General features: G+C 72.1%; 104 protein-coding genes (2 of these 104 cut by a window edge). 55 read left to right on the top strand and 49 right to left on the bottom strand.

The window, feature by feature from the left end; genetic code table 11:
• Positions 1-279: the 5' portion of a nuclear transport factor 2 family protein gene (locus tag H295_RS0107645; protein WP_020134756.1), read on the bottom strand. Its footprint begins 87 nt before the window's first position; only the first 279 of its 366 coding nucleotides appear in the window; its start codon is at positions 277-279; its stop codon lies beyond the left edge, outside the window.
• A gap of 173 nt (positions 280-452) precedes the next feature.
• On the opposite strand from H295_RS0107645, the gene H295_RS0107640 reads away from it, so the two are divergent.
• Positions 453-749 (top strand): hypothetical protein, encoded by a 297-nt coding sequence (locus tag H295_RS0107640; protein WP_020134755.1) that lies wholly within the window; start codon positions 453-455, stop codon positions 747-749.
• Between the two features lie 94 nt (positions 750-843).
• On the opposite strand, the gene H295_RS0107635 is transcribed toward H295_RS0107640, so the two are convergent.
• The gene (locus H295_RS0107635; protein WP_020134754.1) at positions 844-2,601 is read right to left on the bottom strand and encodes an ABC transporter ATP-binding protein; all 1,758 of its coding nucleotides are present in this window, start codon (positions 2,599-2,601) and stop codon (positions 844-846) included.
• Positions 2,602-2,751: 150 nt separating this feature from the next.
• Positions 2,752-3,870, bottom strand: coding sequence for an FAD-dependent oxidoreductase (locus H295_RS0107630; RefSeq protein WP_028809161.1), 1,119 nt, complete (start codon positions 3,868-3,870; stop codon positions 2,752-2,754).
• A 53-nt stretch (positions 3,871-3,923) separates the two neighbouring features.
• On the opposite strand from H295_RS0107630, the gene H295_RS0107625 reads away from it, so the two are divergent.
• From H295_RS0107625 to H295_RS0107605, 5 genes are all read left to right on the top strand, one after another.
• Positions 3,924-4,610: a TetR/AcrR family transcriptional regulator gene (locus H295_RS0107625; protein WP_028809160.1), complete on the top strand. Its 687-nt coding sequence runs from the start codon at positions 3,924-3,926 to the stop codon at positions 4,608-4,610.
• A 127-nt stretch (positions 4,611-4,737) separates the two neighbouring features.
• Positions 4,738-5,823, top strand: coding sequence for an S-(hydroxymethyl)mycothiol dehydrogenase (locus tag H295_RS0107620; protein WP_020134751.1), 1,086 nt, complete (start codon positions 4,738-4,740; stop codon positions 5,821-5,823).
• Positions 5,823-6,452 (top strand): MBL fold metallo-hydrolase, encoded by a 630-nt coding sequence (locus tag H295_RS0107615; RefSeq protein WP_020134750.1) that lies wholly within the window; start codon positions 5,823-5,825, stop codon positions 6,450-6,452. The genes H295_RS0107620 and H295_RS0107615 overlap by 1 nt, the downstream gene beginning before the upstream one ends.
• A complete protein-coding gene (locus H295_RS0107610; protein ID WP_020134749.1) occupies positions 6,442-6,816 on the top strand; it encodes a DUF4180 domain-containing protein in 375 nt (124 codons plus the stop codon). The genes H295_RS0107615 and H295_RS0107610 overlap by 11 nt, the downstream gene beginning before the upstream one ends.
• Before the next feature lie 80 nt (positions 6,817-6,896).
• Complete coding sequence (locus H295_RS0107605) at positions 6,897-7,811, top strand: SDR family oxidoreductase (RefSeq protein WP_020134748.1); 915 nt, start codon at positions 6,897-6,899, stop codon at positions 7,809-7,811.
• Positions 7,812-7,865: 54 nt separating this feature from the next.
• Here H295_RS0107605 and H295_RS0107600 read toward each other — a convergent pair whose 3' ends face one another.
• Positions 7,866-8,402: a hypothetical protein gene (locus H295_RS0107600; protein WP_028809159.1), complete on the bottom strand. Its 537-nt coding sequence runs from the start codon at positions 8,400-8,402 to the stop codon at positions 7,866-7,868.
• A 50-nt stretch (positions 8,403-8,452) separates the two neighbouring features.
• Here H295_RS0107600 and H295_RS0107595 point away from each other — a divergent pair, with 50 nt between their 5' ends.
• Positions 8,453-9,250 carry an SDR family NAD(P)-dependent oxidoreductase gene (locus H295_RS0107595; RefSeq protein WP_020134746.1) on the top strand — a complete coding sequence of 266 codons (798 nt, stop codon included), beginning with the start codon at positions 8,453-8,455 and terminating at the stop codon, positions 9,248-9,250.
• A 121-nt stretch (positions 9,251-9,371) separates the two neighbouring features.
• Positions 9,372-10,067, top strand: a complete 696-nt coding sequence (locus H295_RS0107590) for a L,D-transpeptidase family protein (protein WP_020134745.1) — start codon at positions 9,372-9,374, stop codon at positions 10,065-10,067.
• Positions 10,068-10,095: 28 nt separating this feature from the next.
• Here the strand turns inward: H295_RS0107590 and H295_RS0107585 are convergent, their stop codons facing one another.
• Complete coding sequence (locus tag H295_RS0107585; RefSeq protein WP_020134744.1) at positions 10,096-11,295, bottom strand: Gfo/Idh/MocA family protein; 1,200 nt, start codon at positions 11,293-11,295, stop codon at positions 10,096-10,098.
• Between the two features lie 194 nt (positions 11,296-11,489).
• On the opposite strand from H295_RS0107585, the gene H295_RS0107580 reads away from it, so the two are divergent.
• Together H295_RS0107580 and H295_RS0107575 are read left to right on the top strand one after the other, a co-directional pair.
• Positions 11,490-12,650: an ROK family transcriptional regulator gene (locus H295_RS0107580; RefSeq protein WP_020134743.1), complete on the top strand. Its 1,161-nt coding sequence runs from the start codon at positions 11,490-11,492 to the stop codon at positions 12,648-12,650.
• Between the two features lie 116 nt (positions 12,651-12,766).
• The gene (locus H295_RS0107575) at positions 12,767-12,952 is read left to right on the top strand and encodes a hypothetical protein (RefSeq protein WP_020134742.1); all 186 of its coding nucleotides are present in this window, start codon (positions 12,767-12,769) and stop codon (positions 12,950-12,952) included.
• 213 nt (positions 12,953-13,165) lie between these two features.
• Here H295_RS0107575 and H295_RS0107570 read toward each other — a convergent pair whose 3' ends face one another.
• Positions 13,166-14,530 carry a S1 family peptidase gene (locus H295_RS0107570; protein WP_028809158.1) on the bottom strand — a complete coding sequence of 455 codons (1,365 nt, stop codon included), beginning with the start codon at positions 14,528-14,530 and terminating at the stop codon, positions 13,166-13,168.
• A gap of 201 nt (positions 14,531-14,731) precedes the next feature.
• Here H295_RS0107570 and H295_RS0107565 point away from each other — a divergent pair, with 201 nt between their 5' ends.
• Positions 14,732-15,112: a PPOX class F420-dependent oxidoreductase gene (locus H295_RS0107565; RefSeq protein ID WP_020134740.1), complete on the top strand. Its 381-nt coding sequence runs from the start codon at positions 14,732-14,734 to the stop codon at positions 15,110-15,112.
• 102 nt (positions 15,113-15,214) lie between these two features.
• Here the strand turns inward: H295_RS0107565 and H295_RS0107560 are convergent, their stop codons facing one another.
• From H295_RS0107560 to H295_RS0107550, 3 genes are all read right to left on the bottom strand, one after another.
• The gene (locus H295_RS0107560; protein ID WP_028809157.1) at positions 15,215-17,980 is read right to left on the bottom strand and encodes an alpha/beta hydrolase family protein; all 2,766 of its coding nucleotides are present in this window, start codon (positions 17,978-17,980) and stop codon (positions 15,215-15,217) included.
• Between the two features lie 194 nt (positions 17,981-18,174).
• Positions 18,175-18,588, bottom strand: a complete 414-nt coding sequence (locus tag H295_RS0107555) for a Zn-ribbon domain-containing OB-fold protein (protein WP_028809156.1) — start codon at positions 18,586-18,588, stop codon at positions 18,175-18,177.
• Positions 18,589-18,771: 183 nt separating this feature from the next.
• Positions 18,772-19,461: a TetR family transcriptional regulator gene (locus tag H295_RS0107550; protein WP_078616591.1), complete on the bottom strand. Its 690-nt coding sequence runs from the start codon at positions 19,459-19,461 to the stop codon at positions 18,772-18,774.
• A 185-nt stretch (positions 19,462-19,646) separates the two neighbouring features.
• On the opposite strand from H295_RS0107550, the gene H295_RS0107545 reads away from it, so the two are divergent.
• Both H295_RS0107545 and H295_RS0107540 read left to right on the top strand, forming a co-directional pair.
• The gene (locus H295_RS0107545) at positions 19,647-20,312 is read left to right on the top strand and encodes a peptidoglycan-binding domain-containing protein (RefSeq protein ID WP_020134736.1); all 666 of its coding nucleotides are present in this window, start codon (positions 19,647-19,649) and stop codon (positions 20,310-20,312) included.
• A 9-nt stretch (positions 20,313-20,321) separates the two neighbouring features.
• Complete coding sequence (locus H295_RS0107540; RefSeq protein WP_020134735.1) at positions 20,322-20,813, top strand: flavin reductase family protein; 492 nt, start codon at positions 20,322-20,324, stop codon at positions 20,811-20,813.
• Between the two features lie 45 nt (positions 20,814-20,858).
• Here the strand turns inward: H295_RS0107540 and H295_RS0107535 are convergent, their stop codons facing one another.
• The 4 genes from H295_RS0107535 to H295_RS0107520 form a co-directional block, all read right to left on the bottom strand.
• Positions 20,859-23,339: a SpoIIE family protein phosphatase gene (locus H295_RS0107535; RefSeq protein ID WP_020134734.1), complete on the bottom strand. Its 2,481-nt coding sequence runs from the start codon at positions 23,337-23,339 to the stop codon at positions 20,859-20,861.
• A 229-nt stretch (positions 23,340-23,568) separates the two neighbouring features.
• A complete protein-coding gene (locus tag H295_RS0107530) occupies positions 23,569-24,138 on the bottom strand; it encodes an antibiotic biosynthesis monooxygenase (protein ID WP_043217287.1) in 570 nt (189 codons plus the stop codon).
• A gap of 277 nt (positions 24,139-24,415) precedes the next feature.
• Positions 24,416-24,808, bottom strand: a complete 393-nt coding sequence (locus H295_RS0107525; RefSeq protein ID WP_020134732.1) for a hypothetical protein — start codon at positions 24,806-24,808, stop codon at positions 24,416-24,418.
• 345 nt (positions 24,809-25,153) lie between these two features.
• Positions 25,154-26,077: a MurR/RpiR family transcriptional regulator gene (locus tag H295_RS0107520; RefSeq protein WP_020134731.1), complete on the bottom strand. Its 924-nt coding sequence runs from the start codon at positions 26,075-26,077 to the stop codon at positions 25,154-25,156.
• Positions 26,078-26,294: 217 nt separating this feature from the next.
• Here H295_RS0107520 and H295_RS47480 point away from each other — a divergent pair, with 217 nt between their 5' ends.
• Both H295_RS47480 and H295_RS0107510 read left to right on the top strand, forming a co-directional pair.
• Positions 26,295-26,459, top strand: a complete 165-nt coding sequence (locus H295_RS47480) for a hypothetical protein (protein ID WP_020134730.1) — start codon at positions 26,295-26,297, stop codon at positions 26,457-26,459.
• 31 nt (positions 26,460-26,490) lie between these two features.
• Positions 26,491-26,892: a DUF3662 domain-containing protein gene (locus H295_RS0107510; protein ID WP_020134729.1), complete on the top strand. Its 402-nt coding sequence runs from the start codon at positions 26,491-26,493 to the stop codon at positions 26,890-26,892.
• A gap of 29 nt (positions 26,893-26,921) precedes the next feature.
• On the opposite strand, the gene H295_RS0107505 is transcribed toward H295_RS0107510, so the two are convergent.
• The 3 genes from H295_RS0107505 to H295_RS0107495 all read right to left on the bottom strand — a co-directional run bounded on the left by H295_RS0107505 (position 26,922) and on the right by H295_RS0107495 (position 31,710).
• Positions 26,922-28,601: an ArnT family glycosyltransferase gene (locus H295_RS0107505; protein ID WP_051135516.1), complete on the bottom strand. Its 1,680-nt coding sequence runs from the start codon at positions 28,599-28,601 to the stop codon at positions 26,922-26,924.
• A gap of 93 nt (positions 28,602-28,694) precedes the next feature.
• Positions 28,695-30,626 carry a phosphatase PAP2 family protein gene (locus H295_RS0107500; RefSeq protein ID WP_028809154.1) on the bottom strand — a complete coding sequence of 644 codons (1,932 nt, stop codon included), beginning with the start codon at positions 30,624-30,626 and terminating at the stop codon, positions 28,695-28,697.
• Positions 30,627-30,810: 184 nt separating this feature from the next.
• Positions 30,811-31,710: an N-acetylglucosamine kinase gene (locus H295_RS0107495; RefSeq protein WP_020134726.1), complete on the bottom strand. Its 900-nt coding sequence runs from the start codon at positions 31,708-31,710 to the stop codon at positions 30,811-30,813.
• 308 nt (positions 31,711-32,018) lie between these two features.
• On the opposite strand from H295_RS0107495, the gene H295_RS0107490 reads away from it, so the two are divergent.
• The 9 genes from H295_RS0107490 to H295_RS0107450 all read left to right on the top strand — a co-directional run bounded on the left by H295_RS0107490 (position 32,019) and on the right by H295_RS0107450 (position 42,904).
• Positions 32,019-33,140, top strand: a complete 1,122-nt coding sequence (locus H295_RS0107490; protein ID WP_020134725.1) for an ROK family protein — start codon at positions 32,019-32,021, stop codon at positions 33,138-33,140.
• 277 nt (positions 33,141-33,417) lie between these two features.
• The gene (locus tag H295_RS0107485) at positions 33,418-34,740 is read left to right on the top strand and encodes an extracellular solute-binding protein (protein WP_020134724.1); all 1,323 of its coding nucleotides are present in this window, start codon (positions 33,418-33,420) and stop codon (positions 34,738-34,740) included.
• Between the two features lie 125 nt (positions 34,741-34,865).
• Entirely contained in the window at positions 34,866-35,786 is a 921-nt protein-coding gene (locus H295_RS0107480; protein ID WP_028809152.1) for a carbohydrate ABC transporter permease, read from the top strand.
• Complete coding sequence (locus H295_RS0107475; RefSeq protein WP_020134722.1) at positions 35,783-36,685, top strand: carbohydrate ABC transporter permease; 903 nt, start codon at positions 35,783-35,785, stop codon at positions 36,683-36,685. The genes H295_RS0107480 and H295_RS0107475 overlap by 4 nt, the downstream gene beginning before the upstream one ends.
• A 2-nt stretch (positions 36,686-36,687) precedes the next feature.
• Positions 36,688-38,379: a hypothetical protein gene (locus H295_RS0107470; RefSeq protein WP_020134721.1), complete on the top strand. Its 1,692-nt coding sequence runs from the start codon at positions 36,688-36,690 to the stop codon at positions 38,377-38,379.
• 13 nt (positions 38,380-38,392) lie between these two features.
• A complete protein-coding gene (locus tag H295_RS0107465) occupies positions 38,393-40,225 on the top strand; it encodes a hypothetical protein (RefSeq protein WP_028809151.1) in 1,833 nt (610 codons plus the stop codon).
• 148 nt (positions 40,226-40,373) lie between these two features.
• Positions 40,374-41,558 (top strand): cytochrome P450, encoded by a 1,185-nt coding sequence (locus H295_RS0107460; protein ID WP_020134719.1) that lies wholly within the window; start codon positions 40,374-40,376, stop codon positions 41,556-41,558.
• A gap of 12 nt (positions 41,559-41,570) precedes the next feature.
• The gene (locus H295_RS0107455) at positions 41,571-41,768 is read left to right on the top strand and encodes a ferredoxin (protein ID WP_020134718.1); all 198 of its coding nucleotides are present in this window, start codon (positions 41,571-41,573) and stop codon (positions 41,766-41,768) included.
• Entirely contained in the window at positions 41,765-42,904 is a 1,140-nt protein-coding gene (locus tag H295_RS0107450; protein ID WP_020134717.1) for an NAD(P)/FAD-dependent oxidoreductase, read from the top strand. Before H295_RS0107455 ends, H295_RS0107450 begins: the two co-directional genes overlap by 4 nt.
• Positions 42,905-42,916: 12 nt before the next feature.
• Here the strand turns inward: H295_RS0107450 and H295_RS0107445 are convergent, their stop codons facing one another.
• A complete protein-coding gene (locus H295_RS0107445; protein WP_020134716.1) occupies positions 42,917-43,549 on the bottom strand; it encodes a nucleoside/nucleotide kinase family protein in 633 nt (210 codons plus the stop codon).
• A 78-nt stretch (positions 43,550-43,627) separates the two neighbouring features.
• Here H295_RS0107445 and H295_RS0107440 point away from each other — a divergent pair, with 78 nt between their 5' ends.
• From H295_RS0107440 to H295_RS0107410, 7 genes are all read left to right on the top strand, one after another.
• Positions 43,628-44,059 (top strand): YybH family protein, encoded by a 432-nt coding sequence (locus H295_RS0107440; protein WP_020134715.1) that lies wholly within the window; start codon positions 43,628-43,630, stop codon positions 44,057-44,059.
• 43 nt (positions 44,060-44,102) lie between these two features.
• Positions 44,103-44,840, top strand: coding sequence for a beta-phosphoglucomutase family hydrolase (locus H295_RS0107435; RefSeq protein WP_020134714.1), 738 nt, complete (start codon positions 44,103-44,105; stop codon positions 44,838-44,840).
• The gene (locus tag H295_RS0107430; RefSeq protein WP_020134713.1) at positions 44,837-47,191 is read left to right on the top strand and encodes a glycoside hydrolase family 65 protein; all 2,355 of its coding nucleotides are present in this window, start codon (positions 44,837-44,839) and stop codon (positions 47,189-47,191) included. Before H295_RS0107435 ends, H295_RS0107430 begins: the two co-directional genes overlap by 4 nt.
• A 137-nt stretch (positions 47,192-47,328) precedes the next feature.
• Positions 47,329-48,816 carry a hypothetical protein gene (locus tag H295_RS0107425; RefSeq protein WP_020134712.1) on the top strand — a complete coding sequence of 496 codons (1,488 nt, stop codon included), beginning with the start codon at positions 47,329-47,331 and terminating at the stop codon, positions 48,814-48,816.
• Positions 48,813-49,751, top strand: a complete 939-nt coding sequence (locus H295_RS0107420) for a lysylphosphatidylglycerol synthase domain-containing protein (protein WP_020134711.1) — start codon at positions 48,813-48,815, stop codon at positions 49,749-49,751. The genes H295_RS0107425 and H295_RS0107420 overlap by 4 nt, the downstream gene beginning before the upstream one ends.
• A 302-nt stretch (positions 49,752-50,053) precedes the next feature.
• Positions 50,054-50,908 (top strand): proteasome subunit beta, encoded by an 855-nt coding sequence (gene prcB, locus H295_RS0107415; RefSeq protein WP_020134710.1) that lies wholly within the window; start codon positions 50,054-50,056, stop codon positions 50,906-50,908.
• Between the two features lie 127 nt (positions 50,909-51,035).
• Entirely contained in the window at positions 51,036-52,190 is a 1,155-nt protein-coding gene (locus H295_RS0107410; RefSeq protein WP_028809149.1) for a HoxN/HupN/NixA family nickel/cobalt transporter, read from the top strand.
• A 30-nt stretch (positions 52,191-52,220) separates the two neighbouring features.
• Here H295_RS0107410 and H295_RS0107405 read toward each other — a convergent pair whose 3' ends face one another.
• Together H295_RS0107405 and H295_RS0107400 are read right to left on the bottom strand one after the other, a co-directional pair.
• Positions 52,221-53,183 (bottom strand): hypothetical protein, encoded by a 963-nt coding sequence (locus tag H295_RS0107405; protein WP_020134708.1) that lies wholly within the window; start codon positions 53,181-53,183, stop codon positions 52,221-52,223.
• A gap of 11 nt (positions 53,184-53,194) precedes the next feature.
• Positions 53,195-54,667, bottom strand: coding sequence for an APC family permease (locus H295_RS0107400; protein WP_020134707.1), 1,473 nt, complete (start codon positions 54,665-54,667; stop codon positions 53,195-53,197).
• Positions 54,668-55,013: 346 nt separating this feature from the next.
• On the opposite strand from H295_RS0107400, the gene H295_RS0107395 reads away from it, so the two are divergent.
• The gene (locus H295_RS0107395; protein ID WP_020134706.1) at positions 55,014-55,481 is read left to right on the top strand and encodes a DUF5709 domain-containing protein; all 468 of its coding nucleotides are present in this window, start codon (positions 55,014-55,016) and stop codon (positions 55,479-55,481) included.
• A 43-nt stretch (positions 55,482-55,524) separates the two neighbouring features.
• Here the strand turns inward: H295_RS0107395 and sthA are convergent, their stop codons facing one another.
• Positions 55,525-56,928: a Si-specific NAD(P)(+) transhydrogenase gene (sthA, locus tag H295_RS0107390; RefSeq protein ID WP_020134705.1), complete on the bottom strand. Its 1,404-nt coding sequence runs from the start codon at positions 56,926-56,928 to the stop codon at positions 55,525-55,527.
• Between the two features lie 365 nt (positions 56,929-57,293).
• Positions 57,294-57,500 carry a hypothetical protein gene (locus H295_RS0107385; protein ID WP_020134704.1) on the bottom strand — a complete coding sequence of 69 codons (207 nt, stop codon included), beginning with the start codon at positions 57,498-57,500 and terminating at the stop codon, positions 57,294-57,296.
• A 191-nt stretch (positions 57,501-57,691) separates the two neighbouring features.
• Here H295_RS0107385 and H295_RS0107380 point away from each other — a divergent pair, with 191 nt between their 5' ends.
• Positions 57,692-59,965, top strand: coding sequence for an MMPL family transporter (locus tag H295_RS0107380; RefSeq protein WP_020134703.1), 2,274 nt, complete (start codon positions 57,692-57,694; stop codon positions 59,963-59,965).
• Here H295_RS0107380 and H295_RS0107375 read toward each other — a convergent pair.
• On the bottom strand, positions 59,922-61,043 hold the full coding sequence (locus tag H295_RS0107375; protein ID WP_020134702.1) for a PP2C family protein-serine/threonine phosphatase: 1,122 nt from the start codon (positions 61,041-61,043) through the stop codon (positions 59,922-59,924). The two genes, H295_RS0107380 and H295_RS0107375, sit on opposite strands and share 44 nt — an antisense overlap.
• A 335-nt stretch (positions 61,044-61,378) precedes the next feature.
• Between H295_RS0107375 and H295_RS0107370 the strand changes: the two genes are divergently transcribed.
• Positions 61,379-62,275, top strand: coding sequence for a GNAT family N-acetyltransferase (locus H295_RS0107370; protein WP_020134701.1), 897 nt, complete (start codon positions 61,379-61,381; stop codon positions 62,273-62,275).
• A 64-nt stretch (positions 62,276-62,339) separates the two neighbouring features.
• Here the strand turns inward: H295_RS0107370 and H295_RS0107365 are convergent, their stop codons facing one another.
• Positions 62,340-63,218 carry a Gfo/Idh/MocA family protein gene (locus H295_RS0107365; protein WP_020134700.1) on the bottom strand — a complete coding sequence of 293 codons (879 nt, stop codon included), beginning with the start codon at positions 63,216-63,218 and terminating at the stop codon, positions 62,340-62,342.
• A gap of 247 nt (positions 63,219-63,465) precedes the next feature.
• On the opposite strand from H295_RS0107365, the gene H295_RS0107360 reads away from it, so the two are divergent.
• Complete coding sequence (locus H295_RS0107360) at positions 63,466-64,323, top strand: aldo/keto reductase (RefSeq protein WP_020134699.1); 858 nt, start codon at positions 63,466-63,468, stop codon at positions 64,321-64,323.
• Between the two features lie 154 nt (positions 64,324-64,477).
• A complete protein-coding gene (locus H295_RS0107355; protein WP_020134698.1) occupies positions 64,478-65,296 on the top strand; it encodes an SAM-dependent methyltransferase in 819 nt (272 codons plus the stop codon).
• A gap of 158 nt (positions 65,297-65,454) precedes the next feature.
• Here the strand turns inward: H295_RS0107355 and H295_RS0107350 are convergent, their stop codons facing one another.
• Together H295_RS0107350 and H295_RS0107345 are read right to left on the bottom strand one after the other, a co-directional pair.
• Positions 65,455-66,372: a helix-turn-helix domain-containing protein gene (locus tag H295_RS0107350; protein WP_020134697.1), complete on the bottom strand. Its 918-nt coding sequence runs from the start codon at positions 66,370-66,372 to the stop codon at positions 65,455-65,457.
• 142 nt (positions 66,373-66,514) lie between these two features.
• On the bottom strand, positions 66,515-66,745 hold the full coding sequence (locus H295_RS0107345; RefSeq protein ID WP_028809148.1) for a DUF397 domain-containing protein: 231 nt from the start codon (positions 66,743-66,745) through the stop codon (positions 66,515-66,517).
• 210 nt (positions 66,746-66,955) lie between these two features.
• Between H295_RS0107345 and H295_RS0107340 the strand changes: the two genes are divergently transcribed.
• Both H295_RS0107340 and H295_RS0107335 read left to right on the top strand, forming a co-directional pair.
• The gene (locus tag H295_RS0107340) at positions 66,956-67,504 is read left to right on the top strand and encodes an ATP-binding protein (protein ID WP_028809147.1); all 549 of its coding nucleotides are present in this window, start codon (positions 66,956-66,958) and stop codon (positions 67,502-67,504) included.
• A 28-nt stretch (positions 67,505-67,532) separates the two neighbouring features.
• On the top strand, positions 67,533-68,075 hold the full coding sequence (locus H295_RS0107335; protein WP_020134694.1) for a hypothetical protein: 543 nt from the start codon (positions 67,533-67,535) through the stop codon (positions 68,073-68,075).
• 140 nt (positions 68,076-68,215) lie between these two features.
• On the opposite strand, the gene H295_RS0107330 is transcribed toward H295_RS0107335, so the two are convergent.
• On the bottom strand, positions 68,216-68,572 hold the full coding sequence (locus H295_RS0107330) for a hypothetical protein (protein WP_020134693.1): 357 nt from the start codon (positions 68,570-68,572) through the stop codon (positions 68,216-68,218).
• 174 nt (positions 68,573-68,746) lie between these two features.
• Between H295_RS0107330 and H295_RS0107325 the strand changes: the two genes are divergently transcribed.
• Complete coding sequence (locus H295_RS0107325; protein WP_020134692.1) at positions 68,747-68,989, top strand: DUF5133 domain-containing protein; 243 nt, start codon at positions 68,747-68,749, stop codon at positions 68,987-68,989.
• An 80-nt stretch (positions 68,990-69,069) separates the two neighbouring features.
• Here the strand turns inward: H295_RS0107325 and H295_RS0107320 are convergent, their stop codons facing one another.
• Positions 69,070-70,044, bottom strand: a complete 975-nt coding sequence (locus tag H295_RS0107320; RefSeq protein WP_020134691.1) for a GlxA family transcriptional regulator — start codon at positions 70,042-70,044, stop codon at positions 69,070-69,072.
• A 182-nt stretch (positions 70,045-70,226) separates the two neighbouring features.
• Between H295_RS0107320 and H295_RS0107315 the strand changes: the two genes are divergently transcribed.
• On the top strand, positions 70,227-70,682 hold the full coding sequence (locus H295_RS0107315; protein ID WP_020134690.1) for a membrane protein: 456 nt from the start codon (positions 70,227-70,229) through the stop codon (positions 70,680-70,682).
• 116 nt (positions 70,683-70,798) lie between these two features.
• Positions 70,799-71,014, top strand: a complete 216-nt coding sequence (locus H295_RS0107310) for a hypothetical protein (RefSeq protein ID WP_020134689.1) — start codon at positions 70,799-70,801, stop codon at positions 71,012-71,014.
• Positions 71,015-71,021: 7 nt separating this feature from the next.
• On the opposite strand, the gene tgmB is transcribed toward H295_RS0107310, so the two are convergent.
• The 3 genes from tgmB to H295_RS0107295 form a co-directional block, all read right to left on the bottom strand.
• A complete protein-coding gene (gene tgmB / locus H295_RS0107305; protein WP_020134688.1) occupies positions 71,022-71,996 on the bottom strand; it encodes an ATP-grasp ribosomal peptide maturase in 975 nt (324 codons plus the stop codon).
• A gap of 16 nt (positions 71,997-72,012) precedes the next feature.
• Positions 72,013-72,204: a putative ATP-grasp-modified RiPP gene (gene tgmA, locus H295_RS0107300; RefSeq protein WP_020134687.1), complete on the bottom strand. Its 192-nt coding sequence runs from the start codon at positions 72,202-72,204 to the stop codon at positions 72,013-72,015.
• Between the two features lie 131 nt (positions 72,205-72,335).
• Positions 72,336-72,653, bottom strand: coding sequence for a YkvA family protein (locus H295_RS0107295; RefSeq protein ID WP_020134686.1), 318 nt, complete (start codon positions 72,651-72,653; stop codon positions 72,336-72,338).
• A 211-nt stretch (positions 72,654-72,864) separates the two neighbouring features.
• Here H295_RS0107295 and H295_RS0107290 point away from each other — a divergent pair, with 211 nt between their 5' ends.
• Positions 72,865-73,893, top strand: a complete 1,029-nt coding sequence (locus H295_RS0107290; RefSeq protein WP_020134685.1) for a hypothetical protein — start codon at positions 72,865-72,867, stop codon at positions 73,891-73,893.
• A 69-nt stretch (positions 73,894-73,962) separates the two neighbouring features.
• Here H295_RS0107290 and H295_RS0107285 read toward each other — a convergent pair whose 3' ends face one another.
• Genes H295_RS0107285 through H295_RS0107275 form a run of 3 tightly spaced genes read right to left on the bottom strand, consistent with a single transcriptional unit; the run spans position 73,963 to position 77,643 of the window.
• Positions 73,963-76,104 (bottom strand): xanthine dehydrogenase family protein molybdopterin-binding subunit, encoded by a 2,142-nt coding sequence (locus H295_RS0107285; protein WP_020134684.1) that lies wholly within the window; start codon positions 76,102-76,104, stop codon positions 73,963-73,965.
• 10 nt (positions 76,105-76,114) lie between these two features.
• The gene (locus tag H295_RS0107280) at positions 76,115-77,107 is read right to left on the bottom strand and encodes an FAD binding domain-containing protein (RefSeq protein ID WP_020134683.1); all 993 of its coding nucleotides are present in this window, start codon (positions 77,105-77,107) and stop codon (positions 76,115-76,117) included.
• Positions 77,104-77,643, bottom strand: coding sequence for a (2Fe-2S)-binding protein (locus tag H295_RS0107275; RefSeq protein ID WP_028809146.1), 540 nt, complete (start codon positions 77,641-77,643; stop codon positions 77,104-77,106). The genes H295_RS0107280 and H295_RS0107275 overlap by 4 nt, the downstream gene beginning before the upstream one ends.
• Before the next feature lie 112 nt (positions 77,644-77,755).
• Between H295_RS0107275 and H295_RS0107270 the strand changes: the two genes are divergently transcribed.
• The gene (locus H295_RS0107270; RefSeq protein ID WP_020134681.1) at positions 77,756-78,415 is read left to right on the top strand and encodes a maleylpyruvate isomerase N-terminal domain-containing protein; all 660 of its coding nucleotides are present in this window, start codon (positions 77,756-77,758) and stop codon (positions 78,413-78,415) included.
• A gap of 26 nt (positions 78,416-78,441) precedes the next feature.
• Here the strand turns inward: H295_RS0107270 and H295_RS0107265 are convergent, their stop codons facing one another.
• Positions 78,442-79,557, bottom strand: coding sequence for a hypothetical protein (locus tag H295_RS0107265; RefSeq protein WP_020134680.1), 1,116 nt, complete (start codon positions 79,555-79,557; stop codon positions 78,442-78,444).
• Between the two features lie 306 nt (positions 79,558-79,863).
• On the opposite strand from H295_RS0107265, the gene H295_RS0107260 reads away from it, so the two are divergent.
• Together H295_RS0107260 and H295_RS0107255 are read left to right on the top strand one after the other, a co-directional pair.
• Positions 79,864-80,256, top strand: a complete 393-nt coding sequence (locus H295_RS0107260; RefSeq protein ID WP_020134679.1) for a PadR family transcriptional regulator — start codon at positions 79,864-79,866, stop codon at positions 80,254-80,256.
• Positions 80,253-81,260 (top strand): hypothetical protein, encoded by a 1,008-nt coding sequence (locus H295_RS0107255; protein WP_020134678.1) that lies wholly within the window; start codon positions 80,253-80,255, stop codon positions 81,258-81,260. Before H295_RS0107260 ends, H295_RS0107255 begins: the two co-directional genes overlap by 4 nt.
• On the opposite strand, the gene H295_RS0107250 is transcribed toward H295_RS0107255, so the two are convergent.
• From H295_RS0107250 to H295_RS0107240, 3 genes are all read right to left on the bottom strand, one after another.
• Positions 81,244-81,735 carry a lamin tail domain-containing protein gene (locus tag H295_RS0107250; protein ID WP_028809145.1) on the bottom strand — a complete coding sequence of 164 codons (492 nt, stop codon included), beginning with the start codon at positions 81,733-81,735 and terminating at the stop codon, positions 81,244-81,246. The two genes, H295_RS0107255 and H295_RS0107250, sit on opposite strands and share 17 nt — an antisense overlap.
• A gap of 83 nt (positions 81,736-81,818) precedes the next feature.
• The gene (locus H295_RS0107245; RefSeq protein WP_020134676.1) at positions 81,819-83,195 is read right to left on the bottom strand and encodes a glycoside hydrolase family 43 protein; all 1,377 of its coding nucleotides are present in this window, start codon (positions 83,193-83,195) and stop codon (positions 81,819-81,821) included.
• Positions 83,196-83,396: 201 nt separating this feature from the next.
• Positions 83,397-84,737 (bottom strand): jacalin-like lectin, encoded by a 1,341-nt coding sequence (locus tag H295_RS0107240; protein ID WP_020134675.1) that lies wholly within the window; start codon positions 84,735-84,737, stop codon positions 83,397-83,399.
• A 284-nt stretch (positions 84,738-85,021) separates the two neighbouring features.
• On the opposite strand from H295_RS0107240, the gene H295_RS0107235 reads away from it, so the two are divergent.
• A complete protein-coding gene (locus H295_RS0107235; protein WP_020134674.1) occupies positions 85,022-85,912 on the top strand; it encodes a peptidoglycan-binding domain-containing protein in 891 nt (296 codons plus the stop codon).
• Positions 85,913-85,924: 12 nt separating this feature from the next.
• Here H295_RS0107235 and H295_RS42890 read toward each other — a convergent pair whose 3' ends face one another.
• Positions 85,925-87,310: an alpha/beta hydrolase family protein gene (locus H295_RS42890; RefSeq protein ID WP_020134673.1), complete on the bottom strand. Its 1,386-nt coding sequence runs from the start codon at positions 87,308-87,310 to the stop codon at positions 85,925-85,927.
• A gap of 153 nt (positions 87,311-87,463) precedes the next feature.
• Between H295_RS42890 and H295_RS0107225 the strand changes: the two genes are divergently transcribed.
• Positions 87,464-88,441 (top strand): ABC transporter substrate-binding protein, encoded by a 978-nt coding sequence (locus H295_RS0107225; protein ID WP_028809144.1) that lies wholly within the window; start codon positions 87,464-87,466, stop codon positions 88,439-88,441.
• A gap of 44 nt (positions 88,442-88,485) precedes the next feature.
• On the opposite strand, the gene H295_RS0107220 is transcribed toward H295_RS0107225, so the two are convergent.
• The 4 genes from H295_RS0107220 to H295_RS0107205 form a co-directional block, all read right to left on the bottom strand.
• Positions 88,486-89,646 (bottom strand): FAD-dependent oxidoreductase, encoded by a 1,161-nt coding sequence (locus tag H295_RS0107220; protein ID WP_043217281.1) that lies wholly within the window; start codon positions 89,644-89,646, stop codon positions 88,486-88,488.
• Positions 89,647-89,788: 142 nt separating this feature from the next.
• Positions 89,789-91,153 carry an FAD-dependent oxidoreductase gene (locus H295_RS0107215; protein WP_020134670.1) on the bottom strand — a complete coding sequence of 455 codons (1,365 nt, stop codon included), beginning with the start codon at positions 91,151-91,153 and terminating at the stop codon, positions 89,789-89,791.
• Positions 91,154-91,285: 132 nt separating this feature from the next.
• Positions 91,286-94,078 (bottom strand): SpoIIE family protein phosphatase/ATP-binding protein, encoded by a 2,793-nt coding sequence (locus H295_RS0107210; RefSeq protein ID WP_078616590.1) that lies wholly within the window; start codon positions 94,076-94,078, stop codon positions 91,286-91,288.
• Positions 94,079-94,243: 165 nt separating this feature from the next.
• Positions 94,244-96,970: a SpoIIE family protein phosphatase gene (locus tag H295_RS0107205; RefSeq protein WP_020134668.1), complete on the bottom strand. Its 2,727-nt coding sequence runs from the start codon at positions 96,968-96,970 to the stop codon at positions 94,244-94,246.
• Positions 96,971-97,213: 243 nt separating this feature from the next.
• On the opposite strand from H295_RS0107205, the gene H295_RS0107200 reads away from it, so the two are divergent.
• The 5 genes from H295_RS0107200 (at position 97,214) to H295_RS0107180 (ending at position 100,946) form a co-directional block, all read left to right on the top strand.
• Positions 97,214-98,392 (top strand): DSD1 family PLP-dependent enzyme, encoded by a 1,179-nt coding sequence (locus tag H295_RS0107200; RefSeq protein WP_020134667.1) that lies wholly within the window; start codon positions 97,214-97,216, stop codon positions 98,390-98,392.
• A gap of 59 nt (positions 98,393-98,451) precedes the next feature.
• Positions 98,452-98,814 carry an ArsR/SmtB family transcription factor gene (locus H295_RS0107195; protein WP_020134666.1) on the top strand — a complete coding sequence of 121 codons (363 nt, stop codon included), beginning with the start codon at positions 98,452-98,454 and terminating at the stop codon, positions 98,812-98,814.
• Positions 98,807-99,445 carry an SRPBCC family protein gene (locus tag H295_RS0107190; protein WP_020134665.1) on the top strand — a complete coding sequence of 213 codons (639 nt, stop codon included), beginning with the start codon at positions 98,807-98,809 and terminating at the stop codon, positions 99,443-99,445. The genes H295_RS0107195 and H295_RS0107190 overlap by 8 nt, the downstream gene beginning before the upstream one ends.
• Before the next feature lie 17 nt (positions 99,446-99,462).
• Positions 99,463-100,263, top strand: coding sequence for a maleylpyruvate isomerase N-terminal domain-containing protein (locus H295_RS0107185; RefSeq protein ID WP_020134664.1), 801 nt, complete (start codon positions 99,463-99,465; stop codon positions 100,261-100,263).
• 152 nt (positions 100,264-100,415) lie between these two features.
• Positions 100,416-100,946, top strand: a complete 531-nt coding sequence (locus tag H295_RS0107180; protein WP_020134663.1) for a hypothetical protein — start codon at positions 100,416-100,418, stop codon at positions 100,944-100,946.
• Between the two features lie 39 nt (positions 100,947-100,985).
• On the opposite strand, the gene H295_RS0107175 is transcribed toward H295_RS0107180, so the two are convergent.
• The 3 genes from H295_RS0107175 to H295_RS42885 are packed head-to-tail and all read right to left on the bottom strand — an operon-like array spanning position 100,986 to position 104,553.
• Entirely contained in the window at positions 100,986-101,549 is a 564-nt protein-coding gene (locus H295_RS0107175) for a hemerythrin domain-containing protein (RefSeq protein WP_028809141.1), read from the bottom strand.
• A 51-nt stretch (positions 101,550-101,600) separates the two neighbouring features.
• A complete protein-coding gene (locus H295_RS0107170) occupies positions 101,601-102,050 on the bottom strand; it encodes a hypothetical protein (RefSeq protein ID WP_020134661.1) in 450 nt (149 codons plus the stop codon).
• 10 nt (positions 102,051-102,060) lie between these two features.
• Complete coding sequence (locus H295_RS42885; RefSeq protein ID WP_020134660.1) at positions 102,061-104,553, bottom strand: molybdopterin oxidoreductase family protein; 2,493 nt, start codon at positions 104,551-104,553, stop codon at positions 102,061-102,063.
• A 198-nt stretch (positions 104,554-104,751) separates the two neighbouring features.
• Here H295_RS42885 and H295_RS0107160 point away from each other — a divergent pair, with 198 nt between their 5' ends.
• Positions 104,752-105,942, top strand: a complete 1,191-nt coding sequence (locus tag H295_RS0107160; RefSeq protein WP_028809140.1) for an amidohydrolase — start codon at positions 104,752-104,754, stop codon at positions 105,940-105,942.
• Positions 105,943-105,982: 40 nt separating this feature from the next.
• On the opposite strand, the gene H295_RS0107155 is transcribed toward H295_RS0107160, so the two are convergent.
• The 3 genes from H295_RS0107155 to H295_RS42880 are packed head-to-tail and all read right to left on the bottom strand — an operon-like array spanning position 105,983 to position 107,687.
• Positions 105,983-106,708, bottom strand: coding sequence for a metallophosphoesterase family protein (locus H295_RS0107155; RefSeq protein WP_020134658.1), 726 nt, complete (start codon positions 106,706-106,708; stop codon positions 105,983-105,985).
• Entirely contained in the window at positions 106,705-106,977 is a 273-nt protein-coding gene (locus H295_RS0107150) for a BON domain-containing protein (RefSeq protein WP_020134657.1), read from the bottom strand. The genes H295_RS0107155 and H295_RS0107150 overlap by 4 nt, the downstream gene beginning before the upstream one ends.
• Positions 106,974-107,687: a nucleotidyltransferase family protein gene (locus H295_RS42880; protein WP_020134656.1), complete on the bottom strand. Its 714-nt coding sequence runs from the start codon at positions 107,685-107,687 to the stop codon at positions 106,974-106,976. The genes H295_RS0107150 and H295_RS42880 overlap by 4 nt, the downstream gene beginning before the upstream one ends.
• 444 nt (positions 107,688-108,131) lie before the next feature.
• Here H295_RS42880 and H295_RS0107140 point away from each other — a divergent pair, with 444 nt between their 5' ends.
• Together H295_RS0107140 and H295_RS0107135 are read left to right on the top strand one after the other, a co-directional pair.
• Positions 108,132-110,198: a DUF1996 domain-containing protein gene (locus H295_RS0107140; RefSeq protein WP_043217278.1), complete on the top strand. Its 2,067-nt coding sequence runs from the start codon at positions 108,132-108,134 to the stop codon at positions 110,196-110,198.
• A 290-nt stretch (positions 110,199-110,488) separates the two neighbouring features.
• The gene (locus tag H295_RS0107135) at positions 110,489-111,652 is read left to right on the top strand and encodes a serine hydrolase domain-containing protein (protein ID WP_020134654.1); all 1,164 of its coding nucleotides are present in this window, start codon (positions 110,489-110,491) and stop codon (positions 111,650-111,652) included.
• A 73-nt stretch (positions 111,653-111,725) separates the two neighbouring features.
• On the opposite strand, the gene H295_RS0107130 is transcribed toward H295_RS0107135, so the two are convergent.
• Positions 111,726-112,203: the 3' portion of a GNAT family N-acetyltransferase gene (locus H295_RS0107130; protein ID WP_020134653.1), read on the bottom strand. It continues 449 nt past the right edge of the window; only the last 478 of its 927 coding nucleotides appear in the window; the start codon falls outside the window, past its right edge; its stop codon occupies positions 111,726-111,728.

The following is a 112,203-nucleotide window of genomic DNA, read 5'->3' as shown; positions in this document are numbered from 1 at the left end:
GTCGGAGTACAGACAGGACTCGCTGAAGGCGACGTGATCGCCCTCCATGACACACCCTTCCAGTTTGTGTGTCATGTCGCGGCTGTAGACGTCGTCGAGCATCGCGCTTATCTGGTCCTTGCCGTGCACCACCATGGGGTGGCTGGGCTGCGTGTTGCGGTCGACGATGCGGATCTCGGCGTCGTCCGCGTAGAGCGACAGCAGATCGGCCGCGGAGTTCCCTTCGACGCCACGGCGCAGGGTCTCGCTGGTGAAACCGGTGTTTGCGGCAGTGCCCATGGTGACCTCCTTCGAAGGCCGCGGCCCGACGAGGAACGGGCCGCGCAGGGCTTCCTCCTACGAGACTCCTCCGCCCCGGCGGCCACGGCAAGCGCAGTACGGGCGCTCCGCCTGACGGGTGAGCGGCGCCGGGCAACCGTGTCCGGGAGCGGTCGGTGGCCGTTGCTGACTACATGATCTCAACTCGACGTATCGTCGCCGCCGTCGGTCTCGCCGTCGGCGTCACCGGTCTCGCCGCTCCCCTCGCGAACGCGGCCGGCGCGGCCGCCCAGGACGCGAGCCCGCTCAGCCCGATGGCCACGCTCGACTCGCTCGCGGTGAGCGAGATCCCGGCGGAGCACAGGGCTCAGTTGCCCAAGGTCTCCGAGCAGCTCAACAGGGCCAACGACCTCTACCGGCTGAACGAACTGCACCAGGTCACCGACCTCGCCGCGCCCGTCACCGGGCTGGTCCCCGCGATCGAGACCTGACGGCTCCCGCACGGACACCGAGGGCCGCCCGGATCACCGGGCGGCCCTCGACGCGTTCCGGGATGTCCCGGGGGTCATGGTGCGGACACCTGACTCATTCGGCGGCTGTGGCCAGGAACTGCGTGGCCGCCAGTTCCGCGTACAGCGGGTCCCCGGCGACCAGCTCCCGGTGCGTCCCCACGGCCCGTACCCGCCCCGCGTCCATCACGACGATCCGGTCGGCCGTCGTCACCGTCGACAACCGGTGCGCGACGACCAGCACCGTGGTCGTACGCGCCACGTCCGCCACCGTGTCCCGAAGGGCCGCCTCGTTCACCGCGTCCAGCTGGGAGGTGGCCTCGTCCAGCAACAGCAGCCGGGGCCGCCGCAGCAGCGCCCGTGCGATCGCCACCCGTTGCCGTTCACCGCCCGAGAGCTTGGTCCCGCGATGGCCGACCAGCGTCTCAAGGCCGGCGGGCAGCCGCGCCACCAGCCCGTCCAGCCGGGTCGTCTTCAGGACACGGGTCACCGCGTCCTCGGCCGCGTCGGGATTGCCGAGGAGCAGGTTCTCGCGCAGTGACCCCGACAGCACGGGCGCGTCCTGCTCCACGTACCCGATCGCCGAGCGCAGCTGCGGCAGTTCCCACTCCGCGAGATCCCGCCCGTCCAGCGTCACGACCCCGGACTCGGGATCGTAGAACCGCTCGATCAGCGAGAACACCGTCGTCTTCCCGGCTCCGGACGGTCCGACGAAGGCCGTCAGCCCCCGGGCCGGCACCTCGAAGGAGACGCCGTGGTGGACGTAGGGCAGATCGTCGGCGTAGCGGAACCTGACGTCCGCGAAGGCGACGGCGGCGGGTTCTGCCCCGGCGGCGGGCAACGGCGCCGCGGGCGCGGCCGGTTCGGCCGGCAGCCGCAGCGCCTCCTGGATCCGGGCGAGGGCGGCCGCGCCCGTCTGGTACTGCGTGACCGCCCCGACGACCTGCTGGATCGGGGACATCAGATAGAAGACGTACAGCAGGAAGGCCACCAGCGTGCCGACACCGATCGCCCCGGTGGCGACCCGGGCCCCGCCCGCCGCGAGCACCGTGATGAACGCGATCTGCATCGCGAGTCCCGCCGTGTTGCCCGCGGCCGCCTGCCACTTGGCGGCCCGCACGCTCTGCCGCCAGGACTCCTGGGCGGCCGCGTGCAGGGTCCGCTCCTCGCGGTGCTCGGCGCCGGACGCCTTCACCGTGCGCAGCGCGCCGAGGATCCGCTCCAGCGAGGCGCCCATCACGCCGACCGCGTCCTGGGCCTGCCGGCTCGCCCGGTTGATGCGCGGCACGATCACACCGAGAACCGTGCCCGCGGCCAGGATCACCGCCAGCGTGACCCCCAGCAGCACAGGGTCGACCAGGGCCATCATCACCACGGTCGCCACCAGCGTGAGCCCGCCTGTGCCCAGGCCCACGAGGGAGTCGGTGGTGACCTCGCGCAGCAGTGTGGTGTCCGAGGTGATCCTGGCCATGAGATCGCCGGGTTCGGTGCGGTCCACGGCGGGGATGCGCAGCCGCAGCAGATACGACGACAGTGAGCGCCGCGCGCCGAGGACCACGGACTCCGCGGTGCGTCGCAGGACGTACGAACCCAGCCCGCCGACCGCCGCGTTGGCGATCACCAGCCCCGACATGGCGACCAACGCCCAGGTGATCGTGCGGTCGTGGGAGAGGTCCTCGATCAACTCCCGTGCGACCAGGGGCAGCAGGAGTCCGGTGACGCCCGTCAGGAGCGAGAGCAGGGCACCCGCCAGCAGGGTCCAGCGGTGCGGCCGTACGTAGTCGAGGAGCAGTCGCCAGGTGGGCGGGCCGGGCGTGGTCTCGGTGGTGCCCACGGCGCTCCTTCGGGCTCGGCGGTGGAGACCTTCAGGCTACGTCGGTGGTTGTCGGGCCTTGTCCGCGGGCCGCCGCGAGGGCAACTCCTGCCGGGTGGGCCTGTCTCGGCGGTCGGGGCGCGTCCCGCCGGGTCCCCGCGGCTCGGCGGGTCAGGAGGGCTGGACCTCCTCGAAGAGGGCGAGGGCCGCGGCCGGGTCCGGGCTCACCAGGCGTTCCAGACCGGCCGTGGTGATCTCCGCCCACTTCGCGGCCCGCACCCACATCCGTTCCTCGAAGGCGCGGACGGTGTCGTCCAGGTCCTCGGGACCGGCGGCGACGGCCTCGGCCAGTTCGGCGCCCTCCAGCATCGCGAGGTTGGCGCCCGCCCCCAGGGGAGGCATCAGATGGGCGGCGTCGCCGAGCAGGGTCACCCCGCGCACAGGGGGCCAGGTGTGGGCCACCGGCAGGACGTGGAGGGGGCGGTGCACGAAGGCGGTGCCGCGGCGGAGCAGGTCGAGCACCGGGGCGGCCCACCCGTCGAACAGCGCCAGCAGGCTCGCCCGCACCGCCTCGACGTCGGCGGGGTCCAGGTGCGCGTGCCAGTCCTGCGGCGCGCGGAACTTGGCGTACACCTTCACATGGCCGCCGCTGTTGCGCTGGGCGGTGAGGCTCCGGTTCGCGCCGTACACCGCCACCGAACCGTCGCCGATCAGCCGGGCGAGGTCGGGGTGGCGGCGGTCGACGTCGTCGAGGGAGGTCTCGACCGTGGTGACGCCGGTGTAGTGCGGCGTCGCCGACGAGACGCCGGGGCGGACCCGGGACCAGGCGCCGTCCGCGCCGACCACGAGGTCGAACGTCTCCTGCCGTCCGTCCGAGAACTCGACCGGCACGCCGTCCCGCGTCCCCGGCAGCACCTTCGTCACGCTCCGCCCCCACTGGACGTCCAGCGGGCCGCGCAGCAGGTCACGCAGGTGCTTGCGGTCGATCTCGGGATGGGCCCGCTCGTCCGGGGCGGGCCGCCAGTCGCGCAGGACCGTGCCGTCCGTGTCCAGGATGCGCATGGCCTGTCCCTCGGGGCGGGACAGCTTCTGGAACTCCGCCAGCAACCCCGCCTTGTCCAGGGCTAGTTGGCCCATCCCCTCGTGCAGGTCCAGGGTGCCGCCCGGGGGCCGGGCGTCGGGGGAGGGGTCGCGCTCGAAGAGGGCGACGGAGTGACCGTGGCGGTGCAGGACACGGGCGAAGGTGAGGCCGCCGGGACCGCCCCCGACCACGGCGATGCGATGTCTCATGTCGATACACTGTATCGAAACGCTACGACGTATCGCAACAGTACGATGTCGCCATGACTGTGTGGGACCGGCCGGAGCCGCCGACGCGCCCCGTGCCCCTCGACCGGGAGCGGATCGTCGCCGCCGCCGTCGCGCTCGCCGACGAGGGCGGCCTGGAGGCGGTGTCGCTGCGCAAGGTCGCCGCCCGGCTGAACGCCGGGCCGATGCGGCTGTACGGGTTCATCGCCACGAAGGAGGAGCTGTTCGACCTCATGGTGGACGAGGTCCAGGCCGAGATCCTCCCCGAGGAGCGGCCAGGCGACTGGCGCGAGGCACTGAGCGGTCTCGCCCACCGCACCAGACAGGCCGCGCTCCGGCACGAATGGCTGGCCGACCTGCTCGGCGGCCGCCCGAGCCTCGGCCCGAACGGCCTCGCCGTGACCGAGTCCACCCTGGCCGCCCTGGACGGACTCGCCGACATCGACACCGTCATGCGCGCGGTGGAGACGGTCAGTTCCTACTTCACCGGCGCGATCAGGCGAGAGATCGCGAACCTGCGGGCCGAACGCGCCACGGGGCTGAGCAAGCGCGAATGGCAGCGCGCCTACGGCCCCCATGTGACGAAGATGCTGGCCACCGGCCGCTTCCCGGCGCTGAGCAAGGCCGTGCACGACGCCACGCACGTGGACGCCGAGGCCTCCTTCACGACGGGCCTGGACTGGGTCCTCGACGCGGTGGCCGCCAAGCTCGCCCGGCCCTGACCCGACCGCGCCCGAGCAGGGCACCGGCTTGCCCCCAACGCCCCGGCCTGCGGGAACCGGTGCCGTTACCGATCATTCGCGCGTAGGGTCGGAGGGACGTACACCGGGCGACGGAAGGGGTCAGGCCATGGCGCAGGAGGTACGCGGAGTGATCGCACCCGGCAAGGACGAGCCGGTGCGGGTGGAGACGATCGTGGTGCCGGACCCGGGCCCCGGGGAGGCCGTGGTACAGGTGCAGGCCTGCGGGGTCTGTCACACCGACCTGCACTACAAGCAGGGCGGGATCAACGACGACTTCCCCTTCCTGCTCGGCCATGAGGCGGCCGGGATCGTCGAGTCGGTCGGCGAGGGGGTGACCGATGTCGCGCCCGGCGACTTCGTGATCCTCAACTGGCGTGCCGTGTGCGGCAACTGCCGGGCCTGTCTGCGGGGACGGCCCTGGTACTGCTTCAACACGCACAACGCGCAGCAGAAGATGACCCTCACCGACGGCACCGAACTCTCGCCCGCACTGGGCATCGGCGCCTTCGCCGAGAAGACCCTGGTCGCCGCCGGACAGTGCACCAAGGTCGACCCGTCGGCCTCCGCCGCGGTCGCCGGGCTCCTGGGCTGCGGGGTGATGGCGGGCATCGGCGCAGCGATCAACACCGGCAACGTCGGCCGCGGCGACACCGTCGCCGTCATCGGCTGCGGCGGGGTCGGCGACGCGGCGATCGCCGGGTCGAACCTCGCGGGCGCGGCCCGGATCATCGCCGTGGACATCGACGACCGCAAGCTGGAGAAGGCCCGCACCATGGGCGCCACCCACACCGTCAACTCGCGCGAGAACGACCCCGTCGAGGCGATCCGCGAACTCACCGGCGGCTTCGGCGCCGACGTCGTCATCGAGGCGGTCGGCCGCCCCGAGACGTACCAGCAGGCCTTCTACGCCCGCGACCTCGCCGGCACCGTCGTCCTCGTCGGCGTGCCCACCCCCGAGATGAAGCTGGAGCTGCCGCTCCTCGACGTCTTCGGGCGCGGCGGCTCGCTCAAGTCGTCCTGGTACGGCGACTGCCTGCCCTCCCGGGACTTCCCGATGCTGATCGACCTGCACCTGCAAGGCCGCCTGGACCTGGAGGCGTTCGTGACCGAGACCATCCAACTCGACGAGGTGGAGAAGGCGTTCGAGCGCATGCACCACGGCGACGTCCTGCGTTCGGTGGTGGTGCTCTGATGGCCGCCCGCATCGAACGCCTCGTCACCTCCGGGCAGTTCAGCCTCGACGGCGGCACCTGGGACGTCGACAACAACGTCTGGATCGTCGGTGACGACCACGAGGTGATCGTCATCGACGCCGCCCACGACGCCGAGGCCATCCTCGAGGCGGTCGGCGACCGCAGGCTGACCGCGATCGTCTGCACCCACGCCCACAACGACCACATCGACGCCGCGCCCGCCCTCGCCGAGCGCACCGGTGCCACGATCTGGCTGCACCCCGACGACCTGCCGCTGTGGAAGCAGACCCACCCCGACCGCGACCCCGACGCCCATCTGCGCGACGGCCAGGTCATCGAGGCGGCGGGTGCCGACCTCCAGGTGCTGCACACCCCGGGCCACGCACCGGGCGCGGTCTGCCTCTACGACCCGGGCCTCGGCACCGTCTTCACCGGCGACACCCTCTTCCAGGGCGGTCCGGGCGCCACCGGCCGCTCCTTCTCCCACTTCCCGACGATCATCGACTCGATCCGCGACCGGCTGCTCGTCCTGCCGCCCGAGACGAAGGTCCTCACCGGCCACGGAGACCCGACGACGATCGGCGCCGAGGCCCCGCACCTCCAGGAGTGGATCGCCCGTGGCCACTGACGACGTCGTGCCCCTGAACGGCGTGAACGTTCTGCACTGCGCCCCGGACGGACCACCCCTGGACGGCGAACGGGCCGCCCTCGACCTGATCGGCGACGCGATGGGCCGTGACGCCCAGGTGGTCGCCGTACCCGTGGCACGGGTCGCCGAGGAGTTCTTCCGGCTGCGGTCGGGCGTGGCCGGCGCGGTCATGCAGAAGTTCGTGACCTACCAGGTCCGTCTCGCCGTCGTCGGCGACGTCACCCGCCACACCGACGGCAGCACCGCCCTGCGCGACTTCGTCCACGAGACGAACCAGGGCGGCCACATCTGGTTCCTGCCGGATCTGGACACCCTGGACGAGAAGCTGCGCGCGACCGGGTGACTCTCCCGTAAATCACGACAGAGGCTGTCGGGCTTCCCGGCGATGCTCGACTCCACATCGCACACAACGGGAGGTCGGACATGCCACAGCCGCTGAAGGACAAGGTCGCACTGGTCGCCGGGGCCACACGGGGAGCCGGGCGCGGGATCGCCGTGGAGCTCGGGGCGGCGGGCGCCACCGTCTACGTCACCGGACGCAGCACCCGCGCCGGCCGCTCCGAGTACGACCGCCCCGAGACCCTGGAGGACACCGCCGACCTCGTCACCGCGGCCGGCGGCCAGGGCATCGCGGTCCCCACCGACCACCTGGACCCGGCGCAGGTCCGCACCCTCGTCGACCGCGTCGCCGACGAGCAGGGCCGCCTCGACGTCCTCGTCAACGACATCTGGGGCGGCGAGCACCTCTTCGACTGGGACGCGCCGGTGTGGGAGCACGACCTCGACAAGGGCCTGCGGCTGCTCAGGCTCGCCGTCGAGACCCACGCTGTCACCAGCCACCACGCCCTGCCCCTGCTGCTGCGCCGGCCCGGTGGCCTGGTCGTCGAGATGACCGACGGAACCGACGCCTACAACCGCGAGAACTACCGCGTGTCCTTCTTCTACGACCTCGCCAAGACGTCCGTGCTGCGGATGGCCTTCGCCCTCGGCCACGAACTCGGCCCGCGCGGCGCCACCGCCGTCGCGCTCACGCCCGGCTGGATGCGCTCGGAGATCATGCTCGACACGTTCGGGGTGCGGGAGGAGAACTGGCGTGACGCCCTCGACCAGGTGCCCCACTTCGCGATCTCGGAGACCCCGCGCTACGTGGGCCGTGCCGTGGCCGCGCTGGCAGCCGACCCGGAGGTGTCCCGCTGGAACGGCCAGTCCCTCGACAGCGGTTCGCTGGCGCGGACGTACGACTTCACCGACCTGGACGGCAGCCGCCCGGACGCCTGGCGCTACCTGGTCGAGGTGCAGGACGCGGGCAAGCCGGCGGACGTGACCGGTTACCGCTGACGCCGGGGGGAGCCCCGGCGTTCGGTGGCGTCGGCGGGAACGGAGCCGGGCAGGTCAGGAGGACCGCGCGGGCGGCAGCTGCCACCGGACCGCAAGGCCCGGTGGCAGTGCCAGATCGTCGCGTACGGCCGCGTAGTAGCCGTCCCGGCCGTTGCGGTGCCGCTCCAGCAGGACCCGCCACGCCTCGGGATCGCGGGTCCCGTCGCGCAGGAACTGCTCCATCTCCAGCACCACCGTGACCCAGACCCGCGCCTTCTCCACCACCGCTGGACTCCCCAGCAGAAGCAGTGCCTCCCCGTCCGGGTCGCGGGCGAGCGTCGACTCCGCCAGCAGCGGGGCCGCCTCGTCCGGGGTGAGCGGATGCGGGTGGGGATCGTTGCCGAAGTGGGCCGCCACCCGGCACACCAACGTGATCGTCTTCTTCAGCGTGCGCGCGTAGTCCGAGTACACCCCCAGCCGCCGCTCCTCCCACCGAGCCGCCTGCTCCCGTCGAAAGCGCGCCCGATCACTGCGCACGACCGCCAGATACGAACCCAGAGCACCGACCACCACACCGATGAGCGCGGGCAGTTGCTGTATGAACGCCGACATGACCGCACGCTATCGGCCGACTTGATCAGCCGGGGCCTACCTTCGGTCGCATGACGCACACCACACGCTTCGAGGGACACGGAGTTCTCGTCACGGGCGCGGCCCGCGGCATCGGCGCGGCGACGGCCCGACGGCTGGCCGAGGAGGGAGCACGGGTCCTGCTCACCGACCGGGACGCCGCGGTCGTGGAGAGGACGGCCGCCGGGCTGCGCGCACAGGGGCTGGACGTCCGTGCCCTGGCGTGCGACGTCGCCGACCGCGCGGCCGTCGAGGCGGCCGTCGCCCACGCCGTCGAGGTGTTCGGCTCGCTCGACGTCCTCGTCAACTGTGCCGCCCGCTGCACCCCGGAAACCCCGCTCTTCGAGGACGACTCCGACGACGACTGGGCCCGGGACATCGACATCACCCTGGGCGGCCCCTACCGCTGCTCGCGCGCCGCGCTCCCGCACCTGGTCGCCTCCGGCCGCGGCGCCATCGTCACCATCGGTTCCGTCAACGGCCTCCAGGACTTCGGCAACCACGCCTACAGCGCGGCGAAGGCGGGCCTCGCTTCCCTGACCCGCACGCTCGCCGGGCACGCGGCCCCCCGCGGGGTTCGCGTCAACCTGGTTGCCCCGGGTACGGTGCGTACTTCCGCCTGGGACGGGCGTGAGGACGAGCTGGGTGAACTGCGACGGCTGTATCCGCTGGGTCGGGTCGGCGAAGCCGAGGACGTCGCCGCTGCCGTCGCGTTCCTCGCCTCCCGCGACGCGGCGTGGATCACCGGCACCACCCTCGTCGTCGACGGCGGCCTCACCGCCGTCAACACCGGCTTCCACACGGCGGTCCACCCCGGCCGGGGTGCCTGACCGGGCAGGGACATTGTCACCGTTCCGTCGCAGGCGGGCCGTCGGTACAACGGACTGGTGCGCGGGGCCGTCTACCTGGTAGAGATCGCACACACGTACTCGAGGGGACAGGGGAAAGGCCATGGGGGACATACGCAGACGAGGTGCCGTCGCGCTCGGGATCACCGGGCTCGTCGCGCCGCTGACGATCGCGCTGGGCGCCGCGCCCGCGCAGGCGGCGAGCTGCACCACGCAGGCGGGCCCGTACCAGAAGAAGGTGGAGAAGTTCCTCGGCCGCCCGGTCGACGGCAGGCAGTCCACCGCCGACTGCAAGGCGATCAAGGCCTTTCAGACCAAGCACGGCATCAGCCCGAACATCGGCTACGCGGGATCCGTCACCTGGGGTGTGATGGACCTGATGACCAAGCAGAAGGCCGTCGGCAACCACCCCAACCGGGACGGCAAGTGCCCGACGAACAAGGGCCGCATCGCCTGTGTGAACCTCACCCTCCAGCTGAGCTGGATCCAGGACGGCGACCGGCTGGTCTACGGCCCCGTCCCGGTCCGTACCGGCCGCGACGGCTACGAGACCCGCACCGGCCTGAAGAAGATCTACTGGCGTGACAAGAATCACGTCTCCTCGATCTACAACGTGCCGATGCCGTACTCCCAGTTCTTCGACGGCGGCCAGGCCTTCCACTCGGTGAACCTCTCCATGTGGAACCCGCCCGGCTCCCACGGCTGCACCAACATGACCCCGAAGGACGCCAAGAAGTACTGGTCGCTGCTGAAGAAGGGCGACGACGTCTTCGTGTACGGCCGCAAGCCGGGCACCTGAGCGAGCGGGCACCCGGCCCCGCGCCGGGTCACTGAGGCGCGTCCCCGAAGTCCGGGATCTCCAGCCGCGCTCCACCCTGTCGCGCCGAGTCGTGCGCGATGATGCCCGGCAGGGTGTAGCGGGCCGCCACCCAGGCGTTGACCGAGGGCAGCGTGCGGGTGTTCACGGCGGTCACGAAGTCGTCCACCAGGAAGTGGTGGCTGCCCTCGTGCCCGTTGTGCAGGTGGTCGAAGGCCCTCGGCAGCCGCTCCCGGTCGTGCACCGGCGCGGAGCCCGAGGTGAACGCGGCCCGCAGTTCCGGCGCGATGTGCTGGAGCGACGGGTCGTCCGGAGACATGGTGGGCTTGGGCTCGAGGAGCTCGCTGATGTCCTTCACCCCCTTCTTGTCCTGCCAGAGCGCGACCGTGGCCAGCTGCTCCATGCTCGCCTCGGTCCCGAAGAACCGGAAACGGGACTCCCGGATGTGGGACGGGTAGCCGACCCGCCGGAACTCGTTCGTACGGAACGACCCGCCGCCCGCCACCTCGAACAGCGCGGTCGCGTTGGAGAAGTCGTTGCCGAACTGGCTGACCTCCTTGTCGAACACCCCGTCCCCGCGCTCGTCGACCACACCGATCGCCGACACGCTCACCGCGTGCGTCTGCCAGGCACCGAGCACCCCGCCCACCGAGTGCGTGGGGTAGAGCAGCGGGGGATAGCTGGCGGTCTCCTTCCACCGCTCGCCGCCGCTGTACTGGTACGCCTCGTAGAACCCGAGGTCCATGTCGTGGACGTAGTCGCCCTCGGCGTAGAAGAGCCGCCCGAACGCGCCCTCGGCGATCTGGTTGCGGGCGTGCACGGTCGCCGGGTTGTACTGGCTGGTCTCGCCCATCATGTACGTCAGCCCGGTGGCCCGGACCGCGTCGATGATCGCTGCGATCTCCTCCGTGGTGATCGCCATCGGGACCGCGGAGTACACGTGCTTGCCCGCGTTCAGGCCCTGGAGCACCAGGGGGCCGTGCGTCCAGCGCTGGGTGAAGATCGCGACCGCGTCGACCTCCTCGGACTCCAGCATCGCCTCGTACGACGGGAAGGTGCCGGCGAGCCCCTGCGCGGCGGCGAGCTGCTCGGCCCGCTCGGGCAGCAGATCGGTGACGAACACGTCACCGACGCCGGGGTGGGCCTGGAACAGCGTGGCGAACTGACCGGAGAACTGGCCGGCGCCGACGATGCCGAGAGAGAACGTCATGGAAGGCATGCCCTTCGAAGGTCGACTCACTGGTCGAGAATCAGCTTGATCTGGTCGGGCTTCCGCTTACTTTTGCCGCGGAAGAATCAAAGCGTCAAGAGGCTGGCAAAACAACCTCCCGAAGCAGCGACGTGGGTCTTGTCGTGGCCACGTTGATTTCGTAGCGAAAGAAATCATGTGGGAGTCTGACCTTCATGACCGCAGTAGCCGCCAGCTGGCTGCCCCTCAGTGCGGGCGAACGTTCGGTGGCGATCGAGGTGCTCGTCCACGGCCCGTTGTCGCGCACCGAACTCGCCCGCCGCCTGGACCTGTCCGCCGGCAGCCTCACCCGGCTCACCAAGCCCCTCATCGAGTCGGGCCTGCTGATCGAGGTCCCCGAGACGGGCACGCCGGCCGAGGTGCGCCAGGGACGCCCCTCCCAACCTCTCGACGTGGTCGCCGAGTCCGGCTCCTTCCTCGGCTTCAAGATCACCGAGGACATGGTCTACGGCGTCGTCACCACCCTCAGGAGCGACATCGTGGCCCGCCGTGACCGGCCCCTGACCAGCCATGACCCCGCCGAAGTCGCCGACCTGCTCGCGGAGATGACGGACGAGCTGGCCCGTGAGCACCCGCGTCTCGCGGGCATCGGCATCGGGGTCGGCGGCCTGGTCCGGGAGCGTGCCGTGGTCGGCGAGTCCCCGTTCCTGCACTGGCGGGACGTGCCGCTGGGTCAACTCGTCGAGGAACGCACGGGGTTGCCCGTGGTCGTCGAGAACGACGTGGCCGCCCTCGTGGAGGCCGAGACCTGGTTCGGCGCCGGGCGCGGCCTCGACCGGTTCGTCGTCCTGACCATCGGCGCGGGAATCGGCTACGGCCTGGTCCTCGGCGGCCGGCGCGTCCCCTGCGCCGAGGAGGACCGCGGCTTCGGACGGCACTGGATCATCGACCCCAACGGCCCGCTCACCCCCGAGGGCGCCCGCGGCAGCGCCGTCTCCCTGCTCGCCATCCCCAGCATCCGCTACCAGGTGCGGGCCGCCACCGGCCGCGACCACACCTACGAGGAGATCCTCGCCCTCGCGGCGGCCGGAGAGCCCATGCCCGCCCGTGTCATCGACGAGGCCGGACGCGCCCTCGGTGTCCTGGTCGCCCAGATCGCCAACTTCGCCATGCCGCAGAAGATCCTGCTCGCCGGAGAGGGGGTCGGGCTGATGGACGTGGCCGCCGGGACCGTCGAGGACGCCGTCCGCGCCCACCGCCATCCACTGGCCGCCCCGATCGACCTGGAGACCAAGGTGTCCGACTTCCATGACTGGGCCCGGGGGGCCGCCGTCCTGGCGATCCAGGTGCTGGTCCTGGGTGTGGCCGAAGTGTGAAGCAGGCCACAAGCCTTGACAGGAACGCGTGTTGACAGATGGACGTGATCAGTAACACGGTCCGGTATGTCCGTTTCTGACGTGATTACTCACGGCGCCTTCACTTCCGGAGCCGTATGCTTCACACCATGTCCACCACCGTTGAACCCGTGACCGATCGATCGGCCGACGAGGTCAACGAGGAGATCCGGGCCCTGTGGCGCCGGGCGGGCGGGACACTGAGCGGCGAGCAGCGTGAGGAGTACCAGCGCCTCGTCCTGGAGTGGGCCGCCGCCGCTCCCCAACCGGTCCCGGCGGCCTAGCCCCGAGAACCCCTCGGGGCGTCACCGCCCCGCCCCGGGCACCCCTGACGGGTTGGCCCCTCTCCTCGCACTGACCTCGGCGGTCCACTGCCCCGCCGTAGGAACTTCCGCCCGACGGCGATTGCCGTCGGGCGCAGTCGTGCTCGCCCCGCTCTGCCCGGTCCTCCTCGTGATCCTCGGACCGGGCCCGCTGAACGTGCGAAGCCCCGTGGCTCAGCCCCAAGTCGCCGAGTAGTAGCGCTGATACGCCTTGCGGTCCTGTTCCGAGCGGATGTAGCGGGCCGCCACCAGGGCGATCAGGCTGCCCCCGACGACCAGCAGGCCCGGACCGACGTTGCGGGTGTCGGTGAGGCGGCTCAGGAGCGGGGTGCCCTCGGCCCCCGCGACCGTGGCCGAGGAGCCGGGTGAGGCGCCGCCGGGAGCGATCGCGCCCTGCGCCGACGTGGCCGACGGCGCGGGGGAGGCCCCGCCGGCCGCGGCCGGGTTCGACACAATCAACTGCATGCCGAGATCCTTGAGCGCCTTGGTCACCGGCTCGAAGAACGTCGTCCCGCCCTGCGTGCAGTCACCGCTGCCGCCCGAGGTGATGCCGAGCGCGATCCCCTCCGAGAACATCGGACCGCCGCTGTCCCCGGGCTCCGCGCACACGCTGGTCTCGATCAGCCCGGTGACCGTGCCCTCCGGGTAGTTCACCGTCGCGTCGACCGACGTCACCTGCCCGTCGCGCAGCCCGCTGGTGCTGCCGCTGCGGAACACCCGCTGTCCTATGGACGGATCGCCCGCTCCGGTGATCTGCACACCCTTGCCGTTCCCGATGAACACGACGCCCGCTCCGTCGCCGGCCTTCCCGTTGGCGTACTGCACCAGGGAGTAGTCGTTGCCCGGGAAGTTCTGGGCGACCGTCTTGCCCAGCTGGTTGGTGCCGCCGGTGTCCGCGAACCACACCGAACCGGTGGGGCCGCAGTGGCCCGCGGTGAGGATGAAGTCGCTCTGACCGTTGGTCACGTTGAAGCCGGCCGAACAGCGCCCGCCGGTCGACAGGATCGGCCTCGCCCCGTTCAGACGGGGCGTGAACGTGCCCGCGGTGCGCTCCGTCTTCACGAAGCCGCCGATGCCGTCCGCGACCTTCTTCATGCCGGCCCAGTCGGACGCCGAGACCGTGCTGTCGCCCTGCACCACCACCTGGTTCGTGCGGTAGTCCATGGACCAGGCCGTTCCCGGGACCCGCGGTGCCGAACGCAGCGTCTTCGCCGCCGACTTGAGCTGGTCCATGCTGTGCTCGACGACCTTCGCCTCCGCCCCCGACGCGCGCACCTCGGCGGCCGCCTTCGCGTCGGTGACCGCGACGACGGGCTTGCCGTCGGCGCGGATCCAGGTGCCTGCCGTGCGGGCGGAACCGAGCCGCGCCACGATGTCCGCCCCCGTCTCACCGGCCTGCTGCGCGAAGGTGCGCGGCGGCGCGGTGGCGGGAGGTTCACTCGCGACGGCCCGCGTGACCATCGTGCCTCCCAGGAGGAGTCCGCCGACTGCCGCCAGCCGTGTCACCCGCCGGACGACCCGTCGTCGTGCGTGCCTCATGCATGGCTCCCGAACCAGAACAAGCGGTGTCAGCACCGCGGGGCCCTCCGGTCGTTGAGTGCCCTCCCTTGCATACGGCGCCGGAGCCGGGCGCGTTCACGGCAGTTGGTGTTCCAGTGGCAAAGGAACGGCCGCTCCGGTCCGGCTCGCCCGGCTCCCGGACGCATGACGTTCCGGGAGGACCGCGCCTAGACTTCCGCCATGGACGACACGCCGCTGGAGCGGCTCGGCGCGGGCAAGTACCTCCTGCTGACCAGCTTTCGGAAGAACGGCACCCCGGTCGCCACCCCGGTGTGGGTGGTCAGGGACGGGGACACGCTCGGTGCGTGGTCGGCCGCCGACGCCTGGAAGGTGAAGCGGATCAGGGCCCGCGCGGACGTCCTGGTCGGCCCCTGCGACGTGCGCGGCAACCCCACCGGCGACCAGATCCCGGCCACCGCGGAGATCGTCGACGCGGCGACCACCGGACGCTACCGGCAGCTCCTGGCCCGGAAGTACGGCGTCCTGGGCCGGCTCACCCTCCTCGGCAGCAGACTGCGACGGGGACGGGACGGCACGGTCGGCATCCGCGTCACCCTGTGAAGCGAGTCGCACCTGGTGAAACCGGTGTGACCTCGTGAAGCGCGGGACCCGGGTGTTCCGGGCCCCGCGCGAGAGGGCGGTCACGGGCCCTCGCCGTCGTGCCTACGGCTGGTCGAGCACCGTCCCCGTCAGCACCGGCCGGTCGGGCAGCGGTCGGGCGTCGCGGTCGGTCAGCGCGAGGCGCATCGACTCCGTCGGCTCGGCCACCTGGTCCCGGACGGTCGGCGTCACGAAGTCCGCGCTGGTGCTGCCCGCGGGGATGGTCAGCCACGCCCACAGGCTCGCGTCGGACAGCCGGCGCTCGGGGTCGGGCTCCTCACCCGACCATTCCATGAGCCACTGCGGGTCCACGTCCTTGGTGGACAGTTCGGCGCCCTCGGTGACCGGGAGAACCCGCACCGGCTGCCAGAGGTCCACCGCGGCCGGCGCCTCGATGGACAACCGCCAGGACAGCGTTCCGCCCTCGGTGACCCGGTCCACGACCGGCGACAGGGTGATCACCGGCTCGGGGTCGTCGTTCTCGACGGTGAGCCCGCCCCGGTGCTTGCCGACGACGGAGTTGTGGACGGCCTTGACCGCGATGTCGTGCTGCACGTCGTCGCCGAAGACGGTGTCGCCCTTCACCTGGACCGGCACGTCGATCGCGTGACTGCCGGGCCGTACGGTCACCAGCCTGCTCCTGGCCCGGCCGCTGCCCGGTTCGATGACGTACACCCGGACCTGACCGCTGCCGCGCCCGGAGATCCGCACCGGGATCCGGTAGGTGCGGGTGCCCGAGTCGCCCTCCTTGACGAGGGTGCGGCCCACGTCGACGCGGGTCAGCGCGGCGGCCTTGACGGCGGGGGTGCCCGGCGCCCAGCCCCAGGCGTCCATCAGCCAGGCCTGCCCGGACCGCGAACGGGGCGTCAGATCAAGGGACTTGACGTGCCGGAGGTCGAGTCCGGCCCGGGTGGCCGCCGACAGCGGGACGCGCAGCTCCTGCGCCCAGTAGGACGCGGTCCGATCGGAGCCCGGCAGGCCCGCCGGCTGGACCCGGCCCAGCGTCGCCCGGCGCCCTGCGGAGTCGGTGACGGACACGTCGAACGTCGTGCCGGTGGTGTTCGGCGGGACGAAGACCCGCAGCGCCAGCTGCCGGGACCCGTGGAGGGAGACCGGCTTGGCGGGGGTGACGCGGGCGGGTGTGCCGGGGGCGGACCACTTCAGCGCCACCGCGCTGCGGCCGGTCTCCTTCTCCGTCTCCCACCAGGCGAAGTGCGGCGACGAGCCGACGGTCGCCGGGTTCAGACAGGCCACGGCCGGGTCCGGATCGACCGCCGAGCACAGCCGGGCACCGGCCACCTTGGCGCCGCCGTCCGGCAGGAAACCTCCGGTGCGCCGGCCGCCGACCGCGTGGGTCAGCACCCGGGCCGGGTCGGCGGAGGGCGCCCGCCTGCCGGAACCGTCGAGCAGCGGAAGCACCCGGTCGTCCCCGGCGACGAAGAGCCTGGCCGCCGCCGCGATGTAGGTGGCGCCCGCTTTGTGCTGCTGCTTGGCGGTCAGCCGGGTCGCCGCGCCCGGCGAGCACACCGGGTCCCTGTGCTCGGGGTCGTCCCCGAAGTCGTCCGCGGCCGGAGCGACTGCCTCGCCCGGAGTCCACTCGCTGTTGAAGAAGTTGTGGTTGGCGCCCACCATGTAGACCGCGCTGTGCAGGGCGGTGCCCCGGCTGACGCCCCGGGTGCCGTCGACGAAGTCCTCGCCCTGGAGGTCGGAGACATCGCCGTCGCAGCCTGGCAGCAGGGTCACGGACGGCACGTCGGCGACCGGATTCTGGCCGAAGATCGTCGGTCCGATCAGCACGGTCCCGCGCACCTTCCAGCGCACCGGGCCGCGGTAGCCGTCCTCGGCCCCGGGCGGCGGGTACAGGCTGTCCATGGCGGCCCGGTTGACGCCCTCGCCGCCACGCGAGTGGCCGACGAGCAGCACCTTCGAGAGGTCCGCCTTCGGCGCCGCGCGCACGACGGCCGGGGCGGTCGTCCGGTGGGCGCTCCAGTCGGCCCAGCGCGCGAGGTGCTGCCGTACCAGGGAGGAGCGGGCCTGGGCGCCGGCGTCCTCGGCCTGCCAGTCCTGGGCGTTGATGCCGTTCGCCGCGATCGACACCGTCACATAGCCCTGGGAGGCCAGGAGTCGCTGGTCGCGCAGGTAGCCCTTCTCGCTGGGGATCGGCTTGTAGCCGTCGGTGCAGGGCCAGTCCTGGTTGTCGTTCTCGGTGCCCGGCTTGTAGCAGGTGGAGTGGCGGCCGTGCAGGAACAGGACGAGCGGGCGGCTGCCGGTGGCTCCCTTCGGCGCCACGACCTGGGCGCGCATCTCCACGGGGGTGGCGTACCCGGGCAGGCGCACCGGCGCGAGGTCGTATCCGCCGGTGACCGTGCGGTACGGACCGGACGTGCCGGGATCGACACCGTTCGCCGGTGCCTGCGCGGGGAGCCGTACCCCCTGTGCGCCGGACCCGCGCGGCTCCTCGGCGGCAGCGTCCAACCGCCGTCCCGCGGCGGTCACTTGAAGATCCGTCAGGCCGGCGGATCCGATGTCGTCCAGGAGGAGCCGGAAGGTGCGTCCGTCCTTCGCCGGCTTCGGCACTCCGAGCAGCCGGTTCCCGGTGCGGAACTCGACGCGCGCGTCCCCCGTGGGAACGGCCTTGCCGGCGCGCCAGACCAGCTCACGCGCTCCGCTCTTCCCGTCGATCCGCCACCCGGGCGGAAGTCCGTTGCCGTCTCTCGCACTCAACGGCCCCGCTGACGGCGGTTGTTGGGCTTGCGCCAGTCCGGGCGAGCCCGCCAGGGCCGCCAGTACCGCCACGGCGGTCACGCATATTCGCCGGGCACGGATCAATGGTTCTCTCCTCAAGACCCCGTGCGCAGACGTCCCGTCGGTCCCGGGCGCCTCTCGCGTCACGTAGGACGGGGCGGAGGCGCCTGTGGGTTGTCTGTGTGCCGGCGGATTTCGCGGGAGAGCGACGCGATCAGGCCGATGGGGTCACGGGAGAGCGGGCGGCACGGTCCGCCCGGCCGCACGTCGACGGGCCGTCAGCTCCAGGCGCGGTAGGGCTCGTCGACCAGTTGGAAGACCGGCTCGCCGCGGACCGGGTCCTTGGCCGTCGACATCCGGACGCGGTCGCCGCTGTGGATCGCGGCGGGCGGGCCGATGACGCGGCCCCGGACGACGAAGCCCTCGGCCAGCTCGACCAGCGACACATTGCGCGCGGCGGGGGTGTTGCGGTGCACCACGGTGGCGTGGCGGACCGTCCCGACGCCCTCGCTGCGCTCCGTGCGCAGGTCGCCGCCCTGACAGACCGGGCACAGCAGCCGGTGGTACATCGCCGTGCCGCACCAGGTGCAGCGCTGGAAGAGGATCGCGTCCGTGGCCGGGGCGACGGGATCGAGGAGGCTCGTCGCGGAGCCGCCTGCCGTACGGGCCATGCTGCCTGAGTGGTGGTACACGCTGGTCAACTCCCTGCGCTCGGCCGGAATCGAGCGTGCGCGGAACGTCGGGCACGCCTGTGCGCGGTTCCCTGTGCCACCGTGCACGGCGTCAGCGTATGGCACTCAGTGCCAGGAGTAAAGGTACTGGGTACCCCTATGGGTCCCCGGATCTTCGCCCTCCCGGCCCCCGGGTACCCCCTCTCAACCCCCGTCGAGCGTGGACTCGATCTCCTGGACCACCCGCCACAACGGGGCGCCGCGGCGGGAGACGATCACCACCACGTCCTCGGCCCCCTCGTCGGCGGCCGGCGCGCCGCGTCCCCCGAACGAGCTCTGCACGTAACCGAGCGCGTGCTCCACCGCCTCCTCCGGGTCGTCCTGTCCGTCCGAACGCAGCCAGGAACGCAGGGCGTTGTTGTGCGCCGCGGCCACGGCGGCGGCGATCACGTCGGCCCGGAGCGTCCCGTCCCGCAGCCCCTTCAGCCGGCCGCGCAGATACGCGGCGAAGGACCGCTCGTAGCGCCACACCACGGACAGCTCGTAGGCACGCAGGCCCGGAACCTGCTTGGTGAGGCGGTAGCGCTGCACGGAGAAGGTCGGGTTCTCGGTGTACATCCGCAGGACCAGCCGCACCGCCTCGCAGACCCGCTCCACCGGGTCGCACCCGGGGTCACTGGCATCGAGGAAGGCCGTCACGTCGGCGAGGCAGCGCTCGTGGTCGGGGAAGACCACGTCCTCCTTGGAGGGGAAGTACCGGAAGAACGAACGGCGCCCGACTCCGGCGAGCGCGACGATGTCGTCGACGGTGGTCTGCTCGTAACCCCGTTCCAGGAACAGCCGGAAGGCGGCTGCGACCAGCGCGTCCCGCATGGGGGGCTTGGTGGAGCTCATGGTCGCGAAAGTAGCACCTCGACCCCGTCTGTGGCACTCGGTGCTGCCACGCGAGGGAACTGAGTGCTGTCCGGGACGGTGACGGCAGGACCGGGCCGGCGTGCTGAACTCCCGGCCCCGTAGCCCCGTATCTCTCCCCGGGGGACGGCGAAACACCCATGCGCACGGGACGGAAGGAGAACAGGATGCCCACACCGTCCGACCGAGGGGTGCCGCCGGACGATCCGGTCATCGAGCCCATCCGGGTGCTGCGCCCGCGCCGTACCGACGCGCTCGCGGAGCTGCTCAGGGACCTGCCGCCGCGCCCGGCCGTCGGCTACGAGCCCATCGTGCTGCCCGGCCGCCCGTCGGGGACGGAGGACGCCACCGAGGAGCTGCCGCCCGTCAGGGACGACCCTCGCGTCCGGGACCTCCCGCGAGGCCGGGTGCCCGGCCTGCGCCGCACCGCGGTTGCGGCCGCCGTGACCGCGGCCGCCGTGATCGGTTTCGGTGGCGCCCTCCTGCTCACCGACCGCACGGAGAGCACCGCGGTCGCCGCCCCCCGGCCCTCGGCGACCGCCCCCGCGGCCCCCGTACCCACCCCCACCCCGCCCCCCTCGGGCGCCACCGACCCCGACGGCCCCGGCACCCTGCGCGAGGGGGACCGCGGTCCCGAGGTGACCGACCTCCAGGAACGTCTGCGGCACATCCCGAACGTCTACGACAACGGGTCCACCGACGGCACCTACGACGCGACCCTGACCGCGGCCGTGGCCCGCTTCCAGCTCTGGTACGGCATCCGCGGCGACGAGGACGGTGTGTACGGCGACGACACACGGCGCGACCTGGAGTCCCGTACGGGCGGCGGCTGATCGCGGAGGATGGCGGGCATGGACGCTTTTCTCGACCGGCTCGACCCCGACATGTGCGTGGTGACCGCAGCCGTGGACGGCGACCGCGCCGGCTGTCTGGTCGGGTTCGCCTGCCAGTGCTCGATCGAGCCCGTGCGGTACGTGGTGTGGCTGTCGAAGGCGAACCGCACCTACCGCGTGGCCCGCACCGCCGACCGCCTCGCCGTCCATCTCCTCACCCGCGAACAACGCGACCTCGCCGAGCTGTTCGGCGGGGAGACGGGGGACCGCACGGACAAGTTCGCCCGGGTCCGCGTGCGGCGGGAGGCCGGCGGGGCCGTGGTGCTGGAGGACGCGGCGGCCTGGTTCGTCGGCACGGTCGTCTCCCGCACCGACGGCGGCGACCATGTCGGATTCTTCCTGGAACCGCAGACGTGGGGCGCTCGCGAGGACACCGCGGAGGCGCTTCTGCTACGGCTGTCCGACGCGGTCTCCATCTCACCAGGCCACCCGGCGGACTGACCCGGGCCCCGCAGCGGCGGACCGGTCACCCCAGCGGCGGACCGGTCACCGCGGTGCGCCGGGCACCCGGATGTCCACCACGCACACGTCGTCGCGCCGTTCGCCCTCCAGGACCGCGGTGAGCAGCGGGAGCAGCGAGCCCGGCTCCCGGGAGTCATGGGCCGCGACGGCCGCGGCGAGCCGGTCCAGACCGCGGTCGAGTCCCTCCGACGGCCGCTCCACCAGGCCGTCCGTGTACAACAGGACCCGGTCGCCCGGTTCCAGCACGCAGCGCGCCTCCACGAAGTCCGGGGCGGCGCAGGCCCCCAGCAGCATGCCGACCGGGCGCTCGAGATAGCGCACCTCGCCGCCGCGCACCAGCAACGGCGGTGGATGACCGGCCTGCGCCCACACCAGACAGTGCTCGTCCGGGACGTAGCGGGCCAGAACCATGGTCGCGGTGGCGTGCGCGTCGTGGGAGCCGCGGGAGTGCAGGAGCAGGGTGTTGAGCCGGGCCAGCGCCCCGGTCAGCGACGACCCGGTGATGACCATGCCCTTGGCGGTGAAGCGCAGTTGGGCCATGGTGGCCACCGCGTCGATGCCGTGGCCCGCGACGTCGCCGACCACGAACAGGGCGTCTCCGTCGGGCAGTTCGATGGCGCTGAACCAGTCACCGCCGACGTGGATCCCCGACTGGGCGGGCAGGTAGGCCACTTCGACCCGGAGTCCGGCGAGGTCGACCGGCCGGGTGGGCAGTGGGAGCAACGCGTGCTGGAGCCGGGCGGCCAGGGCCCGCTCGGCGTGCAGCACACCGTCCTGGGTGAGGATCGCCCGCTCGCTCTCGACCAGGGCCAGTTCGGCGCTGCGCTGCGCGGTGAGGTCCTGCACGAAGCCGTGCACCTCGACGGGCTGGTTCCCGCTGTCCCTCACCACTTCGGCGACCATCCGCAGATGGCGGACCTCGTCGCCGGACCTGATCCGGAAGGGGAGGTCGAACTGGCGCCCCGTGCGCACGAGTTGCTCAACGGCCCGGGTGAGGAGCGGGGCGTCCTCCGGCACGGCGAGCCGCGGCAGGTCGGCCAGGCGGACCGGCCCGAGCGCCGGGTCCCGGCCCATGACCAGGAAGGTCTGGGAGGACCAACTGCCCTCGTCGGTGACGAGGTTCCAGTTCGCCCAGCCCAGCTTCCCCAGCCGCTGCACGTCCGCCAGGCGCTGCTCCTGCCGGTCGGAGGAGTCGTGCCGGACCCAGGTGAGGACCAGGGCGTCGCCCAGCCGGGCCGCGTGCACGGTGTACGTGGACAGTTCGGCGCTGCCGCCCACCACCGACTGGTGGGCGAACGGCTCGCCCTCGAACGGCTCGCCCGTGGTCAAGGTGCGCAGACAGCCCTGCCACACCGCCTCGTCCGCCAAGCTCGGCAGGCACTCCAGGACCCGTCGGCCGAGCAACTGGCGACCGGTGCGGCCCACGACGTCGACCGCCTCCTCCGTGGCGGCGTCGATCCGGTAGTCGCCGACCACGCCGTCGGCTCCGCGCAGCGGTGTGAGCAGCATCGCCGAACCGGGCAGCGAGTCGAACACCGGCTGCGCGGCGGTCGCCGTGGCCCCCGGGGCGGGTGCCTGCCGGGCGCCGGAGGAACGGAGCCAGCCCGCGCACAGCCGGGCGACGGCCCGCAGCAGGTGCCGTTCCGCGGGGGAGAAGGCGCCGCCGCGCGCCCGCAGGATCCCGATGCAGACCCCGGCCCCGCCCTCCGTCGGCACCGGCAGCCAGGCGCGGGAGAGCCAGCGTTCCGGGGGATCCCCGATGAGCAGATGCCGCTGCTGGTCCCGCGCGAAGTCCTCCAGCCAGCGCGGCTCCCGCGCGCGGAGCGCCTCGAGCGCGGCGATTCCGTCCAGCGGCGGCACCATCGCCCACTGGCCGGCCAGGGTGTCGTCGATCCCGGCGTGGCCGATCAGTTCCAGCCCTCCGGTGGGCTGGGTCCTGAAGACCATGAGGGCGTCGGCGTCGACGTCCGCCGTGAGCTCCTCCAGCAGGCACCGGGCCAGGTCGTGGGGTGTGGCGGCATGGACGAGGGCCTTGCCGAGACGGCTGAGCGCGGTGAATCCGTCGTCCGGACCGGCGCCGCCCCGCTCGTCGGTGGGACCGGTGCCCCGCTCGTCGTCCGGACCGCTGCCGTCCCGTGCGTCGGCCTGGTCGGTGCCGGTCCGCGCGGAGGAGAGGTGGGTGCCGGTCCGCGTGGAGGAGAGGGGGGTGTCGGGGCCCGCGGACGGGTCGGTGCCGGTGGAGCCCGCTCCGGTGCCGGGCTCCGGGGCGGTCCCGGGCAGTGGGGGCACCAGGGCGCCGAGGCTGAGCCAGCACTCCTCCAGCAGGGTGCGGTCGCCGGCCTTGGCGCGCCGCAGCAGCCGCTCGCCGGCCGCTTCGGGGGTGCAGCCGGTCTGCGCCATGAGGGCACCCTTGGCCCGCTCCAGCACCGCCGCGGTGGCGGCCTGGTCCCGCATCCGGTCCATCTCCACACGCTGCCTGGCCACGACCTCGGCCATCGCGGCCATGTCGGGCGCGGTCCCGGCGTGCGGAGGGCCGATAGGCTCGCTCGTCACGCGTTGAGCATCGCACAGGTGGCCAGGGTCGATCCCGCCGTCGTCCGCACACATCGCACGCACCAGTGACCCCGCCGATTGACGAAACCGACCGCGCCACCCGTTCTGTGAGGGACACCGAGGCACGCCACGGTCACGCCTTCGCCCGGACGGGACCAGCGGTGCCTCTTCCCGGACGGGGTCAGCGGCCGGGCGCCGGGTACAGCCACCGGCGCAGCAGCCGGCTCAGCACGGGCATGATCACGTACGTCAGCACCGGGAGCAGGACCACGGGGAACACCGCGGCCCGCAGCGGCAGCGGCCACGCGGCGGTCCGGGGCGTCACCAGCCACTGGACCAGCAGGGTGCAGGGGAAGGCGCCGAGGAACGTGGTGAGCACCATCTTCCAGCGGACCGGGGGTTGAACGGTCGTGCCGGGCAGGCTGAACCAGGTCTCCAGGCCGGTGGTCGACTGCCGTTCGCCGCCGAGTTCCGCGGCGACGCCGTCGATGCGCGCATGCCAGTCGGCCCGCTCGTCGGATTCCAGCCAGGCGGTCAGCCGGTGCGCGTCCGACCAGCGCAGCACCGCGTGGTAGCGGTGTCCGTCCTCGGGCCGCAGCCAGGACACCCCCTCGTTGCCGGGGAACCGTCTGGCGCAGCGGGTGATGCCCTGGGTCCAGCGCTCGAACTCCCTCTCGTGACCGGGGCGGACCTCCCACGTCAGGACCGTGGTGACCGGGTCGCCGCGCCGTACTTCGGAGGTGGTGCTCATGCTCACCCCGGTTCCACGTACGGCGTGGATCATGCCCTGCGGGAGGGGCAGCGCACCGGTGGCCCGCGATGCCCTTCGGGAGGGTCAGCGGCCCAGGTTGCTGCGCGATGCCCTTCGGGAGGGTCAGAGGGCGAGGGGGTGCGCGATGTCCTTCGGGAGGGACAGAGGACGAGGTGGTGCGCGATGTCCTTAAAGAAAGTCAGCCGCCCTGGTGGTGCTCGATGCCCCTCGGGGGGGGGTCCGCCGCCCGCGTGGCCCTCGACACCCCGCGGGAGCGTCAGCGGCCCTGGTGGTGCTCGACCAGCGCCTGCGTGACCTCGCGGACGCTGCGGGCGATGTGCTGGAGCTGGAGGACCTCGGCCGCGTAGAGCTTGATCGTGTGCTCGATGACCGACTCCGGCAGTCCGAGCGCCGGCAGATCCGCACGGGCGGTCTGGAGCGCCGTGCGGGCGACCCGGATCTCGTGCTGCACCTGGATCTGGGCGTGCCGGGCCAGCAGTACGGTGTGCCGCATCAGGGCCGGATAGCTCGCGTACCGCGCCGGCACCAGGTCGCGCAGCCACTTGGCCGCGGAGCGCTCCCAGTCGTAGCTGCCGGGGGTCTTGACCTGGCAGGGCCAGTCCGGACCGGTCCGGATGAAGGTCCGCGTGGTCGTCAGGGTCATGATCATCGCTTCCGGTGTGCGGCGTCGTGCGGCTGGTCCGACGGGTTGGGCGGCCCCGGCCTAGGGGATGACCGGGGCCGCCACGGGCCCGCGTGCAGGCGGGCCCAACCGAACACCCCGGGCGCCGACGCGGGTAGGTGGACGACGGCTCGGGATGTCCGTGAGGGGAGCCCTTTCGGGCGGTTGGGGTGGGACGGGGACAGGGGTGCGGACGAGTCCCCGGAGCGGTCCCGGGGTGATCCGTGAGCAGTATTTATATATGCCGTTCGCTTTGCAAGGAGTATGAAAACATTCATGCTTGATTTATTACGAAAGGTCCCGTTGTGAAGTCGTATGACCGGGGAGGGGAGCTCAGTCCCTGAGGAAGAACTGGTGCTGGTCGGAGATCTGCTCGTACTCCTCCAGCCGCGCCTGGGTCCGCTCCGGATCCGCGTCGGTCATGGCCTGGAGCAGCGCGGCGGCGATGACGCCGGGTGCCGCGTAGGAGTCGAAGACCAGGCGGGAGCCGGTGCCGGTGGTGAACAGGACGTCGGCCTCGTCGGCCACGTGCCCCAGCGCCAGGTCGGTGACGAGCGCGACCTTCAGGCCCGCGCTCCGGGCGACCCGGAGCGCGGTCAGCGTCTCCTGCGCGTGCCGGGGCATCGAGAACGCGAGCACCCAGGTGCCGCCCGCCTCGCGGGACTGGAGGAGGGCGTCGTAGGCGACACTGCCGCCGCGGGTGACCAGCCGTACGTCGGGATGGATACGGCGGGCCGCGTACGCGAAGTACTCCGCCAGCGAGGCCGAGATGCGCAGGCCCAGGATGGTCAGCGGGGTCGACTCGGACAGCTTGCGGCCGAGGTCGATCATCCGGTCCGGGTCGGCGAAGTCGCGGCGCAGGTTCTCCAGGTTCTCGATCTCCGCGTCGACGGCGGCCTGGAGTTCGTTGCCGCGCGACTCCTCGTCGGCCACCGGGCCGCCGGCGAGCGTGCCGAGCGCGATGGCCTGGAGCTTCTCCCGCAGGGCGGGGTAGCCGCTGAATCCCACGGCGGCCGCGAACCGGGTCACCGAGGGCTGGCTCACGCCCACGCGCTCGGCGAGGTCGGTGATGGAGAGGAACGCCGCCTCGGTGATGTGCTCGATCAGGTACTGCGCGATGCGCCGCTGCCCGGGTGAGAGCCGGGGCCTGTCGAAGAGCGACCTGAGCTGGGAGGCCGGGGCCGCCTCGGCTTCCGGTGCGCTTTTGCCCGAGGTGATCGCGGATGCCTGTGCACGTGCCTGCTGCGGCGATGGCACCGGGGCGCCTCCTTTGTCTCCCACGGGGAGTCAACATAGCTCACACGCCCCGGTGACCAGCGTCGGTGCGACAGCGTCGGGGGAACGCCGACGGGGACGGGTGCGCCGTGCACGATCGGGACGGGTACGCCGCCGCCGATCGGGAACCCGCCGCTGGGCAAGCACTTCGACGACACCTTCAACGTCACCTTCGACGACACCTGAGGAGCGGCCCCGCATGACGGTCCCCGAGGAGAACCGGCGCAAGACCGACACCACCGACGAACTCCTGAACTCCCGGCACGGGGAGGGCGAGGCGCCCGCCCCCGGCGGCAGCGGACGGACCCTGCGCGAGGCGTTCGAGGAAGCGCGGGTGGAACCCGACGACTTCGCCCAGGAATGACGCCGCAAGCGAACCAGGCAGGTGAGTGGGAATGGGTGCGCTGAGCGCGCTGGAACAGGCAATGGAGCACGGCTGGGAGACGCTGTGGGCGCGGATCGTCGGCCGCGAGCCCGTCGAACTCCTTGAGGCGCTGCGCAACGAGTGCGACCGCAACGTGGTCGTGTGCAGTGAGAGCCGGGTGGTGGTCCCGAACGCGTACGACGTCGAACTCGCGGACTTCGCCTACGACGAACTCGAACGCCGGGGCAGCGACGTGGGCCAGGAGCTCACCGACAGCCTCGCCCGGCACGGCGAGCGACAGGGCTACGAGTGGGCGGGACCGCTCACCGTGCACATCACCAGGTCCGGCCAGGTGCCCAACGGCCGCTACCGGGTGGTGAGCAGGGCGATGCCGCACGTGAGCGCCGAGGGCTTCCAGCTCGCGGCCCGCTGAGCGGCGAGGCCCCGCACCCGACCGGGTGATCACCGGCGGTAGATCGTGATCGAGTGGCCGACCTCGTCGACGGGCCGGCTGCTGTCGATCAACTCGGCCAGCCGGCCCTTCGCCTTGGCAACCGAGGAGTCCGAGACGACGAGCAGTCCGCGGACCTCACCGGCCGGCACCTCGCGCGGGTCGGACGCCTCGATGCCGTACGCGGAGGGCACCCCGCTGCCCTTGTACACGAGCCAGATCCGCTCGTGCGGATAGCGCTCACGCAACCGGTCGGCGAGCCGGCCGAGATCCTGGCCCCAGTCGACGTTGGAGTCGTGCAGCCGCAGATGTGTGGCGGACGGTCCGCCGAACGCCTCGTTGGAGTACGGCAGATAGTAGGGAAACGTCCGCAGCGAACTGACGGCCACGAACAGCACCAGTGCCGCGGTCGCTCCGGTCGCCCACCGTCGGCGCACTGCGAGGACACAACCGGCCGCCACCGTCAGGAACATGGGCAGGAAGAGCGTGTACCGGGTGCCGAAGTCCCGCACCCCCGTCATCGCCGAGGCCAGCAACACCCCTGCGGGGACCAGCAGATACGGGGCCGCGGGCCGCAACCGCCGTACCGTCACCAGCACCACGGCCCCGGCGGCCCACAGCGCGAGCAGCCCCAGCGGGGTCTTCACCAGCAGTGCGGCCGGCAGGTAGTACCAGAGGTGCCCGGTGTACACCCGCCCGAACAGGAAGCCCTCCCACGGGTGGTTCTCGAAGCGGAACTGAAGGAGCATCCCGTCCGTGTACGGCCGGGGCAGTGGCAGCAGATGGGCCAGCGTCCCCCGCAGCCCGTGCACCACCGGCACCGGGTCCTGGGACGTCCAGCGCAGCCGCGGGTCGACGACCAGGTACGACGCCCATACGACGGCGATCGCGGCCACCGCCGTGACGGCCGCCCCAGAGAGGACCTGGAACAGTCTGCGGCGCCGCTCGGTGTCCGGGTGGGCGTGCCACACCGACAGTGCGGCCAGGCCCATGAACACCGGCACCGCGGGCAGCGCGCTCATCTTGGTGGCGAGCGCCGCCCCGAGCGCGAGACCGGCGAGCGGTACGTACAGCCGCGGCCGCAGTCGGGCCCGCCACAACAGCCACACCGAGGTGAGCAGGAAACCGGCCGTCGGGACGTCGAGGGTGGCCAGCGAGCCGTGGGCGACGACGTCGGGGGAGAAGGCGTACAGCGCCAGGGCCGTAAGACCCGCGGCCCGCCCGGCGAGTTCGCGGGCGAAGGTGAACACCACCAGCCCGAACAGCAGGGTCAGCACGATCACCGGGAGCCGGCCCCAGAACATCAGCGTCCAGGGATCGTTGCCCGACTCGTAGAGCAGATGGGGGCCGAGGTCGATCTGGGGGCCGTGGAAGGCCGTGTCCACGTGCGGGTCGGCGATCGCCACCCCGACGGCGATCACGAGCTTGCCGAGCGGCGGGTGCTCGGGGTTGTAGCGGATGCCCTGACCGTGCAGGTACTCGGCGGCCGTCGCCACGTAGACGGGTTCGTCGATGGTGGGCGTCTGCTGGACGGCGGTCGTGACCATGACGGCCGCCATCTGCGCCAGCAGCACCACGACGAGGAGCGACACCAGCCATCGCCGGGCGGCGCGCGGCCTTCTCCGCTCGTCGTCGCGTGACCCGGACCCGCGGACCGGTTCCAGGACCGCCTGTTGCTCGCTCGTCATCATCCGCCCCGCGACGACGCCGGGCGGGCGGTGGCGGGAGCGATCCGGAGGGACCTCATGAGGGTCACTCTCGCACCGGCTCCCGCCCCGCGGGCGTCATCGCTTCAGGAGTCGTACCGACAGACCTTCCGCCGTGTAGACGGGTACGGCCCTGAGCGTGTCGGAGTTCAGCTCGACGCGGTCGAACTGGCCGCGCAGCGCCGATGCGGAGAGGACCCGCACCCGCTGACCGGCCTTCGGGGGCTTCTTCGCGTCCAGCGTCAGCCGCAGCACGCTGCCCTTGCCGAGCACTGCGCGCCGGGTCACCTCGAGGACCGGCTCCTGGCCGGAGCGCAGGGTGAGCTCCAGCGCGGCGGAGTCCTGGGTGTAGGTGCCGTGGATCTGGAGCGACCTGTCGGCGAGGGTGAGCTTCCCGCCCCGTACGCGCACGTCGCCGTGGCCGAGGGCGTGGGCGGAGGCGGCGATCAGGGTGCCCTCCTGGAGCACGGTCCCACCGGTGTAGCGGTTGTGGCCGGTCAGGGTCAGCGTGCCGCTGCCCTTCTTGGTCAGGCCGCCGCACCCGTCGATGTCGTTGCGCCAGCTGTCGGCCCGGTGGAAGCCGCCCGCGGCCGCGTCGAGGGTGACGGTGACGTCGGAGTCGAAGGAGCCGTAACCGTCCGCGGCGGCGAACAGGTCGAGCCGGCCCCACTGCTCCCAGCCGTCCAGCAGGACGTACCCGGAGGGCAGTGCGGTGGTCCGCAGCACCTCGCGGCGCTGGGCGGCGTCCAGGTAGGGCTGCCGGGTCTCCAGCAGCACCTCGGCGCCCTTGGGCACGGTGAACGGCTTGCTGCGGCCCTCCCGCTTGAGGACGTAGGTCAGCCGGGGCGTCACGGCACGCTTGTTGGCGTCCCGGTCGGCGTACGGGTCGGCGGGGTCCGAGTGGGCGTAGTCGAATAGGGTGTCGGCCGTGGTGCCGGTCCGCTGGGTGAAGTAGGCCAGCGCCTGGGCCCGGGCGTCCGCCTTGAGCTGCGCGTTCGCCGGGTCGGCCAGGGTGGCGGCGGCCAGGGCGGTGGCCATGATCCGGCCGCCCATGACGTCGACCGTGGAGTGCATGCCCGCCACGATCCGGGTGTGGCTCAGCTCCATGGCGCGGGTGACCAGCTCCTGGAACCGCTCGGGCACGGCGTACGCGTAGGCCAGCGAGGCCAGGTGGTAGGCGTTGGTGTGTCCGCTGGGGAAGCCGCCGTCGTCCGCGGGGGAGGTGCTGCGCTGACGCAGCAGCTGCGGGGCCACGACCACCTTCGACTCGTACACCGGGTAGCCGAGCGCGTCCTTCCGGCCGGTGTCGACGACCTGGCTGTCCTCGTTCATGCGCCACGGGCGCGGGTACAGGTAGGCGTACTTGGACGGGTTGCCCGACGCCCAGTTGCCGCGCACGGTGTCCACCAGCGTGGCCACCTTGCCGAGGTCCGAGTCGTGCGAGCCGGCGCCGAGCGCCGAGCCCGCCGGGGCGTCGGCCGGCAGGGTGTCGTCGATGGTGGTCGGGGGAGTGCCGTCGGGCGCGCTCGTGATCGACGTGACCGCCTTGGCGCCGGCCTTGTAGAGGGGGGCGAGCGGGCCGAGGCCGTCGATCGTGGAGTAGCTCTGGTGCATCCGGTCGTAGAGGAACGCGGTCTTCGCCTCGGCCGGGGTGCGCCGGGTCGTGACGTCGATGCTGTAGCGCACGTTGGCGCGCAGGATGTCGTTCCGCAGCGGCGAGCCGGTGTTCCAGGCGTCGCCGGTCTTCCATATCTGCGCGAAGCCGCCGAGGGCCCGGACCACCGCGTTGGTCTCGGGGGTGCGGTTCGTGGAGAGGTTGGTCTTGTAGTCGTCGACGAACGCGAGGGGAGCGGTGGCGGCCTTCGCGTCGGCGGCGGCCAGCCAGCCGACCAGAGTGGGCGCGGCCACGACACCTGCGGTGGCGCCCAGGGAGGTCTTCAGGAAGCCCCTGCGGTTCACGGCGCGTCCGGTGGGGCGCGCGGGGGACTCCTGCCCGGCGTATGACGGCATGGATGAGCCTCTCTGTTCAGTTCTGCGGCCGTACGGCCGGGGCGGTGGTGCACATGACAGTGGTGTGGATGCGACTCATGATGCGCCTGAGGACTGAGCGTCGAATGCGCTTTCCGAAGTCGTCCGAGCGAAGATCTACGGGCGGGTCATGTCGGAGCGGAGGAGACTCGGCGACGAGGGCGTGTCACACAAGTGAACGGGCCATCGCCACGGCCCCCTCGACCGGCGGCTCCCGCAGCGGACGCGGCCGTGCCGTGGGCACGCTCTCGGCGAGCGCCGACACGAACGCGTCGTACAGCGGGGGCTGGGCGAGGACGGTGCTGCCCGCGACCACGACGTCGTCGACCACGACCCCGCGCGCGGCGAGGCGCCCGACGAGTGCGGCCAGGGCGTGACCCGCCTCCGTGATCACGGTGCGGGCGAGCAGGGATCCGGCCTCGGCGGCCGCGAAGACGGCAGGGGCGTGCCGGCCCCATTCCGCGGAGGCAGCCGTGACGTGTTCCAGCGCGGCGCCGAGCGCGGGCACCTCGGGGACGTCGAACCCGGCGAGCAGACCGTGCGCCAGCGCGTCGGGTTCCTCGCCGCGGTCGTGCGCCGCCCATACGGCACGGACGGCCTCGCGGACCAGACCGGCGGCGCCGCCCTCGTCGCCGAGGAGCGCACCCCAGCCGCCGACCTGCACCGGGGTGCCGTCGGCGAAACGGCCCACGGCGACGGAGCCGGTGCCGGCGACCAGGCCGACGCCCTTCTCCACTCCCGCGGCCGGTACCAGCAGCTCGGCGTCGCCCACGACCAGCGCGGGCGCGTCGAAGTGCAGCTGGAGAGCGGTGCGGATCTGCGCGCACTGGCGCGGGGTCTCACAGGCATGGCCGCCGACGGCGAGCGCCGCCGGGCGAACGCCCGCGGGCAGGGCCTCGGCGGCCAGTGCGGCCAGCCAGCCGGCCGCGGCCACGGGGTCGTGCGGCCGCCAGCCGGCGCTGGAACGGACGTGATCGGCCACGAGGGCGTCGCCCGCGTACGCGCGCAGCTGGGTCTTGGTGCCGCCCACGTCGATGCCGACCACCAGGGGTGCGGTGTCCTGCACGGATCCTCTTTCGTCGGTGCGCTGGGTGCTGCGACGGTGGGCGAACCGTGCCTGGAGGCAAGGCAGTTGATGAACTCGGGAAGCCCCGGGACGGGCTTCTGACGGACCACGGCAGGCGAGTACCGTGACGTTCGTTAGGAAGTTAACTAACGAAGTACAGTGCCTGTCAATAGGCGTTGCGCACCCGGCTTCCCGGGCATCCTCCCCGGGCCGGGAACGCGCGGCGCCCGAGCAACCCATCGCCGCCTCCCGCCGAGCCGCTCGGGTCGGGAAGAGGCCTTTGACCTGGGGGAACTGTGGAGCATGACGTGGTGAGAGCCCCCCGTCTGACCGAGAGCGCCAACGCTGTATTCGCCGTGCTGGCCCAGGCGGGGGCCGCGACCCGGCCGCAGCTGGCGAGTCTGGCGCGCCTGTCCAAGCCGACGGTGTCCTCCGCCGTGGCCGAACTGGAGGGCGCCCATCTCGCCGCCCACTCCGGCACCTCGTCCGGGGCCACGGGCCGCAGCGCCGCCGTCTATCGACTGGGACCGGCCGCGGGCGCCGTGCTCGCCGTCGACCTGGGTCCCGCCCTCACCCGGGTCCGCGGCTGCGCCCTGGACGGCACCCTGCTCGCCGAGGCCACCGGGCCCCGGGAGGACGCCGCCGACGTGGTGCGGGAGGCGCTGTCCGCGCTGCCCCCGGACGCGCCGCTGCGCACCATCGTGGTAGCCGTCGGTGACGTCACCGCCCCGCAGCGGCTGCGCCCGGCCACCGCCAAGGCCGGTCCCGTCTTCGACGCGGTGACCGTGGCGCTGCCGCCCGGAGTCCCCGTCCACCTGGAGAACAACGTCAACTGCGCCGCCCTCGCCGAACTGCACGAGGGCGCGGCCCGCGGCAGGCACACCTTCGGCTATCTGCGGATCGGCGTCGGTATCGGTCTCGGCATCGTCGTCGGGGGACAGGTGCTGGCCGGTGCCAACGGGGCCGCGGGTGAGCTCGCTCGGCTGCCCTACCCCTGGGACGACGACCTGGAGCCCCGCCACGAGGCCCTGGAGGAGTACATCGGGGCCCACTCCCTGCTGCGCCGGGCCGCGGCGGCCTGGCCGGATTCCGACGGCCCCTGCCCGCGCACCGCCGAACAGCTCTTCGCGCTGGCCGGAGACGGGGTGGACACGGCCCGTGCGATCGTCGGCCGGCACGCCGTGGACGTAGGCCGGCTGGCCGCCGCGGTGACCGCCGTACTGGACCCCGGGCTGCTCGTCCTGGGCGGCAGCACCGGGGCGTTCCCGCAGCTCCTGCCCGGTGTGCGGGCCGAGCTCGAGCGACTGAGCTGGCCCACCGAGGTGGTCAGCAGCCAGGTCGGTGATCTCGGCACCGTGGTGGGCGCCGCCCGCCTCGCGGTCGCCAGAGGAGTCCAAACCGTGACCCAGCCTGTGCGAACGAAGGATTGACGGTTTCGGACTCGGTCTGCCAATGTCCGGACAAGCGCTTTCTAAGTCGGCCGGGACGCCGGCTTGGGGCGAGCGTCCCGCCCGTACTCGATGTACGGCAACCGCACGAGGGCGTGCCCGTGCGGTGACGGTCCAAGGGACCGGGGATCCTCGCCCGTCAGGATGACGCGGCCGGGCGAGGCCGTGCCCTCGGAAAGCGAACCTCCTGCAAACTGCACCAGTGCCGCCAAGATCGGCGCCGTGCTCCGTCCCCTACGACGAAAAAAAGGGATCGAAGATGACCACTGTGGGTGTGCGGCGCTCTCGCCGTCTCGGCCGCGGCGGCACGCGCCGCCTGGTTTCCCTCGCTGCCGCTGTCTCGGCAGGTGCTCTGACGCTCACCGCCTGTGGCGGGGACGGCGGCTCCGGCGGTACCTCCAAGTCGCTGACCTTCTGGATCTCCACCGTTCCGGGCCAGGACGCGGGCTGGAAGAAGGTGGTCGCCGACTACAAGAAGGAAGCCGGCGTCAGCATCAAGCTCGTCAACATCCCCTACGACGGCTACACGACGAAGCTGCACAACGCCGCGCAGGCGAACTCCCTGCCCGACGTGGCGGCCGTTCCGGCGCTCGACCCGATCTGGTCGAGCAAGCTGATCGACCTCAAGTCCATCGCGGACAAGAAGAGCAACAACATCAACCAGAACTTCCTTGCCAAGGACTCCTCCGGCAAGGTGCTCTCGATCCCCTCCGACGTCACCGCGTCCGGCCTGTTCATCAACAAGTCGCTCTTCGAGAAGGCCGGGGTCTCCTTCCCGACCGACCCGGCGAAGACCTGGACCTGGACCGACTTCATCGCCGCGGCCAACAAGGTCCGCGAGAAGACCGGCGTCAAGTACTCGCTCACCTTCGACCAGTCGCCGTCGCGACTGCGCGCCATGGTGTACGAGATGGGCGGCAAGTACGTCCACGCCGACGACTCCGGCAAGTTCTCGGTGGACGACGCCACCAAGAAGGCCGTGAACACCTTCGTCGGCTGGAACGACGACAAGACCATGCCGAAGTCGGTGTGGACCTCCGGCGCCGACCCGTCCGCCATGTTCCAGAGCGGTGACGTCGTCGCCTACTGGTCCGGCGTGTGGCAGGTCGCCGCCTTCTCGGACAGCATCAAGAAGTTCGAGTGGGCGAGCGTCCCGACCCCCGCCCAGCCGGTGCAGGCCAGTGACGTCAACGCCGGCGGCCTGGTGGTCGGCTTCAACAACAACAGCGACGCGGCCGGTGCCGCCACGAAGTTCCTGTCCTGGCTGTACGAGCCGGCCCACTACAAGGTGCTGTGCGAGACGTCCGGCTTCCTGCCGGTCGAGAGCGGCCTGAACCCGGCGTACCCCTTCAAGTCCGATGCGGCGCAGGCGGCGTTCAAGCTCTACAACCAGGAGATCCCGCTCTACGCCCCGATCTCCGGCTACTTCAACAACGCCCAGACGGAGTGGGTGCTGAAGGGCAAGAGCATCACCGAGGACCCGACCAAGACGGAGCTCGGCAAGGCCATCAACGGCCAGCAGTCGGCCGACAAGGCGCTGCAGAACATCGTGGACGGCTACAACCAGCAGGTCGGCGGCTGATCACAGGCCACCGGCGCCCGGGCGGCGGCGTCCCCACCCCGCCGCCCGGCCCCGCCCGTCCACCTGACGCCGGGCTCAGGGCCAGAGCCCACCGCAATCCCTTCCACCAGCACGGAGACAGGAAGATGACAAAACGCGCCTCGGACGTGTCGGTGAGCCCGCCGAGTCGTCCCAGCAGACGCAGTAAGTACACGCTTGCGCCGCTCGTCCTCATCGCGGCCAACGTCGTGCTCTTCGCGCTGTTCTTCGTCTGGCCCGCGGTGATCGGGCTCATCTACTCCTTCACGAACTACACGGGCGTGGGGGTGTTCCAGTGGGTCGGCCTGGACAACTACCAGAACCTGTTCGGGGACTCCACGTTCTACGACGCGCTGACCCGGACGCTGCTCTACACGGTCCTCTTCGTCCCGCTGAACTTCGTGGTCTCGCTGCTCGCCGCCAACCTCGTGGTGAGCAAGCACGCCAAGGGCGGCTCCGTCGCCCGCGTCATCTTCTTCATCCCGTGGCTGCTGTCGCCCATCGTCGTGGGTGTCCTGTGGCGGTGGATGTTCGGTGAGAACTTCGGCCTGGTCAACTACGTCATCGAGAAGTTCGGCGGGGACGCCGTGCCGTGGCAGTCGAACGCGGACCTCTCGCTGCTCGTGGTCGTGATGGCGGCGGCCTGGGCCTGGACGGGCTTCACCATGCTGCTGTTCATCGCGGCGATCAAGAACGTGCCAGTGTCGTACTACGAGGCGGCCTCGCTCGACGGCGCCGGCCCCTGGCGCCAGTTCTTCAGCATCACCCTGCCGAGCATCGCGCCCACCTCGTTCATCGTGATCCTGCTCAACACGATCAACTCGATGAAGGAGTACCCGGTCTTCGTCGCCCTCAACAACGGCGGACCCGGCACCTCGAACAACCTGCTCGTCCAGTACATCTACGAGACCGGCTTCAAGCGGGGCCAGATCGGCTACGCGAGCGCCGCGTCGTTCGTGCTCATGCTCATCCTGATGGCCGTCGCGATCATCCAGCTGGTCGTCAACCGACGGGTGGAGAACCGATGACAACCACCGACATCCCGCGCCCGGCCGACGTCGGCTCCCAGCGGAGGGTCTCCAAGAAGCGGTCCCGCAAGACGGCCACCGGGGGACTCCGCCAGGCCGTGTCCGCGACGACACTGCTGTGGATCATGGCGTGCCTGTACGGCTTCCCGGTGCTGTGGTTCGTCCTCAGCTCCTTCAAGCCGTCCAGCGACCTCTTCTCCTATCCGCTGACGCTGGTCCCGCACAACCCCACGCTCTCCGGCTTCAAGGCGGCCTGGGACAGCGCCAACTTCTCCCAGTACTTCATCAACACGGCCCTCGTGTGCGTGATCACGACGATCCTCACGGTGGGCGTCAGCTGCTGCACCGGGTACGCGCTGGCCAAGTACGACAACAAGTGGCTCAAGGCGTTCTTCATCTGCATCCTGGCCACCACCATGCTGCCGGGCGAGGTCATGCTCGCCCCGGAGTTCCTGGTCGTGCGCAACCTCGGCCTCTACAACTCGTTCGCCGGCATCATCCTCCCGGCCGTGCTCACCGCGACCGGCTGCTTCATGTTCCGCCAGTTCTTCCTGACGGTCCCCGACGAACTCGTGGAGGCCGCGCGCATCGACGGCGCCCGCGAACTGGCCATCTTCGCGCGGATCATGGTGCCGCTGTCCCGGCCCATCATGCTGACCCTCGCCATCCTGTCCTTCCAGTGGCGCTGGAACGACTACATCTGGCCGCTGCTGATGCTGAACGACCCCAACAAGTTCACCGTCCAGATCGGCATCCAGAGCATCGTCGGCGCGCAGAACATCAACTGGTCGGTCCTGCTGGGCGCGTCGGTCATCTCGATGATCCCGCTGATCGCGATCTTCCTGGTCTTCCAGAAGTACGTCATGGGTGCCGACATCAACGCCGGACTGAAGGACTGACCTTGCCGTTCCCGCTCGACCACGAGTTCGTCCGCGCGGCAGCGCTCGCCGCCGACGGGTCGGCCGACCCGTCGGCGGAGTTCATCGAGCCGCACCGCGCCCTGGCCCGGCGGGTGAAGACCCTGGTCGCGGCGTACCGCTCGCCGGAGTCGGCCCTGCACGGCAGCGAGCGGGCCGTCGCCGGCGCGCTGACCCACCTGCGTGCCCTGCGGTCCGTGCAGACGCCCTCCGGCCTCTTCGCGGGCGGCGACAACGTGCAGTCGCCGCCGGACTCCGCGTTCACCGTCAACGACGTGTGCGACGCGCACGTCCTGGCGGCGGCCGCGGGGCCCGAACTGGCCGACGTCACGGCGGCGCTCGCCGAGATCGCCGGTGCCGCCACCGAGAGCCTCCTGACCGGTGGGGTGCACACCCCCAACCACCGCTGGGAGCTGTCCGCGGCGCTGGCCCGGCTGCACCGGTCGTTCCCCGACGACCGGCTGCTCGCCCGCGCCGAGGAGTGGCTCGCCGAGGGCGTCGACATCGACGCCGACGGCCTGTACTCGGAACGCAGCGCCGTCTACGCGTCCATCGTGACCAACCCGGCGCTGCTGCTCCTCGCCGAGGTGCTCGGGCGTCCCGAACTGGTGGACGCCGTCGAACGCAACCTCACCGCGACCCTGGACCTGATCAGGCCGGACGGCACGGTGGAGACCGTCCACTCGCGCCGCCAGGACCAGAGGCAGTCGTTCGCGCTGTGGCCCTACCTGCCCCACTACCGGCTGCTCGCGGTCCGCACCGGCCGGGGCGACTTCGCCCGCGCGGCCCGCCTGGCGGCCGCGGACGGCATCCACGATCCCGACCTGCTCGCCCAGATCCTCCTCACCCCGGATCTGGCCCGCCCGCTGCCGACCCCGGACCCGGAGCAGCTCCCACGCGACCGGTACCTCCCCACCACACGCCTCGCCGTCCACGCCTCGGCCACCGCGCACACCGTGGTCTACGGCGGCTCCGACGTGCCCGAGCACCGGCGCATCCGCTCGGGCCTGGCCTGCAACCCCACCTTCCTGCGCATGTTCGCCGGTGCCGCCGTCCTCGACGCGGTCCGGCTCTCCCGCGGCTTCTTCGACCTGGGCCCGTTCCGCGCCGCCGAGACGGAACGGCTCGCCGACCACCGGTACCGGCTCACCCAGACCCTCACCAGCGCCTACTACCAGCCGCTCCCGAAGGACCGCAGGCGCGACGACGGCGCCTACCGCCTGGTGGACGATGGCCGTTTCTCCGCGGCGATGGACTTCCCCGGCCGCCCCCAGGACGAGGTCTCCCACACCACCCGGGTCGAGGTCGACCTGCGGGACGACGGGGCCGACCTCCGGATCGACATCAGCGGCCCACCGGTGCCGTGGTCCCTCGAACTGACCTTCCGGCCGGGCGGCGAGCCGCAGGGGGCCGTACCGCTCGGCGACGGACGCTGGTGCATGACGACCGAGCCCCTGACCTACCGCGTCGGCGACGACGAGATCCGGGTCGAGGCCGTCGTAGAGACGGGCGAACCGCTCGTCGGCCCGGACCGGAGCGACGTCCTGCGCTACGACCCGGGGCAGGACTACACCGTGGCCGGCGGCACCGACGCGACGACCGGGAACCGCTTCCACCTCGGCGGGCACGGACCGCAGACACTGACTCTCACACTGCGTGCCGGCTCCCCGGCATGAAGGGCTGATCTCCTTGCACCTCCCACGCCAGCTCGCGCCGCTGCACGACCTGCCGGACACCCCGGAGGCCTACGACGCCGTCCTCGCCGACGTCACCGAGCAGGCCCTCGCCCGCCTCACCCCCGAGGGCAACCTCGAACACCCCGACTGCGACGACGACATCGGTGACACCTCCCTCGGGATCACCTCGCTGCTCGCCCACGCCTGGCAGCGCGGCAAGGACCCGAGGCTGCCGGAGGCGGTCGCCCGCAGTCTCGCCTTCCACCTGCGCGAGCGGGTGTACACCGACGACAACCCGGGCTACCCGAACCTCAAGGTGCGCAACTCCGGTCTGCCGTACGCCCGTTACACCCTGGAGGCCGGTGCCCACCCCATCGGGGACTGGCCGAGCACGGTGTGGGCGCTGCTCCAGGCCGTGAACGTCCTCGACGCCGCCGACGGCCTGGTCGACGACGGACAGCGCGCCGAACTCCTGGACGTGGCCCGCGGATACTGGCGCTGGCTGACTGAGGCGACCTTCTTCAACCCGCAGGAGGCCGGCAACCAGGCCATCGGCTGCGTGGTCGGCGGTCTGATGCTGGCCGCCCATCTCCCGGGCGCGGAGGGGGAGTCGGTCCGGGCGCGGGCGCTCCGGCTGTACGCCGACGAGATCCACGCCCACCGTGTCACCGACCGAGGCGCGGCCCTGCCCCCCGAGCACGGCGGCGCCTACGACAACAACTACGGCCCGATCTCCCTGTCGTTCCTGGCCCAGGCCCACCGGGTCAGCGGCGCGGAGATCTTCGCCGAGGACGGCGACACGCTGGCCCGTTACATCGACGCCCGGCTGACGGGCGGCGGCTTCGACAACGGCGGCCCGCGCTACAGCGAGCAGCACTCCGCCTTCGAGTCGGTCCTCGGCCTGCGCTACTTCGGCGCCCGGATCGGCGCCGACCTCGGCCGCTACCGGGCCGACAGCCGCTGGGCCCGGCATGCCGTCAAGGAGGACGGCGGGGTGGACGGCCACTTCGCCTGGATGCTGGTCTGGCAGAGCCAGGACACCACGCGCTGGCACCGGGAGCCGTCCACCGTCATCGCCCGTCACCAACTGCGCGCGGGCACGGTCTCGGTGGCCTTCGACTCGAGGATGACTCCCGCGGTGGTCGAGGCGGCGGGCACCTACTACCTGCCGGCGGCCGTGAACCGCCAGCACGGCTTCGGACCGGTCGTCGACGGCTTCCTGCTGTGCCGCCCCATGGGCGAGGTCCGGGTCCGTGACGTGCGCTCCGACGGCCTCACCGCCAAGCTCGTCACCAAGCCCGTCGTCGGCCGCGACCACGTCCTGCGGCACGTCCAGTCCCTGTACGTCACCGACGGCACGAGCCTGTGGACCACGGTGACCGTGGAGCGCCTCCCCGGCACGCCCTACCTGCTGGCCGGGCTGCCCTACGCCGAGGACGACGGCGACCGGGTGCGCCGCACGGCCGAGGGCGAGGTGACCTCCGTGGGCGCGCTGCGGCTGACGCACCCGTCGGCCGAGGGCATCGACCACTTCGACGCCCGTACCGAGACGACCCAGGAACTCGCCGCGTTCGCCCTGGCCGAGGACCCGCGCGGCTACGGCAACCCCGACGAGGGGTGGCGGCACCTGGTCAGTTCCACGGCGCTGGAGGCGGACCCCGTGCAGGACGCCCCGGACGACCTGCACGCCTTCGCCGTCCGGTACGGCCCCGGCGCCCCGCTCACGGCGACCTTCACCCGGGACGGCGCCGGGCTCACGATCCGCACGGAGGCGTTCACGGCGAAGCTCGGGGAGGTGGCGGGCGACGCCCACGGGGAGCCGGAACTGAGGCTGTCGGCCGGCTGACGGACCGGGCCCTTCCTGGACACCAGCAGTTCTGATGATTTCATCGGTTTAACGGTGGCGTCACTCTTGACGCCCATTCCATCAACCCTGATGATTTCATCACTGCGGCGTTGTCGCTCTCTCACGGCTGCTTCCAGGAGGGCTCCCCGTGCCCCTGCGTACCGACATCCCCGTCTACCGGCCCGATCTGTACTCGGCCTCCGCCATCCGCGACACCTATCCCCACTACGCCGCGCTGCGTGAACTGGGCCCCGTGGTCTGGCTGAGCAAGCACAAGGTCTACGCCCTGCCGCGCTACGCCGAGTGCAAGCAGGTGCTGCTGGACGACGACACCTTCGTCTCCTCCGCCGGCGTCGGCCTCAACCCCGTCGCCAACCGGGTGGGCCAGGGAACCACCCTGTTCAGCGACGGCGAGGACCACGCCCGCCGCCGCTCCCTGCTCGCGCACCGCCTCACCCCCCGGGCGCTGCGCACGATGAAGGACACCGTCGACCAGCAGGCCGCCGCCGTGGCCGCGGACGCCGTGGCCCGCCGGACGGTCGACGCCGTCGAGCTCGCCACGGCGCTGCCGATGTCCGTCGTCCCCGACCTGGTCGGCTGGCCCCAACAGGGCCGTGAGCACCTGCTGCGCTGGGCCGGCGCCACCTTCGACGCCCTGGGCCCCCTCAACTGCCAGGCGGCCCGCACCCTCCCCGCGTCCCTCGGCATGATGCGCTACGCGCGCGGTGTCGTGCGCGACCGGTCCGCACTGGACGGCAGCATGGGCCACGACCTGCTGCGCGCCGCCGACGAGGGCCGGATCATGCCCGCGGAGTGCGCCACCATGATGATCGACTACCTGGCGCCCTCCCTGGACACCACCATCAGCGCCATCTCAAGTGCCCTGTACCTGTTCGCCGTTCACCCCGAACAGTGGCGCCTGCTGAAGGCCGACCCGGACCTCGTCCCCAAAGCGGTCAACGAGGTCGTCCGCCACGAATCCCCGATCCGGGCCTTCTCCCGGACCGCAGCCCACGACACGGAGGTCGCAGGCACCCCCATCCCCAAGGGCTCCCGGCTGCTGGTCCTCTACGGCTCCGCCAACCGCGACCCGCTCGAGTGGGACGACCCGGACACCTTCGACATCCGCCGCGACGCCGCCCGCCAACTCGGCTTCGGACAGGGCACCCACGGCTGCGCCGGACAGGGCCTGGCCCGCATGGAGACCTCCGCGATCCTGCGCGCCCTGGTCGAACGCGTCGACCGCATCGAGATGACCGGTCAGCCCGAGTGGGCCCTGAACAACGTGATCCACCGCCTCGAACGCCTGCCGCTGGAACTCATCCCCGCCTGAACGGACAGCACCATGAAGATCTCCGTCGACCACCCACGCTGCGAAGGCCACGGTCTGTGCGCCGACCAGGCACCCGACATCTTCAGCCTGGACGACGACGCCGAACTCACGTACCGCTTCGAGGGCACCGACGTCCCCGACGAGAGCCGGCCCGCCGCCCGGGCGGCCGTCAACGCCTGCCCCGTCGCCGCCCTCCGAGTCCTGCCGTGACCGCCGCGCGCTCGGTGCTCGTCGTCGGCGAGTCACTCGCCGGCACCACCGCCGCCCGCCACCTGCGCACCCTCGGCCACGCCGGGCCGCTCACCCTCGTCGGCGCCGAGGAACAGGGCGCGTACTCCCGCCCGCCCCTGTCCAAGGTGGTCCTGAAGGACCCGTCCGCCGACCAGTCCCTGGGCCTTGCTCTTGACGGTCTCGACGCCGACGTCATCCGTTCGCCGGCCGTCGTCGCCGACACCGAACGGCGCACCGTCACCACCGCCGACGGCCACCGGATCGGCTACGACGCGCTGATCGTCGCCACCGGCGCGGACGCCCGCCGGCTCGCCGCCCCCGGACAGCGGGGCGAACTCGTCCTGCGCACGCTGGAGGACGCGCGCCGGCTCCGATCCCGCCTGGCGGACGCCAGGTCGGCGATCGTGGTCGGCGCCGGTTTCCTCGGCATGGAGGTGGCTGGCGCCTGCGCCGCCCGCGGCATCCCCGTGACGGTCGTGGACACCGACCGGCCGCTGCAACGGGTCCTCGGCGCCTACCTGTCCGCCGAGATCACCGCACGTGCCGCGGCACACGGCATCCGCTTCGTCCAGGCCACCGGCTTCGCCACCCTGACCGGCGACCCCGTGGACGGCGTGGCGCTCCCGGACGGCACCGAACTCACCGCGGACCTCGTGGTCACCTGTGCCGGAGAAGTCCCCTGCGTCGACTGGCTGGCAGGGACGGGCCTCGCCGGACGCCTCGGCGTCGGCATCGACCATGCCTGTGCCACCACCGTGCCCGGCGTGTTCGCCGCCGGTGACGTCACCTACCTCCATGCCCAGGGCACACAGCCCGACCGGCGTGCGCCCTTCTGGTCCAACGCCGTCGCCCAGGGCAGGGCCGCCGCTGCTTCGGTACTCGGTCTTCCGCTGCCGGGGCCGGCGCAGGACGACTACTTCTGGACCGAGGTCACCGGTCTCTCCGTCAAGATCGTCGGCCGTCTGCCGCTCCTCGGCGAACCGGCCGCGGTGCAGGGCAGCGTGGCCGACGGACGGGCACTGCTGACCTGGAACCATGCCGACGGCACCTCGACAGCGGTCGCCTACGGACTGCGCAAGCCGGTCGCGGCACTACGGGCCCTGGCCGGCACGTAAGTGCAGAGTGCCTCAAGCAAGCACCGTCGCCGGCACCACGAGATCCGCCCGGTCCCGGGTCGCCGCGACCAGCTCCGCGTTGGGCTGGTCCGAACGCAGCACCCACGCCACCGCCTCCGCGTGGGTCTTGCCGAACTCCTCGTGCCGGGCGATCAGCCGCCGCAGCCGTTCCTCCTCGTCCGGCTCGCAGAACCACACCTCGTCCAGCTGGGACCGCACCCGGGGCCACAGCAGCAGGTAGTTGCCCTCGGTGACGATCAGCCGGGCGGTCGGGAACACCGGGACCGCTCCGGCGACCGCCTGCTCCAGGACCCGCTCGAAGCCCGGCGCGTACACGACGGAGTCGTCCGGCTCCTCGCGCAGCCGCCGCAGCAGCGCCGCGTACCCGGCCGCGTCGAACGTCTCGGGCGCTCCCTTGCGGTCACGCAGACCGAGCCGGTCCAGCTCCACGTCGGCGAGGTGGAAGCCGTCCATGGGGACGTGCGCCACCCAGAGCTCGCCCGAGCCGTTGAGCGCCCGCACCAGCCGTTCGGCGAGGGTCGTCTTGCCCGAGCCGGGGGAGCCGGCGATCCCGAGGACCGCCCGCCCGTCGTCCCGGGCGAGGGCACGCGCTCGTATCACAAGGTCGTCGAAGGTCAGCGGCACACGCCGAGTCTTTCATTCGAGGACCACAGGCCGACCAGGCACCCTGGAGTGCGGAAGGGGGAGAAAGGAGCCCCAGCCGTGCCCCAGTACTCCTACCGGACCCACACCCCGGACGCCGGGGACGACGAGGCGCAGATCCGCGCCCTCGTCACGGCGTGGGCCGCCGCCGTGCACCGCGGCGACCTCGCGGGTGTCGTGGCCGACCACGCCCAGGACATCGTGCTGTACGACGTGCCGCCGCCCCACCACGGCATCCGGGGGCTGGCCGCCTACCGCGCGCACTGGCCGCCCTTCTTCGCCTGGCAGGCCCAGGGCGCCTGCTTCGACATCGAGACCCTCGACGTCACCGCCGGCACCGACGTGGCGTACGCCCACGCCCTGCTGCGCTGCGCCACCCCGGAGGAGCTCGCCGCGCACCCGGACGTCCGCCTCCGGCTCACCTTCGGACTGCGCAAGGAACGCGGCCGCTGGCTGGTGGCGCACGAGCACCACTCGTTCCCGCACGAGTGAATCCACCTGTTGACGGAGCGCGAGACCGGGAACCGGTCCCTGTATGACGGATCTCGGTCTCCCTGAAGACATCAAGGCCTGCCTCTTCGACCTCGACGGGGTCGTCACCAAGACGGCCGTCGTGCACGCGGCAGCCTGGAAGGAGATGTTCGACGCGTTCCTGCGCGAACGTGAGGGCGAGGACTTCCGGCCCTTCGACGACCACGACTACGACCAGTACGTCGACGGTTTGCCACGGGCCGACGGCGTCCGCGCCTTCCTCGCCTCCCGCGGCATCGAGCTGCCCGAGGGGACCGCGGACGACCCACCGGGCGCCGAGACGGTCAACGGCCTCGGCAACCGCAAGAACGCCCTCGTCCTGGAGAAGATCCGCACCGACGGCGTCGAGGCCTACGACGACACCCTGGCCTACATCCGCGAGGCCCGCGCCCGGGGGCTGCGCACCGCGATCGTCTCCTCCAGCGCCAACTGCCGTGACGTGCTGCGCGCGATCGACGCCGAGGACCTCTTCGACGTACGCGTCGACGGCGTGGTCGCCAAGGAGCGGAAGCTGCCCGGCAAGCCGCGCCCGGACACCTTCCTGGCCGCCGCCGAGGACCTGGGCCTGGACGCAGCGCGCTCCGCCGTCTTCGAGGACGCCCTGGCGGGCATGGACGCGGGCCGCGCGGGCGGCTTCGGGTACGTCGTCGGCCTCGACCGGGTCGGACAGGCCGACGCCCTCTACGAGCACGGCGCCGACATCGTCGTGAAGGGTCTCGCCGAACTGGGAGGACACGCGTGATCACCCACCGTTCCTACACCGTCGAGCCCTGGGCGGTCCGCGAGACCTCCCTCAACCTCGACGTCCTCGCCCAGAGCGAGTCCGTGTTCGCCCTGTCCAACGGCCATGTCGGCTGGCGCGGCAACCTCGACGAGGGCGAACCGCACGGCCTGCCAGGCTCCTACCTCAACGGCGTCCACGAACTGCACCCGCTGCCGTACGCCGAGGCCGGATACGGCTATCCGGAGTCCGGCCAGACCGCCATCGACGTCACCAACGGCAAGATCCTGCGGCTCCTCGTCGACGACGAGCCCTTCGACCTGCGCTACGGCCGTCTCGTCTCCCACGAACGCGCCCTCGACCTGCGCCGGGGCGTGCTGGAGCGGACATGCGAGTGGATCTCGCCGGCCGGCTCCCGGATCAGGGTGCGCTCCACCCGGCTGGTCTCCCTCACCCAGCGGGCGGTCGCCGCCGTGGCCTACGAGGTGGAGCCCGTCGACAGCCGCACCCGCGTGGTGATCCAGTCCGAGCTGGTCACCAACGAGAGCCTGCCCTCGCCGAACGGCGACCCGCGCGCCGCGAAGGCCCTCAAGTCGCCGCTCGAACACGAGGAGGGCTTCGCCGACGGCACCCGGCTGCGCCTCGTGCACCGCACCCGGCAGAGCGGACTGAGGGTCGCCGTGGCCGCCGACCATGTGATCGACGGGCCCGGGCGCACCACCACCAGCAGCGAGGAGATGGTGGACCTGGCCAGGCTGACCGTCACCTCCGTGCTGGAGCCGGGTGAGCGGCTGCGGGTGGAGAAGCTGGTCGCGCACGGCTGGTCCGGTGTCCGCTCCCGGCCCGCGATGAGCGACCAGGTGGACGCGGCCCTCGCGGCCGCCGCCCACAGCGGCTGGGACGGACTCCTGGACGAGCAGCGCGGCTACCTCGACGACTTCTGGGGCCGCGCAGACGTCGAGGTCGACGGCGACGAGGAGATCCAGCAGGCGGTCCGCTTCGCGCTCTTCCACGTCCTCCAGGCCGGCGCCCGGGCCGAGCAACGGGCCATCCCCGCCAAGGGGTTGACCGGCTCCGGCTACGACGGCCATGCCTTCTGGGACACCGAGACCTTCGTCCTGCCCCTGCTCACCTACACCGAACCCCGAGCCGTCGCCGAGGCCCTGCGCTGGCGGCAGCACACCCTGCCCGCCGCCCGCGAACGCGCCGCCCAACTCGGCCTGCGCGGCGCCGCGTTCCCCTGGCGGACCATCGACGGCTCGGAAGGATCGGCGTACTGGCCCGCGGGCACCGCCGCCTTCCACGTCAACGCGGCCGTCGCGGACGCCGTGGTGCGCTACACCGAGGCCACCGGCGACCTGGACTTCGATCGCGACACCGGAGTCGAACTCCTCGTGGAGACTGCCCGGTTGTGGCGCTCGCTCGGTCACCACGACCACCGGGGCGTCTTCCACATCGACGGCGTCACCGGGCCCGACGAGTACAGCGCCGTCGCCGACGACAACACGTACACCAACCTGATGGCCCGCGCGAACCTCCTGGCGGCCGCCGACGCCTGCGCCCGCCACCCCCGACGGGCCGCCGAACTCGGCGTCGACGACGAGGAGAGCGCCGCCTGGCGCGACGCCGCCGAGGCCGTGCACATCCCCTACAACGACGAACTCGGCGTGCACGAACAGCACGCCGGCTTCACCCGTCACCAGCCCTGGGACTTCGCCGCCACGAGCGCCGACCAGTACCCGCTGATGCTGCACTTCCCCTACTTCGACCTCTACCGCAAGCAGGTGATCAAACAGGCCGACCTGGTGCTGGCGATGTACCTGTGCAGCAACTGGTTCGAGGAGTTCCACGACGAGGAGCAGATCGCCCGCAACTTCGCCTACTACGAGCCGCTGACCGTCCGCGACTCCTCCCTGTCGGCCTGCGTCCAGGCGGTCGTCGCCGCCCGCGCCGGACACCTGTCCCTGGCCTACGCCTACACGGCGGAGGCGGCGCTGATGGACCTCGCGGACCTGGAGAACAACACCCGCGACGGACTCCACATCGCCTCCCTGGCCGGCACCTGGACGGCCCTGGTCGCCGGGTTCGGCGGACTGCGCAGGGACGGTGCCTCGCTCCGGTTCGCGCCCCGGCTGCCCGAGCGGTTCAGCCGGCTCGCCTTCAACCTCCGGCTCCTGGGCCGCTGTCTGCGGGTGGAGATCGGCCCGGACAAGGCGACGTACACCCTGGTGTCGGGCGCCCCACTGACGATCAGCCACCACGGCACCCCGCTGACCCTGAACGGTGACGACCCCGTCGTCCGCGCCGTCCCCGCGCCGCGCGACCGCCCGGCCCCGGACCAGCCCCCGCACCGCGCCCCGCACGTGCGCTGAGCCCGGACGGCGATCCGGCCGGTCGCCGCTTGGCCGAACTCCACCCTGCACCCCCCTCTGCCGCGGGTTACTTTGTCCCTGGCTTTGTGTAACGGACCAGTCCCCGCGGCAGACGGGGTGAGGGGTGGACGAGGACGATGGCCCACGGCGACAGCGCCCTGCTCGACGGTGCGCGGCGACGTACCGACGCGGATCCCCCCGGCACGTCCTTCCGAGACCGCGGCCACTGGCTGATCGCGGCGGTGGCCGCCGCCTTCACCCTGGCCCAACTCCTCCTCGTCCGCCCCGGGATGGGCCTCGGCTGGGACGAGACCGTGTACGTCAGCCAGGTCGGAACCCAGGCCCCGGCCGCCTACTTCAGCGCCCCGCGCGCCCGCGGCGTCTCGCTCCTGGTGGCCCCGATCGCGAGCTGGTCGACCTCGACCGAACTCCTGCGCGTCTACCTCGCCGTCCTGTCCGGCCTCGCCCTCTACCTGGCTCTGCGCACCTGGCGCGGCCTCTTCCCGGACCGTGTCCTGGCCGTCGGCGGCGCCCTGTTCGCCTCCCTGTGGATCACCGTGTTCTACGGCCCGCAGGCCATGCCCAACTACTGGGTCGCCGTCGGGGCGCTGGGCACCGTGGGCTGCTTCCTGCGGGCCCGCGAGCACCCGAGGGCCCTGTGGGGGGTCGTGGCCGGTGCCGCGCTCATGGCGTGGATGCGGCCCACCGACGCCGTATGGACCACCCTCCCGCTGTTCGTCGTCGCCGCCGTCACCCGGCGGCTGCGCCCCGCCGTCGCGCTCGTGGCCGGACTGGTCCTGGGCGGTGTGCAGTGGGTGATCGAGGCCTTCACCAGCTACGGCGGTCTGGCCGAGCGGCTGCACGAGGGCTCCCGCATCCAGGGCGGCCTCGGTCCCCAGTTCGCCGTCGTCGACCAGTTGCGCAGCCTCGGCGGCCGGGCCCTGTGCCGCCCGTGCACCGGCCCGCTGCCCAACCCGGCCGTCATGACGTGGTGGTTCGTCCTCCCGCTGCTGGCCGCCGTCGGACTGGTGGTCGCGGTCCGGGCCGGACGCACGGCCCGCACCCTCGTCCCGCTGGCCTGCGCCACGACGGCCGCCGTGCCCTACCTCTTCCTGATCGGCTACGCGGCACCCCGGTTCCTGCTGCCCGCCTACCTCCTGATGGCGATTCCGGTCGCCGACGCGCTGTTCCACCTCACGACCACCCCGGCCGGCCGGTGGCGGCCGGTCGCGGCGACGCTCCTCGCGATCGGGCTCGCGGGCCATCTGGCGGTGCAGTACGCCGTGCTGGAGCGCACCGTGAAGCGCACCACCGGCTCCCACCAGGACTGGGCGGACACCGCGGCCGAACTGCACCGCCTGGGCGTACGGCCGCCCTGTGTGCTCACCGGCTACCTGTCGGTCCCCGTCGCCTACTACGCCGGGTGCCACTCGGCCGCGGCCTTCGGCCCCAACACCAACAGCACCGAGTCCGGAATCCTCGGGGCGTCCCGCCGTATGCCCGTCGCCGTGCTCACCGAGCACGGCGCCGAGCCGCCCGCCTATGCCCGCGACTGGCCCACCCGGCCCGCCGCCGGGATGGACCTGCACATCGCGCCGAGCCAGAGCGAACGCGGCCCGACATGACGGCCGACCAGGTCACCGCCCCCGGCCGCCGACGCGTGTACGGGCAACTCGCCCTCACGCTCGGCGTCCTGACGGCCACCGGGTATCTGGCCCGCAGCCACTGGTCCGTGCTGGAGACGGGTGCGCTGCGGCTCGCCCTGGCCGATCCGGGCTGGCTGCTCGTCGCAGCCACGGCCGCCGCGGTGACCTGGATGTGCTCGGCACTGGCCCAACAGGGCGCGGTGCTACGGCCGTTGCCGGCCCGGCGCCTGGTGGCCGCGCAGTTCGCCGCCGGTGCCGCGGGCCAGCTGGTGCCCGCCGGACTCGGCAGCGGCGCGGTCAACCTGCGCTTCCTCATGGGATGCGGGCTGTCCGCCGGACGCGCGGCGACCGCGCTCGCGGTGAAAGCAACGGCGGGCGGACTCACCCGCGCGGCTCTCATCGCCGTCCTCGCGGCGGCCTGCCCCGGTGTCCTCGGGCTGCCGCGTCCGTACGCCGGGTGGCTGGTCGTGGCCGGGGCCGGCGCCGCGCTGGCCGGACTCCTTGCGGCCGTGCTGTGGCCGCGGTGCCGGGGAGCCCTGGCGTTCGTCCTGGCCGACATCAGGGCGGTCCACTCACGACCGTGCCGTGCGCTCGCCCTGTGGGGCGGCTCGCTGGGCTTCGCCGTCCTGCACGCGGTCGTGCTGATCGCCGTCACTCGCGCCGTCGCGCTGCCGCTGGCCCCGCCCCTGGTGGCGCTGCTCTACCTAACGGCGAGCAGCGCGGCCGCCCTGCTGCCCACGCCCGGCGGCCTCGGCTCCCTCGACGCGGCGCTCGCCCTCGCCCTCACCGCGGGCGGAGCTCCGGGTGTGGCGGCCGCCTCCGCGGTGCTCGGCTACCGGCTGCTGACGGTGTGGCTGCCCCTGCTGCCCGGCCTGCTGGTGCTCGCCGTGCTCGTCCGCCGCAAGGCGCTGTGAGCCCGGTCGGCGGCGATCGGCGCCACTTCCATGGACCCGCGGCCCCTCCCGGCCGTCCTCGACCCCGCCCTTGCGCACCGCCCCCGACCGCGTCGGGCGGGCTCTCGACAGGAGTGTGGCGGCACGAGCACCCATGTCGAGGCCCCCGTCGTGGGCGCCGGGGTCGGCGCTGCGGCGCCCGGCTCCGCGCGGCCGATCCGGGACTTCCTGATCATCGAGGTGGCCGGCGACTTCGGCGGCGTTTCCGGGCGCCGTGCTTCTGGTAGGACTCCGGATGTCGGCCGACGGCGAGGGGGAGTGCCATGACGGGGAACGAGCACGGCGGACGGCTGGGGGAGGAGTTCTTCACCCCGGGCTCCTCGTCCTTCACCGAGTTCCTGGCCGCCCACCGCCCCGAACTGCTGAGCACCCGCAGGGTGCTGCCGGACGGTGTGCGGGCCGCCCCGGACCAGGTGCCGCACGGCACCACCGTGCTCGCCCTCTCCTTCCGCGACGGCGTCCTCATCGCCGGCGACCGCAGAGCCACCATGGGCAACCTCATCGCCCAGCGCGACCTGGAGAAGGTGCACCCGGCCGACGACCACACGGCGGTCGCCTTCGCCGGCACCGTCGGACTCGCCCTCGACATGGTCAAGCTCTACCAGGTCGAACTCGCCCACTTCGAGAAGATCGAGGGCGTCGGCATGACCCTCGACGGCAAGGCGCGCCGCCTGGCCGGCATGATCCGGCAGAACCTCGGCCAGGCCATGCAGGGCCTCGCCGTCGTCCCCCTCCTCGTCGGCTACGACCCGGCCCGGACCGAGGGCGAACGGGGCCGCATCTTCAGCTTCGACATCGCCGGCGGACTCTACGAGAAGGCAGGTTTCCACGCCGAGGGCTCCGGCTCGCCGTACGCCAGAGGCGCGCTCAAGAAGCTGTTCCACAAGGGACTCGACCGCCGCGAGGCCGCGCTCACCGCGCTCCAGGCGCTCTACGACGCGGCCGACGACGACTCCGCGACCGGCGGCCCGGACATCAACCGGCGGATCTTCCCCATCGTCTCCGTCATCACCGAGGACGGCTTCGAGCGACTGCCCGAGACGGAGACGGCGGTACTCAGCCGGGAGATGGTCGAGCAGCGGCGGGCCAGGCCGGACGGGCCGAACGCGACACCCTGACCGGGCACTTTCCCCAGTCGTGACAAAGACCTGCCACGGGCTTTACTGCACATGACTTGCAGGTACCGGAGGATGGCACAAGGCTGCTGACCGCGGCCGTACCTCCTCCAGAAGGATTCTCCGCCCGATGACGGCCGCCCCTGACTCCGCTCCGCCCCTCCTCCCCGCCACCGCCCCCGCGAGGGGCTCGGTATGGCACCGCGTCCGTCACTCCATGACGCGGCAGGAGTGGGTCAGGGCGGGCGGCATGGCCGCGGTCGTCGTGGCCCTGCACGTCATCGGCTGGGTCACGCTGGTGGCGATCGTCGCTCCGCACCACTACAGCGTCGGCGAGAAGTCCTTCGGCGTCGGCATCGGCGTGACCGCCTACACCCTCGGCATGCGGCACGCCTTCGACGCCGACCACATCGCGGCGATCGACAACACCACCCGCAAGCTGATGGGGGAGGGGCAACGGCCGCTCTCGGTCGGGTTCTGGTTCTCGCTCGGCCACTCCAGCGTGGTCTTCGTCCTCGCCCTGCTGCTCTCGCTGGGCGTCAAGGCCCTCGCCGGACCCGTGCGCAACGGCGACTCCCGGCTCCACGACGTGACCGGTCTGATCGGTACGACCGTCTCGGGCGCGTTCCTCTACCTCATCGCGGCGGTCAACCTGGTCGTCCTCGTGGGCATCTGGAAGGTGTTCCGGCGGATGCGCTCGGGCCGCTACGACGAGGCGGCGCTGGAGGAGCAGCTGAACAGCCGCGGCTTCATGAACCGCCTGCTGGGCCGGGTCATGCGGTCGATCACCCGGCCGTGGCAGATGTACCCGCTGGGCCTGCTGTTCGGCCTGGGCTTCGACACGGCGACGGAGATCGCCCTGCTGGTCCTGGCCGGCTCGGGAGCCGCCTCGGGGCTGCCCTGGTACGCGATCCTCACCCTGCCGGTCCTCTTCGCCGCCGGCATGTCCCTCCTGGACACCATCGACGGCTCCTTCATGAACTTCGCCTACGGCTGGGCCTTCTCGAAGCCGGTCCGCAAGGTCTACTACAACCTGACGGTCACCGGTCTGTCGGTCGCCGTCGCCCTCCTCATCGGCACGGTCGAACTCCTGGGTCTGCTCGCCGACAAGCTGAACCTCCAGGGCCCCTTCTGGACCTGGATCGCAGGGCTCGACCTCAACCTCCTCGGCTTCGTCATCGTCGGCCTGTTCCTCGTCACGTGGATCGTCGCCCTGGTGGTGTGGAAGGTCGGCCGGATCGAGGAGAAGTGGACGGCGGGGCTCGCCGAACAGCCCGCCGAATGACCGGCCTTGGGGGCCGCGTGGCCCCGCTGCTCAGGCGCGCACCCTGAACTCCTTGCGCCACTTGGTGAACTGCTGTTCCGCCTCCCCGGTGTACGACCACGGGGTGCGCGTGCCGCGGCGGTCCAGCATGCGCAGCAGGGGGGCGGCCACCTCCGCGGTACCCGCCAGACAGGCGGCATGGGCCAGGTAGTTGAGGTCGCGGAGCTCGCCCGGGTGCACGGTGTGGTCACTGCGGCCCACGATCCAGCGCTGCCAGGTCCGCCGTACGTCACTGACCGCCCCGTCGTGCTTCCAGTGCTGCCCGAGCCCCACGGACGCCCGGCGTTCCCCGTCGGCCGCGTCCACCGCCGCCCGGTACTCCTCGACCCGCGCGTACTGCACCAGCACCGGCAGCGCGGAACCCGGCGGGGCCACCCCGGCCGCGTCGCGGGCGAAGTCGTACATCAGGCCGTTCGAGCCGTGCCAACGGGACGAGTAGTAGTGCAGCACCTGGAGGTGGCCCTCGACGCTGTACGGGTCCCGGGCGTGCAACTCGTCCCACCAGCGCCCCAGTTCCTGCCGCCGCACCCCGGCCGGGTACAGCCGGGCCACCGAGATCAGCGAGATCCACGGCGTCGGGTCGTCCACGAACGCCTCGGACGCCTGAAGACAGGCCATCACCGCCGCGTCGATCCGGCGCCGGTCGATCGGCACCCCCCGCCCCGCCGCGATGGCCAGGTTGAACGCCCGGGCCGTCTCGGTGGCCGCCCGCAGCACCAGCGCGTCGCCGTTGTGCGGCTCGGCCGCCAGCCACGACTCCACCGTCGAACTCCCGGCGCAGGCCTGCGCGAGCGTCCGGACCCGGTGGCCCCGCGCGAGCCAGTCGGGGCCGGTCGCGCGCAGCAGTTCCCGCAGTCCCTGCCAGCGGCCGATGACGATGTCCTGGCGGGCGGTGGTGAGGGGGACGTCCCCGCAGTCGGGGTCGAACTCGGGGGTGAAACGGTCTCTCGCCATCGCACAACCCCTCAGAAGTCGGTCGGGAGACCCTCGTGGACCAGCGAGGGCCCGGCCGTCCCGCCGTCGGGAACCCAGTCCGTCGCGACCGTACGGCTCGCGTCGAGCCGCGCGGGCCGGTAGTAGTCGCTGCCCTTCTTCCAGTACCAGAGCATCGGGACGAGCCCCACGGCCAGTCCGCCCACGCCGATCGAGATCGCGGCCGTGCTCAGGTCGCCCAGCGACTCCACGAAGATCCAGAACATGAACAGCGCGCCCAGCAGCGGCCACAGCCCGCCGAGCAGGAAGTCGGTCGGGGACTTCAGCAGCATCTTGCGGTACGCGACGACCACGGCGAGGCCCGTCAGGCCGTAGTAGACGGCGATCTGGAGGCCGATCGCGGAGATCGCGTCGGACAGGATGTCGCCCACCGAGCCCAGGGCGTTGGAGGCGACGAACATCGCCAGCGCCACCGCGCCGACCACCACGATCGCCACCCACGGGGTGTTCCAGCGGCGGTGCACCCGGCCCAGCGCGGACGGCATCGTGCGGTCCCGGCCCATCGCGAACAGCGAGCGCGTGACCTGGATGAGCGTGGTCTCCAGGGTGGCGATGGTCGACAGCATCACGGCGACGATCAGCAGCTTGCCGCCCCAGCCCGGCAGGACCTCCTCGCCCAGCACGGCAAGGACGTTGGCGTCGTTGTCGTCGATCTGCTTCGAGGTGAGGATGACGTTCACCGCGATGGTGAACACCTCGAACAGGAGGAAGACGATGCCGACGCCGATGAGGCCCGCGAGGCCGGTCGTACGGCGGCTGTTGCGGGTCTCCTCGCTGAGGTTGCTGGTGACGTCCCAGCCCCAGTAGTAGAACGCGGCGATCAGCGCGCCCGAGGCGAAGCCCTGCATGCCGTCGAAGTGGCCGAAGCCCAGCCAGGACCACTCGAAGGCGCGTGCGCCGCCCGTGTGGAAGAGGGCGAGGACCGCGAACAGCGCGAGGATCGCCAGCTCGACGCCGGACATGATGAGCTGGGCGCGCACCGTGAGCCGGGCGCCGCCGAGCACCACCAGCAGCATCAGCACGAACCAGGCCGCGCCCACGACGGTCGACAGCGCGGTGTTGTCCGCGAGGTCCTGGTCGAAGAGGGACAGCGTCATCGAACCGGCGGGCAGCGAACCGGCCACCATGAAGATGGTCGCCGAGATCACCAGCGCCCAGCCGCTGACGAAACCCAGAAAGGGATGGAGCGTTCGGCCCACCCAGGAGTAACTGGCGCCCGCGTTCACGTCGATGCGGCTGAGATAGCTGAACGCGAGGGCGATGCCCAGCATGGGTATCGCGCAGTACAGCAGAGCCGCCGGACTGGCCAGACCCACCGCGCCGACCAGGACCGCGGTGGTCGCCGCGATCGAGTAGGCCGGCGCGCTGCCCGCGACGGCCATCACCACGGTGTCGAACGTACCGAGGGCGTTGGCCTGTAGCCCTCTGCCCCTGTTGATGCTCATGGTTGCGCTGCTTTCCTTAGGGCACGGCGTACGGACGCGGGGCCCCGTACGGCGCAAAAGAGTGGGGGGTGGCTCCGCCCCGGGACTGGAGAGGGATGGCCTCGGCCAGGGGAGGTGTCGAGAGGAATCGAGGGGTGCGGGGACCGCGCGATCGCTGTGTGGGCCGACGGTCACTCCGTGTGTGCGTGTGATGATAGCCCTATTCCTTGACCCTTCAAGATTAACTGGGGGGTAACCTTCCGAAACGGTGAAAGCCGTGCTCCGCGCACCTTTTGAGGTTGGACAGCGCGTTCGGGGAAACGCGGATCAGGACCGTGGATCAACCCCATGCGCGAAGGAGACGCCCATGTCCGGCGACCCGATGGCCGACGACGTCTACCAGCCGACCGGCACCAACGAGGAGCAGGAGGACGCGGCCCCGCTCGACCTCCAGGACGCCCTGGACGAGCGGACCTACGACGACACCCTCGACGAGGGCTACTCGCCGCCGGAGAAGCCCCTCGGTGTGACCCGGTACGGCACCACCGCGGCCGAGCAGCACGACGGCGAGACCCTCGACCAGCGCCTCGCCCAGGAGGTCCCCGAGGCGGCCGAGCCCGTCGGCGACGGCGTGGGCGACCTGCCCGGCGGCGAGGGCGAGCCGGTCGATCCCGAGGCCGGCACCGAGCGCGCCGGACGCCTCGTGGCCCCCGACGAGGGCGCCCACTCCGACACCACCAAGGAGGAGGTCGCCACCGACGTGGGCATCGACGCGGGCGCGGCCGGTGCCGAGGAGGCCGCCATGCATGTGATCGAGGACCCCGAGTCGCCCTGACGCGGGCCCCGGAGAAGCTCCTGAGGCGGGCGCCGGAGGAGCTTCAGTCCCCGATCCGGTCGATCTGGCGGAGCTTGTTCGTGGCGTCCAGGGCGGCCACCTTGTACGACTCGGCGAGCGTCGGGTAGTTGAACACCGCGTCGACCAGGTAGTCGACGGTGCCGCCGCAGCCCATCACGGACTGCCCGATGTGGATCAGTTCGGTGGCACCGGAGCCGAAGCAGTGCACGCCGAGCAGGGACCGGTCCTCGGCGGAGACCAGCAGCTTCAGCATGCCGTGCGAGTCGCCGACGATCTCCCCGCGGGCCAGTTCCCGGTAACGGGAGATGCCGACCTCGAACGGCACCCGGTCCTCGGTGAGCTGATCCTCCGTCCGGCCCACGAAGCTGATCTCCGGGATGGTGTAGATGCCGATCGGCTGGAGGTTGTGCATCTGCCCGACCGGCTCGCCGCAGGCGTGGTAGGCCGCCGCCCGGCCCTGCTCCATCGAGGTGGCCGCCAGCGCCGGGAAGCCGATCACATCGCCGACGGCGTAGATGTGCGGCACCTCGGTGCGGTAGTGCTCGTCCACGGTGATCCGCCCGCGGGGGTCCGCCGACAGGCCCGCCTTGTCGAGGTCGAGGCCGTCGGTGAGCCCCTGCCGGCCGGCCGAGTACATCACCGCGTCGGCCGGGATCTTCTTGCCGCTCTCCAGCACGGTCAGCGTGCCGCGGGGATGGCGTTCGACCGCGGCCACGGTCTCCCCGAAGCGGAACGTCACCGCGAGGTCCCGCAGGTGGTACTTGAGCGACTCGATCACCTCGACGTCGCACATGTCGAGCATCCCGGCGCGCTTCTCGACCACCGTGATCTTGCTGCCGAGCGCGGCGAACATGGACGCGTACTCCATGCCGATGACACCGGCCCCGACGATGACCATGGACCGCGGAACCCGTTCCAGGTTCAGCACGTTGTCCGAGTCCATGATGGTCCGGCCGTCGAACTCGACGCTGTCGGGCCGGGCGGGCCGGGTGCCGGTGGCGATCACGATGTGCTCGGCGCTGAGCAGCCGTTCCTGGCCGGTGACCTCGCGCAGGGCGATGGTGTGGTCGTCGACGAAGCGGCCGGTGCCGCCGTAGAGGGCGACGTGGTTGCGGGAGAGCTGACTGCGGATCACCTCGACCTCGCGGCCGACCACGTGCTGGGTGCGCGCGGTCAGGTCGGCGACGGTGATGTCCTCCTTGAGCCGGTAGCTCTGTCCGTACAGGTCGCGCTGGGTGAGACCGGTCAGGTACAGCACCGCCTCGCGCAGGGTCTTGGAGGGGATGGTGCCGGTGTGGATGGAGACCCCGCCGACCATGTCGGGGCGGTCGACGACGGCGACCCGGCGGCCCAGCTTGGCCGCGGCTATGGCGGCCTTCTGGCCACCGGGACCGGATCCGATGACGAGCATGTCGAAGTCGGGCACCCTCGCAAGTCTGGCAGCCGCAAGGCCCCTTCCGAAAGACCGAGCGGCCAACCGGCCCCGGAACGGCGGCGAGTTCGCCCGGCATCCCCGTCCGGGAGGGCCAAGTGCGGTGCCTGGCGCGTGAGTCACGGCGGTACGGCGACATCCTGACCCGCGCGCCCGACGACACGCGCCCGACGACAGCGGGCTGCACGGATGCGGGCGCTGGGCTGCACCGTATGCGGGCGCTGGGCTGCACCGGATGCGCCTGCCGGACGCCGGTGGGTGCGCCGGATCCGGCTGCCGCACGACAACGGCGTACGCCGGCCCGGCAGTCAGACGACCGGTGGCGGGTTGCCGCACGACAGCCAGGTCCACCGCCCCCGCTACGGCAGCAGCTTGTCCAGTGCCGCCGGGCCCTCCGCCGCCAGCTTGCGCCGGGCCCATTCCAGGTTGTGCGGGGTGATGTCCTTGCCCGAGGCCAGGACGAGGTCCTCCGGTGACACCTCGGTGCCGGTACGGGCGTGGAGCAGGGCGTCCGGGGTGGCGCGGTCCTCGAAGGACCCGGACGCGTCGGGCTGTGACGTCGGCATGATCTCGGCTCCTCGGATCCGGAAAGCGATGCGGCCCCGGTGAGGTCAACGGGTCCGATATCACCATTCAACGCCCGGGCCGACCCTGCATCCGGAGCCGTCCCGGCAACACGCCTTCGGGATGCCCCGGTGATGCGGCAGGCGTGTAATGGGGGTACTGAGCACTCGGGGACGGCAGGGAAGACGACGCCATGTCCACGACCAGCCGGAACAGCACGGAGAAGCAGGCCCAGGCACCGAGGGGCGTTCTGCGCAGACTCGGGGAGTGGTGCGCCCGGCACTTCGTGATCGTCGTGGTGGCCTGGCTGGTGGCCCTGGTCGCCCTCCAGGCCCTGAACCGCTCCTTCGGCGGGGACTACTCCGACAACTTCTCCCTCCCCGGCGTCCAGTCCCAGGAGGGCCTCGACGTCCTGAAGAAGCACGACCCCGCGGCCGGCGGCTACAGCAGCCAGATCGTCCTGCACGACGGTGACAAGGCGCTCAGCTCGCTCGGCTCGCAGATGTCCACGACCGTCAGCGACCTCCAGAAGCTCCCGCACGTCCTGTCCGCCCAGAACCCGCTCTCCGTGCCCGCCTCCAAGGTCGGACCGGTCTCCTCGGACGGGAAGACCGGCTACATCACCGTCCGCTTCGACGTCCAGCCCTCCACCCTCGGCGACGGCTACCTGCACGGTGTCGACAGCGCCGTACAGCCCCTGCGGTCGGCCGGCGCCGACGTCGAGTACGGCGGACCGCTCGGCGAACTCGCCCGGCCCGCCGCCAACGACAAGATCAGCGAGCTGATCGGCTTCGCCGTCGCGATCGTCGTCCTGCTCATCGGCTTCGGCAGCGTGATCGCCGCCGGCATCCCGCTGGTGACGGCGCTGATCAGCGTGATCGGCGGACTCGCCTGCCTGGGCCTGCTCGCCGCGGCGTTCACGTTCGCCACCGTCTCGCCGACCCTGGCCACGATGATCGGACTCGGCGTCGGGATCGACTACGCGCTGTTCCAGATCACCCGGCACCGCCAGAGCCTCATGGACGGCAAGGATCCGGTGCAGGCGGCGGGCCGGGCCACCGCCACCAGCGGACGGGCCGTCCTGGTCTCCGGCTGCACGGTGATCATCGCCCTGGCCGGACTGTCCGCGTCCGGGGTGGGGTTCATCGGAAAACTCGGAGTGGCCGCCGCGGTGACCGTCGTCTCCGCGGTCCTGGGCGCCCTGACCCTGGTCCCGGCCCTGCTGGGCCTGATCGGCAAACGCATCGACCGCTACCACGTACGCCGCCCGGTCGCCGAGACGGACGCCCCCGAGGGCGAGACACCGCACGGCACGTGGCACCGCTACGCCCAGCGGGTCGAGCGGCGGCCGTGGCAGTTCCTGGCCGCAGGCGTGACGACCGTCGCGATCCTCGCCATCCCGCTGTTCTCCATCCAGCTGGGCCACATCGGTGACGGCGCCGACCCGACCTCCTTCACCGACCGGCGCGCCTACGACCTGATGACCGACGCCTTCGGACCCGGCTCCAACGGGCCGCTCACCGTCGTCATCGACCAGACCTCCGTACCGTCCTCGCAGCGCTCGAACCTGTCCGCACAGGCGCAGAAGACCCTGAACGCCGTGCCCGGCGCCGCCACGGTCACCCAGTTGAACCCCACCCAGGACGGGGACGTCCTGATCGCCACCGTCTACTCCAAGGAGTCCCCGCAGAGCGCCACCACCACCGACCTCACCAACCGTCTGGTCGACACCACCCTGCCCGCCGCGGTCTCCGGCACCGACGCCAAGGGCTACGTCACCGGCACCACGGCCGCCCAGGTCGACTTCCGGGACATCGTCTCCAGTCGGCTGCCGCTGATCATCGGAGTGGTCGTCGCCCTCGCCTTCCTCGTCATCCTCGCGGTGTTCCGCGGGCTGCTCGTCGCCGTGAAGGCGGCCGTCCTGAACGTCCTGTCCATCGCCGCGTCCTACGGCGTCGTCGTCGCCGTCTTCCAGTGGGGCTGGGGCGGCCCCGCGCTCGGCGTCTCCGGGAAGGTGCCCATCGAGAGCTATGTGCCGATGATGATGTTCGCGATCATCTTCGGACTGAGCATGGACTACGAGATCTTCCTGCTCTCCCGCGTCCACGAGGCCTGGCTGCGCACCGGGGACGCCAAGGCCTCCGTCGCGCACGCCCTGGAGATCACCGCGCGGGTCATCACCTGCGCCGCGCTGATCATGGTGAGCGTCTTCGCCGCGTTCATCGTGAGCGACAACATCGTGGTCAAGATGCTCGGACTGGGCCTCGCCGTGAGCGTGCTGATCGACGCGACCGTCGTACGGCTGCTCATGGTCCCGGCCGTCATGACCCTGCTGGGCCGGCACGCCTGGTGGACACCCCGCTGGCTGGACCGGATCCTCCCGCACATCGACGCCGAGGGGGAGCACGAGACCGACGGGGCGGTCAGCGGGGATCGACAGGGCCGGGCGCGAGAACGAGCATCGTGACGTCGTCGTCGAGCTCCGGGGCGTAGTGCACGAGGTCGGTCCACACCCGCTCGGCGAGCACCGGAAGCGGCACCGGGCCGTCCGGGCCGTCGGCCGAGAACGCGACCAGCCGGTCGAGCAGCGGGTAGAAGGCCCCGGCGGAGTCCCGCGCCTCCCAGACGCCGTCCGAGGCCAGGAAGAGGCGGTCCCCGGGCTTCAGCGGGACCGTGAGCCCGGCCGGGAACGCCCCGTCGGACAGGCCGAGGCCGAGCGGGGTCCCCACCGGGGCGTCCAGCTCCACGGCCCGCCCGTCCCGCAGCAGCACAGGGCCGGGCTGACCGCACGCCACGATCCGCACCGCGCTCGCGCCACCGCCGAACTCCAGCACCACCGCCGTCGCGAACAGCTCCGAGTGCCGTACGGCCGCGGAGTCCACCACCAGCCTGCGGTCCAGCCGCGCCGCCACCGACTCGGGATCCGGCCGGTCGAGGACCGCCTCCCGGAAGGCCCCCAGCAGGGAGGCGACGGTCGCGACGGCCGACAGCCCGTGCCCCTGCACATCGCCCATGACCGCACGCACCCCGCAGGGGCCCTCCCGGACGTCGAAGAAGTCGCCGCCCACCAGCGTCCCCTGCTGCGCGGCCACGTACAGCCCCGCGCACCGCACGCCTCCCACCCGCTCCGGCAGCGGCGGCACGACGGCCCGCTGGGCGGCCTCGGCGACCGCGCGCTCGGTCACCAGCTGGGCGTCACGCCGACTGCGTACGTAGGAGACGAGCACACTCAGAGCGGCTACGAAGCCCACGGTCAGGGCGTCCTCGGCACCCGGATCGTTCAGCCGGAACGCCGGGATGTTCAGCACGGCCAGGACCAGCACGCCGAGCACCGCGGTCGCCCCCGGGCCGTACGACAGCACGGCCAGCGGCGGGATGGCACCGAGCAGGAACCCGATGTCCAGCGGATCCGGGCTCACCAGGGTCGACACGCACACCCCGGCCAGCAGGGCGGCGGGCAGCACCCGCACCCAGCGGGGCGGCGGGGCGCCGCCCCGCAGCCAGGTCCGCCCGTCCCGGTCGCGGCGCGTCGACCCGCCGCGCACTCCGCTCACACCACTACGCTGCTACGCCACGCCGGACGCCGCACCCCGAACCGGTCAACACGGACCCCCTTCCGGGACGCGGCCCGCAGGTGGAACACCCTTCAACACGGCTTCACGCACCGGTCAAGTCGGCTCACCGGCGACGGAGTTGAACGCGAAAGCCGGTGGACGCCGCTTCGCTGATCCCGTAGCGTGAGCCGCCACGCCCCGAGACCAGCGGAAGGAGGCGAGTGCCATGCAGTCCACGACAGTCCAGCGCTCCCTCTCCGTCGTCCCGGCGTGCCTCGTCTGACCGGGAGCGCCCCCCGCAGTACGCATCCCGGAGGAACCCACCCATGACCGACCTGGTCATCCGCGCGCTCGACGAGAGCGACGCCCATCTGTTCGACGCCCTGCCCGACCCGCTCGGTGCCCGCGAGTCCCACCGGCTCACCCGCCACCGACCCGACTGGAAGCGCGTGGCCCTGCGCGACGGCCGGGTGGTGGCGCGCGGCGCCTGGTGGGGCGGCCCCGACGCCACCGCGCCCCTCAACATCAACTGGTTCGACGTGGCTGAAGGCGAGGAGGAGGCCGGCGCCGAACTCCTGCGCACCGCGCCCTGGCAGGTCGAGCTGGAGATGAACCTGCCCGCGGGCTGGCGCGAGGACCCGGCGCTGCGAGCGGCCGCCGAGACCTGCTTCAGCGCCGCGCGGAAGGCCGGGCAGGAGCTGATGGTCGAGCGCTTCCTGTACCGCTGGACCCCGGAGTGCGGACTGCCCGAGCGCCCCGGACGCCTCGTGTTCCGCCCCGAACCGGACGACGCCGTCTTCTTCGGCCTCCTGCGCCGCATCCACTCCGCCACCCTCGACGCGCACGCCCTCAAGGCCATCGAGGAGGGCGGACTCGACCGGGCCGCCCAGGAGGAACTCGACTTCTTCCACTGGTGCCCCTCCCCTCGGGAGTGGTGGCAGATCGCATACACCCCCGAGGGCGACACGGCCGGCATCCACATCCCGGCCCACAACCCGTCGGGACCCTGCGTCGGCTTCATCGGGGTCGTCCCGGAACACCGGGGTCACGGCTACGCCTACGACCTCCTCGCCGAGTGCACCCACTACCTGGCCGACCGGGGCGCCGACTTCGTCTCCGCCGCGACGGACCAGGGCAACTTCCCGATGGCCGCCAACTTCACCAAAGCGGGTTACCCGGTGGTGCGGGAACGCTTGAACTTCGTTCCCACGCAAGCGGATTGACCGTCATCCCGGCCTCCCGGGAGTCCCCGTACGTGGACGCCAGGGCTCCGCTCCACTGCTGCCGCTACCGCTCCAGCAACGCCTCCGCCTCCGTCAGGATCTCCGTGACGCGCAGAGCGAAGGCGGCGTCGCACGGGTGAGGGCGGCCGGTGCGGGTGGCGGTGAGGAGGGCGTCGGTGGCCCGGATCAGGGCCGGTACGGCGCCCTCGGACGACTCGGGGAGCCGGGCCACTCCGCCCGCGCCCCGCAGCTCCACGCCCGCTCCCGCCGCCGCGGGCGGAGCCGTGAGGCTCAGTGTCAGGGTGCTCGACGCGCCGGAGGCGTGCCGCAGCACCACGTGGACCGTGTCCCCGGGGCCGTGCGCGGCCGCCGCCACCTCGCGGACCTCGCCCAGGATCGGCAGCAGCACCGAGAGGGCGTGCGGGCCCACGTCCCACAGGGCGCCCTTGTCCCGCCGCCACGGCGAGTCCGCGAACGGGCTCTCGCCGGTGAACACCGACCCGAGCCACTCGGCTCGACCCGTGAACCAGCCCTCCACCGAGGCTTGTTCGGCGATCCACGCCTCGGTCTCGGTCAGGAAGCGCGAGGTGAAGAACACCACCGACGCGACCCGGGTCTCCCGGACGGCCTCGACCACCGCCCGCCCCTGCTCGACCGTCGTGGCGAGCGGCTTGTCCAGCAGCAGATGACGCCCCGCCCGCGCGGCCCGCGCCGCGAGATCGGCCTGCACGGCCGGCGGCAGGGCTACGGCGACCGCGTCCACGTCGGCCAGGAGCGCGTCGACGTCGTCGTACACGCGTGTGCCGTGCTCGTCGGCCACCTTCTCGGCGGCTTCCGGGCGGCGGCCCCATACCCCGGCGAAGTCCACGTCCGGGTGCGCACTGAGCGCGGGGGCATGGGCCATCCGGGCCCAGGGACCGGTTCCGAGCAGTCCGATACGCATGCCGCCGCCTCTCTCACCACAGCCGATTCCCACCACGACCGGCCACGGCGTCACCGAGCGGTCGAGGTGAGCGTGTCACACGCGGGTGGCCGCCGCGCAACCACCGCGATTCAGTTCTCCGGTCGCTGAATCCGTTCTCTTTCTTCTATTGGACCTTCGAGTCGGAAGGCGGCCACCCTGGAACGAGCTCGTCCGCCTGCTGGAGCGAGTCCGCTTACCGCTCGACAGTCGAAAGAGGTCAAAGGCCATGCACACCCGCCGTATCGGTGATGTCGACGTCAGCTCGATCGGCCTGGGCGCGATGCCCATGTCCATCGAGGGGCGGCCGGACGAGGACCGTTCCATCGCCACCGTGCACGCCGCGCTCGACGCGGGCGTGACCCTGATCGACACCGCCGACGCCTACCACCGCGACGCCGACGAGGTCGGCCACAACGAGACCCTGATAGCCAAGGCGCTCGCCTCCCACGAGCGGGGCCGTGACGTCCTCGTCGCCACCAAGGGCGGCCACCTGCGCCCCGGTGACGGCAGCTGGACCCTCGACGGCAGCCCCCGGCACCTCAAGGAGGCCTGCGAGGCGTCCCTGACCAGGCTGGGTGTCGAGGCGATCGGGCTGTACCAGTTCCACCGCCCCGACCCCCGCGTCCCCTACGAGGAGTCCGTCGGCGCCGTGCGCGACCTTCTCGACGAGGGCAAGATCCGCATGGCGGGCATCTCCAACGCGAACCCGGAGCAGATCCGGTTGGCCAACGAGATCCTCGGCGGCCGACTGGTCTCCGTGCAGAACCAGTTCTCCCCGGCCTTCCGCTCCAGCGAACCGGAGCTGCGCCTGTGCGACGAGCTCGGCATCGCCTTCCTGCCCTGGAGCCCGCTCGGCGGTATCTCGCGCGCGGGCGAACTGGGCTCGGCCCACGCCCCGTTCGCGCGGATCGCCGAGAAGCACGACGTCAGCCCGCAGCGCGTCTGCCTGGCCTGGATGCTCGCCAAGTCCCCGGTCGTCGTACCGATCCCGGGTTCGAGCCGCCCGGAGACCATCCGCGACTCCCTCGCCGCCACCGACCTCGTGCTCGGCGCGGACGAACTCGCGGAGCTGGACGCCGCCTGACCTCCCCACGTGCTCTCGCCGGTGCCGTCCCCCGGTCCGCCACGTCGTTCGTACCAGGCTTTGACCGTGTGCGGACTGGCACCGGCGATCGTGGTGTCTCTAGGATGGACTCCCTGCCCTGCCAGGCCAGTTGGCGGCAATAGCTGGGGGAAAGATGAGCACCGGTAAGAAGCTGTCCACCTCGATCGACGCATCCGTACCCACGGCCGCGCGCATGTACGACCACTATCTGGGCGGCAAGGACAACTACGCGGCCGACCGCGCGGCCTGCGAGGAACTCGACAAGGTCGTCCCCAGCACCCGCAGGCTGGCCGTGAACAACCGCCGCTTCCTCCAGCGGGTGGTGCGGACCCTCGCCGCGGAGCACGGCATCCGTCAGTTCCTCGACCACGGATCCGGCCTGCCCACGCAGGACAACGTCCACCAGGTCGCCCAGCGCATCGACCCCGACTCGCACGTCGTCTACGTCGACAACGACCCGATGGTCCTGGTGCACGGCCGGGCGCTGCTGGAGCAGGACGAGCGGACCGCCGTCATCCACGCGGACATGCGGGAGACCGAGGCGATCTTCGAGCACGAGGACACCAAGCGGCTGATCGACTTCTCGCAGCCGGTGGCCGTGCTGTTCAACTCGGTCATGCACTGCATCCCGGACAGCGACACCGACGGCCCGGCCGCCCTGGCCCGCCGGGTCCGCGAGCGGCTCGCACCGGGCAGCTTCATGGTGATGTGCCAGCTGGTCAGCGAGGACGCCGAAGTGCGGGCCTTCGTCACGGACTTCATGGACAAGGCGACCCAGGGGCACTGGGGCCGGGTGCGTGAGCCGAAGGACGTCGCCGAGTGGTTCGACGGCCTGGAGATCCTGGAGCCGGGCCTCGTGGAGGTCTCCACCTGGCGCCCCGACTCCGAGGTGGCCCCCCGCCAGCTCACCCACGAGTGGATCGAGTTCGGCGGAGTCGGCCGCCTGGTCTGACCTGACCGCACACGGATGCCCTTGGCCCACCTGAGGAGGCCCGGCGCCAGGGGCACACGTGTGTCGGCGACGGCGCGACGAACCGCCCGAGTCGCCCCGCTTCGGTGAACCCTTCCTCTGGAGCGCCCTGTTCGGGCGCGGCCACTGACGTCGGGGCGTCAGCCGCCGTAACGGGTGTTGATGGTCTCGCGCAATCGGTCCAGCGAGTCGCGGGGTTCGAGCGCGTCGTCCGCCAGCCGGTCCAGGGCGAGGCGGTACTCCTCCGTCTCGTCCCGGTCCTCCAGGAAGTTGGCGCTCTTGATGTGCTCCAGATAGACGACGTCCGGCAGATCGAGGCCGCCGAACCGCAGATAGGTGATCGGGATGGCCGGGGCGGAGGCGTTGGTCACGTCCAACGGGATGATCTGCAGGGTCACGTTGGGACGCTGGGCCATCGCGACGAGGTGCGCGAGCTGGTTCCGCATGACCTCCCGGCTGCCCAGCACCCGCAGCAGCACGGACTCGTCGATGACCGCCCACAGTTGAGGTGCGTCCTGGCGCAGGAGCAACTCCGCGCGCCGGGTGCGCAGTTCGACGCGCCGGTTCACCTCGCTCGCGGGCGCGGTCGGCAGCCCGCGCTCCACCACCGCCCGGGTGTAGTCGGGGGTCTGGAGCAGGCCGGGGACGTACTGGATCTCGAAGGTACGAATGGCCGCGGCCGCCTCCTGGAGGCCCACCAGCCGGTCGAACCACTCGGGCATCAGCCGCTTGTCGTAGCGCTGCCACCAGCCGGGCTCCCCGGCGCGCTGGAGCAGCTTGAGGAGCACCGAGGACTCGTAGTCCTCGGTGCCGTACAGCTCCAGGAGGGCGCGGACGTCGCTCTCCGACGGGGGCCTGCGGCCCTTGCCCGACTCGATGCGGGACAGCTTGGCGGGGCTGAACCCGAGGGCCCGCGCCGCCTGGTCCTGGGCGAGCCCGGCATCCTCCCGGAAACCCGCCAACTGGACGCCGACCAGCATCTTCAGCAGCGTGGGAGCCGGTTCGGACCGGTCCAGGTACGGTTCCAGGCGGGAGATGCGGTGGGACGCGGCAGACATCCTGACTCCCAGTAAACCGGCACAGAGACGACTCACACTATCGCACGCAGCGTGGCCGTACCGCATCATTCCGTAGAGGCCGGTCGGCGTACGGGAGTTGAGACCGGTGTCCCCACGCTCCTCGCGCGCCCCTCCCGCGGCCTCACAGCAGGTGGTCGAACTCCCCGTCCTTCGCGCCGGCGACGAACGCCGCGACCTCGGCCGGTGTGTAGACCAGCGCGGGACCGTCGGGGTAGCGGGAGTTGCGCACCGCGACACCACCGTCGACCAGTGAGGCCACTTCGACGCAGTTGCCCTCGGCGTTGCTGTGACGGCTCTTGACCCAGCGGGCGTCGAGCGAGCTCGCCCGCACTCCGTTCTGCACTCGTGGCACTGCTGTCTCCTTGCTGTTCACGTTCGGCGCCGAGCCGTGTCGCCCGGCCGCCCGGCCGGGAGGGGGCGCACATCCACAACCTCCGTGGCCCCACCCGTCCTTCGCGCAATTTCTCGTGCAATTGCACGCGGGCGCCTTCAGCGTGGATAATAGCTCCAGCGTCAACCCCTGCGGTTGCGCCCCGTCTTGACGTCGCATCAGGGAGATGCCGTGTCATCACCTGCGAAAGATGTACTCCGGCCGCCGGGCGAGGCTGTGCCGGGGGCGGGTGGTGCGGGCACGGCCGGTGTGTCCCTGCGGCGCCCGGATCCCGTCGGCTCCCGGCGCCCGCCCTCGGCCGGACCCCTGGTCTCCGCCGCGTTACTCGTGGCGTGCAGCGGGGAGGGCTTCGCCCGGGCCCGTGCCTTCACCCGCGAGACCCTCGGCGGCTGGTCGATGGGCCACCGCAGCGACGACGCTACCCTCGTGATCACCGAACTCGCCGCCAACGCCGTGGCCCACGCGGTGCTCCGGCCCGCGGCGGACGGCTCGGCCGAGGTGTGGCTGGGGTTGTCCCTGGGCCCCGGCCATCTGCTGGTCACCGTCTCCGACCCCGGGGACGAACCACCCACGTACACCCCCACCGACGACTGCGCCCTGCGGGAGCACGGCCGGGGGCTGTACATCGTCGACGCCCTGGCGGAGGAGTGGGGCTGGACCTCGCGGCCCCCGGCCGGCAAGACCGTCTGGGCCAAGCTGTCGACCACCCCTCCTCCCTGACATGACCGCCGCGGAAAGGTCTCACGCCATGCGCACCGCTCCGGACCAGCCGAGCCACGAGCGCACCAGCAGCCCCGCTCCCACCGCCGGGGCGGCGCGCACCACGCCCCTCACGGCACTGAGCCGGGTCCCCTGGGGCGAGATCCAGGACTCCACCGGCAACGCGGCGGCGATCCCGCTCCTCCTCAACAGCGTCGCCTGGGGCGATCCCGAAACCGCCGGCGCCGCCCTCGTCGATCTGCGCCGGCGCATCTGCCAGTACGGCTTCGTCGTCGAGCAGGCCACCGCGGCCACCGTCCCCTTCCTCTGGGAACTCGCCCAACTGCCGCAGGTGACCTGCCGGGCCGAGATCATCCAGCTGCTCAGGAGCATCGCCGGGGCCCGCCAGTGGGAGAGCACCGCGGCCGTCTACCCCAAGCTGCTCAACCACCGTGAGAACCCGGTGGTCTGGGAGCGCCAGGCCCGCCAGGCCGTCCGGGCCAGGAGCGGCGCCCTCGAGAGCCTGATGGCCGACGACGACACCGAGATCGCCCACGCCACCACGGAACTCGCCCGCGCCCTGGACGAGTAGAAGGCAGCTCCGCCGACCGGATCGTCAGCCTGGGGGAGGGCTGGATCCTGGAGGCCGGCCGGCACCCACGACAGACCCTGGGCCGCCCCTGCGCCTGCACCGCGCCTCACGCCGGGCAGCCCGCCTGACCCGAGCGGCCCTCACGCCGCGCTGCTGCGGGGCACCCGGCGCGGGCACGTCGAGTCGTGGTCGGTGCCGCAGCTCGTCCACCAGCGCTCGCAGCACGCGGTCTCCAGCTCGGCGCGGACGATCGCGTCGGCCGCCTCCGCGCCGGGGTCGCCGGGAGCGGCCGCGGTCCTGCGCATCTCGGCCAGAGTCTGCCGCTGGTCGCAGATCACGCACTCCCGCACGACGGCGATCACCGGCACCAGGCTCGCCGCCGCGAACAGACACGCGGCCCATGGCGGGCCGTCGCGCAGGGTCAGGGCCGCCGTCCAGACGAGGCCCGTGGTCGTGGCGAGGTAGAGGGCACTGAGGAGTCCTGCGGAGCGGTTCATGGGCGTATACCGTTCATGGTGCGAGGGATGCCCCTTGTCCAACGGTTTGCGACCCCTCGGGGAAGCGGGTGCGGTCGCACGGTATTGCGCCAATTGCGTGCCGAGCGGCGTCCGATGGGATTGGTCCGGGCCAGACCGGGCATACGCAGCGAAAAATCGAGAGAGGGGCACTTCGTGCTCGTGCCGGACCCGAAGGCCGTCAGAACGCTGCTGACCCGCTACGCGTCGCTGAGGATCGCGCAGGCGGAGCGGGAGAGGCCGGCGACGGCCCGTGAGCTGGACGACGTCAGCTACTCACTGTGCGTGATGATGGGCACCACCGACGTCGCTGAGGCGGTGGCCAGGGCGGACGCCCTGCTGCCGACCGTGGGGCGTACGGACCCCGAAGGGGAGAGCGGCCTGCCGCTGGCCGTCTGAGGAACCCGGGCCGCCGCGCCCGGGAACGAACGGCCCAGCCCGGAAGCGCAGCGCCCATTGACGCCGGACCCGGCGGGCGGTCAGGAACGGGCCGCCGCCGGGACCGCGTCCTTCGCGTGGAAGGCCGCGCGATAGGACTGCGGAGTGGTGCCGACCACCCGGCGGAACCGCTCCCGGAAGGCCGTCGGGGAGCCGAACCCCGCCTGCCGCGCGATCCGTTCGACCGGATGCGCGGTGTTCTCCAGCAGGTACTGGGCGCGCCGCACCCGGGCCCGCAGCAGCCACTGCAGGGGTGTGCTGCCCGTCTGCTCACGGAACCGGCGGCTGAAGGTGCGCTCGCTCATCCCCGACCGCGCCGCCATCGCCCCGAGGGTGATCTCTTGGGCCAGGTTGTCCTCGACCCACTCCAGCACCGGCTCCAGCGTCGAACCCCGCGGCACCGGCGGATGGTCGGACACGATGAACTGGGCCTGTCCGCCCTCCCGTTCCAGCGGCATGACCGACATCCGGGCCGCGTGCGCGGCGACGGCCGAGCCCAGGTCCCGGCGGATCATGTGCAGGCACATGTCGAGGGCAGCGGCCGCGCCGGCCGAGGTCAGGATCTGACCGTTGTCCACGTACAGCACGTCGGGCCGGACCTCGACGGCGGGAAAACGCCGCGCGAGCTCCTCCGCGGCCACCCAGTGGGTGGTGGCGCGCAGCCCGTCCAGGAGTCCCGCCTCGGCCAGCACGAACGCGCCCACGCACACGGACGCGATCCGGGTCCCGGCCGCCGCCGCGTCCCGCAGTGCGGCCAGGACGCGCGTTGACGGCGGTCCGGCCGCAGGGGAGCGGCCCGGTACGACGACCGTGTCGGCCTCGGCGAGAGCGTCGAGTCCGTGTTCGACGCGCAGGGAGAAGCCGCCGTCCGCGCGTACCTCGGGTGATTCCGCACACAGGCGGACGCGGTAACCGGGGCGGCCGTCGGGCAGGTGCGTCCAGTCGAAGACCTGCATGGGCGCCGCCATGTCGAAGGGCACCACGTCGTCGAGAGCCAGGATCACCACGGAATGCATGCCCGCCACGATAGGCGGATTCCCGCCAGAGCCGCATACCAGCGAGAACTGCAGCGAAGCCCTGCCGGTGGAGTTGGCGGGAACCCGTTGGAAGCTGTCGTTTCTGCCGCTGTGTGATCGTCCCGCGGGTTCCTAGGGTGATCGGGCACCGCCGACCGCACCGGAGAAGGACACCCCACCCCATGACCAAGTTCCTGCTGGCCCTGCACGTCCTCGCCGCGATCGTCGCCGTCGGGCCGGTGACCGTCGCGGCCAGCATGTTCCCGCCCGCCGTCCGCCGGGCCCACGAGGAGGCGACCGGAGTCGGCACGGTCCGTCTGCTGCACCGCATCTGCCGCGTCTACGCCGGTGTCGGCATCGCCGTCCCGGTCCTGGGCGTCGCCACCGGGGCCGCGATGGGTGTCCTCGGCGACGGGTGGCTGACCGCGTCCATGGCGCTGACCGCGGCTGCGGCCGGTGTCCTCGCCGCCTTCGTGCTGCCCCGGCAGGGCGAACTCCTCGAGGAACTGACCGGGCGGGGGAGCGTCGAGCGTCGCGGTACCGTTCAACTCGCCATGTTCACCGGTGTCTTCAACCTCCTGTGGGCGACCGTGACCGTCCTGATGATCGTCCGCCCGGGATCCACCACGGGCGCATGAGCGCCTCCGGACCGTCAAGCCCGACGCCGTAATTCGCACGTCGGTGCGTGGGGGCGCCTAGACTCGGCAGCCGTGCCCACGCGCGTGGGCCGTGAGAACGAAAGGCGCGTTGACGGGTGTTCCAGGATTCCCCCATCTACGACCGACTCGTCGCCGAACGCGGCGACGTCCCCGCTCTGACCCGCAGGGAGGCCGAGCGCGTACGCAGGGAACTGGAGTACGTCATGCGGCCGTACCAGTCCCTGATGTCCCCGCCCGCCCCCGAGCGTCCCGCCCAGCCCGGCCAGGGCTGGGTGCCCGCACTTCCGCCCGCCGCCCCCCGGCCCTACTGACCCGGCCTCAGTTCACCGCCGAGTCGGCCCCGTCGGCGGCGGAGCGGTCCTCCGGTCCCGGCCGGGCCAGCCATGCGGCGATGCTGCGCGCGATGGGCTGACCGGTCTCCACCTCGATGAACCCGAACTGCCCCGACTGGTTGCACTCCAGGAACCACCAGGTCCCGTCCCCGTCCTCGGCGAAGTCGAACGCGCCGTAGGCCAGTTCGGCAGCCCGGAGATACTCGCCGACCGCCGTGGCCACCCGGGGCGGGACGTCGACCGGCTCCCAGGAGGAGGCGGACCGGGCGAACCGTACGTCCACCTCGTCGTCCGGGCCGGTGGCCTTCCGGGCGGCCAGCATCGTCTCCCCCACGACGGTCAGGCGGATGTCGGCCCGTTTGGCCACCCGCCGCTGGAGCAGCGTCGGGCCGAACGCGACCGCCGCGAAGTCGGTGTCCGGAGCGACCCGGCTGGTCGGCACCGCCCGCGGCGGATCCTGCGGATGGGCGCCGGAGACCGGCTTGACCACCAGATCCGGGTAGCGCTCGGCGAACTCGCGGGCGGCCTGCGGAAACGTTGTCACGATCGTGGCGGGCACGGGCAACGAACAGCGCTGGGCGAGACGTAGCTGCCAGGGCTTGTGCCGGGCCCGGCGGGCCGCGTCGGGATGGTTCATCCAGCGGGCGTCACTGCCCCGCAGCATGCCGTACAGCGCCTGGCCGGACTCCTCGGTCAGCCACTCCGAGGGCACGGCGGCCCTGGCCGCCGGGGTGCCCGGTCGGCGGACCCAGATCGAACGCAGCCCGGAGATGCCCACCAGGCGTCCACCGGCGGACAGATGGCCGCGGAAGCGGCCGTGCACGTACTCGCCGGACAGCGCGACCCCGTCGGTGAGATCGGCCGGATCGAGCCGGACCACCGGAACCCCCGTGGCGTCGAGGTGCACCACGACCATGTCGGCCGTCACATCCTCTTCGCAGGTCAGAATCAACACGGTCATCAGTGTCGACCTGTGTTCAGTCGTCGAAGTGAGTCTTGGAGCCCGCCGTGGAGGTGGTGGTCCCCAGTTCCCGCATCAGGGCGTGGTCGCGGGCCGCGACCCGGCCGTCCATGAGCACGTTCAACTGCCGCCCGGAGTCGTAGACGTACGGAGTGGTCGCCTCCAACGCCGCTGCCGGGCGTGCGTAGTTGAGCGCGAACGGTTGCATCGTCTCTCCCTCGCCGGTACTGCTGCTAGCGGACGGCCGTCTCCCCACGACGCCGTCGGGTCACCGACTTCCTTCGGCTCCCAGAGACTTATACGAATCGAACGGGTGGTTGGTTTCCTTACACTGCGTAATCACGGTCGGCGCGAGGCCTCCCGGTCGTCCTCACCGAGTTGCAGGGCCGCCCGGTCGGCGGCGGAACCACGCATCGTGCGCAACGCGAGCAGCAGGACCCCGATGTCGTCGAGATACACCGGGTCCGGCACCAGATCGGTGGGCAGCACGAGGTAGAGCAGCGCGCCCCAGAACACCCAGCGGGGCCCGGTGGGCAGCCCCGCCCGGCGCAGCCCGCGCCGGGTCCTGACGAGCCGTACCAGCAGTCCCACGGCCACCGCCAGCGCCAGCGCCGCGAGCACCGCGACGACGACGATCAGTGCTGTGGTCGAATCCACGGGCCGACCTCCTCCTCGGGGCGCTCGACGCAGCGCTGTCTGACGGATTCCCCCATCCGGCCTCCCTAGGCCCGCCGACGGCGGCTCTCACACCCGTGGCTCATCCGAGTGGCACGCCGTCGTGGACCCGCTTACGAATGGAGACCTCAATGTCGCGGTCGCACGACGGGGGCGCGTAGCAGCGACCGCACCCTGTGTCTGGAGCAGAAGCATGACCACCGGCCCGTCAGCACCCCGCCCGAACGACCCCGCCATACCGATCGATCCGTCGTACGGCGACACCGTCGGCGACCTGGTGCGTGCCGCCGTGGCCGACCGTCCCCTGGAGGACGTCGTCCACCTCATCACCCTGCTGGAACAGTCGCCCCAGTACGCGCAGGCCACGGCCGCGGCCCTCCGAGCCGTCGGTGTGGACCGGTCCGTGGAGGACGTCACCCGGCTCGTCTCCCTGCTCACCCGGCCGCCCCGCGACCCGGACAGCGCCGACGAGGCGATCCGCGCCGCCGCCGAGTCCCGCCCGGTGGAGGAGGTGACCCGTCTGGTGTCCCTGCTCAACCGCTCCGAGCTGGAACCCCACTGCGGTCAGGAGGCGGTGCGGGCGGCCGCGACCGGACGGCCCGTCGAGGAACTCGTCGAGCTGATCGGCAGGTTGGCACAGGAGCGCCCCGCGCAGCCGTCGTACCAGCCGTCCGTGCCGCTCCTGGCACCGGAGTCGCCGCCGGAGTACGAGCTGCCGGGCGCGAGCGTGCTCCCGGCGCCGCCGCCGCATCCCCCCACGCCCCGTCGGCCCGCGCGGACTCCGGCCTGGCCCGGCCGCCTCGCCGCCCTGGCCCTGCTGGTGTGCGCCGTGCTGTGCTTCCCGGCGCACCGGGACGGGGCCTCGCTGCGGGTGTACGGGTTCGCCCTGGGCGTCTCGGCGCTCTGTGCCGTCCTGGCCCTTCTGCTGGCGATCCGGCCCGCCGTGCCGCTCCTCGCCCTCGGGGTGGTCCTGCCGGCCGGGGTGGCCGCGGGCCAGCTCCTCGACGGGCGCTTCCGCTCGGCGGGGCTGTCCCAGGCCCTGGAGCTGCCGCTCGCCCCGGCCTGGATCGCCGGTACGGCGGCGGTGTGCGCGTCCCTGGCCGCGCTGACCGCGCTCGTGGTGCAGCTGGCGGTGCCGACCCGGTCGGAGCGGGCCCCGGCGGACCGGCGGTCCGCGGAGGGACCGGCCCGGGAGCGGGCGGACGCACAGCTGACGCCGTAGCCGAAGCACGCCGGCGGTTGCCGGCCGCTGAAGCCCAAGCCCCCTGCGGCGGCCGGCCGTTGTAAGCCGCTAGAAACCGCGGGGCACTGCCCCTCTCCCGATGCCGCCGAGCACGCGGTCCGGGGTGAGGGGCAGTTCGCGCATGCGGGTGCCGGTGGCGTGGTGGACGGCGTTGCCGATCGCGGCAGCCGTCCCCACGATGCCGATCTCGCCGATGCCCTTGCTGCCCATGGGGTTGAGGTGGGGATCGTCCTCGTCGATCCAGTGCGCCTCGATGTCCGGCACGTCGGCGTGGACGGGCACGTGGTACGAGGCCAGGTCCGACTCGGTGAAGTCGCCGAACGCCGCGTCCATCGTGCTGCCCTCGGTGAGCGCCATCCCGAGCCCCATGGTCATCCCGCCGACGAACTGGGAGCGCGCGGTACGGGAGTTGAGGATGCGCCCCGCGGCGTACACCCCCAGCAGCCGGCGGACCCGGGTCTCACCCGTGACGGTGTCCACGGCGACCTCCGCGAAGTGCGCGCCGAAGGCGTGCCGGGCGTAGGGGCTGTCGGCGTCGGCCTGGCCTGCGGTGTCGGCACGGACCTCCAAGCCCTCCGCGGGCACCGGCCCCCCGGCCAGGCGCTCCGCGAGCCGGGCGCACGCCTCGTGCACCGCCCAGCCCCAGGACGCCGTGCCCGAGGAGCCCCCGGCCAGCGGCGCGGCGGGCAGATGAGTGCTGCCCACCTCGGTCCGCACCCGGTCCACGGGCACACCGAGCGCGTCAGCGGCGATCTGCGCGAGTACGGTCCGGGCGCCCGTGCCGATGTCGGCCGCGTTGATCCCTACCAGGAAGGTCCCGTCGGGCAGTGCCCGCGCTGCCGCCGCGGACGGATGGACCAGCACGGGATACGTGGCGGCGGCCACTCCCGAGCCCACCAGCAGCGGGCCCTCGACGTGGGAGCCCGGCCGCGGGTCCCGTCCGTCCCAGCCGAAGCGCCGGGCGCCCTCGCGCAGACACTCCACCAGATGCCTGCTGCTGAAGGGCTTGCCGCTGTCGGGCTCGGTGTCCGGTTCGTTGACGATCCGCAACTCCACGGGGTCCATGCCGAGTTCACCGGCCAGCTCGTCCATGGCCGACTCCAGGGCGTACATGCCGGGAGCCTCGCCGGGAGCCCGCATCCAGGACGGCGTGGGCACGTCGAGGGGCGCCACCCGGTGTGCCGTACGGGAGTCGGGGGCGGCGTACATCACGCGTGCCGGTACGGCGGCCTGCTCCACGAACTCCTTGATGCGCGAGGTGTGGGTGGTGACCTCGTGGATCAGCGAGATGAGCCGCCCGTCGGGGCGGGCGCCGAGCCGCAGCCGGTGCAGGGTCGGGGCCCGGTGTCCGACGACGGACGGCAGGAAGCGGCGGGGGAGCGCCAGCGTGACCGGCCTGCCGGTGTGCCGCGCCGCCATGGCGGCGAGCACCACGTCCGGACGGGGTGTGCCCTTGGACCCGAAACCGCCGCCCACATGCTCCGCGTGGACGGTGACGTGATCCTCCGGGATGCCGAACAGGCCGGCCAGGACGGTACGCATGGTCGTGGCGCCCTGGGTGGAGGTGTGCACCGTGAGCCGGCCGTCCTGCCACTCGGCCGTCGTCGCGTGCGGTTCCATCGGGTGGTTGTGCAGTGGCGGCACCCGGTAGTCGACGTCGATCCGGACCGGGGCGGAGGCGAACGCGCCCTCGGGGTCGCCGAGTTCACGGGTCCCCGGGTAGCCGTCGTTGGCCTCCTCGGGGGCGTACGCCGCCGGGTGGTCGGCGGTGAGGGTGACGTCGTGGTCCTCCACGGCGTAGTTGACTTGGACGGCGGCGGCACCGGCGCGGGCGGCCTCCAGGGTCTCGCCCACCACCAGGGCGACGAACCAACCCCGGTGCGGGACACGGGAGTCGCGCAGGACGGCGAGCATGGGATCGTCCGGCTCGGAGAGCCGCGGCGCGTTCTCGTGGGTGAGCACGGCCAGGACCCCGGGCACCTCGAGGGCGGCCGAGGTGTCGATGCCGGTGACCCGTCCCCGGGCGATCGAGGCGGGCACCGGCCAGGCGTGGGTACGCCCGGGAGAGGGCTGTTCGGCCGCGTAGCGGGCGGTGCCGGTGACCTTCTCGCGCCCTTCGCGGCGCTCGACGGAAGCGCCCAGCGCGGGCGAGGAGGCAGGGGCGGTCGCAGCCCGGGTGGTGGCGTCCATGGCGTCCTCCTCAGGTCCTGGCGGCCGCGGCGAGCCGGGTCAGCACGTCCACGGCGAGCGAACGCGCCAGCGGCACCTTGTAGGCGTTGTCCCGCAGCGGCTCCGCGGCGGAGAGCTCCAGGTCGACCGCGTGTTCGAACGCGGCCTGGGTGGGTGCGGCGCCCAGCAGCGCCTGCTCGGCCCGCTGCGCCCGCCACGGCCGGTGTGCCAGCGCGCCGAAGGCGATCCCGGCGTGGCCGACCACCCCGTCCGTCACCCGCAGCACCACCGCCACCGAGGCCAGCGCGAAGGCGTACGACGCCCGGTCCCTGGCCTTGCGGTAGGCGGACGGCAGCCCGGCACCGGCCGCGGGCAGCAGCACCCCGGTGACGAGCTCGCCCGGCGCGATCTCGGTGTCCCGCTCCGGATGGGCCCCGGGCAGCCGGACGAAGTCGGCCACGGACACGCTCCGGGCGCCCTCCGTGCCGTACAGCTCGACACGCGCGTCCAGCGCGGCGAGGGCGACGGCCATGTCGGAGGGGTGGGTGGCGATGCAGTGCGGGGAGTGCCCGAGCACCGCGTGGTCCCGGTGCACGCCCTCGCGGGCCCCGCAACCACTGCCCGGGGCGCGCTTGTTGCAGGGTTTGGAGACGTCCTGGAAGTAGGGGCAGCGGGTGCGCTGGAGCAGGTTGCCGCCGGTGGTGGCCGCGTTGCGCAACTGCCCCGAGGCGCCCGCGAGCAGCGCCTGGGAGAGGACCGGGTACCGCTCGCGCACGGCCGGATGGGCCGCCAGGTCGCTGTTGCGGACCGTGGCGCCGACGCGCAGCGAACCGTCCGGCAGCTCCTCGACCTCGTCCAGGGGCAGACGGCTGACGTCGACGAGCGCGCCCGGTTGCTCGACGCCGAGTTTCATCAGGTCGACCAGGTTGGTGCCGCCGCCGAGATAGCGGGCGCCGGGGCGGGCGGCGAAGAGCTCGGCCGCCTCTTCGGGGGAGGCCGCGCGTACGTAGTCGAAGGTCTTCACGGGATCACGTCCTCGACCGCGTCGACGATGCGTGGATAGGCGCCGCAGCGGCACAGGTTGCCGCTGAGCCGCTCGCGGATCTCGTCGCGGTCCAGCGGCACGGGAGAACCGGCGGGGACATCGGTGGTGACGCGCGAGGGATGCCCGGCGGCGGCCTCGTCGAGCATGCCGAGCGCCGAACAGAGCTGGCCGGGGGTGCAGTAGCCGCACTGGAAGGCGTCGCGGTCGAGGAAGGCCCGTTGCAGGGGGTGCAGTTCCTCGCCGTCGCCGGCGAGGCCCTCGACGGTCCTGACCTCGCTGCCGTCCAGGGCCACCGCGAGCAGCAGGCAGCTGTTGACGCGGCGTCCGTCCACCAGGACCGTGCAGGCGCCGCACTGGCCGTGGTCGCAGCCCTTCCGGGCACCCCACAGCTCCAGGTCCTCGCGCAGCACGTCGAGGAGGACACGCCGGTGGTCGACGAGCAGGGTGTGGGGTTTGCCGTTGACCGTGAGTGTCGTCTCGGAGCAGGTGGAGCCGGGGTCGTTCTGGCCGCTCATGATGACGGTGACCTTCCGGACGGGCGGAGGTGCTGTGCCCACCGCGTATCCACAGTCGGCCCTCTGACACATCCCGTCCCCCGGGTGATACGGCCCGTCTAGGCTGCCGCCCATGAACGCCGACGTACTGCGTGCCGCCTACGGGGCCTTCGCGGCCGTAGTGCGTCCCCTGGGCGACGAGGAGTCCTGGCGGCCCACGGGCTGTACCGGCTGGGCCGTGCGGGACCTGGTCTTCCACTGCACGGGGGACGCGCAGCGCGCTCTGGTCGCCCTGCACACACCCGCGCCGGGGCCGCCCGACCGGGACGCCGTGACCTACTGGCGGGACTGGGCGCCGGACCCCGCCGGCGCGGCGAACGGGCGGCGCTGGAGCCGAGTGAGCGCCGGCATGTTCCTCGACTTCCGCCAGCTGCGCGACCTGTACCTGGAGACCGCTGCGGCCACCGTGCGGGCCGCCTCCGGCACTCAGGCGGCGCTGCGGGTCCGCACGCAGGGGCATGTCCTGACCGCCGCCGACCTGGTGACCACCCTCGCCGTCGAGGCCACGATCCACCACCTGGACCTGGTCACCGACCTGCCGGACGCGCCGGGTCCGGCACCCGAAGGGCTGGTCGCGGTCCGGGCCACCCTCGACGGACTCCTCGGCCGGCCGCTGCCCCTCGACTGGAGCGACGAGCACTACGCCCGTGTAGCGACCGGACGCGCGCCGCTCACGGACGCCGACCGACACGCGCTCGGCGCCGACGCGGACCGCTTCCCGCTCTTCAGCTGATCCACCGCCGCGGCCCTCTCCGCGCCTCAGCTGATCCGCTGGTCCGGGTCCTCCTCGCGGGCGGCCGGCCGCAGGGTGCCCTTCCAGCGCTCGAAGGTCTTCGAGAGCTGCTGCAACGGCGAGCCGGCCTGCGGATCGGCCGGGGTCTCGGGTGTTGCCGGGGCGTTCTCGCGGTAGATGGCCAGCGCCTCGTTGGCCCGCTCGGCGGCCTCCCGGTACAGGTCCCGGGACTTGGTCATGGCCTCCAGCGCCTCGGCGTACATCGCCACCAGCGCGCGCTCGCGCTCGAGTTCCTCCTGAAGGGTCAGCAGCTGCCACTGCTCCCGCAGCGCGGTCACGGCCGCCTCGCCCCCCGCGGGCAGCGGCTTGGGCATCGAGGCGTAGCGCGTCACGGTCGCGAGCAGTTCGGTGGGCTCCGAGCCGTCGAGGAACACCGTGCGTACGGCGAAGTCCTGGCCGTCGTAGCCGGGCGGCACCGGCGTCCCGGGCAGCACCACGGCACCGCCGCGCGGTACCTCCACGCCGAACTCCTTCACGGCCCAGTTCAGCACCCGCAGCTGATGCGGCAGCGCCCGGTGCTCGACGACCCGGTGGCGCAGGCCGGGCGGCAGCATGTCGGCCAGGGGCCGGCGGCCGCCCTGGCCGGGGGTCATGGCCTCGTGCACGACGACCTGCACGGCCCAGCTGCCGCGCACGGCCTGCCGCAGCACCCGCCGTACCTCCTTGTCCTCCTCGGGCAGCACGCTCAGGTCCCGCAGGCGCAGGCCCGTGGCCGCGTCCCGGTCCCAGAACACGTCGTCGCTCTCGGGCCAGAACATGGTCGCGGGGGAGGGCCAGCGCAGATCCCAGGGCTGTTCCGCCTCGGCCGCCAGCACCCACTCCTGGCTGCCGCTGGAGACGGCGGACAGCGAGAGCCGGGCCCGGACGGTCACCTCGTCCCCGACCCGCCAGCGGGCCTCGAAGATCCGCTCCGGGGCGTCGTCGGGCCCGGACGGCTCCTTGAAGTCGTCGATGACCGCGCTCTCCTTGTGCTGCGCGAGACTTCGGCGCAGGACGTCCGCCGCGTCGGATCCGAGATGGCGGCCGCGGGCCAGCCAGACGGTGGAAGGTGCTGTGGAGTCTGCCGTGGGAGTGCTTGACATGGGTCCATCTGTGGGAGGGGGTGGTGCGTGCCACGGCCAAGTATCGTCGCCGCCGGCCCGTCCGGGCCAGGCGGGGTCCGGCAGCCGGACAGGGCACGCGCACACGGGGCGCACAAGGTCCACACAGAGCAACCTCCTTTCACCTGTGCCCTGTTCGCGCTCCGCAGGCCAGAATGACCCCACGAACAGGGCCGGCCCACCATCCGCATTGGGGCCGGCCCTGTTCGTCGTGTCCACCGGATCGCGTGATTCGGCTCGCTGAATATATCGGGAGCCGATATATTCCTGTTCATGGCATCGAGGAACATGACACCGGCGGCGTTCTTCGTACTGACCGCGCTCGCCGACCAGCCGCGGCACGGCTACGGCATCCTGCGGGAGGTCGAGGAACTGTCCGAGGGAGCTGTGCAGATGCGCGTCGGCACCCTCTACGGCGTACTGGACCGGCTCACCGCCGACGCGCTCATCGTGCTGGACCGCGAGGAGGTCCAGCAGGGCCGGCTGAGGCGCTACTACCGCCTCACCGACGAGGGCACCGCGGCCCTGGCCGCGGAGGCGGAGCGGCTGGCCGCCGGGGCGAGTGCCGCGAAGAAGCGGATCGCCGAGGGACAGCGCAGGCCGGGACCGGCCCCGGGGCGCACATCCGGAACGACCGACGGGCCCGTCGCCGGTCCCGGACTCGCCGGAGGGCTGGCATGACGACCCTGCTGGAGACCCGCTACCGCGCCGTCCTGCGCCTGCTTCCCGCCTACTACCGGCGCGAGCGCGAGGAGGAGATGGTCGAGACCTACCTCTGGGACGTCGACCAGGAGACCCAGGACCAGAGCCGCCCCACCCTCGGCGAGGTGGGGAGCATCGTCGCGCTGGCCGTCCGCAGCAGGCTCGGCGCCGGGAGCGCGCCCCGCCGCTACGCCGTGCTGGGCTCGGCCGTCCGCCTCTTCGCGCTCTTCGCCGTCCTGCTCCAGGCGGCCTCCGCCGTGGCCGACCGGGTGCTCGGGCTGACCTGGGCGTCCACCCGTGGCGGCAGCCAGTGGGCGCTGTTCACCGACGGCTTCACCGGCCACGGCGTGTGGGCCGGTGCCGGCGCGGTCGCCCAGTGGTTCCTGCCGCTGCTGTGGACGGTCGCCTACTTCGCCCTGCTGCGCGACCACCGCCGGCTCGCCCAGGTGTCCGCGCTGGTCGCGGCGCTGCCCACGCTCTGGCCGCTGGTCGAGCTGTGGTCGCTCGACTTCGCGCCCTCGGACTCCGCCTATGTCGTGGCGGCGACCGTCCTGGCGTGGTCCTCGGCGCTGGCGTTGTGCGCGGCGCACCACCGCGACGCGCCCCCGGCCCGCCTTCCCGTGGGCGCGCCCGGCTTGGTCTTCGCCGCCTGCTGTGTGCTGATGGGCGGCTCGGTCGTGGTCCTGCCCGACGGGGTCGACACCGCGTGGGCGCTCGTCACCTGCTACCTCGTGACGGCCCTCGCCTGGCTGCTGTACCGAGTGGGCCGCGGCAGTCGCGGCCCCGCGGCGGGGGAGGCCGCGGCCCTGGCGGCACTGGGCCTGATCCTCCTGGCGGTCCGGATCACCGCGGTCTACCCGTGGCTCGACGTCCTGCCCGGCACGCTGCGGGTGGGTGTCCTGGCCCAGGCGGCGGCCCTGGTCGCGCTGACCGCCGCGCTGGCCGTCGTGAGTGGACGCGACCTGCTCAGCCGTGGTACGTGATGTACCCGTTGCCGTCCGGGTCGTTGGCGCTCTTGGTGTACTTGTGGGTGTCGGCGTGCGTGCCGGAAGGCTTGTAGAGGTAGATCGTGTCCCCGGGGTTGTTCCACATGAAGTTGCAGTTGTTGCGGTAGACGACGTTCTTCGCGTCCGAGTCGGTCCCGTGGCCGCCGCGCAGCTTCACGTAGTCGCCGGGCTGGAGCGAGTGGCTCCTCGTGAACGTGAACTTGTTGCCGGTCGCGTCCTTCACGACGTAGCCCTTGAGGTTCACGGTCGCGGTCGAAGAGTAGTTCTTGATCGTCAGGTACTCCTCGTCGGTGTTGCCGGAGGAGCAGCTGTTGGAGTCCGGGCCGGGGGCGTCGTACTGGATGCCCTTGATCTTGAGCGCCGACGAGTACTCGGTGGCGTGAGCCGGGACCGCGCTCAGCGCGGTCAGCACGCCCGCGGCCGCGACGGCGGCTATGTGTCCTCTGCGCATGGAAAAGCCCCCCTGTGAAGGTCTCGTGAAGAAGATCTGGAGCGTATACAACACGGACCGTCAGGGGGGCTTTTTCGGAGAAATCAGTAACCGACTCGGAATGTCGCGTCCTGCTGGTCGGCCGTGGTGGAAATCGGGTCGATGCGCAGGACGTAGTCGGCGTGCCGCAGGTAGCGGGTCGGGTTGTTGTACGACCGGAAGGACGCCCAGCTCGCGTCCGCGAGGCCGGCTGTGCGGTAGAAGGTGGCGTCGCCCGCGAAGGTCGACGTGCCGTCGTTGGTGTCGAGGCGGAGCTGGTAGTTGTAGTGCCGCAGATAGCGGTCGGGGTAGTTGACCGACCGGAAGGACACCCCGGAGCTGTCGGCGAGGCCCGGGACGAGGGTCCACAGGGAGTCCTTGTACGGCTCGACCGGGTACTCGTCGATCCGGCCCACGTAGTTCGCGTGGCGGACGTAACGGGCCGGGAAGTTGTAGGACTTGAGCCGGTTCCAGGCCGGGGCGCCCCACTTGGCCAGCAGGTTGGTGTACTCGGACGTGGTGATCGTCGCGATGCCGCAGTGCTTGGAGTTGACCGGCTGGGTGTAGGTCTTCTGGTCGAGGGCGGTCCAGGAGCCGGTGGCCGGGCTGCTCGACTGCCATGCGTAGAACACGCCGTTGGGGGTGTAGGTGTCGCCCCAGAGCCACCAGTTCCCCGTGGTCAGTGACTTCACGATCGTCGGCGCCTCGGTGCCGCCGTGGGCCACGCCCGCGCTGTACTCGGTGAAGCTGCCCGGGTTCAGGGAGGTGGAGCGCGCGGAGACCAGGGTCTGGTTCTTCTTGAAGAAGAGGTAGTTGTAGCCGCTCACGCCCACGGCCATGTCGCCGTCGATGACGTCGTAGCCGGGGTCGAAGAAGACCTGCGGGGCCGACGCGGTGACGAAGTCGCTGGTGTAGTTCACCATGATCACGTTGTGGCCGCTGGAGTTCACCGACGAGTAGATGACCGCGTACTGGCCCCGGCCCGCGTCCCAGAACGCCTCCGGCGCCCAGCTGTGGGTGGTCATGTCGTGGAGTTTCAGGCGCCGGTAGCCGGTGAAGGTGCGCAGGTCGGCGGAGTCCCAGACGTGGATGTACTGACTGTTGTAGTTCCAGTCGGTGCCCTTGAGGTCGGTGGCGAGGACGACGAACGTGCCGTCCTGCTTGCGCATGAGGAACGGGTCGCGCAGGCCGAGGGCGCCGGCGGTCGGGGTGACCAGGGGGTTGTTCTGGTTGAGCGGTGTCCAGTTGAGCCCGTCCGGGCTGACGGCGAGGTGCAGACCGTAGTCGGTGCCGTCGCCGAGATTGGTCGACTCGGTGAAGTAGACCATCGCGTACGCCGAGTCGGCGGCCTGCGCGGTGCCCGCGCCGAGGGTCAGGGCGAGCGGGACGGCGGCGGTCATGCCCAGGAGGCCGCGCCGGGACAGGTGGGGGTTCGCGCTCATCGTGTCTCTCCAAGGTGCGTGCGGGGGACCCGGAGGTGGCGTATGGGGCACCTCAATGATCGGTATTTCGAACGTAGTTCGGCAAATCGATCAGAAGCTAGGGGTCTGGCCATGAGCGCGTCAATGATCCGGTCGGACCTTTGTGGTTCCTGTGCGTTCCGGGACGGCGTGGGAAGGCACGCCGTCCCGGAACAGGGGCGGTCAGCGCTGGGTGTAGATGAAGCCGATCTTGTCGACCTCGTCGCCCGTGCGCCCGTGGAAGCCGGCGATCTGCCAGCCGCTCGGTGCCGTGCGGGTCACGCAGTCCGGGGTGGTCGAGCCGCCGGCGAGCGTGCGGCCGAGGTTGGTCGTGAACTTGGCGTAGAAGATCCGGGTGTTGCCGTCCTTCGCGGCCTGGCAGAGCTGGGCGGTGGTGACGTACTCGCCGCTGCCGAGGGTGAGCGAGGAGGCGGTGCCGCCGGTCCCGCCGTGGCTCAGCGTGGTGCCGTTCGCCAGGGTGAGGCTCATCTGGTCGACCCGGGTGCCGGTCCGCAGGCCTATGGCCGTGGCGCGGGCACCCGCGGGGACGCCGGCGATGTCGTTGAAGTAGTCGCCGTGCGGGCCGCCGTACTGGTCGCTGAGCTGGTAGGCGGCGTTGCGCTGCCAGGTGAAGCCGACCGTGATCGGGTCGTGGTCGGAGAGCATCAGGTTGTCGCTGGTGAGGAACTTGGCGTGCTCGTTGTTGTACGAGGTGGCGTTGAGCGAGACCAGCTTGCTGCCGCGGTACAGGACCTTGTCGACGACCTCGCAGGTGTTCGGGACGGTCGTCCCCGTCTGGTCGCAGACCAGCGCGTCGCTGCCCTTGGCGGGCGGGGTGCCGCCGCGGATCAGCTGGACCCAGGCGTCGGTCAGGCCGTTGGCCGCGGCGAACTCGCCGATGGTGTCGCCGGAGCGGGTGTAGCGCGTGTTGGTGTCGCCCATGACGACCACCGCGTTGCCCTGGGAGTGGCTGTTGATGAACGCGGTGAGCTGGTTGAGGTTGTCCGCGCGCGAGGCGAGGTCGCCGTCGTTGGTGCCCGCGTTGGTGTGCAGGTTGTAGAAGTCGACGTAGACGCCCTCGGCGAGGCGCTCCCGCATGAAGGTGAAGCCCTTGGGGGTCAGGCAGTCACCCGAGTCGTACTGGCAGGAGTTCCACCGCACGCGCTCGAAGTCGTCCACGTCGTAGGGGATCTTCGACAGGGTGTTGAGGCCGCTGCCGATGCCGGCGCCTCCGCTGGTGGGCGTGCGGTAGGCGTGGTTGGTGTCGCCCGCGTAGAGGTAGGCGTGGTAGTTGAAGTCCTCTTCCACGTGCACGATGTCGTACGGCGCGATCCGCTGGCCGATCGCCGTGGTGCTCGACTCGCGCGGGGTCGGCGCGCTGGACAGGGCCTCGGGCAGGCCGGCCACGTTGTAGGTGAGGACGTTGAAGCTGCCCGAGTCGGCGGCCGAGGCGGCCGGGGCGGCCGCGGTGAGCCCGCCGAGAACGGCGGTGGCCGCCGCCAGGCAGGCGAGGAGTCTGCGCATGGGGAATTCTCCTGGAGGAGTGGCGCGGGTGAGTGGAGCGGGTGGGACAGAAGTTACCGCTGGTTACCCCAAGTTGTCGCGGTCTCGGAAGACCATCTTCCGTCAAGTCGCCTGACGCGGAAGGGGCGTTGAGGCTCCGCTCCCGCCTCCGTTCATCTCTGCTTCACGCGCGGTGGCTGAATCTCGGCGCCGTGGACGGGCCGGTTCCAGATCAAGAAGAGTTGTGGAATTTCCGCGCGGCATATCTGTCTACGATATGAAGATCGTACGGAGAGGGAACGCGCGTGAGTGAACCACCAGTCCTCGTCTGCCCTGAGTGCGGGGCGCCCCGGGCGGCGGACGGCACCCCCTCCTGCGCCTGCGCCCACCGCGCCGCCGAGGCCCACCTGGAGTCCCGTACGGCCGAGGCGGCGGCTGTCGAGGACTTCGACCCCGTGCGGATCCGGCCGTTCGTGGCCGTCGGCGAGGAGCCGGTCGATCCCGCCGACGATCTCGAACGGCCAAGCCTCACGGGGGACTTGGCGTCCGTGGGCGAGACGGTGCGGACGCCCGTCGTGGAGCCGGACGTGGAGTCCCCGGCTGTCGCCGGACCCGCCCGCCGCAACCGGCGGCCGGTGATCGTAGCCGGGACCGGTGCGGCCGTCGCCGTTCTGGTCACCGGTGGCTTCGTCGGCGGACTCTTCTCGTACAACAGCCCCGCGCGCGACGGTTCGGTGGCCGGTGGCGTCCGGGCGGGCGTACCGGAGGAACAGCCGTCGTCGAGCGGTCCGTCCGCTGTCTCCCCTTCCCCCACGGCGACTTCGGCCTCGTCCCCGCCGCCCACCTCCTCGCCGAGCGCGACCGCCGACGCCGGCGCGAGCCCGTCGGGCACGACCACTCCGGTCGGCGCCCCCTCCAGCGTCGCCGCCTCGGTGACGGCGGCACCTGGACCGACCTCGTCGAACGGCCGGCCCCCGGTGCTCCGTTACGGCGACCACGGCCCCGAGGTCGTCGAACTCCAGCTCCGCCTGAAGCAGGTCGGGCTGTACGGCGGGGAGGCGGACGGCGACTTCGACGGCACGGTCGAGAGCGCGGTGCGCACCTACCAGGTCACCCGAGTCGTCTTCCAGGACGAGTCGGGGGTCTACGGCCAGGCGACCCGGGCCTCGCTCGAATCCGAGACGACGGAGCCGTGAGCCGAGCTCCGGTCAGGGCTGTGGCCGGTGCACGTCTGATCTGTCGTAGGGGCGGGGGTAACTCGCGGGCGCGTACGGGACATAGTGCGCGGCGGACGTCGGATCGGCCTTCGCCGCACGGGAGTTGAGGGCCGCCGGATCGCTGTCGCTCCAGTGCCCGTGGGTGATCCGGTCCTCCAGGGTGTGCAGGGCGGCGATCTGCTCGCCGGGGCTGAACGTGCAGTGGCCCGCGTTGTCGACATAGCGCTGCCGCAGCAGGGGCGTCGAGCCCGCGGCCGCGGCGGCCCGGCGGTAGGCGCTCTCGGACTGCACCGGGATCAGCGCGTCCCCGGTGGTGTGGATGTTCAGCTGGGGCTTGGTGAGACGGCCGGTGAAGCTGCTCGTCCGGCTCATCCACCGGACGGCCTTCGTGTCGGCGCGGACGCGTGGGGCCTTGGAGAGGGTGTTGAGGTCGGACCTCAGGGACAGGCCCGCCTTCGCGTACAGCTCCTCGACCTCCTTGAGGTAGGGCGAACGCTGGAGCAGGGCGCGGTAGTCGACGCCGGTGTTCCACGCCATGTTGCCGCCCGCCCGCGTCTCGGCCTCCTGTCGCCAGACGAAGGCGGGGAACCGCACCAGCCCCACCATGGCCTGGAACTGCCCGCTCTGCTGTGCGTCCCAGTCGGTGGGGGCGGGCCGGGGCTGTGAAGGGTCGTTCCAGCCGGGGATGTTGTGCAGGGCCGCGGCGAGCGCGATGCGGGCCCGGCCGCCGGCGGTCCGCTGCGCCCCGGTGACCACGGCGGTCATCGCGTCGGACGCCTCGGTCGCGGCGGCCTGGCTGGGAAGCCGGGTCAGGGGGATGTCCGAACCCGGGGCGAGGAGTGTCCTGAGCGCGAAGACCGGGTCCAGTGTGCTGTTCCAGTTGGCGACACCGCCCTGCACCAGCCCGCACATCGACAACGAGCCCGCCAGGCGCGACGCGTGACGCTCCGCCAGGGCGGTAGTGACGAGGCCGCCGTAGGAGGTGCCCCAGGCCAGGGTGCGTCCGGCGTGGCCGAAGCGGGCGGTGAACGCGTCGAGGGTGGCCAGCTGGTCGGGCACGGCCTCGGTCACCGCCCAGCCGTTGGTGGCGTAGGAGGACCCGATCAGGGCGTAACCCTGGTGCAGCAGAAGGGACTTGGTGGTGTCGTCGGGCGCGTTGCGGGCCGGGTTGGGTGCGCCCGTCGGGGTGTATCCGTGGCTGTAGAGGAGGACCGTGCCGTTCCAGTCGGCCGGTACGTCCATGAGGTAGGCCGCTCCGGAGGGCAGTCGGCCCTCGATGTGCACGTCCTCGGCGGCGGCGTGGGCGGCCGGGGCGACGGGAGCGGCGAGCAGCAGTGCCGCGACGGCGACGAGTGTACGGGTGCGGGTGCGGTGCATCACGAGACGTGGGCTCCTTGGCGCAGTCCGTTTTTCCTGCGGTCGGGGGGACTGACAACCGCGAAACTAGGCGTGTACATTGCGGGCGTCAATGATGTGCACAACATCAATGGGCGGGTCGTGAGGTGTCTGACCCCTCGTCAGGAGGGCTCCATGCGAAGGCGCATGCTCGGACTTGCCGTGGCGGTGATGACCCTCGCGGGTGCCGCCGGATGCGGATCGTCGGACTCCGGCAGCGGGGGGTCGTCGTCCGCGAGCGGCGGGAAGAAGACCCAGGTGACGGTCGGGGTCATCCCCATCGTCGATGTGGCACCGCTCTACCTCGGGCAGAAGAAGGGGTTCTTCGCCGACCGCGGGATCGAGCTGAAGATGGTCACCGCGCAGGGCGGGGCGGCCATCATTCCCGGGGTGGTGAGCGGGCAGTTCCAGTTCGGCTTCAGCAACACCACCTCCCTGATGCTCGCGCAGACCAAGGGCGTCCCCGTGAAGTCGGTGGTCAACGGGGCCGCGTCCAACGGCAAGGTGGGGGCCGACGTCACCGCGGTCCTCGTCAAGAAGGACAGCCCCGTCAAGTCGGCCAAGGACCTGGCCGGGCGCACGGTCGCGGTGAACACCCTCCAGAACATCGGGGACACCACGGTCCGCGAGTCGGTGCGCAAGGCCGGCGGTGACCCGGCGAAGGTCAAGTTCGTGGAGATCCCCTTCGACCAGATGCCGGCCGCGCTGGACGGCGGCCGTGTGGACGCCGCCTGGATGGGGGAGCCGGCGCAGACCGTCGCCAAGGCGCAGGGCGCCCGGGTGATCGCCTCGCCGTTCGCCGAGACCGACCCGAAACTGACGGTCGCGACCTATTTCACGTCGTCGAAGATCGCGCAGCAGGATCCGGCACTGGTGAAGAACTTCACCGAGGCGATGACGGAGTCACTCCAGTACGCCACCGGCCATCCGGACGAGGCCCGGCAGATCCTCACGACCTACACGAAGATCAGCGGCGATGTGCTGAGCGGGCTCATCCTGCCCAGCTGGCCGGCCCAGGTCGACACGGCCTCCCTGGAGAAGCTCGCCGCCCTCGGTGAGCAGGACGGCATCTTCGGCGGCAAGAAGCCGGACATCCAGACCCTGTTCTCCTGACCGGCCTCGTTGCGCTCCGGAAACAGCCGTCTTTCGGCCGAGCCCTACCCGCGGTGGGCCGGCCGTGCGGCCCACAGATCCGTGTCCCACTCCAGGAGCCGGGCGAGTTCCTCGTCCGGGGTGGGCCGGGGAGCGGTCGACGGGGTGTGGGTGCCCCGGGAGATGTTGCCGCTGACGGTGATGTTGTGCTCCACCCGTGGGCGGCGGAGTTCCTCGTAGAGGGCGAGGGCGCTGTCCGTGTCCGGCGCGTCCCGCAGGGACTTCGCGAGGACGACGGCGTCCTCCAGGGCCATCGAGGCACCCTGGCCGGTCGCGGGGGAGGCCGCGTGCGCCGCGTCGCCGATGAGCAGGGTCCGGCCGGAGCGCCAGGGGGTGCCGGTGGGGATCTCGGTGGCGTTGGTGACCATGAGGTCCTCACCCGTGGCCGCGACCAGCTCCGCGGCCGGGCCCGCGTCCGCACGCAGCAGTGGCAGCAGCTGCTCGCGCCAGTGGGCGGGGGTGCCCTGTGCCAACTCCTCGGCGGTCAGCGGATCTCCGGTCACCCGGGCGAACCAGTACGTCTCGCCGTCGGGCGACACCGCGTAGCCGAAGGCGGCCCCGCTGCCGCGGACCATGGTGATGCACGCCTCCGGGCCGGAGGGAGCGGCGGCGCGTGCGTAGCCGTAGAAGACGTACTGGCCGGAGGGGAACGGCCGTGTCGTGGGCGCGATCGACCGGCGCACTGCGGAGTTCAGGCCGTCGGCGCCGATCAGCAGGTCGCCGCTCGCGGTGCCGCCGTCGGTGAAGCGCGCGGTGACGCCGTCCGGGCCGTCCTCGACCGACGTGAGACGGGCGCCGTGCCGCACGGGGATGCCGCGGCGGGCGGCCTCGGCCTGGAGCGCGGTGTTGAGCTCCCCGCGGCGCAGGCACCGGTAGCTGAGCAGGGGGTCCGAGGCCTCGCCCATGGGCGCGTGCGCCAGCTCGGTGCCCCGGTCGTCCAGGACCCGCAGCGAGGTCAGCGGGAAGCCGGCCGCCGTGACCGCCGCCGAGGCGTCCAACTGGGCCAGCGCCCGCATGCCGTTGCTCGCCAGGGTGAGGAACGCGCCGATGTCCTCGGCCGAGTCCGGATGGGCCTCGTGCACCTCGACCCCGAAGCCCGCCTTGTGCAGCGCCAGGGCCGTCGCCGTACCGGCGACACCGCCGCCGATGACCAGTACGCGTGCCACACCCACCCCGTTCGTCCCGCGTCCGCCCGCACGGCCGTCCGGGCACGAGGGGAACGACCGGACGGGCGCGCGGGTTCCGTGCACAGCACGACGCCGGTCGCACCGCCCCTGGAGAGGGGGCACGACCGGCGTCGAGTGCGGATCAGGCGCCGCTCTCCCGCAGCATGTCCTCGCGCTCGACGAGCTTCACGCGCTCACGGCCCTGCGGCTCGCCCAGCGCCTTCTCGGCGGCGTCCAGCCTGTACCAGCCGTCCCAGGTGGTGAAGCGGACGTTGCGCTCGGCGAGGAACGCGTCCACGGCCTCCGGCTCGGGCGAACCCGGCGTCTGGAGACGGTCGTTCGCGAAGTCGTCCAGGAGGTTCGACACCGTCTCGTTGGCGTCGCCCTTGGTGTGGCCGATCAGGCCCACCGGGCCGCGCCGGATCCAGCCGGTGACGTACGTCGACTGAAGGTGCTCGCCGCTCTCCTGCATGACCCGGCCACCCTCGTCCGGGACCGTGCCCGAGTCGATGTCCCAGGGCAGCTTGGGCAGCTTGTCGGAGAGGTAGCCGACCGCGCGGTAGACCGCGGAGACGTCCCAGTCCTTGAACTCGCCGGTGCCCTTGACGTTGCCGGTGCCGTCCAGGGCGGTGCGCTCGGTGCGCAGGCCGACGACCCTGCCGTCCTCGCCGAGGATCTCGGTGGGCGACTCGAAGAAGTGCAGGAACAGCTTGTGCGGACGGTCGCCGACGTCGCGGATCGCCCAGTTCTCCAGCGTCTTGGCGACCATGTCGGCCTGCTTGTTGCCGCGCCGGGTCTCGATCGAGCCCGCGTCGTAGTCGATGTCCTCGGGGTCGACGATGACCTCGATGTTGGGGGAGTGGTCCAGCTCCCGCAGCTCCATCGGGGAGAACTTCGCCTGCGCCGGTCCGCGGCGGCCGAAGACGTGGACCTCCAGCGCCTTGTTGGCCTTCAGGCCCTCGTGGACGTTCGGCGGGATCTCCGTGGGCAGCAGCTCGTCGGCCGTCTTGGCGAGGATGCGGGCCACGTCGAGCGCCACGTTGCCGACCCCGAGCACGGCGACCTTCTCGGCCTCCAGGGGCCAGGTGCGCGGCACGTCCGGGTGGCCGTCGTACCAGGAGACGAAGTCGGCGGCGCCGTAGGAGCCGTCGAGCTCGATGCCCGGTATGCGCAGCTCGCGGTCCGCGGTCGCGCCGGTGGAGAAGATCACCGCGTCGTAGAAGGCGCGCAGGTCGTCCAGGCTGATGTCGGTGGGGTAGTCGACGTTGCCGAAGAGACGGATCTGCGGCTTGTCGAGCACCTGGTGCAGCGCCGTGATGATGCCCTTGATCCGGGGGTGGTCAGGGGCCACGCCGTAACGGATCAGCCCGAACGGGGCCGGCATCCGCTCGAAGACGTCGATGGAGACACCGGGTTCGGCGGCCACGTCGGACTTGAGCAGCGCGTCGGCCGCGTAGATCCCGGCGGGGCCGGCTCCGACGATGGCTACCCGCAGGGGGCGCGGCATGATCAGGTTCCCTTCGAGCGGTGACAGATCGACTCGGGGGAAGCCTAAGCTAAGGCAAGCCTAAGTGGGTACGCGGGTCCGGTCTATGGGCTCATAAGATCGGCTTATGGGTGGGGCGGGAATCAACGGGTGCTACGGCAGCGGTTGTTCCGCCCAGATGACCTTGCCCGCAGGGGTGTACCTGGTGCCCCAGCGCTCGCTGAGCTGGGCCACCAGGAAGAGGCCGCGGCCGCCCTCGTCGGTCATCGCCGCGTACCTCAGATGCGGTGACGTGCTGCTGCTGTCGAAGACCTCGCAGATCAGGGTGCGGTCGAAGAGCACCCGGACCCGGATGGGATCGCCGCCGTAGCGGATCGCGTTGGTGACCAGCTCGCTCAGGATCAGCTCCGTGGTGAACGCGAGTTCCTCCAGGCCCCACCGGGACAACTGCCGTGACACGGACGCCCGGAGGTCCGAGACGGCCGCGGGGTCGCCGGGGACCTGCCACTCGGCGATCCGGTCCGCCGCCAGCGCCCGGGTGCGCGCCACGATCAGGGCGATGTCGTCGATGGCCCGGGACGGCGGCCGCGCGTCCAGCACGGCCCGGCAGGTGTCCTCGGGGGACGGCCCGGACCGTTCAAGGGCCGCGCGCAGCAGCTCAAGACCCACGTCGATGTCACGTTCCCGGTCCTCCACGAGCCCGTCCGTGTAGAGCACCAGGCGGCTGCCCTCGGCGAGTTCCAGGTCGGCCGTCTCGAACGGCAGGCCGCCCAGGCCCAGCGGCGGACCGGCGGGCACGTCGGGGTACTCGACGCTCCCGTCCGGGTGGACGAGGGCGGGCGGCGGATGGCCCGCGCGGGCGATCGTGCACCGCCGGGCGACCGGGTCGTACACGGCGTACAGGCAGGTGGCGCCGGTGACCGGGGAGTTGCCGCTCTCCTCCGCCTCGTCCTGGTCGATCCGGGCCACCAACTCGTCCAGCAGGGACAGCAGTTCGTCGGGCGGCAGATCGAGGGCGGAGAAGTTGTGCACCGCCGTGCGCAGCCGGCCCATGGTGGCCGCCGCGTGCAGTCCGTGCCCCACCACGTCACCGACCACCAGCGCGACCCGCGCCCCGGAAAGCGGCAGGACGTCGAACCAGTCACCGCCCACCCCCGCCTGCGCGGGCAGGTACTTGTAGGCGATGTCCAGGGCGTCCTGCTCGGGCAGCCGGCGCGGCAGCAGACTGCGCTGAAGCGTCACCGCCATGGTGTGCTCGCGGGTGTAGCGGCGGGCGTTGTCGATGGACACCGCGGCCCGGGTGACGAGTTCCTCGGCGAGGGCGACCTCCTCGGTGTCGAAGGGCTCCGGCTTCTCCGAGCGCCAGAAGCTGACCGCGCCGAGCACGAGGTTGCCGGCCCGCAGGGGGACGGCGATCAGCGAGTGGATGCCGTACTCCATGACCTGGGCGGAGCGTTCCGGGTCCTGCGCGTGCCATCCGGTGGCCTCGGCGAGCCGCGGCTCAAGGACGGCCTTGCCGCTGCTGATGCCACGGGCCTGCGGGGCGGAGTCGACCAGGGGAATGCGTTCGCCGACCTTGTACAGCGGGGCGTCCTCGCGGATCCCGCTGAGCGCGGTGCGGCGCAGGGTGGTCGCCTCCTCCGGCTCGCCGCCGCTGAGCACCGGGTCGAACAGGTCCACGGTGACGAAGTCCGCGAACCGCGGCACGGCCAGCTCGGCCAGCTCCTCGGCGGTGCGGGTCACGTCCAGGCTGGTGCCGATGCCCACCGTGGCGTCGTACAGCATGTCCAGGCGCTCGCGGGCGACCTCGGCGCGCCCGGACAGGGCACGCAGCTCGGTGGAGTCGCGCAGGGTGGCGACGCTGCCGGGCGGGCCGCCCTGGATGTCGGTGGGCCGCTGGTTGACCGCGAGGAGCCGGTCCCTGACCCGGTGCACCTCGTCGGTGGCGACCCGCCCGGAGGCCAGCAGTCCCGCGATGTCGGCGGGCAGGGCGAGGTCGAGGACGTGCCGTCCCTCGGCGTCGGCCGGCAGGTCCAGGAGCCGGTGCGCCTCGTCGTTGGCGAGCAGCAGCCGGCCCTCGCCGCCGACGATCAGCACGCCCTCCCGTACGGCGTGCAGGACCGCGTCGTGGTGCTCGTACATGCGGGTCATCTCGTGCGGGCCGAGACCGTGCGTCTGGCGCAGCAGCCGTCTGCTGACGAGGTAGGTGCCGGCCGTGGCGAGGGCGAGCCCCACGGCGGCGGCCATCAGGAGCAGCGGCAGCTGCTGGTTGGCGGTGCCGCCCACCTTGGCGGTGGTGATGCCCGCGGACACCAGGCCGACGACCTTGCCGTCGGCGTCCTTGATCGGGACGACGGCCTGCACGAGCGGTCCTATGGTGCCGGTGATGTCCTCGGTGGTCACGCGCCCGGCCAGCGCGGGGCCGATGTCCCCGACGAACTTCTTGCCGATCCGGTCCGGCTTGGGGTGGGTGTAGCGGACCCCGTCGGTGTTCATGACGACGATGAAGTCCACGTCCGTCGCCCGGCGGGCCGCCTCGGCACGCGGCTGGAGCACCGCCGACGGGTCCGGGCTCTGCAGGGCCTCCAGGGTGCCCGGCGCGTTGGCGAAGGCCTGCGCCACGGCGACGGAACGGTTGCGGGCCTCCACGGTGCTGTCGTGCCGTACCTGGAGCACCAGTGCGACCACCGCCGCCACGACGAGCAGCAGGACGATCACCACTTGCAGGACGAACACCTGTCCGGCCACGCTGCGTCCGCCGACCGCTTCCCGCAGGGGACGCTGGCCCCGCCGGTACCGGGCCCCGTCGCGCTCCACCCGGGTCGGAGAGCTGCCTCGCGCCGGGCCCTCGTCCTGGTCGTGAGTCCGGTCGGGTGTCTGCGGTGGGCGGGGACCGTCGGGGCGACGGGCCGGCCCGCCCCCGGAACGGCCCGGGAGTCGGACCATGTGCCCATGTCTACACTGCCTCGTCCCAGGAGGCGAGGGGCGTCACAAGGTGTGACAGAACAGCGACAGAGTCTTCAGCGTGTGCACGCAGAGCGACGTGGGGCGGGCACGACGTAGGTCATGGGCAAGGGGCTGGGCCCGAGAGGCTGACGGCGTCCCGCGTCCTCAGTGCGCCCCGGCCGCAGGCGTCGCGCGGCGGGTCGCGAGGAGGAGGGCGATGTCGTCGGGGCGGTCCGGGGCGTGCCGGGCGGTCGCCGTCAGCCGGTCCGCGACGCCCGCCAGGAACCGCTGGCCCGGGCGGGCCGGTGCCCCGGCCTTCGCCAGCGCCACCCGCAGCGCGGTGATCCCCTCGTCGATGTCGTGGCCGGGCCGCTCCACCAGCCCGTCCGTGTAGAGCGCGAGGACCGCACCGGGATCCACCTGGAACTCGGAGACCGGATAGCGGGCCCGCGGGTCCACTCCGAGCACCACTCCGCCGGGCAGGTCCAGGACCCGGGTACGGCCGTCGGCCTGGCGCAGCAGCGGGGGCGGGTGCCCGGCGCGGGCCGCCCGGGCCAGCCCGGTGGCGGGGTCGAGGCGGATGTAGCAGCAGCTGGCGAAGAGTCCGGGGTCGAGGTCGATCAGGAGGTGGTTGGTGCTGCTCATGACCTCGTCGGGCGACCGGTCGCCCAGCGCGAACGCCCGGACCGCGCTGCGCAGTTGGCCCATGGTGGCCGCCGCCTGCACACCGTGCCCCTGGACGTCCCCGATGACCAGCGCCAGCCCGCCGCCGGACTCGACGACGTCGTACCAGTCCCCGCCGACGTCCATCCCCGCGGTGCCCGGCAGATAGCGGCCCGTGGTCTCCAACTGCGGGTGCGCCGACAGCCGGCGGGGCAGCAGGACCTGCTGGAGGCCCCGGGCGAGCGCGGTCTCCGACTCGTAGCGCTGCGCCTTCTCCATGGCGTGGGCGATGAGCCCCGCCAGCGCGGTGAGCACCGTGCGTTCCTCGGTGGAGAAGCTGCGGGGCCGGTCGAAGCCGAGGATGCACGAACCGACGGACCGGCCGGAGGCGATCAGCGGCAGGAAGGCCCGCGCACCCTCGGTCGCGTCCAGGGCGATCCCGGGGTACGCGGCCGTCAGCTGCTCCATCGAGTCGAAGAACAGCGGCCTGCCGCTGGTGAGGGTCTCCACGCCCGGGAGGCGGGTCTCCAGGCCCACGCCGTCGAAGGGCGAGAGGAAGCCCTTGGGGAAGCCGGTCTCCCACTCCAGGTACAGATGGCGGTCCTGGAGCAGGTAGATCGCGAGCCGGCGGCCGCCGAACGCCGGGAGCAGCTCCCGCATCACCACGGCGGACACCTGCCGGACGGTGACGGCCTCGTTCAGCGCGATGGCGAGGGCGATCGGCCGGTACAGGGGTGCCAGGGGGCTCCCGCCGACCTCGGCCGCCTCGCCGTCCCCGCGCGCGGCGGGACTGTCCGCCACCCCGCTCGTGGGCCGCACGGTGCAGGTCAGCCGGTCGGGACCCGGGTACACGGACAGCGCGAGCCAGTCGCCCTCGTACGGCTGGGGGGCGGGCTCGGTGTGCTGCGGTGACGGTTCGGACGTCAGCTGGGTGTCCGGGGCGGAGGCGGGCTGAAGGTTGTCCCGCGCGAGGGCGGGCTGAAGGTCGTCCCGCGCGGAGGTGGGCTGATCCGAGTCCCGGGTCCGTGCCTCGGAGTCGCTGCCCGCGGGGGCCGGCTGCCCTTCGGTGGCCCCGGCGACGGGCTCGGTCTCCTGGGCCGGCCGGTTCGGCTCGGGTTCCGGCGGGGGAGGCCGTTCGAGGTGGAAGTGGACCGGGTCCGGGGCCAGCAGGGCCGCGCGCAGGTGGTCCTCGAAGTCGGGGCGGCCCAGCCAGGGCACGGCCTCCCACAGATCACGGCCGACGAGCTCGGCGCGGGGGCGGCCGAGGAGTTCGGCGGCGCGCGGATTGGCGTAGACGACCAGGCCCAGCCGGTCGAGGCAGAACACGCCGTCGGGCAGCAGGTCCGCGGCGGAGTCGGCGGTGGGGGCGGGGCCCGGCGCCACGACCACGCCCCGGACCTCGGGGGCGGCGGGCGGCTCGTAGGCGTTCCACAGGTCCAGCAGCCGCAGTTCGCCGTCCGCGTCCCGCAGGTAGAGGGGCAGCGCGGGCGGACGGCCGGCGGCGGTGTCGCGCAGGGTGCCCAGGATGCGGTGGGCGTCGCTGGGCGCCACGGCGTCGGCGAAGGCCTCGGCGGTGCCGGGGAACTCGCTCGGCGGCACGCCCAGAAGGGTGTGCAGATCCTCGTCGAGGGTGATGGCGGTGGTCGAGGGGTCCCAGGCGAAGCGGCCGACACGCCCCACGGAGGTGGACGCGGTCGGCGGCCGCAGATACATCGGCTCACCGTCCCAGGCGACCTGGTCGGCGTCCTGCTCCTCCAGGACGCGCAGCGCCGCACCCAGCTCCTGGGCGAGCCGCACCACGCGGTCGCGCCCGGAGAGCACCTCGGCCGCGTCGGCGACGGCCGGGCGCAGCACGGTCAGCACGCCGTACGTCGTGGCACCGCTGACGACCGGTACGTAGAGCGAGCCGAAGTGGAAGGGCAGGCCGGCCGCGAACTGCGGATAGCGGCGCATGGTCTCGGTGGCGTTCGGCAGGATCACCTGGACGCCCAGCCGGTAGGCGTCCGCGACGGGGAAGGGGCGGTCGACGTGCATCCGCCACCAGGGGCGGAACAGGGGACCGGGCAGGCCGGACAGGACGGCGAGCCTGAGCAGTCCGGGCGTGCGGGAGCGCAGATAGACCCCTCCGGCGTGGCCGCCGGCCGCACTGATCGCCTCGGTCGAACTGTCGATCAGCAGCGCCGCCAGCCGCCCGGCCGTCGGGTGTGCCTCCTTGACGCTCCCAGTCATCGGCCCTACCTCGTCCGTGCGCCGTCCTGCGGGCGACACAGCAAGAATGCGCCACCAGGCCACCGGCCCGCACCCGGGCGGCCCATATGTATACCTCGATCACGCCGCTGGACAACTGTTGGTCGGCCTCTTAGATTTACTGTCCAGATCTGGACAGAAAGTCCAATCGAGTGGCGGACGGTGGGGCTGGACAGTGCACCGCCGGGGCCACACCGCCCCATTCCCGAGGACGGACCCCTCCACGTGACTCCCGACAACCACCCCGCGGTCGCCGACCGGCTCACCCTGGCCGACCCCGACACCCCGTTCGCGGTCGTCGACGTGCACCGGAGCCGGCGCAACATCGGGCGACTGGCCGCCAGGGCCGACCGGCTCGGCGTCACCCTGCGTCCGCACGTGAAGACGGCCAAGAGCCTCGACGTCGCCGCCCTGCTGCACGAGGGCGCGACGCCCTGCCCGGTGACCGTCTCCACCCTGGCCGAGGCGGAGGCGTTCGCCGAGGGCGGGTACACCGACATCACCTACGCCGTCGGCATCGACCCCCACAAACTCCCGCGCGTCCTCGCCCTGTCGCGGCGCGGGGTGACGTTGCGCGTGCTGCTGGACAGCGCGGAACAGGCGGAGTTCGTCGCCGAGGCGTCCCGCCGGGCCGGGATCCCGCTGCCGGCCCAGATCGAGATCGACTGCGACGGCCACCGCGGCGGTCTCAGGCCCGACGCCCCCGAACTTCCCGGGATCGCTCGCGTCCTGCACGAAGCGGGCTGCCTGGACGGCGTGTTGACGCACGCCGGAGAGTCGTACTTCGCCCCCACCGCCGAGGAGCGGCGGCTGGCCGCGCTGAACGAACGGGACAGCGCCGTCGCCGCGGCCGGACGACTGCGCTCGGCGGGCCTGCCCGTGGCCACCGTCAGCGTCGGCTCCACCCCGACCGCCCATGCCGCCGATGACCTCACCGGGGTCACCGAACTGCGCGCCGGTAACTACGTCTTCTTCGACCTGGTGATGGCGGGCCTCGGCGTCTGCGACCTCGACGACCTCGCCCTGTCGGTCGTCGTCACGGTCATCGGTCACCGTCCCGAGTACGGCTGGATCGTCACGGACGGCGGCTGGATGGCCATGTCCCGCGACCGCGGCACCGCCGCCCAGGCGCAGGACCAGGGCTACGGCCTCGTCGCGGACCTCTCCGGCAACCTCCTCCCGGGCCTGGTCATGACGGCCGCGAGCCAGGAGCACGGCACCCTCACCGCCCGTGAGGGCGTCCCCCTTCCCGACCTGTCCATCGGCACCCGCCTGCGCATCCTGCCCAACCACGCCTGCGCCACGGCGGCTCAGCACCGCGGCTACCACGTCGTCGACGGCTCCCGGCCGGCCGGTGAGGCGCTCGCCGTGGCGGGGTTCTGGAACCGGGTCAGCGGCTGGTGACCGCACGGAGGAGCCCGGCTCTTCATAAGCCTTGGCTTATATAAGCGGCGAGTGGCATAGTGGCTCAGGTGCACGCGTTCGACGTACTCGGAGATCCGGTCAGGCGCCGGATACTGGAACTGCTCGCCTCGGGGGAGCAGGCGTCGGGCGAGGTCAGTGCCGTGATCCGGAACGAGTTCGGGATCTCCCAGCCGGCCGTCTCACAGCACCTCAAGGTGCTGCGGGACAGCGGCTTCGCCTCCGTCCGTGCCGACGGCAACCGGCGGCTCTACGCCGTCGAGGCCGCGCCGCTGAAAGAGGTGGACGCCTGGCTGGAGCGCTTCCGCGGTTTCTGGGACCAGCGGCTCGACGCGCTCGGCACGGAACTCGCGCGCGGAAAGCGAGAGCGCAGACGGCAAGGAGAGGTGAGCCGAGATGAGTGAGATCGCCGACGAGATCAACCGACTGCACCGACGGGTCGGCACCCGGCAGGTCGAGACCGGCGAGGCCCGGACCGTCCTGCTGCGCCGCACCTACGACGCCGAGATCGCCGACGTGTGGGACGCGGTGACCTCCCCCGACCGCATCGCGCGCTGGTTCATGCCGGTCAGCGGCGAGCTCAAGGTCGGCGGCCGCTACCAGCTGGAGGGCAACGCCGGTGGCGAGATCCTCGAGTGCGTGGAACCCGAGCGGCTGAGGGTGAGCTGGCTGTTCGGCCCCGACCCGGGGTTCAGCGAGGTCGAGGTGCGCCTCACGCCCGAGGACGGGGAGCGGACCGTCCTCGAACTCGAGCACGTGTCGGTCGTACCGGAGGAGTTCTGGGACCAGTTCGGCCCCGGTGCCGTCGGAGTCGGCTGGGACCTCGGGCTGTACGGGCTGCGGCTGCACCTCGCGGGCCGCGGGCTCAGCAAGGAGGAGGCCGCGACCTGGCACACCACACCCGACGGCCGTACCTTCATCACCGGCTCGGGCGAGAGCTGGGGCGAGGCCTACGCCGCCTCCGGCGCGGACGCCGGGACGGCCGCCAGGACGACCGCCGCGACGATCGCGTTCTACACCGGAACCGAGGCCTGACGGGGCGCGCGGCAGCAATGGGGGAAGCGTTGTCGACCTTCGACTTCGAAGAGCACTGCGAAGCGATCGTCGCCCAGACCCGCCTGCTCGCCGACCACGCCGAGGGCGCCGACCTCACCGCGCCGGTGCCCACCTGCCCCGGCTGGAACCTCGGCCGGCTGCTGCGGCATGTGGGCGGCGACCACCGCTGGGCGGCGGACGTCGTGGCGACCCGGGCCTCGCAGCCGATCGACGACGAATGCGTCAACGACCCCGCCGCCTACAGCTATCTCGACGACTCCGCCCTCGGCGGCTGGCTCATCAGGGGTGCCACCGAGCTGGCCGATGTCCTGCGGGCGGCCGGACCCGACGTGCCGGTGTGGACGCCCGCCGACGAAGAACTGGTCGAGCCGTCCACCGGGTTCTGGGCCCGCCGGATGGCCTACGAGACCCTGCTGCACCGCGCCGACGCGGCCCTGGTGACCGGCGCGGAGTTCGTGGTCGACGAGCGGCTTGCGGCGGACGCCGTGGAGGAGTGGCTCCAGTTCTCGACCGTCCCGGAGGCCTACGAACCCCTGCCGGACGGGCCCGGACTGCTCGGACCCGGGCGGGCCCTGGGCTTCGACGCGGGAACGGCGGGGGAGTGGCTGCTCGACCTCGGCGGGGAGCGGCCGCGATGGCGACGCGGCGGCGGGGCGGCCACGGCGAGCGTCCGCGGACCCGTGACCGACCTGCTTCTCTTCCTCTACGACCGCCCCGCGCCCGGCGTCAGGACGCGAGGCGACTCACGGCTGCTGGACCTGTGGCTCGAACGCACCCGGTTCTGGCTGGAGGCCTAGCGCCAGAAGTTCCGGCTGGGGGCCGGCGTGCGAGGGGCCGGTGTGGCCGAAACCACGTGCCCGACGAGGCCGAAGGCATGTCGTCCTCCCCGGCCCGCGGGCTACCGTTTCGGCCACACCCCCCTTCCACCGGCAATTCGGGCGGCCCGGCAGTGCATGCAGATCTCTCCCCGGTCATCGCGGCGACCGCCCACTGGCTGAACCGCGCCTATCCGCCCACGGGCGGCGCGCTGGCCGCCGCGCTGTGCGAGGTGCAGGCCCGGCAGGCCGTGACGGTCGCCGCGTGGCTCCGCTATCCGACGGCGATGGACGCCGCACTCCTCGGCATGGCGGGCCCGGGCGGCGCCGCCCGCCTCGACTGGGTCACCGGCGCGGACGCCGACGCCGACCGGGACGGCGAGGAGCACGCCTGGCGGACCTGGGTCGACGAGGTCGTGGCCAGCTGGGCGGCCTGTCTGCTCACCGATCCCGAACTGGCCCGACTGGCGGTGACCGAGGTCGCCGCCGGGGGCGAGCACACGACGGCCTCACCGGCCGCGTTCCGCCGCCTGCTCACCCCCGACGCCACGGACCGCCGTGCCGCGGCCCTGCTCAGGCACCCGGACCTGCTCGCGCCGGTGGCCGGGCTGCACCGGGACCAACTGCTGGAGCGGCTGGGCTCGGACGAGGCACTCATCGCCTGAGGACCCGCGCCGTCGACCGGGGGTCCCGCGCCGTGGACGTCAGTCCTCCTTGCCGCGGCCCGAGAGCGCGTCCCGCAGCCGGTCGACCAGACCGGCGCCGGGAGCCAGCAGCTTGTTCGCCGGAGGAGTGTCCGGGGCCGACGGATGCGGGCGGGTAGGCGCCATCTTCTTGGCACGGCGCACCTTGTCGCCCAGGTCGTCCAGCTCCTTCTCCGAACAGGCGACCCGCAACTGCGGGAAGAGGGTCTGCTCCTCCTCGGCGATGTGCGAGCGGACCTCGCTCATCAGTTCCCCCACGAGCCGGTCGAACTCGGGGTCGTCCGCCGCGCAGCCCTCCAGGTCCTTCATGAGCTGCTCGGCCGTCGAGTGGTCCTCGATCTCCCGGTCCGCCATGGTGTTGCCGTTGACCAGGTGTTCCCGCACCGCCGGGTACAGGTACTCCTCCTCGGCCACCGAATGCCGGATCAGCTCCATGGTGGCCTGGTCGGCGTACACCTTCCGCTTCTTGTCGCCGGGCGCGAGCGCCTCGATCTTCCCGAACAGTTCCTCGACCTCACGGTGATCGGTCACCAGCTCGTCGATGACGTTTCCTCCGTGTCCCATGTTCATCACCTCCGGCCCCCGAGTGCCCGGGGTCGCACCCCTCATTCCTGGTCACAGGCTCGTCAGCAGCTGCGGGGACACCTGTTTGACCATGGTGTCGCTCCAGCGCAGCTGCCGCAGCGTCTGCGGACGGCACGCCGACACCAGGCCCAGCAGCCGCTCGTCCCGGCTCGCCTGCGCGGCCTGCGCGAGCATCTCCCAGTGCAGCGAGTTCTCCGTGGCGGCCAGATGCAGGGCGCGCAGGTCGTGCAGGAGCAGCAGGGCGTCCGTTCCCTCGGCGGGGAACGGCTCGGGGATGCCGTCGTCGAGGCGCAGCCCCTCGTCCGCGGCGAGGTCCGCGAGCCGTTCGGCGTGCTCGCGCGACCAGGCCGCGAGGTCGGTGGCGACGTGGTGGACCTCGTGCTCCTCGGCGTGCCGCTCGGCCGCGGCCGACAGATCCCGGGCCAGCCGCCGCTCCCCGCGGTGCAGGGCGCGCAGGATGTGGGCGATGCCGTCCTTCATGAGTCTTCCTTCATGACGTGCCTCCCGGCTCCGCCCGGCCCGGTGCCTCGCCGTAGCCCGGACTCTGGGTCGTGTACGCCTGCCGACCGCCCGCCGTGACCGGCACCGCCTCAGGGTGCGCCGGGGCCGACGCCGTGGTGGTGGGGGCCGGGGCGTGCCGGCCGTCGGCGCGGGCGACGAGGGTGAGGTCCGCGGCCGCGGTCTTGAACAGGGGCTGCTTGGACGCGGGGTCCCAGTCGGTGATCGTCGTCTCGTTCGCGGCCCGCCCCGGACCGCCCCCGTCCGGGCCGTCACCCTCCTTGGTGTCCCAGTAGCCGTAGTGGAAGGGCACGAACAGCAGCCCCGGCCGGATGCCGGTGACCCGCAGCCGCCCCTCCAGGCCACCGCGCGGGGTGGCGACCTTCACGAGGTCGCCCTCGCCGAGCCCGAGACGGTCCGCGTCGGCTGTGCTGATCTCCACCCATACGTCGGGCGCGGCCTCGTCGAGCTGGGTCACCCGGCCGGTCTTGGTGCGGGTGTGGAAGTGGTAGAGGGTCCGGCCCGTCGACAGCTGGAAGGGGTACCGCTCGTCGGGCATCTCGTGCGGCTCGATGTAGGCGGCGGCCTTGAGCACGGCCTTGCCGTCCGGGTTGAGGGAGCGGTACTCCACCGGGTCCACGGCCGCCCCGGTCTCCAGGTCCTTGCCGTAGCTCTCGCAGTCGTCCGGGTGGGCCCAGGTGATGCCGGTCGTGTAGAGACGCGGGGTGCCGTCGGGCCGCTCCCCGGTGCAGGGCCACTGGACGCCACCGGCCTCGCGCAGGCGGTCGTAGGACAGGCCCGTGCAGTCGCAGGGCCGGCCCGCGCTGCACCGCTTCCAGGCCTCGAACGCCTCCTCGGGCTCCCGCCAGCCGATCAGCGGTCCGCCGTCCTTGTCGCGGAAGTCCATGCGCCGCGCGAAGTCGAGGAAGATCTCCAGGTCCGGCCGCGCCTCGCCGGGCGGCTCCACCGCCTTCTCGCACAGGTGGACCGTCCGGTCGGCGTTGGTGATCGTGCCGGTCTTCTCGCCCCAGGTCGCGGCGGGCAGCACGACGTCGGCGAGCCGGGCGGTCTCCGTCAGGAACAGGTCCTGTACGACCGTGAAGAGCCGGTCCTGCGCCAACAGGGCGCGGATACGGGGCAGTTCGGGCAGGGACACCGCCGGGTTGGTGCCGCTGATCCACAGCATCCGGATCGAGCCCTGCTCGGCGTACCGGAACATCTGCATCGCGTGCGTGGGCGGGGCGAAGTGCGGGATCCGGTCCGGCTCGACGTTCCACACCCTGGCCAGGTCGGCGATGTGCTCGTCGTTCTGCCAGTTGCGGAAGCCCGGCAGGTCGCCGTCGGCGCCGCACTCTCGGGTGTTCTCCGCGCTGGGCTGCCCGTTCATCTGGAGCACGCCCGCGCCCGGGCGGCCCAGCATGCCGCGGATCAGGTGCAGGTTGTTGACCTGCACGGCCGCTGCGGTGGCCTGGTGCGCCTGGTAGACGCCCTGGAGGACCGTGGACAGCAGGGCCTCGGCCGTACCGACGAGTTCGGCCGCCTCGCCGATCCGCGCGGCCGGCACGTCACAGATGTTCGCGGCCCACTCGGGTGTGCAGGAGGAGACCCGGTCGGACAGCTCCTCGAAGCCGACGGTGTGGGCGTCGACGAAGTCGTGGTCGACCCGGTCGTGCCGGATCGTCTCGTGCAACAGGGCGTTCAGCAGCGGCACGTTGGTGCCCAGCCTCGGTGCCAGGTGCACGGCCGCGTGCCGGGCCGGCTGGGTCGGTCGGGGGTCCACGCACAGCAGCCGCGGCGGGTCGGCGCTCGCCAGCCGGTCCAGGACCCGGGCCCACTGCACGGTCTGGGTCTCGGCCATGTTGTGGCCGAACAGAGCGATGACGTCCGCGTGGTCGAGGTCGTCGAAGCTGCCCGGCTGGCCGTCGCAGCCGAACGACTCCTTCAGCGCCTCGGCCGCGGTCGCCGTGCACAACCGGGTGTTGCCGTCGAGGTGGTTGGTGCCGATGCCCGCCCGGGCCAGCACCGCGAGCGTGTAGTAGTCCTCCAGGAACAGCTGGCCGCTGGTGTAGAAGCCGATCGAGCCTGGTCCGCGCTCGTCGAGCAGTTCCCGGGTACGGGCCGCCACCCGCTCCATCGCGGTGTCCCAGTCCGTCTCCACCAGGTGCCCGTCACGCCGGACGAGCGGCCTGGTCAGCCGGTCCTGCGAGGCGTTCGCCTGCCAGCCGAACAGGTCCTTGGGCCCCAGCCGGCCGCGGTTGACCCGGTCCACCGCGCGTCCGCGAACCCCCGCCATCCGGCCGTCGACCACGGCGATCTCCATGGCGTCACCGCCGGAATGCAGCAGCGACGCCACCGGCACCCACCGCTCGACCGCGCCGGGCTCCACGCCTTCCGCGAGGAACGTGTCCACCCTGGCCGGCCAGGACCCGTGGCGTCGGTACGGCGTCCGGGCACCCCAGGGATCGGCGATCCGGTCCGCCCTCATCGCGGCCTCCTCGGCGAGTCACGCTGACCGCTCCTGAGTACCCCCGCCCCGGGGCCGGTAACGGTTGCCCGGGTGTAAGCCGCCCCGCTCGATGGAACCCGGACGGGGAAGCGGAACGTGACCGGACCGCGACGCGGACGGACGACACCAAAGGGCTGGACCGTGACGCGGACGGACGACACCGAACGGGAGGACGATGTGACCGACGCCGTGGACGAGGTGCTCGCGCGGGTGCACGGGGAGGTGGCGGCGCGGGCCGACCGGCTCTGGGACATGGCGCGCATGCTGCACTCCGACCCCGAGTACGCCTTCGAGGAGCACCGGGCGGCGGCGCTGCTGTGCGGAGAGCTCGAATGGGCGGGATTCCAGGTCCGGCGGGACGTGGCCGGACTGCCCACCGCGTTCACCGCCCGCTCCGGCAGCAGGACCCGCCCCGCGGTGGCCCTGATGCTGGAGTACGACGCCCTCCCCGGCCTCGGTCACGCCTGCGGCCACAACCTGATCGCCGCGGCCGGGCTCGGCGCCGCCCTCGCCGCGCGGGCGGTGCTCGACCGGGACGCGGGCACGGTGTGGGCCATCGGCACCCCGGCCGAGGAGGGCGGCGGAGGCAAGGTCGCCGAGACCGAGGCCGGGGTGTTCGACGACCTCGACGCCGCCCTGATGTTCCATCCCGGCGTGCACAGCTGGCAGTGGGCGCCGCTGACCGCGCAGGCCCAGTACCGGGTCGGCTTCCACGGCCGGGCCGCCCACCCGACCGGCAACCCCACCGAGGGCGTCGACGCCCTCGCCGCACTCGTCCAGCTCTTCAACACCCTGGCCGTGGTGGGGCGCAGGCAGCCCGAGGGCTCCCACGTCCAGGGCATCGTCACCGACGGCGGCCGGGCCACCAACATCGTTCCCGAGTACGCGGAGGGACTGTTCGGGCTGCGCGCGCTGACCACCGGCGCCCTGGAGGACCTGGCGGGCGAGCTGCTCACCTGCGCCCAGGGCGTCGCCCGGGCGACGGGGACCACGGTCACCGTGGAACGCGCCACGCCCCGCTACGAGCACTTCCGGAACAGCTCGGTGCTCTCGGCCCGGTTCGCCCGGCACCTGGCGGACGCGGGCATCGAGATGACCCCGCCCGCACCCGGCGTCTACCTCGGCTCCTCCGACGTCGGCAACGTCAGCGGACGGGTGCCCGCCATCCACCCCTTCGTGGCGATCATGGGGGAGGACGGCTCCGACCACACCCCCGAGTTCGCCGTCGCGGCGGGCTCCGAGCGCGCCCGTCAGGTGATGCTGGCCGCCGCCGAGGCACTGGCCCGCACGGCGGTGGAGGTGCTGCTGCGGCCGGAACTGCGGGACGCGGCGTGGGAGCACCACGACCGGGCGACGGCGCGCAGCTGACGTCCACGTCCTGTCGCTTCACGCCAGGGGCGGCGGCCGGTCAGTTCCCGTGCAGGTGGTAGACGTTGAAGGCCCGCCGGATCACCGGCTGGGCCACGTTCCGCACCCGCACCCCGCCGGCCGTCATCCCGTGCTCGGTGCCCGCGTGGGCATGTCCGTGCACGCTCAGGTCGGCTCCCGCGGTGTCGATCGCCTCGGCCAGCAGGTAGCTGCCGAGGAACGGATAGATCTCCGGCGGCTCACCGGCGAGCGTGTCGGCGACGGGGGAGAAGTGGGTGAGCGCCACCCTGGCCGCGCAGTCCTGCCGGCCCAGTTCCTCGAGCGCCGAGCGCAGCCCGTCCGCGCAGCGCCGTGAGCACCGTACGAACTCCTTCATCAGCGGCTCGCCGAACTCACCCGCGCTCCGGCCCACGAACCCGCCGCCGAACCCCTTGGTCCCGGCGACGCCGACCCGGGTGCCGCCGCACTCCACGACGGTTCCCTCGCCCTCCAGCACCCGCACCCCCGCGTCCTCCAGCAGGGCGGCGACCTTCTCGGGCTGCTCGTCGTGGTGGTCGTGGTTGCCGAGGACCGCGACGACCGGCACCGGCAGGTCCCGTACCTCCTGTGCCACCACGCGCGCCTCCTCGGGCGTGCCGTGCCGGGTGAGGTCGCCGGCCAGGAGCAGCAGATCGGCACAGTCGGCCAGGGTGTCGAAGGCCGGGCGCAGCACGCCCTGGCTCTCCGGGCCCATGTGGATGTCCCCCACGGCGGCGACACGGATCACGGCAGTTCCTCCGCATGATCGGGCGTGGCGGTCTCGGCCACCAGCACGTCGGTGTGCACGGCGAGCCCGGCGAGTTCCTCGCGGACGGTCCGCAGCACGGTCTCACGGCACTCCGCGGACGGCACGGTCCCGCTGACCACGACCGCCCCCGCCCGCACTTCGGCCCGGACCCCCAGCTCGCCGAGTTCTTCCGCGGCCAGCCGGTCACGGAAGTGGGCGACGCGGTACTCGACGTTCTCGCCGGCGCCCTCCGGCGCGGACCCGCTCATGACCGACCCTCCTCGTTCCTCGCCGACCCGCCCGGCCTGTCCGTCCCGGAGGCGCTCGGTTCGATGACCCCGAGCCGTTCCAGGAAGTAGAAGAACGCGTCCGGCATCGGCGCGTCCCCGCAGTCCCGGCGTACGGCGTCCCAGTCGACCTTCTCGCGCAGGGTGCGGGCGATCGGCAGGACGGCCCCGAAGTCGCAGTGGTGCTCGGAGAACGCGGACAGCAGACTGTGCAGCAGGTCGGTGGGGGACAGCACCGGCATGAACACCGAGTCGACCGAGAGTTCGTCGGCCCGCGCCAGCAGCTCCCGGGTGACCGGCTGGTGGGCCAGCTCGAAGATCAGGTCGACCTGCTGGCCCAGGCAGTCGGCCTTCAGCAGCCAGTCCTCCGGAGGTGTGCGGACCTGGAGACCCGCCTCGCGGAGGGTGTCGGCGACGGACCGGGCGTCCTCGGGGAGGATGGCGAAGTCGACGTCGTGCTGGAGGTTCTGGGTGCCGCCGTGCGCGTACACGGCGACACTGCCCGCGAGCGCGAAGGCGTGTCCCTCCCGTTTCAGGATCGCGCCGACCTGCTTGGCCGCCTCCAGGATCGCCTGGTTGCGGTCCACGGGCAGACTCCGGGCGAGCGCCTCACCCGCGGCCTCCCCGGTCGCCAGCCGCAGTCCGGTGACGCCCCCGTGGTGGGCGACGTCGTCGTCGGCGTGCTGCGTCATCAGTGCCCCCTTCCTGACCGGCCCGCACCCGGGGCCGGGACGGGCGCTCCGGGTACCCGGGAGGGCGGGTTCGACACGGTGGAGCAGGCTCCGGGGGCTCCGGGGCGGATCCTTCGACCGGACGTCGTGGTGCGGGCCGGTCGCCTCGGCATCGCCGGCATGGGCCACATCGGCCGCGAACCGGCCCGGACGGCGCACGCCGCCTTCGAGCCCGGACGGTCTCCCGGTGGCCCGTTCGGGCCATGCCGGTTGGTGGAATTCGATGTTCCGTATGAGAGTGCTGTGAATTTCCGATGCGGTTGAACACGAAGGGCTCGGCATCCGTATGGGGCGAGGGACTTGCATGCCCGGAGAGCCGAGACGCGCAGGAGTACATCCGTGGGACGCAGCAATCGCAGACGACCGACAGGCGCACGACGTGCGACATTCGCCGCAGTGGCCCTGATGCTCGGGGGTGGTGGGCTGGTCGCGGCGAACGTGTACGCCTCCGCCACGGAGAGCGGCACACCGCAGCAGACGTCGTGGGGAGCCGTCACCATCGACTGCCCGGACGTCGGGGACACGCTCACCAACGTGCCCGACGCCTCGCGGGCGGACGTCGACCAGGAACTCGCCCGGCTGGACCAGCAGATAGCGGAGGCCTACCAGCAACTCCAGGACCCGTCCATCCAGGACCGCGACGCCGCGCAGAGCCGGATCGTCGATCCGCTCCAGCAGAACCGCGCCGCCACGATCGAGCGCATCAGCGCCGCGTTGCAGCACTCGGGTGAACAGCCCGACGGGCTCGGCGACATGGCCGGCTGCACCCTGCGCCAGACCGAGAACCAGAACGGTGGCGGTCAGGGCGGGCAGCAGGGGGAGGGCCAGAACCAGGAGGGCCAGGGCGACGAGCAGGGCGGCGGTCAGGACCAAGGCGGCCAGGGCCAGGACGGTCAGCAGCAGGGCGACCAGCAGGGCGGTCAACAGCAGGGCAACGGCGGTCAGGCCGGCAACGGTCCCGTGGCCGCGGACTACGCCGACATCAACAGCGCACCACCCGCCGCACAGGCGCCGCCGGCTCAGGGCGACGCCTCCCGCGGCACCTTCGTCACGAGCTGCGGTGTCAACGCGAACGGCCTGTTCAACTCGGACAACGTCATCGTGGCCCCGGGTGTCTCCAACGGCGCCCACCACTTCCACGACTACATCGGCAACCAGTCGAACACCGCCTTCGCCAGCGACCAGGACCTGGCGAACGCCCAGACGAGCTGCGTGGACCAGGGTGACAAGTCCACGTACTACTGGCCGGTGATCCGGCTCCAGAACGGCACGCAGGAACAGGACGCCGCCAAGCCCGGCGGCGGCATCGAGGGCAACGCCGGCCAGATCGTCACGCCCAAGGAAGTCACGCTGACGTTCGTCGGCAACCCCCGCAGCAAGGTCACCGCCATGCCGCGGCTGCTGCGCATCATCACCGGTGACGCCAAGGCCTTCGTGAACGGCCCCGCCAACGCCAACGCGTCCTGGAGCTGCACCGGGTTCGAGGACCGGCAGCTGAAGGACAAGTACCCGCTGTGCCCGCAGGGCAGCGACGTGGTGCGCACCTTCAAGTTCCAGAGCTGCTGGGACGGCCGCAACATCGACAGCGCCAACCACCGCACCCACGTGGCCTTCGCCCAGAACGACGGCACCTGCCCGAACGGCTTCGAGGCCATTCCCCAGCTGGTCCAGCGGATCGTCTACGACGTCGACGCGCCGAGCCTGAACGACGGCGGCCGCACGACCCCGCTGTTCGCGGTCGACTCCTTCCCCGAGCAGCTGCACAAGCCCGTCACGGACCACGGCGACTTCATCAACGTCTTCGACGAGAAGCTGATGAACGAGATGGTCGGCTGCATCAACGACGGCCGCCAGTGCGGCGTGGGCACGGGGCAGGACGACCCGGGCAACGGCGGCAACGGCAACAACAACGGCGGTGACAACGGCGGGAACGGCGGCGACAACGGCGCCGGCGGTCAGAACGGCGGCGGTCAGAACGGCGGAGACACCGGCAACGGCTCCGACCCGGCCCCCGGCAACGGAAACGACGGTGGCAACGGCAACGGCAACGGCAACGGCAACGGTGCCGAGGAGAACCCCGGAAACGGCGGCGACCCCCAGCAGCAGCCCGCCCCGGCCACCGAGGCCCCGGCCGGCGACCAGACCACTGCCCCCGCCGACAACCAACCGAAGACCTACAGCTCACCCACCGCCCACAGCACGTCGGCACCCGAGACCACGAACGCCGACGACTCCGACGACGAGCAGACGACCCCACCGGACCAGTCGGCCGGGTCGAACCCGCAGGACGACACCGCGACCACCGCGCCCGCAGCCGTAGCCCAGCCCCCCGTGGCCGCGCAGCCGGCGCCGCAGGGCAACCAGGGCAGTCTCGCCGAGACCGGCACCCAGCTGTGGCCGGGCGCACTCGGCGCGATGCTGCTGATCGCCGGATTCGTCCTCCTGCGACGCACCAGCCGCCGCTCGATGTGACACGAGGGTGGGTCCCCGCCACGCGTTCCGGTGGCGGGGACCCACCCTCGTGCGATGGCACGAAAAGAACAGGCGCGGTCCTCCCGCAGGCTCCCGACGAGACGTCGGTGTACATGCAAACTAGGCTGAGGAACAGGCGACCGCTGAAGACCGCAGATTCCCGCGGGGCGAATTCACGGCACCCTCCGGTGCCCCTGTCCATGGTCCGTATGCAGCAGTACCGGAAGCACGAGAAGGCGGCTCCCGGTGACGCTTGACGGGCCATGCCGTCCCCTCCCCAGGGAGCCCCCATGTCTGCACGCCGATCCCGTCTGCGAGCGGGGTCCGTTCTCGCGGTCTGCCTCGCCGCACTGTCCCCGACGCTCGCCGGTGCCGCCACCGACCCGCCCGACCGGCGGACGCTTCAGCGCGAGCTCGACGAGTTCGTGCGGAGCCCGGGCGGCCCGCCGGGAGCCATCGCCGTCCTGCGGACCGAGAACGGCACACGTGTCGTACGCGCCGGAGTCGCCGACATCAGCACCGGCCGCGCGCCCCGGCCCGACGACCACATGCGCATCGCGAGCACGGCCAAGGCCTTCAGCGGCGCGGTGGCCCTCACCCTCGTCGACCACCGTGTCCTGCGTCTCGACGACACCCTGCACACATGGCTTCCCCAACTGCCCGACGCCTGGGGCAAGGTGACACTTCGCCAACTCCTCAACCACACCAGTGGTCTGCCCGACTACTCCCGCAGCGAGGGCTTCGTCGCCGCGCTACGGGCGGATCCGCGCCACCGGTTCGACTCCCGGCGCCTGCTCGACTACGTCGCCGACCAGCCCCTGCTCTTCACGCCGGGCAGCGAGTACCACTACTCGAACTCGGACAACATCGCCGTGGCGCTCATGGCGGAGGCGGCGACCCGGACGACGTACGAAGAACTGCTGCGCAGACTGGTCTACCGGACCCTCGGCCTGCAATCGACCAGCCTCCCGCAGGGCTACCGGATGCCGAGTCCCTATCTGCACGGCTACGACGTGGACCCGCCCGCGGCCCCGCAGGACGTCAGCGAGGTCATCGGGATGTCGGGTGTCTGGGCCTCCGGAGGGATCGTCTCCACACCGGCCGACATGACCCGCTTCATCCGCGGCTACGCGAGCGGACGGCTCTACGGCGGCAGGGTCGTCGGGCAGCAGCGGCAGTGGATCGACGGCTCCTCCGAGCCCGCCGGCCCCGGCCGCAACTCCGCGGGTCTGGCCGTCTTCCGGTACCAGACGCGGTGCGGGGTCGTCCTGGGCCACACCGGCAACACGCTGGGCTATACCCAGTTGATCGCGGCCACCCCCGACGGCCGTCGTTCCCTGACGTTCTCGGTCACGTCACAGGTCACTCAGTCCACCGACCCCGCGCGGCTGCAGAAAATGCGCGCTCTCGAGGAGAACTTCGTCTGCGCGTTGCTGCACGGCAAGGGCGCATAGCAGTCCCGTGGGAATGCACCTCACCCGGAATGCATCTCATCTCCGTGGCAATCCGCCGCACGTCGACGGGAGTTCACTGCACCACCGCTTCCCAGGTGTCGACGGCGTAATGGACGGACATTCCGTTGCGTGCGTACAACTCGGGCGCGCCGGTGGCGTTTTCGGTGTCCACGCCGAGGCCCACCGTGGCGCGCCCCCGGGCCGCGAACGCGGCGAAGGCATGGCGCAGCAGCAGCCCGCCGAGGCCTCGGCCGCGGGCCTCGCGGGTGACGGCGAGAGTACGGATCCAGCCCATGGCCTCACGGTCGTCGCGGGCGATCAGGAAGCCGACGTCCCCGAGGTCCTCGGTGGAGACCAGCCACACCAGGGACCAGTCGATGCGGTCGGCGTGGATGTCGTGCAGCCACTGTTCGTACGAGCGAGGGTGGAAGTCGAAGTGCTCGGCGAAGCCGACCTGGTGGAGGGCGTGGACCCGCTGCCGGTCCGCCTCGTCGGCACACGGCCGCACCCGCACGCCGGCCGGCGGCTCGGGCGGCAGGTCCGCGTCGGCC

The organism is Streptomyces sp. 351MFTsu5.1, from assembly GCF_000383655.1.
In the GTDB taxonomy this organism is placed as follows: Bacteria; Actinomycetota; Actinomycetes; order Streptomycetales; family Streptomycetaceae; genus Streptomyces; species Streptomyces griseorubiginosus.
The sequence above is the reverse complement of the archived record's forward strand: the minus strand, read 5'-3'. Positions and strand labels throughout refer to the sequence as shown.

What these genes read in the sequence shown, in the direction of transcription:
- H295_RS0107530 (WP_043217287.1), bottom strand. Translation starts at nt 24,138, where the DNA reads ATGAGCACCACCTCCGAAGTACGGCGCGGCGACCCGGTCACCACGGTC.
- H295_RS0107260 (WP_020134679.1), top strand. Translation starts at nt 79,864, where the DNA reads ATGACACCGGCGGCGTTCTTCGTACTGACCGCGCTCGCCGACCAGCCG.
- H295_RS0107215 (WP_020134670.1), bottom strand. Translation starts at nt 91,153, where the DNA reads ATGCCGCGCCCCCTGCGGGTAGCCATCGTCGGAGCCGGCCCCGCCGGG.
- H295_RS0107285 (WP_020134684.1), bottom strand. Translation starts at nt 76,104, where the DNA reads ATGGACGCCACCACCCGGGCTGCGACCGCCCCTGCCTCCTCGCCCGCG.
- H295_RS0107175 (WP_028809141.1), bottom strand. Translation starts at nt 101,549, where the DNA reads ATGGGACACGGAGGAAACGTCATCGACGAGCTGGTGACCGATCACCGT.
- H295_RS0107210 (WP_078616590.1), bottom strand. Translation starts at nt 94,078, where the DNA reads ATGGTCCGACTCCCGGGCCGTTCCGGGGGCGGGCCGGCCCGTCGCCCC.
- H295_RS0107595 (WP_020134746.1), top strand. Translation starts at nt 8,453, where the DNA reads ATGACGCACACCACACGCTTCGAGGGACACGGAGTTCTCGTCACGGGC.
- H295_RS0107140 (WP_043217278.1), top strand. Translation starts at nt 108,132, where the DNA reads ATGCTCGGGGGTGGTGGGCTGGTCGCGGCGAACGTGTACGCCTCCGCC.
- H295_RS0107395 (WP_020134706.1), top strand. Translation starts at nt 55,014, where the DNA reads ATGTCCGGCGACCCGATGGCCGACGACGTCTACCAGCCGACCGGCACC.
- H295_RS42880 (WP_020134656.1), bottom strand. Translation starts at nt 107,687, where the DNA reads ATGACGCAGCACGCCGACGACGACGTCGCCCACCACGGGGGCGTCACC.
- H295_RS0107475 (WP_020134722.1), top strand. Translation starts at nt 35,783, where the DNA reads ATGACAACCACCGACATCCCGCGCCCGGCCGACGTCGGCTCCCAGCGG.
- H295_RS0107640 (WP_020134755.1), top strand. Translation starts at nt 453, where the DNA reads ATGATCTCAACTCGACGTATCGTCGCCGCCGTCGGTCTCGCCGTCGGC.
- H295_RS0107290 (WP_020134685.1), top strand. Translation starts at nt 72,865, where the DNA reads ATGACCACCGGCCCGTCAGCACCCCGCCCGAACGACCCCGCCATACCG.
- H295_RS0107485 (WP_020134724.1), top strand. Translation starts at nt 33,418, where the DNA reads ATGACCACTGTGGGTGTGCGGCGCTCTCGCCGTCTCGGCCGCGGCGGC.
- H295_RS0107570 (WP_028809158.1), bottom strand. Translation starts at nt 14,530, where the DNA reads ATGAGGCACGCACGACGACGGGTCGTCCGGCGGGTGACACGGCTGGCG.
- H295_RS0107170 (WP_020134661.1), bottom strand. Translation starts at nt 102,050, where the DNA reads ATGAAGGACGGCATCGCCCACATCCTGCGCGCCCTGCACCGCGGGGAG.
- H295_RS0107270 (WP_020134681.1), top strand. Translation starts at nt 77,756, where the DNA reads ATGAACGCCGACGTACTGCGTGCCGCCTACGGGGCCTTCGCGGCCGTA.
- H295_RS0107625 (WP_028809160.1), top strand. Translation starts at nt 3,924, where the DNA reads ATGACTGTGTGGGACCGGCCGGAGCCGCCGACGCGCCCCGTGCCCCTC.
- tgmB (WP_020134688.1), bottom strand. Translation starts at nt 71,996, where the DNA reads ATGACCGTGTTGATTCTGACCTGCGAAGAGGATGTGACGGCCGACATG.
- H295_RS0107590 (WP_020134745.1), top strand. Translation starts at nt 9,372, where the DNA reads ATGGGGGACATACGCAGACGAGGTGCCGTCGCGCTCGGGATCACCGGG.
- H295_RS0107565 (WP_020134740.1), top strand. Translation starts at nt 14,732, where the DNA reads ATGGACGACACGCCGCTGGAGCGGCTCGGCGCGGGCAAGTACCTCCTG.
- H295_RS0107630 (WP_028809161.1), bottom strand. Translation starts at nt 3,870, where the DNA reads ATGAGACATCGCATCGCCGTGGTCGGGGGCGGTCCCGGCGGCCTCACC.
- H295_RS0107540 (WP_020134735.1), top strand. Translation starts at nt 20,322, where the DNA reads ATGGCGGGCATGGACGCTTTTCTCGACCGGCTCGACCCCGACATGTGC.
- H295_RS0107400 (WP_020134707.1), bottom strand. Translation starts at nt 54,667, where the DNA reads ATGAGCATCAACAGGGGCAGAGGGCTACAGGCCAACGCCCTCGGTACG.
- H295_RS0107585 (WP_020134744.1), bottom strand. Translation starts at nt 11,295, where the DNA reads ATGACGTTCTCTCTCGGCATCGTCGGCGCCGGCCAGTTCTCCGGTCAG.
- H295_RS0107510 (WP_020134729.1), top strand. Translation starts at nt 26,491, where the DNA reads ATGGGTGCGCTGAGCGCGCTGGAACAGGCAATGGAGCACGGCTGGGAG.
- H295_RS42885 (WP_020134660.1), bottom strand. Translation starts at nt 104,553, where the DNA reads ATGAGGGCGGACCGGATCGCCGATCCCTGGGGTGCCCGGACGCCGTAC.
- H295_RS0107620 (WP_020134751.1), top strand. Translation starts at nt 4,738, where the DNA reads ATGGCGCAGGAGGTACGCGGAGTGATCGCACCCGGCAAGGACGAGCCG.
- H295_RS0107385 (WP_020134704.1), bottom strand. Translation starts at nt 57,500, where the DNA reads ATGCCGACGTCACAGCCCGACGCGTCCGGGTCCTTCGAGGACCGCGCC.
- H295_RS0107265 (WP_020134680.1), bottom strand. Translation starts at nt 79,557, where the DNA reads ATGTCAAGCACTCCCACGGCAGACTCCACAGCACCTTCCACCGTCTGG.
- H295_RS0107350 (WP_020134697.1), bottom strand. Translation starts at nt 66,372, where the DNA reads ATGTCTGCCGCGTCCCACCGCATCTCCCGCCTGGAACCGTACCTGGAC.
- H295_RS0107355 (WP_020134698.1), top strand. Translation starts at nt 64,478, where the DNA reads ATGAGCACCGGTAAGAAGCTGTCCACCTCGATCGACGCATCCGTACCC.
- H295_RS0107580 (WP_020134743.1), top strand. Translation starts at nt 11,490, where the DNA reads ATGACCGCAGTAGCCGCCAGCTGGCTGCCCCTCAGTGCGGGCGAACGT.
- H295_RS0107500 (WP_028809154.1), bottom strand. Translation starts at nt 30,626, where the DNA reads ATGCCGTCATACGCCGGGCAGGAGTCCCCCGCGCGCCCCACCGGACGC.
- H295_RS0107525 (WP_020134732.1), bottom strand. Translation starts at nt 24,808, where the DNA reads ATGATCATGACCCTGACGACCACGCGGACCTTCATCCGGACCGGTCCG.
- H295_RS0107240 (WP_020134675.1), bottom strand. Translation starts at nt 84,737, where the DNA reads ATGCGCAGACTCCTCGCCTGCCTGGCGGCGGCCACCGCCGTTCTCGGC.
- H295_RS0107435 (WP_020134714.1), top strand. Translation starts at nt 44,103, where the DNA reads ATGACGGATCTCGGTCTCCCTGAAGACATCAAGGCCTGCCTCTTCGAC.
- H295_RS0107425 (WP_020134712.1), top strand. Translation starts at nt 47,329, where the DNA reads ATGGCCCACGGCGACAGCGCCCTGCTCGACGGTGCGCGGCGACGTACC.
- H295_RS0107370 (WP_020134701.1), top strand. Translation starts at nt 61,379, where the DNA reads ATGACCGACCTGGTCATCCGCGCGCTCGACGAGAGCGACGCCCATCTG.
- H295_RS0107410 (WP_028809149.1), top strand. Translation starts at nt 51,036, where the DNA reads ATGACGGCCGCCCCTGACTCCGCTCCGCCCCTCCTCCCCGCCACCGCC.
- H295_RS0107330 (WP_020134693.1), bottom strand. Translation starts at nt 68,572, where the DNA reads ATGAACCGCTCCGCAGGACTCCTCAGTGCCCTCTACCTCGCCACGACC.
- H295_RS0107380 (WP_020134703.1), top strand. Translation starts at nt 57,692, where the DNA reads ATGTCCACGACCAGCCGGAACAGCACGGAGAAGCAGGCCCAGGCACCG.
- H295_RS0107575 (WP_020134742.1), top strand. Translation starts at nt 12,767, where the DNA reads ATGCTTCACACCATGTCCACCACCGTTGAACCCGTGACCGATCGATCG.
- H295_RS0107275 (WP_028809146.1), bottom strand. Translation starts at nt 77,643, where the DNA reads ATGAGCGGCCAGAACGACCCCGGCTCCACCTGCTCCGAGACGACACTC.
- H295_RS42890 (WP_020134673.1), bottom strand. Translation starts at nt 87,310, where the DNA reads ATGCACCGCACCCGCACCCGTACACTCGTCGCCGTCGCGGCACTGCTG.
- H295_RS0107315 (WP_020134690.1), top strand. Translation starts at nt 70,227, where the DNA reads ATGACCAAGTTCCTGCTGGCCCTGCACGTCCTCGCCGCGATCGTCGCC.
- H295_RS0107535 (WP_020134734.1), bottom strand. Translation starts at nt 23,339, where the DNA reads ATGGCCGCGATGGCCGAGGTCGTGGCCAGGCAGCGTGTGGAGATGGAC.
- H295_RS47480 (WP_020134730.1), top strand. Translation starts at nt 26,295, where the DNA reads ATGACGGTCCCCGAGGAGAACCGGCGCAAGACCGACACCACCGACGAA.
- H295_RS0107600 (WP_028809159.1), bottom strand. Translation starts at nt 8,402, where the DNA reads ATGTCGGCGTTCATACAGCAACTGCCCGCGCTCATCGGTGTGGTGGTC.
- H295_RS0107255 (WP_020134678.1), top strand. Translation starts at nt 80,253, where the DNA reads ATGACGACCCTGCTGGAGACCCGCTACCGCGCCGTCCTGCGCCTGCTT.
- H295_RS0107420 (WP_020134711.1), top strand. Translation starts at nt 48,813, where the DNA reads ATGACGGCCGACCAGGTCACCGCCCCCGGCCGCCGACGCGTGTACGGG.
- H295_RS0107205 (WP_020134668.1), bottom strand. Translation starts at nt 96,970, where the DNA reads ATGACTGGGAGCGTCAAGGAGGCACACCCGACGGCCGGGCGGCTGGCG.
- H295_RS0107505 (WP_051135516.1), bottom strand. Translation starts at nt 28,601, where the DNA reads ATGATGACGAGCGAGCAACAGGCGGTCCTGGAACCGGTCCGCGGGTCC.
- H295_RS0107480 (WP_028809152.1), top strand. Translation starts at nt 34,866, where the DNA reads ATGACAAAACGCGCCTCGGACGTGTCGGTGAGCCCGCCGAGTCGTCCC.
- H295_RS0107545 (WP_020134736.1), top strand. Translation starts at nt 19,647, where the DNA reads ATGCCCACACCGTCCGACCGAGGGGTGCCGCCGGACGATCCGGTCATC.
- H295_RS0107150 (WP_020134657.1), bottom strand. Translation starts at nt 106,977, where the DNA reads ATGAGCGGGTCCGCGCCGGAGGGCGCCGGCGAGAACGTCGAGTACCGC.
- H295_RS0107455 (WP_020134718.1), top strand. Translation starts at nt 41,571, where the DNA reads ATGAAGATCTCCGTCGACCACCCACGCTGCGAAGGCCACGGTCTGTGC.
- H295_RS0107335 (WP_020134694.1), top strand. Translation starts at nt 67,533, where the DNA reads ATGCGCACCGCTCCGGACCAGCCGAGCCACGAGCGCACCAGCAGCCCC.
- H295_RS0107550 (WP_078616591.1), bottom strand. Translation starts at nt 19,461, where the DNA reads ATGAGCTCCACCAAGCCCCCCATGCGGGACGCGCTGGTCGCAGCCGCC.
- H295_RS0107135 (WP_020134654.1), top strand. Translation starts at nt 110,489, where the DNA reads ATGTCTGCACGCCGATCCCGTCTGCGAGCGGGGTCCGTTCTCGCGGTC.
- H295_RS0107405 (WP_020134708.1), bottom strand. Translation starts at nt 53,183, where the DNA reads ATGGCGAGAGACCGTTTCACCCCCGAGTTCGACCCCGACTGCGGGGAC.
- tgmA (WP_020134687.1), bottom strand. Translation starts at nt 72,204, where the DNA reads ATGCAACCGTTCGCGCTCAACTACGCACGCCCGGCAGCGGCGTTGGAG.
- H295_RS0107190 (WP_020134665.1), top strand. Translation starts at nt 98,807, where the DNA reads ATGAGTGAGATCGCCGACGAGATCAACCGACTGCACCGACGGGTCGGC.
- H295_RS0107365 (WP_020134700.1), bottom strand. Translation starts at nt 63,218, where the DNA reads ATGCGTATCGGACTGCTCGGAACCGGTCCCTGGGCCCGGATGGCCCAT.
- H295_RS0107250 (WP_028809145.1), bottom strand. Translation starts at nt 81,735, where the DNA reads ATGCGCAGAGGACACATAGCCGCCGTCGCGGCCGCGGGCGTGCTGACC.
- H295_RS0107605 (WP_020134748.1), top strand. Translation starts at nt 6,897, where the DNA reads ATGCCACAGCCGCTGAAGGACAAGGTCGCACTGGTCGCCGGGGCCACA.
- prcB (WP_020134710.1), top strand. Translation starts at nt 50,054, where the DNA reads ATGACGGGGAACGAGCACGGCGGACGGCTGGGGGAGGAGTTCTTCACC.
- H295_RS0107615 (WP_020134750.1), top strand. Translation starts at nt 5,823, where the DNA reads ATGGCCGCCCGCATCGAACGCCTCGTCACCTCCGGGCAGTTCAGCCTC.
- H295_RS0107245 (WP_020134676.1), bottom strand. Translation starts at nt 83,195, where the DNA reads ATGAGCGCGAACCCCCACCTGTCCCGGCGCGGCCTCCTGGGCATGACC.
- H295_RS0107225 (WP_028809144.1), top strand. Translation starts at nt 87,464, where the DNA reads ATGCGAAGGCGCATGCTCGGACTTGCCGTGGCGGTGATGACCCTCGCG.
- H295_RS0107360 (WP_020134699.1), top strand. Translation starts at nt 63,466, where the DNA reads ATGCACACCCGCCGTATCGGTGATGTCGACGTCAGCTCGATCGGCCTG.
- H295_RS0107185 (WP_020134664.1), top strand. Translation starts at nt 99,463, where the DNA reads ATGGGGGAAGCGTTGTCGACCTTCGACTTCGAAGAGCACTGCGAAGCG.
- H295_RS0107320 (WP_020134691.1), bottom strand. Translation starts at nt 70,044, where the DNA reads ATGCATTCCGTGGTGATCCTGGCTCTCGACGACGTGGTGCCCTTCGAC.